Origin of the sequence: Hymenobacter cavernae (genome assembly GCF_014641455.1) — a bacterium.
Taxonomy (GTDB): domain Bacteria; phylum Bacteroidota; class Bacteroidia; order Cytophagales; family Hymenobacteraceae; genus Hymenobacter; species Hymenobacter cavernae.
Genome location: NZ_BMHT01000002.1, coordinates 452276 through 567618, shown reverse-complemented (window position 1 = coordinate 567618; position 115343 = coordinate 452276). Strand labels below are relative to the sequence as shown.

Genomic DNA, 115343 nt, shown 5'->3' with positions numbered 1-115343 from the left:
CACCCTAGGTTTTGGCGGCTGGTAAATCACCCGTTCAGCACAATCCGGAACGTGGTGCCCTTGCCCAATTCCGACCACTTCACGAACAGCTTTCCTTCGTGATAATTCTCGATGATGCGCTTCGCCAGCGCCAAACCTAGGCCCCAGCCGCGCCTCTTGGTGGTGTAGCCGGGCAGGAACACCGATTCTATCTTGCTCTTCGGAATGCCCTTGCCGGTATCAGTTATGTCGATGGCAATCTGCGTTTTATTGCGGGTCGGCCGGCGTAGCTGAATGTGGATGCTGCCTTTGCCATCCATCGCATCAACGGCGTTTTTGCAGATGTTTTCCACCACCCAGTCGAACAGCGGAATATTGACCTTGGCGGGTGTGTCGGTGGGCAGCAGCGTGGTAATGGTGAAGCTCACTTTCTTCGATACCCGACTTTGCAGGTAAGCAATGGCGTTCTGCGTGACTTGCAGGATGTTCTCATCCTTCAGAATCGGGACGGAGCCGATGTTGGAAAAGCGCTCCGTGATAATCTCCAGCCGACGCACGTCCTTACCTAGCTCCTCCACAATCGGCTCGTCCTTAAACCGTTCGGATTCCTTCATGTAGGTCTGCCACGCCATCAGGCTGCTCAGGGGCGTGCCGAGCTGGTGCGCGGTTTCCTTCGCCAAACCTACCCACACGCGGTTCTGCTCGGCGCGGCGCGAGTAGCTGAAGGCGAAATACGCAATGACGGCCAGGCACGCAATAACGGCCAGCTGCACCAGCGGGTAGGTCCGCAATTGCGTCAGCAGCTCCGAGTCTTTGTAATAGATGTAGTTGCGCAGCCCCGCCGCGTACTCCACCACGATGGGCGGGTGCTGCTCCTTCATCTTGTCAATCTGCCCGTGTAAGTAGCGGATAGAAGCCTTTTCCGACAAGCCTTTGGGCACATCCAGGTTCTTGGTTGCCAGGATGTTCCCCTGGTCGTCGGTCAGGATGATCGGGATGGTTTTGTTGGCGTCGATAATCTGTTCCTGCACGAATACCAGGTTGGTTTCCTCTTCCGTGCTGATGATGTAGCGCTGGGCCTTGGCATACAGGTCAATCTGCTGCTGCTCCCGCTCGGAGAGGCGCTGCACCAGGATGTTGGTGTAAATCACCGTGGCCGCCGCAATGAGCAGCGCCCCACCGATAATCAGCAGCTTAATGCGGGATCTTTGGTCGTAAATCGGAATCAAACGCGAAATAAAGAGCTGAGGCTCTTCTGATTAGAAGGTTATAAATCTAGCACGTCATTCCGACCAACGGGAGGAATCTCGCGTGCTTTAGCAGAACGTCATTCCGACCAACGGGAGACATCTCGCGTGCCATGGTAATTCCAATCGTTAGAATTAGCACCACAACATCAGCACGCGAGATTCCTCCCGCTGGTCGGAATGACGTGCTAGTTGCATGGCCTTTGTAGCCAAAAGCTAGCTACCGGACGAAAATACGGCGGAGTTTGTTCTTCCGTCGTAGAAAGAACGTCAGGCGGGCAGGCAACCTTATTTCCATTTTGTTCGAGTTAGTTACGAACCTCTCCTGATTAATATCAGTTTTATTCTAACGAATCCTGCCGTAATTTTACGCCCTAAAGTTTCGCTCGAGCACTACGCTATGCACCCATTTAAGGCTGTCAGCCTGTCCTTCAAAAAAGCTCCCCTAGCTATTCGGGAGCTTATCGCGCTGGACGAGGCCGCCTGCCGACGCTTCCTGTACACCCTCCACCACGACCTAGGTCTCAGTGACTTACTCGTGCTCAGTACCTGCAATCGAACTGAGGTTTACTACAGCGCCGACCGCGACCAGAGTCCTGTTATCATCGAAGCCCTAGGACTTCTTAAAGGTCTCGCCGATCTGAGCGAGCATTACGCTTATTTTGATATTCTCGATAACGAGCAGGGCGCCGTGCAGCACCTCTTCGAGGTGGCCATGGGCCTGGATGCCCAGGTTATCGGCGACTTACAGATCAGCAATCAGGTAAAGAACGCTTATCAGTGGTCGGCGGATGAAGACGCCGCCGGGCCGTTTCTGCACCGCCTGCTGCATACTATCTTCTTCACCAACAAGCGCGTACAGCAGGAAACTTCTTTCCGCGACGGCGCCGCTTCTACCTCCTACGCCGCGCTAGAGCTGGTGGAAGAGCTGACCGCTGACGTAGCTAACCCGCGCGTGCTGGTGGTAGGCCTCGGCGAGATAGGCGCCGATGTGTGCCGCCACCTAGGTGACAGCAAGTTCTTCACCGACGTTACCATCTGCAACCGCACCCGCTCCAAAGCCGAGCTGCTCGCCGCCGAGTGCGGCGTGAAGGTGCTGGATTTTGAAAATCTGGTGCAGGGTCTGAAAGAGGCCGATGTGGTTATTTCTTCCATCGCGCACCACACGCCTTTCTTTACCAAAGAGTTAGTCGAGCACCTCGACGTGCTGAGCTACAAGTTCTTCATCGACTTGTCGGTGCCGCGCAGCATCGAAGCCGATGTGGAGAACGTGCCCGGCATTCTGGTGTACAACATCGACGCCATTCAGAGCAAGGCCAGCGCCGCGTTGCAGCGCCGCCTCGATGCCGTGCCGCACGTCCGCGCCATCATCGCCGAAAGCATTGCCGGCCTCAACGACTGGGCCAAGGAAATGATGGTTTCGCCGACCATCCAGAAGCTAAAGAATGCGCTGGAGCAGATTCGGCAGGAAGAAATGGACCGCTTCCAGAAGAAGCTAAGCCCCGAAGAAGCCAAGCGCGTCGACGAAATCACCAAGTCATTGATGCAGAAGATTCTGAAGCAGCCCGTGCTTCAGCTCAAAGCTGCCTGCAAGCGCGGCGAAGCCGATCAGCTCATCGACACCCTCACCGACCTGTTTGACCTGGAGCGCCAGACGAACGTAGCGTAGGAACGCGCCACGGCGCGTTCTCACCCGCGCCATTGGCAAATCGTGAGCGGATTATTCAACGTCGAACGCGCCGTGGCGCGTTCCTACCAAAACGAAAAAGGACCGTCCGATGGCGGTCCTTTTCTGTTTTCGCGTCGGGAGATAAACGCTAGCTTACTACAGCGTATCGCAGCAATCTTCCAGGGAGTCGATTACATCGAGCAGTTTTGGAATAGAGAGCGAGTAGTAAATCTTGGTACCCACTTTGAACGAGGACAGAATGCCCCGGTCTTTGAGGGTAATTAGGTGCTGCGAGGCAATAGCCTGCGGCAAATCGAGCGAACGATAGATTTCCGTGACGGTCATCTTATCTTCTTTGCCTAGCAAGTCGACGATGGCCAGGCGCTTGGGGTGAGCCAGCACTTTGAGCATCGCGGCAGCTTTGTCTACCTTCTTGGATTCTACGCGCGAAAGCAACGGTTTCATAGGGTCGTGTGACAAGGTTCTTGGTATTTTGCAGAAAGCAGGAATATATCTAGTACGATATTCAAGGGGGTCAAAGTTCCTCGAATTGCGTTTCCAGACGAAAAAATTCCACTTAAGTAAGTAATTATCAGCCCGAAACAAACATGGGAAACTAGCTGTACAATCCAAACTCAGTGCATTAATAAGCAATATTACATTAAAAATTACTTTTATACTATTTAATACCCCCTATAAAAAATTTTGTCATTTTGGTAGAAATCAGTCGTTACCATTCTGTTTCCCCCGCTCATCATTGAATTTCCTCCTTCATGAACGGCAACCATGATGGCCTGGCAATAGGTTCTTCCCTTACATCTCTCCCCATGCACGTACCTAGGTTCTAGTTCTTTACAATTTTACCCTAGCCTAAGGTTCCCGCCTGCTGCAGTTACAAGCCACCTACCATGACGCTTCAACAATTTCTGAATCTACGCTTTCTGGGCAATAACGTGCTGGCTTACCTCACCTGCCTGGGCATCGTGTTGTTTGGCTTTGCTTTCAAGACGCTGCTGTCGCGGCTGTTGTCGCGGCTGGCGTTCCGCTTTCTGCGCAATAGCACCGAGGGCGTCACGGAAGAACAGTTCCAGGCCCTGCTCATCAAGCCCGTGGCCTTGGTCGTGTTTCTGGTCACGCTCTACCTGGCCTTCAACGTGCTCGACTACCCCGTGCGCAGCTCCGAGCTGAGCCGGCACGAGCCCTGGCCCAAGCTCGCGGCGTTCCGGGTGTACCAGATCGTACTGTTTACCTCGGTGGCCTGGATTGCGCTGCGCCTAATCGACTTTGCCGAGCTGGTGTTCAGGCGTCGGGCCGAGCAAACGCCCTCGCGCCTCAACGACCAGCTGGTGCCCTTCGCCAAAGACCTGTTCAAAGTGCTCGTGATGAGCCTGACTTTTCTGGTGATCCTAGGTAAGGTGTTCGGCGTCAACGTCACGGCTCTGATCGGCGGCCTAGGTATTGGCGGACTGGCCGTGGCCTTTGCCGCCAAGGAAAGCCTCGAAAACCTGATTGCCTCCTTCACCATCTTCCTCGACCGCCCTTTTGCCGTCGGCGATTTGGTGGAAGTTGGCAACGTATCGGGCACCATCGAGAAGGTTGGCTTCCGCAGCACGCGCCTGCGCACCGCCGAGAAGAGCTACGTCACGGTACCCAACAAAGCCATGATTGACAAGCCCCTGGACAACCTGTCGCTGCGCACGGCCCGCCGCGTGAGCTTCACCCTGGCCCTGAGCCATACTACCACCAGCGACCAGCTGCGCCACATCATCGCTGATGGGCAGCGCGCCATTCAGGAGCACCCGCTGGTACTGGCTGAGGTTCAGATCAAGTTCGCGGCCCTCACGCCGGCCGCCAAGGAAGTGACCGTGCAGTACTTCGTTGAAACCACCAGCTACGACGAGTACCTGAACGTGAAAGAGGAGCTGAACTACCGCCTCGTGGAAGTGGTGGAGCAGCACGGCGGCACTTTCGCCAGCACCGGCACCACGTTCCTGCGCCTGCCTGATGGCGCGCTCAGCGGCTTGCAGGCCGTGCCAGAGAAGCCGCTGGTGTAATAATGCCTAAAGCTAGCTTTTGCTACCTCCTGGTTTATTAATAATGTATGTTTCTATCGAGAGCTGATTGAAGACATAGTACAACTTGATTTGGCAAGAATGGTACGTCTCTATATTCCAGCAGTATCAATCATATTCTCTTTCGCATACCTAACTTCCAGCCGTAGAACGAGGTTTCTATCACACACCTTCCTCTTCTTATGCGCCCCCTTCTTGCTTGCACCACCCTTCTGCTACTCACCTTATCGGCTTGCTCTTCCGATCAGATTCAGCACCTGCGCGATACGAAGAAGATTGCGGTAGAGGCAGAGAACTGGCAAGTGAAGCGCATTATGCCGGCCGACCTGCTCCGGTCTACACGCTGGGCCGGCGACTCGCTCACGGGCAGCGCCGACCGGGAATTGCGCCGCCAGTTGAAAGCTAGGTTGCAGGAAGGTGGCGTGGCAGCGGCTCTCCCCTACTGCCGCCCCGAGAGCTACGCCTCTACTGATTCGCTGGCGCACGTTCTGCAAGCGAAGGCGCGGCGCGCGAGTAACCGCCCGCGCAACCCGGAGCACCAGGCCAGCCTGCCGGCAGCTCAGCTTCAGCCAGATACGGCGCGGCTTGTCGCCCGCCCGACGGCCGAGCTGTTCACCTATCAGCGGCCCATTGTGCTGAATGATGCGCTGTGCCTGCGCTGCCACGGCGCCGTCGGCACCGATATTACGGCCACCGATTATGCTTTAATCAAGAAAAGCTACCCGCACGACCAGGCCACCGGGTACCGGTTAGGTCAGGCGATGGGCGCTTGGCAGGTCGAGCTGGCCCGCCCCGGCGTAGCGGAGTTTTACACGATGAAAACACGCAAAATAATGAAGCCCAGGCCGAAGCTATTCTAAGTTCCTTTCGAAGCTGGGAACAGGCGCTGTATTGCACTACTCTAAAGCTCCGTGTTATGATTCCAACTAATTATAGACCAACCTTTACCTATGCGCTACCGCCTTGTTCTCCTAGGTTTCATATTGATCAGCTGGGCAACGTCAGGGCAGGCACAACAACGAAAAGCTAGCCCTGCTGCCGCAGTTGCTAACATACGCGACTGCTACCGCATAGCGGGCAAAGACAGCATTGCCTTCTTCTACTCAACCACTTACCTGCTCACGCCGGCTGGTTGCGCGGCCATCCGGCGTCATGTTCGTTTTGATAGCACGCGCGTATTCAAAGGCTTCGTGCGCGACTACTGGATGCACAATAACCTACTGGCGCTCAGCGGTGCTTATCGGGGTGGCAAGAAGGAAGGCGTGTTTGAGCTGTATCACCGGACGGGGGAGCTGGCGGCGCGCGGGCACTACCACGAGGGCCGGCAGGTAGGCGACTGGGCCTACTGGTATCCGTCGGGCAAACCTAGGCAGGTACTTAGCTTTGGGGCGGGCGGCGAACCGATGGTGCAGCAGTTCTGGAACGAAGCCGGCCAGCAGCTCGTGCGCGCCGGCAACGGTACTTGGTACCGCGACGAAGACGAGATGCGCTGGGGCGGGACCGTAGTCAACGGCATTCCGGACGGCCGCTGGCGGCTTCAGCGCCTGACCGGCAAGAAAGATCTGGTAGCAAGTGAGAAATACTCGAAAGGGCATTTTCGCAACGGAATAGATATTGGCACCGGCGAAATCTACCTGGATCAGTCGCGCATCTCGCTGAATGACTGGGAAGACTACAGCACCGCCGAAAGCTTCAAACTTGGCCCACCCTGCCCGCCGGTAGCAGCACCAAAGCAGGAGTAATAGCTCTCGCGCTGCCACTTACCGCCGCTTACTACAGTATAACCTAGCCTACCATTATTCTAAATTCCCCTCATTCTATTTGCTTATGATTTCTTCTGATCCTGTCGTCGTTATCGGGGCTGGCATGGCCGGCCTGACCTGCGCCAATTACCTGCATCGGGCCGGCCGGGCCGTGGTGGTGCTGGAAGCCGCCGATGCTGTTGGGGGCCGCGTGCGCACCGACGTAACGCCCGACGGATTTCGCCTCGACCGGGGCTTCCAGATCTTGCTTACGCGCTACCCTGAGGTGCAGCGCCTGCTCGACTACGGCGCTCTGAACCTGAAAACTTTCCGCTCCGGCGCCGTCACACGCTTGCCTGATGGCACCCAAACCACCCTGCAAAACCCACTGCGCCAACCAAGTGCCGCGTTTTCGGCGCTGGCTTCGCCCATCGGCAGCCTCTCCGATAAGTTTCTGATTGCCAAGTTTGCCCAGCACCTAAGCTATCGGACGAGTGAGCAGCTACTGGCGCACCCTAGCACCGATACACTCACCTTCCTGCGCGAGTACGGCTGGAGCGAGCACATCATCGACAACTTCTTCCGACCTTTCTTCGGCGGAATTTACCTGGACCGCAACCTGAGCACGGCCAGCAACTTCTTTGAGTTTGTTTTTCAGCAGTTTGTAATCGGCGAAGCGGCTGTGCCAGCGCTCGGTATGCAACAGATTCCGGAGCAGCTGGCGGCACGCCTGCCAACCGGCACCGTGCGCCTGAACACGCCCGTAGAGGCACTGAAAGGCTTGCAGGTGCGCCTGCGCGAAGGCGAGATTCTGGCGGCCTCGGCCGTAGTTGTGGCAACCGATGGCGACTCGGCCCGGACGTTTCTGCCGCAGCTGGCCCACGCGCCGGCTACGACCTGGCGGCGCACGACCTGCACCTATTTTGCCGCCGACCACTCACCCGGTCGCGGCGACCAGCTCCTGCGTCTCAACGCGGCATCTGAGGCAATGGCGCATAATGTGGCTTTCCTCAGCGACGTAGCGCCGGATTACGCCCCCGCCGACCGGACGCTAATTTCCGTGAATACCCACGGCCCGCACGGCCTCAGTGAAGCGGAGCTGCTGGCCCGTTTGCAGCCGGAATTGGTTTCCTGGTTTGGCCCGGAAGCCACCCAATGGCAGCACCTGCGCACCTACCAAATAGACCATGCCCTGCCTGTGTACACAGCCGGCCAGCCTGTGCAACAGTCCCTTAAGCTGGATGAAGACCTTTACCGCTGCGGCGACTCGGCCTCCTACCCTTCGCTGAACGCCGCTATAGCCACCGGACGTCAGGTGGCCGAGATGCTGCTGGCAAGCTAGGTTGTGCCGGGTTTTCTCAGTTAGAAAGCATTCAATAAACACTCCATTTATACCACGTGGTAGCTCATTTGGGTGCGAGCCGTATTCCGGTTACTTTGGCAGTCTGTCGTCGTTTTACACTTTCTATCCTGCCCTCGCGCATGCACATTCCTTCTTCTCGTTTGCTGGCCTCTGCGCTGGCGCTGGGGCTGCTGGCCGGTTGCCAGAGCCAGACCAAGCAAACCGCCGCTACTGAAAGCAGCACGGCCGCTACTGCCCCAGCCGACACTACCATTACCTCGCCCAACGATGGCATCACCGGCAACGATATTGGCCAGCATATCAAAGTATTAGCGTCTGATGAGTTCAAGGGGCGCAAACCTTTTACGGTGGGTGAGGAAAAAGCCACGGCTTACCTGGCCGAGCAGTTCCGAAAGCTAGGTCTGAAGCCCGGCCCCGATGGCAGCTACTTCCAGAAGGTGCCGCTGGTGGAAATTACGGGGATACCCGCGCCCACCATGCAGATTACGGGTGGCAAAAGCGGGCCGGTTACCCTGAATCTGAGTACCGATTATGTGGCCTTCACGGAGCAGGAAAAGCCTTCGGTGACCGTCACGAACTCGCCGCTGGTGTTTGCCGGCTACGGTGTGGTGGCGCCCGAGTATAAGTGGGACGACTACGCTGGCCTCGATGTGAAGGGCAAGACCGTGGTAGTACTAGTGAACGACCCCGGCAATGCCGGCACCGATACCACGTTTTTTAAGGGCAACGCCATGACCTACTATGGCCGCTGGACTTACAAATACGAGGAAGCCGCCCGCCACGGCGCCACCGGTCTGCTGATCGTGCACGACACCAAGCCCGCCGCTTACCCGTGGTCGGTAGTGCAGAGCAGCTACTCGGGTGCTAAGCTCCGCCCCCAGACGCCCGACAAAGGCGCCAGCAAGTGCAAGCTGGAAGGCTGGCTGACGCTGGATGCCACCAAGCGTCTCTTCGAGGCCGCCGGCCAGAGCTATGAGGAAGCCTATGCCGCCGCCAACAAGCCCGGCTTCAAGGCGCGCCCGCTGGGCCTGAGCCTGAGTACCAGCCTGAGAAACAAGCTGAAGCGCACCGCCTCCAAGAACGTGGTGGCCGTAGTGCCCGGCGCCAGCCGGCCCAACGAGTACGTTATCTACTCGGCGCACTGGGACCACCTAGGTGTGGGCAAGCCCGTGGAGGGCGACTCTATCTATAATGGTGCGCTTGATAACGCCAGCGGCTGCGCGGCTCTGCTCAGCATTGCCAAAGCCTATACGCAGCTGGAAAAGGCTCCGGCGCGCAGCATCGTGTTTCTGGCCGTGACGGGTGAGGAGCAGGGTTTGCTGGGCTCGGCTTACTACGCCGCGCATCCGCTGTTTCCCCTCAACAAAACGGTGGCTGACCTGAACATGGACGACCTGCCCGCCAGCGGCCCCATGCGCGACCTGACCGTGATTGGCTACGGCCAATCGGAGCTGGATGACTACGCACGCGCGGCGGCCAAAGAGCAGGACCGCTACATCCTGCCCGACCAGAACGCCGAGAAAGGCTACTACTACCGCTCCGACCACTTCAACTTTGCCAAGGTAGGCGTGCCGGCCCTCTACGCTAGCGGCGGCGCCGATAGCCGCAGCAAGGGCAAAGAGTTCATGGAGAAGCAGCACCAGGAGTACGAAGCCAAGCACTACCACCAGCCCTCCGACGAGTACAACCCCAAGTGGGATCTGCGCGGCATGGAGCAGGATGCGCGTCTACTGTTCCAGGTGGGGCTACGCCTGGCTAATGAATCCACCTTTCCGCAGTGGAAACCTGGCTCCGAGTTCAAGGCCATCCGCGAAAAGAGCCTAGCCAGCAAGTAGTAGCCGCCAAGGAAACCCTTTGCCGTAGCTATTATTAAAAAGCCCTGACCAAGCTGGTCAGGGCTTTTTTGCGTTGATGAGCAACTAACCCAACCAGAAGACACGTAGGGCTGTTAGAAGCAAACTCAGCCGTGTAATGGTTACGCATCCTGCTCCAATACCTCGGTGCCTACCTAGGTTGCTCTCCACCAGTGCCATGCAAACGCTTGACCTTGATTATATCCGCCTGACTTACCGCGCCGACCTGCACGTACTGTTCCTGCGTTGGACGCGCACCGTCTCATCGGAGGAGCATCGTGAAGGCTATCGGGCGGCTTTGGAGCTGGCGCGCACGGTGCAGACAGGGCATTGGCTGATCGATCTACGCACCCGCGGACTAGCCTCAGAGGAAGATTTTCGGTGGGTTCTGATCGACTTTCGGACGGAGCTGGCACTGGCCTTGCCGGACCAGGCTAGACGCCTGGCTTACTTCGTAACGCCTTACCACGCGGCCATCATCGAAGGGCGGTTGCAGATCGTGGAAGCTAGCCTTCGCACGCCGGTGCGCGAACAAACCTCGATTCAGACGTTTACGGAAGAACAGTTTGCCCAGCAGTGGCTTGCCAAACACTAGCCACGCTAGGTAGCGAGCTTTTTTACCCAGGCTATTTCGTGTCCTGTGGCGGCTGCCTGGGTGCTTTGTATGAAAGCCGCATACCCAGATAAGTACAACAAACTCTAGCCTGCAACCAACTTACCCAGAATAGCATTTTAGTGCTTTCAGGCTGGATAATATACTTATTACTCAATATAAGCAATGCAACCTAGGTTTGATATCAGCAGCATTATACACAGCTGCACATTAGAATTATTCAATTATCCCAACTTTAATGTTTAACCACGAAAACGGTGTCTTTCCTAGCTATGATAAATAAATCCAAATACATTATGATATTATGATATATAAATATAATTTTGCTACTGTTAAATGAGGATGTAATCGCTATCAGGCTAATTCCTTCTTGCTAAAATTCAAAGTTCTGCCCTCTGGTGCCGCTTGCTATAGTAGCACGATTGCTTACGCCTCCGACCTGCTGTTGCCGCTCCCTTTTCTATTCCTGTTTGCACACCTCCTAGTATCGTTTGTATGAAGCCCTTTTTACGATTACTGGCATTTCTGATTGTATCGCTTCCTTTTGTAGCCCACGGCCAAGGCGCGGCATTTAGCTGCGACGGCACCTTCTACCAGATGCGTCAGGTGGGTACCAAATCTGAGCTATTCCGGGTTAACCGCAACAGCACTCCTTACACCACCACGTCTATCCTGCAGCCAGGTGTTCTGCTTAACTGCCTGGCCTACAACGCCCAAGATGGCTATTTGTACGGCGTCGAATACGTACCGGACGGCACTACTTCGCCAGGTTCGCTTACGCTGTATAAGATCGGGCAGAGTGGCGCGGTGGCCATCGGCGAAACCGACCTGCCGCGTATCCAGTTCGCCGGCGGTGCCATTGATAAGCAAGGCCGGTATTACTTGTCGCCTCAGGGCACCAACAGCGGCGTACCCAATAACACCTCCAGGAGCAACTATTTATACTACCTCGACCTGGCGAAAACCGGTACTGCCCAGCTCGTTTCGAACCAGCTAACGCTGCAAGGTCGCCGGACCGACAGTGGCCTAGGTTCGTTTTTTGACCTAGCTTTCAACCCCGCCGACCAGCAGCTTTACGGCGTGCAGGTGCTTGGGGTGGTGTATAAGCTAACGCCTGATTTCGCGGCGGGTACCGCCAGCGTCACAACAATCATCAACAATACGGTAGATGCCGATGAATTGCTGGGTACGGCCTTCTTCGACCCGGCCGGCAACTTGTTTGTGTACTCCAACGGTGACACGGATGTGGCTAACTCCGGCGGCTTTTACCAAGTCGATGTAAAAACAGGCAAATACCTGAAGCTCAATTCGATTAATCCTGCCGCGATCAGCGACGGCGCTAACTGCATCTACCCCGATCAGCGCGTCGACGTGCTCATGACGGCCGGCGCCGTCACGGCCGTGTCGGCTACTACTTTCGATGTGCCTTACACGATTCAGGTGAAGAACACGGGCAACATCAAGGACCCCATGGTGCAGGTGAGCGAGTTTCTGACGGGCACGGGCAGCAATGCCACCGGCACCGCTTTCCCCGGCGCTGCCAGCGTGCAGATTATCGGTGAGGTAAACGTAAAGAACAGTGGTGGAGCCACTTTGGCCAAGAACCCAGGTTTTACGGGCATCAATACCGGCAGCGGTACCGCCACGAACCTGCTCGATGGAAAAGCGACCTTAGACCTAGGTCAGAGCGTAACCATCACCTTCACCGCCCGCGTACGCTACGCCTCGCCGGCTGCCGTACCGACGGCCGTGCAGAACAACTCGGTATACGCTACCACCATTTCGCTGGCTCCGAGCAACACGAGCAGCACCAACCTAGGGTACACGCTGCGCAATGGCACCTTGGTTCCCCCAAGCGACCTGCTCGACGCCGACCCATCGACTAACGGAGCACTCTTCCCGCTTGTGGGCAAGAGCGACGAGCCTTCGCCCACCCCCATCACGTTTTCGCCCACCATCTGGGGAACCGTGTTTGAGGACGTGAACTATGGTGGTGGCAACGGCCGCGACCTAGCTACCAGCAACGGCGTTGGTCGGCCCAACCTGATTGTGGAGCTTTATAACAGCAGCGGAGTGCTCGTTGACACGGCCAAAACCAACAGCAAAGGCTTCTACAGCTTCATCAACGAAGCGCTGGGCAGCTACACCGTGCGGGTACCCAACACCCAGGTGAGCAGCAGCCGACCCGGCACGGCGGGCGCGCTACTACCGGTCCAAACCTACGTGAAGGGCAACGCAAACCAGGTAGGCGGCGCTGACCCGACTAAGCAAGACGCTGGTCCGAACTCGTACGGCGGTAAAAACTTCGCCAGTGCTTCCACGCTGAGCCAGCTCCAAACCAAAACGGCCGGCTACACTCCCCAGTCGATGGTCGGCATTACGCTGAGCACGGCCACGCCCGCCACCAACGTGGACTTCGGCTTCAACTTCGACGTGATTGTGAACACCAACGACTCGGGCCAGGGCTCACTGCGTCAGTTTGTTATCAACGCTGCTGCGCTGGGTGGAGAAGCCGCGCTGGGGCAAGCCGGCCGTACTCAATCGCCGCTCAATACCACGGCTACGGCTCTGCCCTCGGGCGTTGAAACGTCCATCTTCATGATTCCGGCCAGCAAGCTCATCACGCAGAACGGGCAAAAGGTGGCGGTCATCAATCTGGCTACTACGCTGGAGCTGCAAGGCGCCAACGCCGCCCTAACCGTGGTGGATGGCGGCACGCAAACCGCGAACATCGGCAACACCAACACCACAACCCTAGGTGCCGGCACGATAGTAGGCACCATCAACAGCCAGCTGAATCAGCTCAACGGTCCGGAAGTACAGCTGCAAGGCAACCGCGGCCAGAATGGCATTACCATCGGCGCCAGCAACCTGACCATTCGCGGCCTGAGCCTGACGGGCTTCCAGACGAACATCTACGCCCTGCTGCCGACCTCGGGCAGCTACACGAATCTGCTGGTGGAGCGCAACGTGCTGGGCACCTCGGCTACCAGCTTCTCCGACCCCGGCACGACCCGCACCCGCAACGAGGGCATCAACCTTAATGGATTGGATAACAGCACCGTGCAGGACAACCTCATCGGCTTCAATGGCGGCATGGGCGTGTGGGTGTACGGCGGCAACGCCACCAACGGCGGCGGCCTGAACGGCGCCAACAACAACTTCATCGCCAACAACGAAATCCGGGGCAACGGGCGCGAAACCGTGGTAACTGGCCAAGGGCTCGTGTACAATGGCGTGGCGCTGCAAGGCAGCAGCACTGGTAACACCATCACCGAAAACCTCATCACGCTGAACTACGGCCACGGCTTGGACGCTAACGGCAACCTAGGTGGCAACACTATCAGCTACAACACCCTCAGCAGCAACGGCGTGAGCGTGACGACGACGGGCAACGTGAATCCGGCGGGCTCGGGCATCCGGGCAGGCGGCACCAACCAGACGATCAGCGGCAACGTGCTGACAGCTAACAACGGCTCGGGTGTGCTGGTGATGGCTACCGCTACGAAGGTGATGATTTCGCAGAATTCGACCTACAGCAACACCCGCTTGGGGATTGACCTGCTCAGCAGCACCGACTCGCCCTACAACGGCAACACCGGAAACGCGGCCAACGTGACGCTCAACACCAGCAACAAGACAGCCAGCAGTGGCGGCAACAGCCTGCTGAACTTCCCGGTATTCACCCAGGCCACGCTCGACAATGGCAGCTTGCTGGTGACCGGCTACGCAACAGCAGGTGCTCATATTGAGCTGTTTATCGCTGAGAAAGATGCCTCGGGCTTCGGGGAAGGCCAGACCTACTTCGCCAGCCGCGCCGAAGGCACCGCCGATGACACCGACAAAACCGTAGGCAGCTACGCCGAGCGCGTAAGCAGCGTGTACCCCGGCGCCGAGACCAACCAGAACCGCTTCCTGTTCCGCATTCCGCTGACCGGCCTCGCTCCGGCTACCCGCGCCCTGTTTGTGACAGGCGCCCGCATCACGGCCACGGCGACCCTAGGTAGCGTGGGCACCTCGGAGTTCTCGGGCCAGATTTCCTTGTCTACGGGCCCGCTGCCGGTTGAGCTAACGGCTTTCACCGTCAGCACCAAGGCCACGGATGCGGTGCTGAGCTGGGCCACGGCTTCGGAGAAAAACAACGACCACTTCGTTATCGAGCGCTCGGTGAACGGACAGGAGTTCGTAGCTATCGGCACCGTAGCTGGCCACGGCTCTACTACTACTGCTCACACCTACGGCTTCGCAGATGCTGGCGCGGCCCGCTTCGCCCAGACCCTCTACTACCGTCTGCGCCAGATAGATATGGATGGCACTGAAAGCTTCTCGCCGGTGCGCACCGTCACCTTCGCGCAGCCTGTCGCAGCAGAAGCCAGCCTCTACCCGAACCCGGCCGCTGCCAGCACCACCCTCGATCTGCGCACGCTGCCCGCTGGCAGCTACTCCGTAAAGCTGCTCGACCTGACCGGCCGCGTCCTGACCGCGCAGCACCTAGGTGGCGGCCAGCTCCACACCCTCGCCCTGAACACGCTGCCCAGCGGCGCCTACGTGGTGCTGGTACAAGGTGCCGGCACGAACCTAACAAAGCGCTTGATAAAAGAATAAGAAAAGCCGACCTTCCTCCTACAACTCTCTCCTATTGAAGCTTCAGCTAGTTAGCTGGGGCTTCTTTTTTGTGGGATGGTTTCAGTAGGCAATGTACTCGATCCAGATGCGTGAGACTTCACCTCCGCCTGGTGAAAAAGGCCGACCTTTGCCCTTTGCAAATCGGCGCACTTGCGCCAACTGTCTTTAGTTACTCCCGCATGAAAGCTTTTATTTTTGACCTGAACGGCACCATGATCCACGATATGGAATACCATACCCGGGCCTGGCATTCGCTGTTCAACGAGGACCTAGGTGGCAATTTCACCTGGGAGGAAGTGAAGCCGCAGATGTACGGCAAGAACAGCGAGGTACTGGTGCGCATGTTCGGCCCCGATCGGTTTACCGAGGCTGAAATGGACCGCTTGTCCTTCGAAAAAGAACGACGCTACCAGGAAGAGTTTCGCCCCCATTTGCAGCTTCTGCCCGGGCTGACTGATTTCCTGAAACAAGCACACGACCTAGGCATTCCGATGGCCATTGGCTCGGCGGCCATTCCGTTCAACATTGATTTTGTGCTGGATAACCTCAACATCCGGCACTACTTCAAGGCCATTGTCAGCGCCGACGATGTGGTGCTGAGCAAGCCGCACCCCGAAACGTTTCTGAAAGCCGCGACGAACCTAGGTGTTCCCCCGGCCGACTGCATCGTGTTTGAAGACGTGCCCAAAGGCGCCGAGGCCGCGCAGAACGCCGGCATGAAAGCCGTGGTACTCACCACAACGCACGAAGCCTTCGAGTTTGCGACCTTCCCCAACGTGCTGCACTTCGCCGCCGATTTCACCGATTCGTTTATGCAAACGCTGCTGTAGGCTGTGTCATTCCGAGCCACGCGAGGAATCTGGGTTAGCAACCTAGGTTCATTCCCCAGATTCCTCGCGTGGCTCGGAATGACACAACGACCTAGCCTTCAGCCCAACGGTAGCGGCGCTCCTTCCACTGAATGCTGACCGGCATAAGCGTGTAGCCAATCACGACGATTGACATAACAGCCAGGTAGAACTCATACAACAGCAACACCTTCAGCGACTCGCGGCGGTTGACCTGGCGTAGGGTTATCAGCAGGAACAGCGTCTGCATGAGTATTTTGGCGCCGTACAGCGTCGCTACCATGAGCGGCGACAACAGAGCGGGCCAGAATACGACCATGTAAAATAAACCGTAGAACCCAAACAGACCCGACAGTTGCCAAGGCAGCCGCCCGGTGCCCTTCATCCAACGCTTGCGCTGGTGCAAAAGGCACTGCACCGTGGGCTGAGGCACCGATACGCCGAGCACCCGCCCATCTACCAAGTTGCGAAAGCCCCAGCCTTGCCGCACAATGTAGTCGAAAAGCTGTAGGTCTTCGGTGATGCTAAACGCCAGGGCTTCGTAGCCGCCGATGGATTCGTAAGCGGCGCGGGTCACGAGCATGTTGTTGCCCACGGCCGTAATGGGCCAACCTAGGTCGGTAAGCAACCGGATGATACTCAGTCCGAAAAGCCAATCGAGGCCTTGCATGCGCCCAAACAGGTTGCCGCCGGCCGTCGTGACACCGGTAACGACGCCCACGCCTTCCGGAGCGGCGGCCAGCATGGTTTGCACCCAATCGGGCGGCAGGGCCATGTCGGCGTCGGTGATGAGGAAATAGTCGGCGGTGGCGGCGCGGCTCAGGTGGGCCAGCACGTTGCTTTTGCCGCGGGCCGTACCGAGACGGTGGCGGATGAGCAGTAACTGAAACTGCGGCTTGTCGGCAATGAAACGAGCTACGACGGCGGCGGTATCGTCGGTGGAAGCGTCGTCGCCGATCAGGATTTCGAGCTGCTCAGCCGGGTAGTTGAGCTGCATGAGCGAAGTAAGGCACCGCTCGATGTTCGCTTCTTCGTTGCGGGCGGCAATCAGGATGCTGACCCGCGGGCGGGCTGTGCCAGACCTAGGTGCCGGCCGGCCGCGCACTAAAAGCAATAAGACAACGAGGAACAAGCCAAAGAAGACACCGAAGAAGATACCAGCAAACACCATAGACAGCCACAAACGTTGGGCCGCTTCTTCTGAGTCGTCAGAGCCGCAAGCCAGTTAGAATTAACTGCATACGGTTAGCAGGCGGCTCGTTGTTGCCGGGGCAAGTGCTGATTTTAGGGCAAAGTCTATCCGTATAAATGCGGAATAATCTGAATAAAAAGATTTTACAACCTAGCTCCAACCAAAAGAGCCTCACTGCTTGGTCAACAGTGAGGCTTTTGCGAGCTATTTATAACCAAACAAATGTGTTACAGGCGTGGGTCCGTTTCGATGGGTGCTTCGTAGGCTGGAGAGGCCAGCACGGTGGGCTCCACGGTGGCGGGCACGTCGTCGGCGTCATGCACGCGCAATGTAAGCAGGCCTGCAAAAATCATTGAGCAACCCCCAAGCACGAGTGTCAGGGCAGAGTTACCATCAAATACGTGCTTGGTGAAGAAGCCTAGCGTGATACTAGCCACCATTTGGGGAAGTACAATGAAGAAATTAAACACACCCATATAATAACCCATCTTGTTAGTGGGTAGTGCGCCAGCGAGCATAGCATAGGGTATTGACAGAATGCTGGCCCAGGCAAAGCCAACTCCAATCATGGGCAGTAGCAATAGGCCTTCCACCGTGCGCAGGTGCATGTCGAACCCGAAGAACTGCATAGCTGGCAGATAGTTGTTGATAGGGTAATTACCGATGAAATAAATCGAAATTAGACCTAGTCCGCCAGCGGCTAGGCAGATGAGGTGCGTAATGCGCCGGCTGGTAGCACGTGCAATAAAAGGTAGCGCGAGAGCTGCTAACGCCGAAACGCCGTTGTAGACTGATTGGCAGACATTCCACCAGTCGGCACCTTCATTAAATAGTTTGGAGGTAGGGTCAGTAGTGTGGTAAACGTAGTGTGTGATGGCTGAAGTAGCATAGATCCACATTGAGAAAAGAGCTAGCCAACTAAAAAATTGCACTATAGCTAACTGACGCATGGCACGCGGCATGTCGGCCACACCCACAAACGAGGCCTTGATGCCATTCCAAAAGCCGCTAGAGCTACGTTTTTCAGCCTCGAATTCAGCTAAGTCTACTGGGGGATACTCGCGAGTGGTGAGTACCGTGTATAGCACTGCCGCGAAAAATACGACGCCTCCGGTGTAGAAGGCATACATGAGCGAGGGCGAGATATGACCGGCCGGGGCCGTGTTGGAGAAGCCAACCAACTTTGTATATATAACTGGCAGCAACGAACCTATCACTGCACCAATACCAATAAAGAACGTTTGAAATCCAAAGCCGGTCGTGCGCTGTGTATCTGGCAGCAGGTCACCCACTAATGCCCGAAATGGCTCCATTGAAATATTGATGCTAGCATCCATAATCCAGAGCATGCCAGCGGCCATCCACAGTGCTGTTACATGAGGTACCACCAACAGCGACAGCGATGCCAGAACAGCGCCCACTAAGAAGTACGGCCGCCGCCGCCCCCAGCGTGAGCTCCAGGTACGGTCAGAGAAGTAGCCTACGATAGGTTGAACTAACAGACCTGTAGCGGGCGCCGCCAGCCACAGAAAGGCCAACTCATCTTCTTTAGCACCCATGGTCTCGAAGATGCGACTCATGTTGCCGTTTTGCAGGGCGAAGCCGAACTGAATGCCCAGGAAGCCGAAGCTCATGTTCCAGATCTGCCAGAAACTCAGGCGGGGTTTGTCGCGGGTGCCGGTGGGAGCCGCTACGCTGGTGGCCATGTTAGGAGGAATTTGGGTGGGAGGTGTGGTTGGGGGTGGTAACTAAAAGATAGGCATAAAAACTCATCTGTCATCCTGAACGCAGCAGAGCGGAGTGAAGGACCTCCCTCTGAGAAGCGAAAAGCCCTTAAGACGCCCAAATCTCTCTTTACCAAGTATTGGATGCCAGATAGGTTTGGGAGCTTAGTAGAGTTTTTCGCGTAAAAGAGGAAGGTCCTTCGCTCCGCTACGCTGCACTCAGGATGACAGACGATTTTGGGCAGCTACTTCTTACTCTTTTGCCTTAATCTCAAACACATAGGCGCTGAGCGGAGCTAGGTTCAACGTCAGGCTTTCGGTAGTGGGGGCGTTGTTGAGCAGGTCGGTGTAGGTGAGGCGACCTAGGTTTAGGCCGGCGGCTTGCCTGGCGGCGGCCGGAATCTGGATGGTGGGCTTCAGGGTTTTGTCGCGGCTGAAGTTGACGACGATAAGCAGCTTCTGCTGATCAGTGTAGCGCAGGTAGCTATACACGGCGTGACGGTCGTAGCCTTCTGCCTGGCTATTGGCCTCTTGCAGTTCATAGAAATGGCCACGCCGGATAGCGTCGCTGCCTAACGTGAGGCGCAGCAAGCGGCCGTAGAAGTCGCGCAGGTGCTTCTGCTCCGTTGAGAGCCGGCCGCCGTCAAACTTGCCGCCGTTCATCCATTTTTGGTGTTCTGGCACACCCCAATAATCGAAGATGGTGGTGCGGCCGTCGCGGGTGCTGAAGCCCTCGGCATCGGCGGCGGGCTCGGCCACTTCCTGCCCAAAATACACCATCACAGGGCCAGAAGCTAGGGTCGCCGTGACGGTCATGGCCGGGATGGCCGTGCGCGGGTCGGTGGCGAAATCAGGCGAAGCAATGCGCTGCTCATCATGATTTTCCAGGAAGCGTAGCATGTGCGAGCCGAAGCCGCGGCTTTCTTCGCGCCATACGTGCGTGATGTCCTCGGTGGTCCCTTCGCCCCGCATCAGGCGGCGCAGGCCGTCGTAGAGCCCGACTTTATCATACAGAAAATCGAACTTGCCTTGCTCCAAATACTGCCGATACACCTGCGGATTGTAGGCTTCGCCAATGAACACCAAGCTAGGATTGATCTTCTTCAGCTCCGGAATGACATAGCCCCAGAACTCGATGGGCACCATTTCGGCCATGTCGCAGCGAAAACCATCGACGCCTTTCCGCGTCCAGAATACGAGAATGTCGCGCATCTTTCTCCAGGTATCCGGCACCGGCTCGAAGTGCTGCTGGCGGTTGTTCAGGTAATCGACGCCGTAGTTGAGCTTAACCGTTTCGTACCAGTCGTTGATAGATGGCTGCTCCGAAAACACGTCGTTGCCGGTAGCTTTGGCAGGCATTTCGAAGTACTTATGGTCTTCCTTCGGCCCGACAGCCGCCCCAAGCGGATTGGCCCCGGCTGGCACCACGAAGGATTTGCCGGGGATGTAGTAGAAGTTGTTTTGGGGCGCAAACGCTTTGTTTTTGTCGTCGTGCTCACCTAGGTCTACCACGCCGGCCGGCTTCGCATCCGACTTATACGAGCGCGCTACGTGGTTGGGGATGAAGTCGATAAGTACTTTCAAGCCGTTGGCGTGGGTGCGCTTTACCAGGGCCTCAAACTCCGTCATGCGGCCTTTCACGCTCACGGCTAAGTCGGGGGCTACATCGTAGTAGTCCTTCACGGCGTAGGGCGAGCCGGCGCGGCCTTTCACCACATCGGCGTCGTCCAGGGTAATACCGTGGGCGGTGTAGTCGGTCATGGTGGCGTGTTCCAGCACACCCGTGTACCATACATGGCTGACACCTAGCTTTTTAATTTCCTGCAGCGCCGTGTCGGTGATGTCGTTGAACTTGCCGACGCCGTTCTCGGTGATGGTGCCGTAGGGTTTGTTCGTCGTGACTTTATTGCCAAACAGGCGGGTCATCACCTGATAAATGACCATTTTATGGTCCTGCGGTACTTCGTTGGTGGTGTTCGGGTCAGCAAGAGCGAAAGAATCTGTCACGGGAGCGATGGTCGGGTTCGGCCTAAATGGAAGCTTAAACGAAACCAACGTAAGGGTAATCGCGGCAACCGGCAATAAAAATTTCTTCATAAAGCGAATGACTATAGGAGCACGCCACGGCGCGTTCGTCGCCTGCGCTGTCGGAGCGATTGGCAGTTCCGAACCTAGGATTGTTCAACGGCAGAACGCGCCGTGGCGCGTTCCTACATTACCACTCCTGCGTAATCGGGTGAATCATTAGCTCGTCGACAACGACGTGGGCGGGAGCCTCGAGCACGTAGCGCACGGCCTGGGCAATGTCGGAGGGCTTGAGGTGCGTTTTCTCCAATTCGGGGTTACCGGGCTGCCTGTCATTGAAATAGGTATCGACCAAGCCCGGATAAATGGTGCTGACTTTAATGCCAAACGGGCGCACTTCCTTGCGCAGGCTACCTAGCATGGCATCCTGGGCGGACTTGCTGGCACCGTAGACGGTGCCGTTGGGGAAGGTCCTTTTCGCAACGTCGGAGGCAATGGCAACGATGTGGCCGCGGCGCTGCTCCTTAAACAGCGGCACGATGGCTTTGCACATCAGGAAAGTGCCTTTCACGTTCACATCGAAGATTCGGTCCCACTCGGCTGATTCGAATTCTTCAAGCGGGCTGAAGCTGCCCACGCCGGCATTGCAGACCAAGATATCCAGGCGGCCGTAGTGGCGCAGGGTTTCCGCTACCACGTTCTGCACGTCGATTTCATCGCATACGTCGGCGGTAATGGCTAGGCCGCGGGTCTTGTGGGCTAGCTCCTCTAGCTCGTCGGTGGAGCGGGAGACGGCTACTACGCTGGCGCCTTGCATGGCCAGGAGCAATGCGGTTGCTTTCCCGATGCCGCGGCTGGCGCCCGTGACGATGGCAACTTGGTTGGTGAGGTCGTTCATGGTTAATAGCACGGGTTTTGTCGTTCTCGAGTTTTTAGCTGCTTCGTTCTGGGGTATTTAGCCCGCAGAGGGCGCAGTGTTTTCGCAGAGGACGCAGAGATGCACGAGAACGATATTTCCTATTTGATTCGGAAGGCGGCTTTTACGATTCATACTGCTTTGGGGCCAGGGCTGCTGGAATCGGTATATGAGACGCTGATGAGCCATGAGTTGCGCAAGGCCGGCTTAACGGTAAAAACGCAAGTGGCCTTACCTGTTCTATATGATGGCATACGGCTGGAAAACGGATTCCGTATGGACCTGATAGTGGAAGATAAAGTAGTGGTAGAGTTAAAATCTGTGGAGGTACTTCTCGAAGTACACCACATGCAACTACTCACCTATCTAAAGCTTTCCGGACACAAGCTAGGTCTACTCATCAACTTCAACGTACCCACTATCAAAGCCGGTATCTTCCGGAAAGTAAACGACCTGTAAGAACACTGCGCCCTCTGCGAAAACACTGCGTCCTCTGCGGGCTAAATACCCCAGAACAAAACTAAAGGACGTTACTTCCGCAGCTCCACCACCCAAGCCGTCCGCCCCGGAATGGTAAAGGAACCTAGGTCCGCCACCGCAGCCCCGGAAGTAATTTCCACGCCAGAAGTGAATCCCTTCGTCCGCTCGGCAAAGCGTGTTCCGTCCACTTTCTGCGCCTCCTTATTCCCGTTCATCAGCACCATCACCGTGTTGCCCTGCTCGTCGTAGCGGAAGTAGGTGTACACGTTATCCTGCGGGATGAACTGCATGAGCTTACCGGTTTGCAGGACCGGGTGCGCCTTGCGGTACAAACCTAGCTTGCTCATGTAGTTGAACGCCTCACCGGCCTGCCCCGTGCGGCCCGCCGCTGTGAAGTAGTTCTTCTTATCACCCGCCCAGCCACCGGGGAAGTCCTCGCGCACCAGCCCGTCCGGGGCGGAAAAGTTCTTCATCAGCACCTCCGTGCCGTAGTAGATATTCGGCACGCCCCGGGTCGTCATCATCCAGGCCAGACCCATCTTCAATTTATTAAAGTCCTCACCGACAACTGAGTAGAAGCGACTCTGGTCGTGGTTGTCGAGGAAGACGACGTTGCGGGTCGGGTCCTGGTACATCCAGTCGGCTTGCAGCGTGTTGTACAAGCGACCTAGGTCTACCTGATCTTTGTCTTTGTTCAAGGCGTCGCTGATGGCCGAGTTCATCGGGAAATCCAAGAGGCTAGGTAGGTTGGCCTTGAAGCCATCGACCGGCTGGAAAATGTTGCGCGCAAAGAAAGCCTCCTGCGCCACCGTGCCTACCGTTGCCTCGCCGAACATGGCAAGCTGCGGGTACTCATCCTGCAACGCTTTGCCCCACTGAAGCAGGAACTTTGCATCCGAATACGGGTAGGTATCGATGCGGTAGCCATCCAGCCCCGTGTACTCCACCCACCAGATAAAATTCTGAATCAGATAGTTAGCCACCATCGGGTTCGACTGATTCAGGTCGGGCATGGTGGTGTCGAACCAGCCGTCGGCGTAGAGCTTGGTGTCGTACTGCGAGGCGTACGGGTCGTTCAGGGGCGAGTTGTTGTAGTTGCTGCGCGTGAAGGTAGGCCACTGGTGCACCCATTCTTTCGTGGGTGGGTCGAGCTGCAAGTAGTTGTAGCTGCCCATGTGGTTGAGCACCACGTCGTGAATCACCTTCAGTCCTTGCTGGTGCGCTTTCTGCACAAACTGCACATACCCTTCGTTGCTGCCAAACCTAGGGTCGACGTTGTAATAGTCCGTCACGGCATAGCCGTGGTAGCTGGCTTTCGGCATGTCATTTTCCACAACCGGCGTCGGCCATATCGCCGTGACACCCAGCGACTTCAGGTAGTCGAAGTGGTTCTCGATGCCTTTCAGGTCGCCGCCGTGGCGGGCATACATCGAGTCGCGGGCAATGTGGTTCACGCGCGTGCCTTTCACCACGTCGTTCTTCGGGTCGCCGTTGGCGAAGCGGTCCGGCATCAGCATGTAGATGAAGTCGGCCGGCGTGATGCCTTGCACTCGGCTTTTATCCTGCGTGTTGCGGGCACGTAGCTCGTATTGGTACGTAACTTTCTTCTGCCCGCTGAAAGCCAAAGCTAGCTTGCCCGGCTTCGCCGCCGGACTAACCGTCAGATTAACAACCAAGTAGTTCGGACTTTCCAGCTTCTGGGTGCCGTCAAGCGTCACGCCGGCATAATTCAGACTCACCTGGCTGCTCCCGATTCCCGGCCCGTACACCAGCAGTTGCAGCTTCGGGTTTTTCATACCCGTCCACCAAAAGGTCGGGTCGATGCGGGTGATGGCCGCGTCTTTGGCGCTGGCCGCCAGGCGGGCGGCATTGTTGGCTAAGCCTGCAACCTGACTTACCTGAGCGGCAGCGGGTTGGGTTGCCAGCAGCGAGGCCAAACCTAGCAAGGAGAGTAGATGGGTGGGTTTCATGCGGAGGAAGACGGAAGGTTAAAACTCGGGACTGTATTACCATAGTCGTTCAACCGGGCTGTAGCCCTAGCCTGGGTGCTGCCACCGCGTTGAATCCGGCGCGAAACCCAACAAAAAAGCCCGGCTCTGGAGCAGAACCGGGCTTTGAATACACGAAATAAGCGAGCGGCACTACAACCTAGGTTTGCCTATAACTTATTGGTTTCTACCGCTACTGTGCCGCGCAGATGCGGGTCGTATTCTACCTTCCACACTCTGTCGTTCATGGAATTGGCATCGAGCCGGGTTACTTCGCCGACCCGGCCATCGGTAATGATTTCTAAGCGCAGGTGCGCATTTGCTGGGGGTCGGTTGTCGAAAAGAACATTTTTGAAGGAAACCGAAGCTTCCACATAATCCATGCGCCCAAAGGTGCCGATGGTGTACGTTTCGTTTATCTTATTTCCGAACGCTTTGTAGAGCGTGGGGCCCGGATTGTGGCCCCGGTCCCAATCCAGTACCGAGCGCACCGACAGCTCAGCGCCTAGCCCGCTCATATTCTGACCGATAACCCGCACTTGTACTACGTGACTACCGGCGGGCGGGGCGACGGTCTTGGTGGCGTTGTTGTCGTAGGTTAGCCAGGAGAGTTGCGGAACTAATAGCAGATAAGCGAAAGTAGATACTGTTTTCATACTACGAATATACAATAAATTCACAAATGCTTCATAGTCGAGCAGATACGTGATTTTCCGGGCCCGCAGGCCCGCGCCGCGGGGCATTCAGCTGCGTCCATTCAGCAAGCAGAACCGTAGTCTCTACGGATTCGGGCACTCACCCCAACCCTTTCTTGCCGCCTTCGTTTCTGAAAGCGAGCCGTCAGCTACCTAGCCCAGGGCAGCGGTTCTTTCACTTTTATCTCTACTGCTATGTCCACAAACTCCAACGTTGCCGATACGCTCAACGAGCTAACCCTGTTCATCAACGACCGCATCGAAGGCTACCGGCACGCGGCCGAAGACAGCAAAGATCCCGAGCACAAAGCCTATTACCAGCAGCTGGTCAGCCAGAGCCAACAGTTTGCCAATGAGTTGAATGGCTTCGCCAGCAGCGCCGGCGGCAAAGCCGAAACCGGCACCACCACCAAAGGCAAATTCTTTCGCGGCTGGATGGACGCCAAGGCCCTCGTGACCGGCAAAGACGAAAAGGCCATCCTCGACTCCAACGTGTACGGCGAAGAGTGGGCCCTGAAAGCCTACCAGGATGCGCTGGAAACGCACGACCTGCCCGCGCCCGTGCGCCAGGCCGTGGAGCGCCAGTACCAGGTTTCGCAGCAGACCTATCAGAAGCTTAAAAGCCTCGGTGGCGTGAGTCACCCCTAAATTTTGCTTTCTTGCACCGGAAGGCGGAAGCTGAACCCTAGGTTCGACTTCCGCTTTTTTCGGGCCTGTGCCCGAACTTAGGTTTCACTTTTATTTCGTCCCACTTTCCTTCATGGCTTTCGAATTCAAACCTTACACACCCGCGCCCGAGTTCAAAACCCAGGCTGCTTACTTTTCGATGGAATTTGCGCTCGATCAGGCGCTGAAAACGTACTCCGGCGGCCTGGGCTTCCTGGCTGGCTCGCACATGCGCTCGGTGTATGAGCTGAAGCAGAACCTTATCGGTATCAGCATCTTGTGGAGCTTCGGCTACTACGACCAAGGCCGTAACGAAGACCAGACGATGCGCGCTGACTTCCGCCAGAAATCGTACTCATTCCTGGAAGACACCGGCCTGGTTTTCCCCATCACCATCCACGATACAGAGGTGATGGTGAAAGCCTTGTACCTAGCCCCCGACACGTTCGGCACGGCCCCGATGTTCTTCCTGACCACCGATATTCCCGAGAACGACTTCATCTCGCGTACCATTTCCCACCACCTCTACGACGCCGACACGGCGGCCCGCATTGCGCAGTCGATTCTGCTGGGCGTGGGCGGTGGCAAGCTGCTTGATCTGCTGGGCGTGAACGTGGATGTGTACCACCTCAACGAAGGACACGGCCTGCCCCTGGCGTTCTACCTCTACGAGAAGCACGGCCGTCAATTGGCCGAGGTACAGAAGCGCCTCGTGTTCACGACGCACACGCCGGAGCTGGCTGGTAATGAGGAGCATCCGATGAGCTTGCTGGAGAAAATGTCTTTCTTCGGTCCTGTTCCCGCTGACGAGGTGCGTAAGGTAGCACGCGTCGAAAATGATGCGCTGAACTACACGCTCACGGCGCTGCGCTTCTCGCACATTGCCAACGGCGTATCGAAAGTGCACGGCGACGTAGCCAACGAAATGTGGGGCCACTACGAAGGCATCTGCCCGATCATCCCCATCACCAACGCCCAGAACGGCACCTACTGGCGCGACAAAACCCTGCACGAAGCTCTCGAAGCCAACGACGACGCGGCGCTGAAAGCCCGCAAGCGCGAGCTGAAGCAGGAGTTTTTCAAGATTGTAGCCGACCAGACGGGCACCCTGCTCGACCCCGACAAGCTGACGGTGGTGTGGGCCCGCCGCTTCGCCGGCTATAAGCGCGCCGACCTGATTCTGCACCACTTCGAGCGGTTCCTGAAGATCATCAACGACGCCGACCGGCCGGTGCAGGTGATTTGGGCAGGCAAGCCGTACCCCAAGGATTACGGCGCTATCAACCTGTTTAACAGCATTATCCGTCGCGTGAAAGGGCAGAAAAACTGCGCCGTGCTGACGGGCTACGAGCTAGCTTTGTCGGCCTACATGAAGAAGGGTTCGGATATCTGGCTGAACACGCCCCGCTTCCCCCGCGAAGCGTCGGGCACCAGCGGCATGACCGCTGCCATGAACGCCAGCCTGAGCCTGAGCATCGCCGACGGCTGGATTCCGGAGTTTGTGCGCCACGGCGAAAATGGCTTCCTCATCGGGCACACCGACATCAACCAGCCCGACAACGTAAAGGACGACATCGAGGCCACGAACCTGCTTGATGTGCTGGAAAACGAAATCGTGCCGCTCTACTACGGCCAGCCCGATCAGTTTCTGAACATCGCCAAAACCGCCATGCGCGAAATCGAGCCCGAGTTCGGCTCCAACCGTATGGCCACAGAGTACTACCAGAAAATGTATAACGTGAAGTAGAACCGTAGCGCGAAGCTCCCGCTTCGCGTATCGTTGAACGATATTCGTTGGTGCAGCACCTAGGTTTAGTCGTTCAACGATGCGCGAAGCGGGAGCTTCGCGCTACATCCTACTGCTCGTCAGAACCGTTTGCAGTACGGCCCACACGTTATCGGCTAATATCTTCTGCCCCTGCGCGTTGGGGTGTACGCCATCGGGTAGGTTCAACTCCCGGATACCGAGGACGCCTTGCAGCAAAAACGGCACAAAAGCGACGTTGTTCTTCTCCGCCAGGGTGCGAAACAGGGCTTTAAACTCGGCTGCGTACCGACCGTATTGGTGTCCGCCTAGCATGCTCAAATCGAAGGGAAACTCCAGGCCGACGAGCACGATGCGCGCCTGCGGATATTTCAGCCGCACCTGATCGATAATGTGTTGCAGGTTCTGCGTGGTTTCGCGCACCGGAATGCCGCGCAGGCCGTCATTGGCACCTAGCTCCAGCACAAATACATCGACCGGCTGGCGGGCCAGCACGCCGGCAAGGCGCTGCCGACCGCCGGCAGTCGTCTCGCCGCTTACGCCGTAGTTGAAAGCTTTGTACGGAAGCTGAAGTGAATCAAGGCGTTGTTGAATGAGCGACGGAAACGCTTCGCTGGCGCGGAGCTGGTAGCCAGCCGTCAGGCTGTTGCCGAAGAAGATGATGTTTTGCATACGAAGAGGCTGAGCTGCGAAAACCTGACGCACCGCACCAGCGGCGCCCGACGGCTGGCGAGCGGTGCCGAAAGCCAGCAGCAGCAGGAGCAGCAGAAAGCGTACGGTGAGAAAGGATAAAAGGCAGCGGAGACTCCAAGATTGAAGCCTACGCTGCCTTTTCGTTATACCGCAAGAAGATGCCCTAGGTTGGCCTACCCGCCAATCATCCCGAGCCCGAAGAAGAACAGCAGCTGCAACAGGTACACGAACGGCACCAGCGGGTTGCGCTTCACGAAGTAGGTGCGGTTGAAGTACACCTGAAGGATGAGCGCCAGCGCAAACCAGGCTTTGAAGTTCTGCATCGGGATAATGTCGTAGCGCCATGTCCAGAAGCCGTAGCGCACGGCCACCGGCTCGATGCACACATCCATGCCCACCACCAAAATGGCAGCAATGATAGCCCGCACGAAGCTAGGTACCCGCACGTATTCGGCCAGAATGCCGGCCATATAGGTCAGCATGAGCCAGTTGAGGCCGATGAGCAGCGGTACGCCCATCCATTTCCAGCCCAGTACCGCACCGTAGTCGTACTGCCCAAACAGCCGGCCGGTCTGCACGCCAGCCACTTCCACGAAGAAGCTCACCGCCGCCACCGTGATGCAGAAAACCACAAACGCCGCACTCCGGTCGGGCTGGAAGGCGAGCAGCAGCAGCATGGTAAGCAGCAGGTTCAGGGGCACAAACTGCAAATAAAAGCTAGGGTCCTGGGAAAAAGCCAGCCCCAAAAAGCCCGTGACGTGAAAAAGCAACAGCACACCCTGCGCCACGCGCAGCCGCCGATTGTAGGCGCTGGACGCGGTTAGCTGCGGCGTAGGAGCCTGTTGAGTTGATTCGGAAAAAGACATGCAGGAAATGTTGAATGCTTAATGTTGAGTGCTGAATTAACCTTACGGGATCAGGCGAATTTGTTCTGTGCCGTTATGAATCGACTGTCATTCCGAGCAGGGCGAGGAATCTGGGTAACGAACCTAGGTTGCTAAGCCCAGATTCCTCGCCCTGCTCGGAATGATAGGTTTAGCCCATTGTTTAAACCCCGACAAAATAGCGTCATTCAAAATTCAACACTTAAAGCTCAAAACTACTAAACCAGGTCGGCCACAATCTTGGCCGAGAGCAGGCACAGCGGAATCCCGCCGCCGGGGTGCACGCTGCCACCGCAAAAGTAGAGCCCATCGAGCTTCCGCGAAAAGTTGGGGTGGCGCAGAAATGCGGCCAGCGCGTTGTTGGAGCTGCTGCCATACAAAGCGCCGCCAAACGACGACGTGCGCTGCTCAATACCGCGCGGGTCCCACACCTGCTCCGCCCGAATCAGCGGCTCCACGGCGACACCTAGGTTCCGGCTCACTTTGTCGAGCACGGCCTGGCGGGTTTGCTGGATGAGGGCGTCCCAATCCTGGCCCTGGTGGTGGGGCACGTTCACCATCACAAACCAGTTTTCGTGGCCAGCGGGCGCATCCGTGAGCGTCTTTTTGGAGGTGATGTTCACGTACACCGTCGGGTCGGTGCTGACGGTTTTTTGCTGGAATATGGCGTCAAACTCCTGCTTGTAGTCTTTAGAAAAGAAGATGTTGTGCAAACCTAGCTCGTCGAACGCGTGGGCAATTCCCCAGTAATAAATCAGGGCCGAAGAAGAACGCGGCTGACCTAGGGTGCGCTCCGGCGCGGGCTGGTGGGGCAAGAGCTTTCGGTAGGTCGGCACCACGTCCATGTTGCTGACTACCACGCCCATATCGTACACATCCAAGGACGTGCGCACGCCCGTCACGCGTCCCCCGGCCGTCAGGATTTCCTCCACGGGTTCGTTGTAGTGGAAGCTCACGCCTAACTCCTCGGCCAGTTCCACCAGGCTGCGCGCAATGCTGTAGATGCCGCCTTCCGGGTAGAAAGCGCCAATGCCGTGCTCCAGGTGCGGAATCAGGCTGAGCGTGGCCGGCGCCTGGTACGGGTCGGAGCCGTTGTAGGTGGCAAATCGGTCGAAAAGCTGCACGAGGCGCGGGTCCTGGAAAGCCTTGGCGTGGCGCTGGTGCATGGTGCCCGTCAGACCTAGGCCCGGCAGCGCGGCCAGGGCTTTCAGCACGTCGGCGTTAAAATATGTGCCCGCCTTATGCAGCGACTTGTGCAGAAACGTCTTCTCGGTGGCGTGGTAAGCGTGGGCACTCCGGCTCAGAAAGCTCACCACGTCGCGGGCTGGCACACCTAGCTTGGCTTCGATTTCGGCGGCAAATTTCTCCGTATCGGCCCAGGCATTAAGGCGGGTGCCGTCGGCGAAGAAGTAGTGCGTGATGGGGTCGAGCCGCTCGTAGCGAAAGTGCTCTTTCGGGTCGCGCCCCGCCAGCCGGAATATATCGTCAACCAGTTGAGGCAGTGTAAATAACGAGGGTCCCGCATCGAAGCGGTAGCCGCCGGGCAGCTCAAACTGGTGCATCTTGCCCCCAAACGTATCGGCGGCCTCAAACACCGTCACAGCGTGGCCCTTCAAAGCTAGCCGCACGGCCGTGGCAATGCCCGCAATGCCGGCGCCAACAACGGCAGCGGGTTGTTTGAGAGAGGAAGCGAGTTTCGGTCGGGTCACAGCGTTTACTTAAGATGCACTTAGTATGCTTATAACCCGCAAAGCTCGCTTTATTCTTCGCGCAAGTGCATCAAATTGTAGTAAGCGGCTCTTTAGAACCTAGCTCGTTACTCCAGCCGGGCAATACGCTGGTAGCGCATTTGCGTGGGCTGCGCCGTATCGGCATAGAACACATACTTTGCCATCAGGGCTTCTACCTGAAAGCGCATCTCCGAGGGTCGTTGAGGCCCCTGAAAGTGTTTCATCTGCGAGAATGGTACTTCAGTAACGCTCGAGGGGTTATGCTTATCTATTAAGTACACCCCGCGTTCTGCATCCAGCAAGCAGTAGGTATGAGTTTGCCTTATGTAGTGTCGCGGCACGTCGTAACCAATAGTGCCCTCTGGGCCGTTGTAGCGAAATGCTTTCAGCACGCGACCTTTCAGGCTGCTTATAAACGCATTCGGCATGTTGCGGCGTGCTTTGTCCTCCACCCATTCCGGAGCGTAGAAGCCAGCCGTTTCCGTAGCATCCATCTGCGTGCCAAGTGCTTCGCCGGGTCGGTCATGGTACTCACCGTACTGATAGATGGTGCACAGCGTCGTGTCGCTCAAGGGGAAAGCCGCCAGCAGCTGCGCTTTCGGCTTCAACAGATTCACTGGGCGTTCGTTCAGGCGCAGCAGTTCCTGGCAGGTCAGCACGGTGCCGTCAGGCAGCAGGCGCGGCTCGCAGTCGGGACTCTCGTAGTTAGAAGTGTAGCTGGCAGCTAAGCGCCGCACCCTACCATCGAGCCCCAGCACGATGACGCACTCCTGCCACACGTCGCTGTAGGGAATACCGACATCGAGCAGGAAAGCCAGGGTTTGGCTCGGGGCGTGGTAGCCGATGAACCTAGGTCGCTCCGGGTTGCTGACCATCACCACGTCGCGGCTGAGCACGTTGTAAAAATCAGCCTTGCGCAACCGTCGACGAAACACTTGCCGTCCTGCTGGGTCGAGTAGCGTGATAAGCTGGCTGCCTTCGTAGCCCTGCACGCTGCCGTCTTGAGCAAAGGCGCTCGTATCGGCGGCAAAGGTGGGCCCTACCACGCCTTCCGACGTTGTTACCAGCGGCTTGGTCGAATCCGTTTCGGCGCGCAACAGCAATCGGTAGCGCTGCTGCCCGATGTAAAAAGTAGTATCATGGCCTTCATGGTAACCTAGGTGCGTCCGGCTGGCATCTACCGTGTCGGGCGCAGCTGGCTGAGCTGGCGCAGGCTTTAAAGCAGGATTCGTAACGGTAGTTTCAGCAGCTGCCTGCGAGGCAGATTCCGTGGTTTGTCGTTGCCCGCACGCTGTTATTGTTAAGAGTAGCAGTAGCGAAGGATACAGTAAATAGTGTAGCATAAAACAGTTAAGATAATTTTTCGGCGCAGAAAGCATAGCCTGGCCGAACCGAGTAGCAGTTAGCTAATCAATGTAGTTTTTCACCTTACGAAAGGAAAAACCTATAAAGCAAGGAGCTTGCCTGCTCCAGATAAAAATATAAATTTCAACCTATATTAACTGAGATAGGGAATGATTCGCTGGTCCAGAATATGGCTGATTGGCTGGCTGGTGTTTTACGCGGGCGTGCTGCCGAAGGCCGTGCCCATCTGCCTCGATTGGATGAGTCGTTCTTCCACCTGGCGCTTTAGCTGCGGCATCCTAGGTATGACGGTCTTAGCAGTGGGTGTGGCCTTTTCTTTGTACCAAGCCGGACGGGCGCTTACCCGCCATTTTTTCAACTAGCCTTCCACTCCTTTTCCTACGCTCTATGGCAGAATTTCAACTCAATCCAGGCCGCAGCTGGCTCCGACCGATTATCTACCTAGGTCTCCTGTTTGTGGCACTTATCGCCGGGTGCAGCCTGATCAAGGTTGAGCGCATCGACGCCGGCAACGTGGGTATCAAGGTAAACCTGGCCGGCTCTTCCCGCGGTGTCGACGACATCACCTACACCACGGGTTGGGTGTTTTATAGCCCTTTGAGCACGGCCGTGTACGAGTTTCCGATCTACACCCAACACAAAGAGTACGAGGAGTTTGAAGTGCAGAGCAAGGATGGTTCAGGGTTCGGCGTAGCACCTAGCCTCAACTACTTTGTGCAATCGGATAAGGTAGACGACATCTTTCGCCAGTACCGCCGACCGCTGCCGGCCATTGAGGAAGGCTTCCTGAAAACCGCCGTGTACGAGGCGTATCGCGTGGCCACCAACCGCTACACCGCCGACAGCCTCATCAGCAACCGCGGCAGCTACGAAGCGCAGGTGAAAGCCAACCTCGTGAGCCAGCTGCAAGCCATGGGCTTCACCGTTCAGCAAATCACCACGAAGCTGGAGCCGCCCGCGAGCCTGAAAGCCGCCATCGATGCCAAGAACACGGCCGTGCAAACCGGCTTACAAACCGAAAACCGCATCCGGCAGGCCGAAGCCCAAGCCCGCATCAACATCGCCGAAGCCGAAGGCCGGGCCAAAGCCATCCGCATTGCTGCCGATGCGCAAGCCTACGCCAACGAAAAGCAGCAACAGTCGCTCACACCGCTGCTGGTGCAAATGCGCTGGATTGAAGCCTGGGAAAAAGGCGGCAGCAACGTGCCGACGTATACTTCGGGTGGCGGTGGCGGCCAATTCTTGTTGCAGCTTCCGCCTGTTGGCAGTACGCCGAAGCAGTAGCTTATTGCTGCTACATAAAAGAGAGGCGTCACACCTAGGTAGGTGTGACGCCTCTCTTTTATGTAGTTCGAGTCTGATTATCCGACCGCCAGCACCAGCCCTTTCAAATACTCGCCTTCCGGGTGAAACAAGCTCACGGGGTGGTCGGCGGGCTGGGTGAGGCGGTGCAGGATGCGCGCGGGCCTGCCGGCTTCGATGGCCGCAGCCAGCACCGCACCCTCAAACAGCTCAGCCGAAACCACTTGCGAGCAGCTGAACGTGAACAGCAGCCCGCCCGGCGCAATGCGCTTCAGGCCTTCGATGTTCAGACGCTTATAACCCATCAGGGCATTGTGGCGGGCGGAGAGGTGCTTGGCAAACGCCGGCGGGTCGAGCACGATGAGGTCGTACTGCTCCTGGCTGGCTTTCATGAAGCTGAACACATCTTGGGCATACGCTTCGTGCTTGCTGGCCAGGCCGGTTAGCTCGGCGTTGCGGTCGGTGAGTTCGATGGCGCGCTTGGAGCTATCCACGGAGTGCACCAGCTCGGCGCCGGCTTGCAGCGCATAAGAACTAAAGCCACCGGTGTAGCAGAACGTATTGAGCACGCGGCGGCCGGGCGCGTAGCGGGCCAGCAATTGGCGGTTGTCGCGCTGGTCGATGAAGAAGCCAGTCTTCTGCCCCGTTTCCCAATCGACAGCGAACGGGTGGCCGTTTTCGTGCACGATGTGCTCAGCGCCGCTCGACTGGCCGAAGAGGTAACCGTTCTTCGCGTCGGGGGCAGCTTTGGCGGGTACCGTTTCAGCGCTTTTATCGTAGATGGCGCGCAGGTTTCCGCCGAGCACTTGCTGCAAGGCGACGGCTATTTGGGGGCGGGCGTGGTACATGCCGGCGCTGTGTGCTTGCAGCACAGCTACATTGTCGTACACGTCTACAATCAGGCCGGGCAGACCGTCGCCCTCGGCGTGCACGAGGCGGTACACGTTGGTTTGCGGGTCACTGCCGGTCAGACCTAGGTTTTGGCGCAGCTGGTAAGCATTGCGCAGCCGCTCTTCCCAAAACCCGGCGCCGGGCTCAGCGGCATCTGCACCGAAGCGCAGCATGCGCACGGCAATGGAGCCAGGCGCATAGTGGCCTACGCCGAGCGGCTCGCCATTGGCGGCCTGCACTGCTACCACTTCTCCTTCCTGGGGCTGCCCTTGCATGCGGGCAATAGCGCCCGAAAACACCCACGGGTGCAAGCGGCGGAGAGATTGGTCTTTACCAGGTTTGAGGGTGATGGTGGCGGGCATGAGCAACTGATTCGGAAATGAAAGCGACAAAGGTACATCCGCCGAAGCAGTTGCCGCCGCGCAAAGTTCCGCGGGCGCTGTAGTTGCACGATGTAGCGCGAAGCTCCCGCTTCGCGCTACATCGTGCAACTACAGCCTAATCCTAATCAGTTAAACGTACGCCGGTAGATCGGCTTGCGGTAGGCAAACTGCGCCCACATGGCCGGGTACAACAAGGCATCGAGCCAGCGAAAAGCGGTGCGGTATTCCAGGGCATCGACAATCACGCTGCCCTTTCCATCGGGTGCGGGCTCAATGAGGTGGCGGTGGCGCCAGAAACGCAGCGGCTTCGGCAACGTTTGGCCTTCGTCGATGAAGTAGTGGGTGCCGTCGGGTTGCACGCCGTCGTCGGTGATGAGGCTGGTCCAGCGCTGACGCAGGGGGCCGGTTTGCAGCTCGATTTCTACCACGTCGCCGCGGCGGCAACCGTCGAAGCGCAGCAGCTTCAGCTTGGGGAAAGGCGGCGCCAGGCTCACAAACAAAGCCTGATTGAAACCAGCCATAACCTGAGCAGGCGATTGACGAACGTGGGTGCGCAGAGTGACGTGCATAGCTAGGCAACGCAAGGTCAACCGTTTTGTTCGGCTTGAGCGAGACGAATGCAACGCCTCTCATTGCACGGTGTAGCGCGAAGCTCCCGCTTCGCGCCTCGTTGAACGACTTACACCTAGGATGCGGCAACGATAATCTTTCAACGACACGCGAAGCGGGAGCTTCGCGCTACATCGTACAACGAGACGCGCTACCTGCTATCTTACTCAGCTCCTAACCTAGCTCCACTGTGCCAATCCTCGACCACTTACCCGGCCGCACGCTCACGGCGCATGGCCGCGACTACTTGTTTTGCAGCGGCACCAGCTACCTAGGTATGGCCCGCAATGTAGCCTTTGCCGAGCTGGTGCAGGAGGGCATGCGCCACTACGGCACCAACTACAGCAGCTCGCGCCACTCCAACTTGCAGCTGGCCGTGTTCGAGGAAGCAGAGCAGCTGCTTCGCGCCCAGACCGGCGCGGAGGCGGCTCTTACCGTATCATCGGGTTACTTGGCGGGGCAGATGGCCGTGCGAGCCTTGGCTAACCACGGCCGTTTTGAGTACGCGCCCGGCACACATCCGGCCGCCTGGCTGGCCGAGCATCCAGCCGCTACCACCAACCCACCTTCCTACGACGCCTGGAGCCGGCAACTACTTGACAACCTAGCTTCCACGCCCCCGGAGCCCGTGGTTATCGTCAGCAACTCACTGGACCCGTTGCGGGTGAAGCGCTACGACTTCCGCTGGACCGCCGAGTTGCCCACCGACCGGCCCATCACCTTGCTCCTCGACGATTCGCATGGCTTCGGCGTTATTGGGCAGGATGGCGCCGGCATTATTTCCGAAATCCAAGTACCTGCGTCGGTGCGGCTGGTGGTAGTCAGCTCCTTGGGAAAAGCGTGTGGCGTGCCGGGCGGGGTGGTGCTATCCGACGAAACGTTTGTGGCGCAACTGCGGCGTAGCGGCTTCTTCGGGGCCAGCTCGCCGGTGGTGCCCGCCTACCTATATGCGTTTGTGCGGGCTACTGCGCTGTACCGGCAGGCGCGGGCGCAGCTACAAGCTAACCTAGCTCAATTTGCCGAGGGAGTTGAAGCCTTGAGCTTGTTCGATTTCGCCCAGGACTTTCCGGTTTTCTACACGCCGCTGAATGCGCTAGCGGCTTATCTGGAGCAGCACAACGTACTGATTTCCAGCTTTGTGTATCCCACCCCGGCCGATCCGTGCATCACCCGCGTGGTGCTCAGCAGCCTGCACATCCCCGACGATATTGCGCTGGTGGCGGAGCTGGTGCGCAGCTTCGCCGAGCATCTTCAGCAAGGCTAGGTATTGGTTTTCAAGCGCCTGCACGGGCAGCAAAGTAGCGCAGACTTTGTAGTCCGCACTACGACTGACCTAGGTGCGGACCACAAAGCTCGCACTACGTCAAGACTCGCCGGCAGGTGAAAGCACAACTTCATGTGTTAAACACTCGTCTTCTGTCTTATTGAACCCACTTCCTTCCAGCTCTAAAACCGTACATACCAGCCATGGCTCTTTCACCTAAACAACGATTAGTCAATCAAATAGCCCTGGTAACGGGGGCTAGCTCCGGTATCGGGGCTGGCGTGGCCAAAGCGCTGGCCGCCGACGGCGCTACCGTGGTCGTGAACTATCACCACGATGAGGAAGGCGCCAATAAAACCAAGCAGGAGATTGAAGACCTAGGTGGCAAGGCCATCACCATCCATGCCGATGTAAGCAAGGAAGAGGACGTGCAAAGCATGTTTAAGCAGGTTATCGATCAGCTTGGCACGGTGCACATTCTCATCAACAACTCTGGCCTTCAGGAAGATGCGAAGTTCCTGGACATGACCCTGGACCAGTGGAACAAGGTAATCAGCGTGAACCTGACCGGTCAGTTTCTGTGCGCCCGTGAGGCCGCCCGTGAGTTTGTGCGCCGCGGTCCGCAGCCCGAGATTTCCAAGGCCACTGGCAAAATCATCTGCATGAGTTCGGTGCACGAAGTTATTCCGTGGGCCGGCCACGTCAATTATGCCTCTTCTAAAGGTGGCATTATGCTGTTGATGAAAAGCATGGCCCAGGAGCTAGCCCCGCACAAGATCCGGGTGAACAGCATCGGGCCGGGCGCCATCAAAACGCCCATCAACAACGAAGCTTGGGAAACGCCCGAAGCCGCCGCTAAACTCCTAAAGCTCATCCCGTACAACCGCATTGGCGAGGTGTCCGACATCGGCGACGTAGCCGCTTGGTTGGCTTCCGACGAGGCCGATTACGTGACCGGCACCACCATCTTCGCCGACGGCGGCATGACTCTGTATCCGGGCTTTGCGGATAATGGGTGATTGTTGGCTGGTAGCTGCTAGCTATTCAAAACGATTAGCTGTCGGGAAGTCCTGAAAATGGCCTGTCATGCTGAGCCTGTCGAAGCATCTCTACCGCAATGGTAACTCCAATGCTTGTGCAACGAAGCAGTAGAGATGCTTCGGCAGGCTCAGCATGACTCAAAACGACTTTCTACCTAGCTTCACTAGCAGCTAACAGCCCTCAGCCAATAGCTAACAGCCGAATCATGACTCCAGAACACCAACGCTTGGCTGACGCCAAGGACAAGAAAGCTCCTTGGCGGCGCTTCGGCCCTTATTTATCGGAGCGGCAATGGGGCACGGTGCGCGAAGACTACAGTGCCAGCGGCGACGCCTGGAACTACGTGACTCACGACATGGCCCGGAGCTACGCCTACCGCTGGGGCGAAGAGGGCCTAGGTGGCATCAGCGACGATGAGCAGCTGCTGTGCCTGGCGTTGGGGCTATGGAACGGACACGACCCCATTCTAAAAGAACGCCTGTTTGGGCTGAGTGGGGCCGAGGGCAACCACGGCGAAGACGTGAAAGAGGTGTATTACTACCTCGACAGTACGCCCACGCACTCCTACATGCAGATGCTGTATAAGTACCCGCACCACGCGTTTCCGTACGCGTGGCTGGTGCAGGAAAACGCCCGTCGGGGTCGCGGCAAAACGGAATTTGAGCTGCTGGATACGGCCGCCTTCCACGAAGACCGCTACTTCGACGTGTTTATGGAGTACGCCAAAGCTAGCCCCGAAGACCTGCTGCTTCAGTACACGGTCGTGAATCGGGGGCCGGAGACGGCTACCGTGCATGTGCTGCCGCAGCTCTGGTTTCGCAACACCTGGGCCTGGGGCAAAGACGACTACCGGCCACAGCTCAGCGTAGCTGCGCCGGGTACCATCGCCGTGGAGCACCGCGAACTGCCCGACTTACGCCTCTACTGCGACCAGCAGCCAGAGTTGTTGTTTTGCGATAATGTCACTAATGCCCCGCGCCTGTACCATGCTGGGTCGTACGAGCGGTTTTTCAAAGACGGCGTCAACGAATACCTGCTCCACGGCAATCAGGCGGCCATCAACCCCGAGCAGCAAGGCACCAAGGCAGCTGTGCACTACACCCTAACGCTGGCCCCCGGCCAAAGCCAGACGGTACGGCTACGGCTGGGCAGCCCCGACCTAGCTTCGCCCTTCGCTGATTTCGACAGACTGCTCAAGCAGCGCCGCAGCGAAACAGACTCATTTTACCAGGAAGTTCAAAAGGACATCCAGAGCGCAGATGCGCGTAACGTGCAGCGGCAGGCGTTTGCGGGCATGCTGTGGAGCAAGCAGTTCTACTACTACGACGTGACCGAGTGGCTCGACGGCGACCCCGCCATGCCGCCCCCACCTAAGCAGCGGCGTGAAGGCCGCAATAGCGGTTGGCGCCACCTCAACAACGCCGACATCATCTCGATGCCTGACAAGTGGGAGTACCCGTGGTACGCGGCTTGGGACCTAGCTTTTCACTGCCTGCCGCTGGCCCAACTCGACCCGGATTTTGCCAAAAGCCAACTGCGCCTGCTGCTGCGCGATTGGTATATGCACCCCAACGGCCAACTGCCGGCCTACGAGTGGGCGCTCGGCGACGTGAACCCACCGGTGCACGCCTGGGCCACCTGGCGCGTGTACAAGATGGAGCAAAAACAAAGCGGCGGCCAAGGCGACACGGCCTTTTTGGAATCGGTATTTCACCGGCTGCTGCTCAACTTCACGTGGTGGGTGAACCGCAAAGACAATCACAACAAGAACATTTTTCAGGGCGGCTTCTTGGGGTTGGACAACATTGGGGTGTTCGACCGCAATGCGACGTTGCCCGCGGGCTTCTACATCGAGCAGGCCGACGGCACTTCCTGGATGGCCATGTACACGCTGAATATGATGCGTATGGCGCTGGAGCTGACCAAAACCAACCCCGTGTACCAGGACTTGGCTAGCAAGTTCTTCGAGCACTTCCTCTACATTGCCGGGGCCATGACTGACGCCGATAATGCCGGCCTAGACCTCTGGGATGACGAAGATGAGTTTTACTACGATGTGCTGAACACCCCTGATAAAGGCCGACACGCTCTGAAAGTGCGCTCCATTGTGGGGCTGATTCCGCTGTTTGCAGTAGAGGTGCTCGACGAGGATCTGCTCAAGGAGGCACCTAGGTTTGTGAAGCGCATGAACTGGTTTTTGGATAACCGGCCCCAGCTGGCCAGCCTTGTGTCGCGGTGGCAGGAGCCGGGCAAGGGCGACCGGCACCTGCTCTCGCTGCTGCGCGGCCACCGGGTGAAACGCCTGCTGAAGCGGATGCTCGACGAAGCCGAGTTCCTCTCCGAATACGGCGTCCGGGCCTTGTCGCGCTACCACGCCGAGCACCCTTACGTGTATCATACGCCCAAGCAGGACTTTACCATCAACTACGAGCCGGGCGAATCGGCTACCGACCTGTTTGGCGGCAACTCCAACTGGCGCGGGCCGATCTGGTTTCCGATCAACTTCCTGCTGATTGAATCGTTGCAACGCTTTTACCACTACTACGGCGACGACTTCAAGGTGGAGTATCCAACTGGCTCGGGCCAGTATTCGACACTACTGGAAATTGCCGATGCCTTGACGGAACGGCTTACCAAGCTCTTTTTGCGTAATGGTCAGGGCCAGCGCCCTGCTTTCGGCGGCGATAAGCGCTTGCAGACGGACCCTAATTTTCGCGACTACCTCTTATTTCACGAGTATTTCCACGGCGACAACGGCCGCGGCCTGGGCGCCAGTCACCAAACCGGCTGGACGGGGCTGATTGCCAAGGTGTTGCAACCTCGCATCATGCCGTAGGAACGCGCCACGGCGCGTTCTCGTCCGCGCCCGCATGCCCAATTTTGCATTGATCTGTCCAAAGAATTATCTAACCTGAGCTAACGGAGGGTCGTTCAACGCCGAACGCGCCGTGGTGCGTTCCTACATGCCTGTTATTAAATGACGTTTGACGCTACCATCACCCAGGATTTCAACCAAGCCGTAAGCCGTGAGTGGCTGGAAACCAATAACCTAGGTGGCTGGGCCAGCTCCACCATCAGCGGCGCACACAGTCGGCGCTACCACGGCTTGCTGGTGGCCGCCACTCGCCCGCCCGTCGATCGGCAGGTGTTGTTATCGAAGCTAGACGAAACGCTGATTATCGGCGGGCAGCGTCATGACCTAGGTTGTAATCAGTACCCCGGCGCGGTGCAGCCGCAAGGCTACCAATACCTTACGCAATTCCGGCGCGACCTTTTCCCGGAGTTTACCTACGAAGCTGGGGGCGTGACGCTACGCAAAACTATCGTAGCACTGGCTGGCGAAAACACTACGCTTATTCAGTACGAAGTGCTGGCGGCCGAGGCGTCTTTCACGCTAGAGCTGCTACCCTTCCTGGCAGGCCGCAACTGCCATGATTTCCGTCACGCCGATGACTCTTCGCAGCCCGATTTTACTCGCACCGATGACGTGTTTCAGATCAGGCCGCAGCCCAGCTCGCCGGATCTGTTTATCTCCGTGCCCGGCGCCACGTACGAACCTAGGTCACTGTGGTTCTATCAGTTAGAATATGCCGTGGAGCAGGAACGCGGTGAGTCCACCCACGAAGATTTATTCAGTCCCGGCTCGTTTTCTCTGCCTCTAGACCTAGGTGCTACGGTTCAGATTCTGGTTTCTACCAGTTCGCCGGCCGGGCGTGATGCAGCCGCGTTGCTGGCCCAGGAGCAGCAACGGCGCACGGCCTTGCTCCCTCCCAATGCCGCACCCGACAGCCTTCAGCGCATCTTAACTCTCGCCGCCGACCAGTTTATCGTACGACGCGGCGCTGATCTAAAAACCGTAGTAGCTGGTTATCATTGGTTTACTGATTGGGGCCGCGACACCATGATTGCATTGCCGGGCCTGTGCCTCACCACCGGCCGCCTCGCTGATGCCCGTCTCATCCTGCAAGCCTTTGCCGAATCGGTGAGCGAGGGGATGCTGCCCAACCGCTTTCCCGATTCGGGCGAAGCGCCCGAGTATAACACCGTCGACGCGACGCTATGGTTTTTCGTGGCCATTTACCACTACCGCCAAGCAAGCGGCGACGATGAATTTGTGCGCGAAACCTTGCTGCCGGTACTCCTCGACATTCTGGCCTGGCACCAGCGTGGCACCCGTTTCGGCATTCACGTCGCGGAAGATGGCCTGCTCTCGGCGGGCGAAGAAGGCCAGCAGCTTACCTGGATGGATGCCAAAGTTGAAGGCTGGGTCGTGACGCCGCGCCAAGGCAAAGCTGTAGAAATAAACGCTTTGTGGTACAACGCTTTGCGCATAGCTTCGGCCTTGGCCTACGATTTCAGTTCACCTGAAAAGGGGCAAGAGATGGAAGCGCAAGCCAGCCAAGTCTTCGCTGCCTTTCAACCTAGCTTCTGGAATGCCGACCTGGGTTGCCTCTACGACTGCCTCCCTCCAGATGGCTTACCTGACGCGAGCATTCGGCCTAACCAGCTCTTTGCGCTCAGCCTGCCCTTCCCGCTGCTCACCGGCGAACGAGCAGCGCAGGTGCTCGCCGTCGTCGAGAAGCACCTATACACGCCCGTCGGCTTGCGCAGCCTTTCACCCGAAGATCCTAGGTATCAACCCATTTACGAAGGGTCATTGCGGCAGCGCGACGGTGCTTACCACCAGGGTACCGTTTGGAGCTGGCTGCTCGGGCCGTATGTAGATGCGCTGTTGCACGTATACGGCCCAGACCTAGGTCGGCAGAAGGCCCGCCAGGTTTTGGATGCGCTGACCTATCATCTGCGCGAAGCCGGTGTAGGCACCATCTCCGAAATATTTGATGGGCAAGCGCCGCACCGGCCCCGCGGCTGCATAGCGCAGGCCTGGAGCGTGGCCGAAGTGCTGCGCGTGGCAGTTGAACTACAAACAGAATAGAAGCGCCTCACCCCCTAGCTCCCTCTCCTTTTCGGAGAGGGAGCTAGGGGGTGAGGCGCCTTGTAAGCATTAACTTAACCGATAACTTTCTCTTTATGCCTGCCCCCGCCACCTGGATTGACGTGACCACCACCATCGAAGATGGCATGGTACACTGGCCCGACAACGCGCCCGTTCACATCACCCACACTTCCAGCATTGCCAACGGCGATGCTGCTAACGTAACCAAGCTCTCGATGAGCGCCCACACGGCCACGCACGTCGATGCGCCGCTGCACTTCATTGCCAATGGCGACGATGTGACCACACTCGACCTGGCTACCCTGATGGGCCCCGTGCGGCTGGTGCAAATACAAGATCCAGAGGCTATTAAGCTCAGCGAAATCCAGGATCTGCCGCTGGCGCCCAGCGAGCGGGTGTTGTTCAAAACCCGCAACTCGGCCGCGGAGTGGGCTACAGCTCCTTTCAAAAAAGACTTTGTGGCGTTGGCAGCAGATGCCGCCAAGTTTCTTCAGGAGAAAGGTGTCATTTGCGTGGGCGTTGATTATCTGTCAGTTGGAGGACCAGAAGCCCACCACGCGCTGCTCGATAACGGCATTACGGTGATAGAAGGCCTGGCCTTGCAGCACGTCGAGCCAGGTGCCTACGAGATGATCTGTTTGCCGCTGAAGATCAAAGGCTCGGACGGCGCTCCGGCGCGGGTGCTGCTCAGGCAGTTGTAGCGCGAAGCTCCCGCTTCGCGTATCGTTGAACGATTACGTTAGCAAGACCTAGGTGCCAGTCGTTCAACGATACGCGAAGCGGGAGCTTCGCGCTACATCGTTCTACAGCAGCTTATCGGGCGTGATGGGCAGGTTGCGGATGCGCTTGCCGGTGGCGTGATACACGGCATTGGCAATGGCAGCCGCAGCACCGGTGACAGCGATTTCGCCGGCGCCGTGCGCGCCTAACGGGGTGTGTGGGTCGGGAATACTGAGTGCGTGCACCTCAATGCGCGGCAAGCCGACGGCAACAGGCACATGGTATTCGCTGAGGCTGGAATTCGGAATGCGGCCGTCGCGCAAGTCCCACTTGGTTTCTTCCCACAGCGCCATCCCGATGCCCATGGTCACAGAACCCAGGAATTGCGAGCGGGCGGTTTTCTCGTTCAGGATGGTGCCGCAATCGTACACACCCACCCAGCGCGACACCAGCACCTCGCCCGTATCCTCGTGCACGCGCACCTCGCAAAACTGCGCCCCAAACGAATGGAAAGAGTAGGCCATTTCTTCCAGCTTTTCCTTCAGAAAAGCTGGAAAGCTAGCCTGCGCTTCGAGGCTGTCTTTCCCTTCGCGAGCCAGGATAGCCGCGTAGGTTTCGCCCTGCGTTGGGTGATCTTTGTAGAACAGTCCATTGTCGCGGGCTTCGAGGTCATCGTAGCTAGCTTCGTGCAAAGGCGAGCTGGGGTGTTTCACAGCCAGGCGCAGCAACTGGCGCTTGAGGTCTTCGCAGGCTAGCTCCACGGCTCCGCCCACCGTGATGGTGGTAGTGGATCCGAAGCTGCCGTTCGCCTTGGGCAACAAGGAATCGCCATACTCAAAGCGCACTTTTCCGACGGGCAAACCTAGCTGATCGGCAGCATTTTGGGCTTGCACGGTAGCCGTGCCAGTCCCCATTTCGTGGGTGGCGCTCTGCAACACCACCGTGTCATCAATAGAAATATGGACCTTGACTTCGGCGCTACGCTTGTTGGCGGGGTAAAAAGCACTGGCCACGCCCTGCCCGATCAGCCACGGCCCTTCCCGCTGGCTGCGCGGCTCGGGGTTGCGCTGGTTCCAGCCAAACTTTTCGGCTCCTTGTGCGAAGCATTCTTTCAGGTGTCGACTCGAAAACGGAACGTGCATGGTCGGGTCCTTCCCGGGTTCGTTGCGTAGGCGCAGCTCGATGGGGTCGAGGCGCAGCGCGTAGGCCAGCTCATCCATCGCCGACTCCAGCGCAAACGTGCCAATGCCTTCACCTGGCGCCCGCATGAAGGTATTAGGCACCATATCGAGCCGCACCAACTTCTGCTGAATCAGGATGTTAGCGCTGGCATAGAGGTGGCGCGTGACAAAGGAAAAATGCTCGGCGAAGGTGTTGCTGGTGGAGCTGGCCGTGGTGCCGGTGTGAATCACGGCTTGCAGTCGGCCTTCCGCGTCGGCACCTAGGGCCACGCGCTGCTCGCTGGGTGTGCGCGGCCCGACCATGTAGAACATGTCTTTGCGCGGTAGGTCCACTTTCACCGGTCGGCCTACTACTTTGGCCGCCATGGCCGTCAGCCCGACGTGCGGCCACGCGCGGCCTTTGCTGCCAAAAGCCCCGCCCACGAAGGCCGAAACAACCCGCACGTTTTCTTCCGATAGCGCGAACATTTCCGAGAGCATTTTGCGCACCCCGAAGATGTACTGCGTTGAATCGTAAACGATTAACTGATCTTCGCCTTCCCAATAAGCCAGGGTGTTGTGCGCCTCAATGGCGTTGTGGCTATAGGGTGGCGTGGTGTAGGTATAGTCAATCTTGAACGGCGCGGCGGCCAGGGCTTCTTCGGCGTTGCCCTGCTTTACTTCGGGCTTCTCGTTCAGCACCTTTTCAGGCACGAAAGCCCGCGGCTTTTCGGCCACCAATGATAGCCGCGCTGGCTCAGCTTCTGCGTAGCTGACGCGCACCAGCGCCGCGGCGTGCTCGGCCTGGTCGAGGGTTTCGGCCACTACTACGGCCACGGGCTGCCCATGCCAGCTTACCTCATCTGTGTTGAGCACCAGTAGGGTAGTGGGTGAGGCGCTGGGCTCTTTGTCGCTGGGGTCAAACTCCTTGGTGGGGTGCCGCTTAGGCGCATTTTCGTGGGTTATCACGGCCAGCACGCCGGGCGCCTGCTCAGCGGCTTTGGTATCGTAGGCTACGATGCGGCCTTTGGCAATGGTGCTGCGCACGAGCACGCCATACGCCACCTGCCCAACTGGTATTTCGGCCGTGTAGCGCGCTTGGCCGGTTACTTTCAAGCAGCCGTCAACCCGGTCGAGCGGTCGACCTACTTCTTTGGTTTTCATCAGCTTACAACCTAGGCTAGGTGACGTTCGGTAAGGGTAGTTAAAGCCCGCACGATGGTGCGCTTGGCTAACTCAATTTTGAAGGCATTATGCTCGTAGCCAATGGCAGCTTGCAGCTCCGCTTCCGCAGCACGGCGGAAGATTTCCGCAGTAGGTTGAGCGCCCGTTAGTATTTCCTCTGCCGCGTGCGCCCGCCACGGCTTGTGCGCCACGCCACCTAGGGCTAGGCGCACATTTTTTATCTGACTATCCGCTACTTTCAACACCGCCGCCACCGACACCAGCGCGAAAGCAAAGCTAGGTCGGTCGCGCACTTTCAGGTAGAGCGAGCTGGTGGCAAACGGCGTAGCCGGCAGGTCAATAGCCGTAATCAGCTCGTCGTGACCTAGGTTCGTGTCTTGCTCGGGCGTGTCGCCAGGCAGGCGGTGAAACGCTTCAATAGGAATACTGTGCTGTCCATTAGCACTTTGCACTTGCACCGTCGCATCGAGGGCTGCCAGCGCCACCGCCATATCCGAGGGGTGCGTGGCAATGCACTGCTCGCTGGTGCCCAGAATGGCATGGATGCGGTTGAAACCCCCAATAGCCGCGCAGCCCGAGCCGGGTTGGCGCTTGTTGCAGGGCGCTGTGATGTCGTAGAAGTAGTAGCAGCGGGTGCGCTGCAAGAGGTTGCCAGCGTTGGTAGCCAGGTTGCGCAGCTGCGGTGAGGCCGCACTCAGAATGGCCTGCGTGAGCACCGGATAGCGCTGGCGTACAAGCAGATGGTTGGCCGTGTGGCTGTTGCGCGCCAGGGCGCCGAGGCGCAGGCCGCCGTCGGGCAATTCTTCAATCTGGCTGAGGGGCAAACGGTTGATGTCAATAACCTCATTCGGCCGCTCGACTTCTTCGCGCATCAAGTCTACGAGGTTGGTGCCACCGCCGATGAACTTGGCTTCCGGGTTTTGAATAGCGGCACCAAGCGCGGCGCTAGTATCAGCAGCGCGGGTGTAGGTAAAAGCTCTCATGCTTACTGGCCCTTTTGCTGCTCGTACACGTCGCGGATAGAATCCACGATACCTAGGTAAGCGCCGCAGCGACAGATGTTTCCGCTCATCCGTTCCCGTATTTCTTCATCCGTCAGGTCCACTTCCGCTTTCGTCAGATCGGAGGTCGCGAGGCTGGCGTCGCCTTGCGCCACTTCCTTCAGCATGGCCAAGGCCGAGCAGATCTGGCCCGGCGTGCAGTAGCCGCACTGAAAGCCGTCGTGCTCGATGAAAGCGGCTTGCAGCGGGTGCAGGTTGTCGGGCTGACCCAGGCCTTCGATGGTGGTAATTTCCTGGCCCTCGTGCATCACAGCGAACGTTAGGCAGGAGTTAACCCGCTCGCCATCAACCAGTACCGTACAAGCACCGCAGGCGCCCTGGTTGCAGCCTTTCTTGGTGCCGGTCAGCCCAATGAACTCGCGTAGAGCGTCGAGTAGGCTCACACGCGACTCCAGCTGCAAGTGGTAGTCGTGCCCGTTGATGCGCAGGCTGACCGGAAGAAGGCCAGGGTCCGCAGCGGCAGGCGGCGACTGCCCGCCGCGGGGAAGATCCCCGCGCAGGATTTGCTCGATGGAGAAGCTCATAAGAGGGGCTGAATAGTAGTTGACCAGAACGAAAGCGCGTGGCAATAAAGAGCTTACCTGTGCTCCGTGCATCTACTTCCCGGTAAGTCATAAGGTTGCTACGAGTGAGTTTACACACGTCTTTATGTGAGGCGCCGCCTACCTCTCCGACCAGCAGTGCGTTTTTTAAGGCCGCAGCAAGTAGCTACCGGTAGTACCTAGCTTTTACCTGGCTAGGTATTTTTCAATTTCTACTTTGCATTGTCTCACTATTAACGTAAACTACTCACTCTTAACCACCTACACCATACCAAACCTCCAGAAAACTATGCTCCGTAACCGTACTCCCTTTCGCTGGCTCCTGCTTTTGTGGCTGGCCGTGCTGGCCAGCTGCGACATTTTTCAGAACGATCCGCCTACTCCGCTGCCTACCCCGCAGCCGGATGGGCAGGAGCTGTTCGTGTCGGCCGACCTGATTGCGACGGTGCCCAAAGTGACGCTGCAAGGCCTGGCCGTATTGTCGGGGCTTGGCAACTTTGCGCCTTTCGCCAAGTACGACGTGACGTTCTACCGTTTCGTGTATAAAGTCAAGTACCAGGGCCAGGACATTCAGGCGTCCGGATTGCTCGGCATTCCGCAGGGCACGCCCACAGCGCCGGCTCTGCTCAGCGCCCAGCACGGCACTATGTTCAAGCAGTCGGATGCGCCCTCCAACTTCCCAAATACCTTCAGCGGCTTCGAGCTGTTTGCCTCCACCGGCTTCGTCACGGTCATCCCCGATTTTATCGGCTATGGCATCTCCAAGAACATCTTTCACCCATATTACGACAAGCCAGCCAGCGCCTTGGCGGTGGTGAACATGGTGAAGGCAGCGCAGTATTTTCTGGCAACCAAGAGCGTGGCCATCAACGACAACCTGTTTCTGGTGGGCTATTCGGAAGGCGGCTACGTGACGATGGCTGCGCAGCAGGAAATCGAGACGCACGCCGGGCATAACCTGGCCGTGACGGCCGCCGCGGAGGGCGCCGGCGGCTACGACCTCACCGGTTTTATGAACCTAATCGCCACCGTGCCTACCTATGCCAGCCCTTCCTTTTTGGCGTTTATCATTCAGGCGTACAACACGACTTATACCTGGAACCGGCCGCTGACTGAGTTTTTCCAGGAACCGTACGCCGGCAAGATTCCGGGCCTGCTGAATGGCACCAAAACCACCGATGAAATCAATGCGGAGCTGACCACCAGCCCGGCGGCGCTGTTCACCCCCACGTTTTACGCCAACCTGAAAAACCCGAACGGCGAGCTGGTTCTGAAACAAAAGCTAGCTGACAATGGCTTCGGCGACTGGGTGCCAGAGAGTCCCACGCGCCTCTACCACGGCACCAATGACGAATCGGTGTTCTACCAAACCTCCGAAACGACCTTCAACCGCTTCAAAGCCGCCGGCGCCACCAACGTCGAGTTCTTCCCCATCCCGGGCGGCATGCACCGCACCAGCATCGAGCCGATGATGGTGAACGCCCTACCGTGGCTACAGTCGCTGGATAAGTAGAGGTTGAGGAGCTAGGAGCTGGAAGCTAGAAGTGAGGAGAGAACGTCATTCCGACGGCAGGAGGAATCTCGCGTGCAATGGTAATCCAATCGTTAGGGTTTACTACTACAACCTCAGCACGCGAGATGTCTCCCGTTGGTCGACATGACGTTCTCTCCTCACTTCTAGCTTCCAGCTCCTTCCTTTTTTACAGCTTAAACTGAAAGCTCACTTTCACCCCAAAATCCTTGGCACCAGGCGAGTTGCGGTAGGTGAGGCGGTGCAGGAAATCTACGCGGGCTATCTTGAAGATGTTTTCCACGCCGTAGCCGACTTCGGCATAAGGCAAGTGGCCCAGTGACTGAAAGGTAGGCAGCGGCTCGCCCCCCAGGCTGACGGGCGGCGTGATGGTGCGATTCGCTTGACTTACGCCACCGTAGAGAATATTGCCGGTTGCTACCAGACGCCAGTTCAGCTGCTTAAGTGCTGGAATGCTGTTCACCAGGAAGCCTTCGAAGTGGTTTTCGAACTGAAAAGACACGTACCGGTCGCTCACAAACTCGAAGTAGCGCATCAGGTTGAAGGCACCCACGTTGTAGAACGGCGACTGGTTGCCGAGGTGGGATTTCAGGATGGGATACGGCACGGTGCTCGGGATGTAGCCCGCGTCGAGGATGTAGTCGGTGCGGCCAAGCTGGCCCAGGCGCACGCTTTGGCTAACCTGAAAGGTGAGCTTGTGGTACTTGAAGTCGCTGCTCAGGAAGTTATCCAGACCTAGGGTGTAGCGCAGCGTAAACACGGGCCACTTCATCAGGCCCATTGCGTAGCGGCGGTTCTGGCTCTGCACCAGCACTTCGTCGCGGGCGTAGCGCGATTCCAGGACAAGCTCCGACAGGGAAAACTGATCGGCAACGGGCGCGCCAGGCGTCCGGTCGTCAGTGTAGTAGGCAAAAGGATACAGCGGATCGAAGTTCTGCTGCCGCAAAGTCACTTTCTGCGTGAAGCCCCGAAACAAGTCGCTTTGCAGACTGACTGTGTTCAGATTACGCATCAATGGGCGACTGCTGCTGATGTTGCCCAGGCGAGCGGCGGCTTCAAATAACGGGTTTTCCAGTCCGTAGTCGTTGTCGAGCAGCGCCACTTGGTCGAGGTCGTGGCGGCGCTCGGCCGTCATCACCGTCCAGTTGTCGCGGTTCAGGATGCGGCTGACCCGGACGCCGTACTTGAAGCGCTGGTCGCGGGTGCCGTAGGCACCGTAGGCGCGCACGAGCCAGTTGCGGCTTAGCTCAGGGGTGGTGCGAAAGCCAAAGCGGAAGCGGCTTCCCTCGATATTGTTGAAGCCGTACGTGCTCAGCACCGGACCTAGGTCGAACAAGCCCACGCGCTTGTAGCCGTTCACAAACACATCGGCCAACTCCATCACCGAGTGCACGGCCGGCAGCTTCTGCACCGAATCGAGCACGGCCAGCGTGCGCGCATCCTCCACCGACAACGAGTCGGGCCGGTTGTTTTCCCAGAAGCTTTTCGGCGCGTCATACGCGTCGGGTGCCGTCTCCACCGGCCGGTCGTAGAACGCCAGCGGCTGCGGATGGTTTACCTCGAAGTTCTGGTTTACCGTCGTGAACTTGGCCGTGATGCCGGCCAGCTGCTTGCCGCCGGGCTTCAGCCCAATGAACACGCGCGTGCGAGTCGGCAGCCACGGACCCGCCACCGTGGGCGCCAGATCCTGATACACCTGTATCTGGCTCACAAAGTTAAGGTTAGCCTCGGGGCTCACCGTCAGATCAACACGGCGCAAGGCGTAAGTTTCGGCCGTAATCCAGATGGTGCCCGTGAAAGCTAGGTCATGTGGCCGGCGCGGCGTTACGCCCAGCTTGTAGCACCAGTCTTTGCCCAGATAGACGGAATCCTGTAGCTCGTATTCGTAGGTAAACTTCCAACCGTCGGCAATGGGCGAGATAAAATCTTTGCCTAGCAACTGCTGCCAGTTCGGGTAAAAGTCCCAGTCCTGAAACGACGAACCTAGGATCTGCGACAGCACCGAGCCGTCGCGTGGTGCCATGCCCCGCAGCTGGGTGTGTCGGATTTCCTCGCGCTTGCGCCTGGGCTCGCGCCGCACGTAGTAGCGAGAAAGCACCTCAGAGGCAAAAATCGGCATGATGGGTTTGCCGTTCGCGTCGCGGGGCTGACCTAGGCTATCGGCCACGGCTGTCATCTGGCGCAGCAGGCGACGCTGGGTTACGCGCTCGGGCAGGTTGTTCACTGCTACTTCCACGCGGTTGTAGCTGTCGAAGGCAAACGCCTCCAGGTAGCGCTTATCGTTTTGGGGCCGGTGCGACTGCACCCGGCGCAGAATCTCGTAGGCTGGGTTTTCGGTGGGCCGCACCGTCACTTCCCCCAGGGTCACGCCGCTATTGGGCAGGGCGAAGTTGATGGTTTGCTGAAAATCAGTGGTAATGCGCTTCTTCTGCACCTTGAAGCCCATGGCCGAAGCCGCCAGCGAATCGGCGCGCTCGGTGGTGGCCAATTCGTAGCGGCCTTCCGCGTCGGCCGTCACGCCCGCCGAGGTGCCGGGCAGAAACAGCGACGCAAATGGCACCGGCTGTCCGGTCGTAGCTTCCGTTACCTGCCCGCTCAGCACGATGCGCTGAGCCCAGGCCGGCGAGATGCCGGCCACGAGCAGCAACAGTAAAAGCAGGAAGGAAACACTTCTCATAAGTCAAGCAGACAAGCCCACGCGCAACGAGCATAGTTCCCAGCTTTGAAAGATACGCATTCGACCGCCGGAAAAACTAGCTATTAGACGAATAGCCGCCCGCAGAGTTTTCGCTAATCAACTGATAGTCTTCTTATCATTCGTTGCGAAGCTGCTGCCTGAACCTAGGTCAGACAGTAGCTGCTGAGGGTCAGAAAGCAAAAAGAAGCCCAAGTGGGCTTCTTTCCTACTGTCCTTACTACCAGAACGTCATTCCGACCAGGAACGTCATTCCGACGATAGGAGGAATCTCGCGTGCAATGCTAATTCAACCGTCAAGGTTTACCACCACAACGACGCCACGCGAGATTCCTCGCAAAGCTCGGAATGACGTTCTGTTAATGACGTTCTGGTGGCGAACGCCAGATTTCTCCCGCTGACCGGCTTAGAAGCACTCTTCTTTGGTCAGGCGCTCATTCAGGAAGATACCGGCCTGGGCTCCTTCGGCGGCGGCAATCACGGCTTGTTGCGAACCGGGCGTCATGTCGCCGGCTGCGTACACGCCGCGCACGGAGGTTTGCACGTATTTATCCACCCAGATAGCGCCCTTGCTGGTCATGCGGCAACCTAGCTGCTCGGCGAGCGTGCCGCGCTGGTGCTGATTTGGGTGCACGAATATGGCTTGTCGCTCCAGCTCTTCCCCATTTGCAAAGACGATGCACTTCAGGTCGCCCCGCTTATTGCCTTGCAAGCGCGCAATGGGCTCTTCCCGAATCCCGATATTCTGAGCACGCAGCCGCTGGCGGGCATTTTCGGAAAGACCGCCGGGGCCATCGGTGCACACCACCACATCGCGCGACCACCGGCTTACCAGCAACGCCAAACCGGCCACGGTTTTGCCGCGGCCATATACAGCTAAGGCCTGATCCTGCACTTCCCAGCCGTGGCAATACGGGCAGTGCAGCACGCCCCGGCCCCACAGCTCGCGCATCCCGTCAATGGGCGGCAGTTCGTCGTCGACGCCCGTGGCTAGCAGCACCTTACGCGTGGTGATGGTAGCCGGTCGGCCCGATTCGCTATCGGCAGTAAGGGTAAAATGGTGGTCTTCGGCCGCTATCGTCAGCACGCGCCCCGGCCGGATCACGACGGCCGGATACGGCTCCAGCTGTTTGCGCCCGATGCGCAGCAGTTCCTGCGGCAGAATCCCGTCCCGGCTCAGAAAGGCATGTACGCCTGGCGAGGGCGCATTGCGCGGAGGACCGCCGTCGCAGACGAGCACGCGCCGACGGCACCGGCCCAGCACCAAAGCCGCGCTCAGCCCCGCGCAGCCGCCCCCCACAATCACGACATCGTAGTCGGTGGTGGGCATTGAAGAAGGTTTTTTCCGGCGAACGGGAGCAGAAGAAGTAGCCATAACGCAAATAGATTCGGCCATCTACAACGACAAATCAGGCTGCGGGTTCGGAAGGAGGAGCTAGCTGCGGGCCACATACCTAGGTTTGCAACTCGTTCCAAACAAAAAAGTCCCGCCATCGGGCGGGACTTTTAAGATAGTTGCGCGAAATGTGGTGCTTAATTCTGCTTCAGCAGGCGCTGAGTTAGCAGGGTGTTCTCACCCCGAATGACGAGCAGGTAGGCACCGGCCGAAACACCCCGCAGGTCGAGGAGGTGACTCTGACCACCTATTAGCTGCTGCACCGAATACGAGCGGCCGGTCAGGTCCGTCACGCTCACCGAGTACGTACCGGCAGGCAGCATTGTCAGGTCCAGGGTTGTTTCCGTCGTAGCGGGGTTCGGGTACACTCCTACTTCCGTTGCGGCAGCTGCCGCCGCGAAGCTCACGGTGCTCACCGGCGAGAAGCTTTCGGCCCCATCAGCATCTACCTGACGCAGACGGTAGTAGAGGAGCTGACCGTGGCGGGCAGCGCTAGCCTCTACGAAGCGGTAGCTGTGGACGGCCGTGCTCGTGCCATGGCCCTGCACCTTGCCTACCTGCACGAAGTTTTTACCATCTGCGGAGCGCTCCACGGCGAAGTGGTCGTTGTTTTTCTCCGAAGCGGTCGTCCAGCTTAGCACGGCATCGTTGACTTTAGCCTGCACGAGGAAGCTAGTTAGCTCCACGGGCAGCGGCGTTGTCACGAGGAAGGCGTTGGCCGAGAATTCCGACGTATTGCCTACAGCCACTCCATTCACGAGTGTGGTACTCAGGGCAGTAGCAGTAGCCGTAATCTGCGCGCCACCCGTTTGCAGGAGCGACAGCTGATCGGACGTGAGCGGCAGGCTGAACATGAAGCGGCTGGCATTCGTCTCCGAGCCCGAGCTGACGGCCGAGGCGGCAATGCCGTTGGCCGACATGTTGCCCGAATAAGGTCCCCATTTCGAATCTAGGTCAGCCGACGAACCTTCCGTTGCGCTGGTCAGGTACGTTCTGCCTTCCCCGAACTTAGTAGGGTCATTATCGGCCAGGAAAATCTCGATCAGAGCGCCGGGCGGCGAGTAGCCGGTTACGCGCAGCACGCCGCCGTTGATGGTGGCCTGGGTGAACACCGGGAAGTTGAGGCGGCCGTTCGGACCAGTGGCCGTGCCACTATCCACGTTTGTCGTAACACCGTCAGGAGCAACCGCTACCGTTGTATTAGTCAAGTTGATACCTAGCTTACCGTTGCTGGTCGTCTGGTTTTGCGTGAAGCGGTTGCCGGAAGTGCTCGTAGCAGTACTCTGGAAGGCCACAATCGCATCTCCAGTACTTCCCGATATAATGTTCTTGCTGATCAGGTTGTTCGTACCAAAGGCAATGGCAATACCTGCGTCATCGGTGCTGCTACCAGAGCCGTTGCCGCGGATGATGTTGTTCGAGATGTTGTTATTCGTGTTGGCAGTAGTTGCTAGGTAAATTCCGAAACCTTTGTTGTTGTTGATAACATTACCAGTAATGGTATTGCCAGATACGCCAACCAGGTTGATACCATCTCCATCGCGCACACTGCCACTTACAGTGTAAGCAGTGCCATTATTGAACACGTTATTCGTGATAGTGATATTCGTTGCGACGGTAGCACTTCCAGCTGCTGTAGTAGTGCTGCCTTGTATCCGCACTCCGGCGCTGGCACTGTTCAGCGCCGTTACATCCGTGAGTACGGAGCCGGCTGTGGTAGCACTGCTAAAGGTCACAGCAGCGCCATCCGAGAAGATAGCACCAGTAGCAGCAGTAGCAACTGTGCCAGCAGCATTATTTAGCCCAATAGAAGCAATACGCGTGTTAGCACCCGTCACAAACAAGCCCTTCAAGCTGTTAAAGTCAACTACAACCTCCGGGTCAGTTGAGGAATCGCTGCTCGACGTGGGCGTGCTACCCGTTAAGGCAGTTTGGCGGGAGCCATCTAGGTTTGTCCTTGCGTCTACGATGTTTGGCAGGGCCGTCGTCAGCTTAATTGTTGCGATACCCGTGTTTGGATCGACGCCGCCACTTATGCCACTCCGCAAGCCAGGAGGAGGCGTGCTGGTGCTCTTACCATCGCCAATCATGAAGATAGACGTCTCGACGCCAGGGGTAGCCAGGCCTGTCTGATTCAGGTTTGTGTTCGACAAAGCGTTCGAGTTTGTAATGAATTGCGCCAGCGAGCCTTGCCCCGAAGAGTTGGTACTGCTAATAACGTCGAAGTTAAAGCCGAAGTCAACCCCGGTTACCGTAGCTGTTGTCGTAGAAGTAGAAGGGATTGTAATGCCTGTGATGGACTGGGCAGTCGTGGTGGTACCGTTGATGATATCCGCTAGCGTTTGGGTACCCGTGTTGGCCGGCGCATCTGTCTTGCTAGGCACCTCGCCGCCCACTTTATTAATGGCTCCGTTCGCATAGGTCTGCACAGGCAGCAAAACTGACGTGGTGGTTCCTGTGATACCAGTAGCAGTTCGTGCACTGGTCACGGATCTATTCACAACGCGTACTGTATAGCTGCCAGCGGGTTGGTTAGCCAGGTTGAAAGTGTATACGCCTCCTGCCGGGGTAATGGTAGTAGCGACAAACGCGCCATTGGCATCGTACAGCTCTACTACCGCATTAGCACGCCCCAACGTAAAGCTGCTCGCCGCCGTCGCTGCTGCTGTGTAGTTACGCCCTGCACCACCGCCGTAGTTTACGTCATCGAAAACGCGGCCGCTGATCGTGATAGTAGCAACGCTGGCGGGCGTAAAGGTTTCGCGCCAGTCGCGTTCAGTTGTGCCAGGAGTACCTAGGTTTGGAAACGACGTTGGCGTCTGCCCGTTCGTAGGGTTAGTAAGCGTGGTGTTGTTATCGAAAGCATCATCCAGACCGTCGCCATCAGCATCGACGCCGTTTGCTACGGTGCTGGCTACACCATCGTTGGTTGTGTCCCAGCCTTCTACTGCATCAGTGCGCGAGTCATTATCCGAGTTCAGGTCACGATAGTCGGGTAGGTCAGCGCCATCCGTATTGGTGATAAGTACGGCCGTACCCGCTGCTACGGTGCCGCCAGGCGTCGGGTCATAGGTGTTATCCATGCCGTCGTAGTCGGTATCGATGCCCGATGGTGCCTGGTATTCCGCACTAGCCTGCGCTTCGATGTTATCCACGATGCCATCGTCATCGGAATCGATATCCAAAAAGTCAGGACGACCAACGTTGTCAGTATTCGTGAGCGGCAGCTTCGTAACACCGCTCTCAGCCGCAGTTTCGGCTGCATCAGGCATACCATTGGCGCCTATAGTGCCGCCGATCCGGTTAGTAGTAGCTACGTAGCCCGTAGGGGCTGTGCCGCCGTTAGCCTCAATGGCATCCGGAATGCCATCTCCATCAGCGTCAACATCCAGGAAGTTTGGACGTCCGTCCAGATCCAAGTCGTACACATCGTTCACCCCGTCGCCGTTGATGTCCACGAAGTTGGCTTCGTAAGGATCCAGGTAGCGAGGCACGCCGGTGACCGTAATAGTAGTCGGATCGATACCGCCGCTTTCCGCTGTGTTCGTGATGCCGTCGTTGTCCTGGTCGATGTCCAGGTTATCGTTTATGCCGTCGCCATCCGGGTCACACACGTACGTGAACGTGAAGTCGCGGGTCTGCTGCTCCGTGTTGCCGTAGGTGTAGGTATTTACCAGATAGTTGTCACCAGCGTTAGTAGTACCAGTGGCTCCCCCCCAAGAGTGAACACCATTGATAGAAGACACACCCGCAGCCTGAACCCGTGGAGTAGCAGCAGCGTCAGGAAACAATGTAGTACTCAGGTTAGAATCATCCCAGTACAACACGTCGAAGCCTTGCCGGCCTGGTCGCACGTTCTGAATCCGGAAACCCCCTACGTTGTTCTCGGCATCGTAGAGTGGAAAGTTTACGGGTGCAATTGGAGAGATACTGTTTTTGAAGGTAAGCGTAACCTTCGTACCCGAGCTGACAACGGCGTTCAGACCATCAAGACCATTCCACTGAATACGGGAATTTCCCACAGGAATTGTCTGAGAGATGAGCACATCGCGAGTGCCAGCCTGGTAACCGACTGTGCCGTTCAGGTCAATAACAATGTTGATGTTACCGCCAAGCGCTGAGCTAACAAAAAAATCCATCACGCCACCGGTGCCTTTGCAGTACGACGCGGTAGAGACCACCTTCAGGTCAGGATCATCAGCACTCGGCCAGACTGTTGGATCGGGGTCATTTACGAAGTTGAAGTACTCTGGGTAGTCAAGCTCCGTCGTCTGGCTCTTGCGCGACATGGTAAAGTCGGTGGCACTAGCCGTAGAACCCTTGCTGTTCGACACGAAACGGAAAAGGTTTTGAGGGGCAAGGCCCGCCAACTCAAACTTCTTTACAAAGTACCGACCTACATTGAGAGGGCTCGGAATAAGCGGGTACATGTTGAAAGCAGCAGAGAAAACGTTCGATCCGCCACCGGATGAAAAAGCCCACTGCTTGCTGAACAGGCGGCCGGGCTTTTCCACGCCCGCATTATCCTTGACCGTGAAATCCCAGAAGTCGTACGTGGAGAAGCGCTGCGATTCAGTAAAGGCAGTATTATAGGTGCCTGTTGCTGTAAACTCCCCCTCCTGCACAAATTCAAACCATACATACTGTGTGGCACCTGTGCTGTTAGTATACGCAAGCGGCGTGTAACCGTTAGCTGGTAGTCCGCCTACTTTGGGACCTACGCGGTTCTGGACAGTATCGGCAATTACGCCGGCTTGCGGGGTTAGAAAGGCCGATCCGCGCAGGGCAGCAGTCGTATTGGCTGTAGATGAGTCGCGGTAGATTTTTGACACGCGGCCAACAGTACCTATTCCTTTACCATCGGCACTCCAGCGCGCGCTGATAATCAGGTTATGCTGGTTTACTGCTCCATTAGTTACGTTGTTGAGAGCATGCGGAATACGATGCACTCCGTAGTATACCGTCTCGCCGGGCTTGAGCAACACGTACATGCGTTGATCATCGGAATAGGTAAACTTGCCGTTGTTGGTATAGCCAGAGGGCTTCAAAAAGCCCTTTGAAACGTTCCCATAAGCCGCACCTACCAGGTTAGCGTCATGCTCTAAGTAGCCGGCACGTGTGTTAGCCGGGTCAGTCAAAGCCGCGCCTGGGTTGCGGTTTGGTGTGAGCTGCTTAGAGCCTTCTGCCCAAACACTCACTGGTATCAGTATCAACAAGAAACTGAGCAGCCGTAAAAATTTAATCATCGCTAAGTGCAAAAATAAATCAATAAGCATCTTCCAAAATCAAGAAACCAATTCCTGATTCTGGAAATGCTTATCAAATTTGATGCACTATTAAGCCAATTGGATGATTTTTTCGATCAAACAATAGTTAAACCCTACGAAAATCAACTATTATACGAATAATCAAAAATAACGGCAAAATCATACTAGTTGCTTATATAGAACGTCGGCCCAACTAGGGCTTGCCAGCACTACTTCTGCTAGCAAGCCCTAGTTGGGCCGACGTTATATATAATTAACCGACGTGCTATATAATTAACCTTAGCGTAAGCTACGCTTCGCCACGGCTGCTTTCCTGCATCAACTGGCGTAAGTCAGTACGTAATTGCTGCTGTATTAATAACTCTTCCAGAGGCAAGTGCAAACGGTACTTCCAAAAGTGCTGCGGATTAGCGGGCACGTTGATCTGTTCTTCCTGCGGATTAGCGCGGCGCACCTGCGCATCTAGCGCCAGCAGATCCTGCAATGGGAAGATGGCCCACATGGCCGGCGAAGCTAGGTGTTGCGCCAAGATTTCGCGGATAATCCACGGCTCGCACTCGTAAGGTGCTTGCTTGCCAAGGTGCCCGAGTTGGTGCTCGAAGAAGCGCTGCGTCAGGGTGCGGTCTTCTTCCCACCAACCGCGCAACGTGCTCATATCGTGGCTACCTGGGCTGACGACGGACAAGTAAGGCGCAGTGGCCGGGTTGCCGAACTCGACGCTGGGGTCAGAAGACATCCGCTGAATGTTCAGGCCCAGCATACCTAGCTCCCGCATCACGCCCGGCACCGAGGCGGGCACCATACCTAGGTCCTCGCCGCAGATGAGCATGTTGGTGGCATAGCGCACGGGCGGCAGCTTCACGAGACCCTGCTGCCGCCAGAACTCCTCGTGGCGACGGTAGAAAAAGTCGTCGTAGAGGTCTTTGAGGCGGTGGCGCGTGTGCTCATCCAGCTCGCGGAACGACACGCTTAGGTGCAGCGTAATGCGCGGATGGTAAAAGTCCGGCTCCTCGGCGGGCACGAACAGCACTTCGTTCGGGAGCTTATAGAGGTTGGTGCGCAGCCAGCGGTAATGCTCGGCGTTGCTAGGGTCGTCCTTGATCTTCTGCTCAAATACTTCCTCGATCTGCCGCTGGGTGCGTACATGCTCCTTTAGGCGGAAAATACCGTGGTCGACAGCATCCAGAAACTCTTCATACACAGCCTGCGTCTGCTCCCGGAAGATATCGGTGAGCATGTGCCAACGGATGTAAGGCTCGCACAAGCGGCCGTAATCGAACCAGCCGATGCGCTGCTCTATCTCGTGGCGGTGCAAGGGCAGAGCCGGCGCAAAATGACCTAACAGTCCCTCTACAGAGTGCCCCAGAATTTCCCAAATCCGGAAGAAACCTAGGATGTGGTCGATGCGCAGCGCATCGAAGTAGCGCGACAGGTGCCCCATGCGCTGCTTCCACCACGCGTAGCAATCTTCGGCCATTTGCTCCCAATTGTAGGTTGGGAAACGCCAGTTTTGACCCGTGAGTGAGAAGTCGTCGGGTGGGGCGCCGGCTTGGCGGTCCATGTGGTACAGCTCGGGTTGGGTCCAGGCATCCACAGAGTGGCGATAGATACCGATGGGCAGGTCGCCTTTCACCACCACGCCCTTGCTGCGAGCATATTCGACGGCATCGCGCAGCTGCTTATCGAGGTGAAACTGCGTGAAGAAGTGCAGGCCAAATTCGTCGAAGTCCGGCTGGTCTTCGCCCGTAAGCTCGGCGGCTATGTTTGGCGTGCGGTACTCCTCGGGCCACTTGTGGAAGTCGGCCGTGCCAAACCGGTCGCGCAACGCGGAGAAGGCGGCATACGGAACCAGCCAGGATTTCTGCTCTTCGCGAAACGCATGAAACGCCGGATCAGCCAGAAACCTAGCTTTTTCCTGTTGGTATAACAGCTTGATGAACTTCCACTTGGCGTTCATCACCGGCTCGTAGTCCACGAAGTCGCGGCCGTTTAGCTCGGTGCGCAGCTGGGCTAGCTCCTGCTGGTGGGCGGAGTTGGCCAGCTCGGCTACTGCCTCCAGATTCAGGTATTGCGGGTGCAGGGCAAACACCGAAATAGCCGCGTACGGATACGAATCGACCCAGGTGTGGGTAGCGGTGGTGTCGTTGATGGGCAGCACCTGCACCATCTTTAAGCCGGTGCTCACGGCCCAATCGACGAGCAGCTTCAGGTCGGGGAACTCGCCTACCCCTAGTCCCCGCTGGCTCCGCAACGAAAACACTGGCATTGCCACGCCCGCTCCGCGCCAGTTGCCGGTGGTATAGCGGAAACGCTCATCGGCCAGCACCCGCAAGGTTTTTTCATCATTCAGCGGCGTGATAAGGCGGTCGTCGCCACCCTCCAGCTCCACGATCTGGCGCGTTTCGGGGTTCCAGATGCCGTACTTGTAGCGGGTAGTTTGGTCGGGTTGAGCTAGGTTTACTTCGGCCGTCCAGGTCGGGTAGTGTGCATCGCTGAGCACCAGCGCCTGGCTGGCATCCCAGGCACCCAGGGCCGAGTCGGAGCCGAGCACGCACACTTGGTAGTTGGTGTCGACACGTGGCGCCAACAGTTGAAAGCGCACTGTTGGGCCGCTGCCTACAGCCTCGCTGCCAGATCTAGCCCTACCAGCACGGCGCATCAGCGCCTGGGTGAAAGCGGCGGTAGTCACCTCATTTTCAGGCTGAGCGGGCGGACGCCAGTAGTCTTCCAGCTCAATAGTTTCGTATTGCTGGCCATCGTAGTCGATGGTGCGGTTTGGTCCCCATTCCCACTGCGGCGTATCGTGCTCCATCAGGATGTACTTGTAGGTGACCGTGCCGGCAGCCGCATCCGGCAGCGTGATTTCGTGGTGCCAGCGGCCATTTGCCTCGTCGTATTGAAGCGCCAAGGCCTGGTCGAGTTGCCACTGACCTAGGGTTGGTTCGGAGCCGCATACCAGCAGGCGCTGGCCCCAGGCGGTGCGGTAAGGAAGAGAAAAGCGTAGAATCATGGACAAACAAATCGGAACGAGCGGAAAGATAGCAGACGCTGGTTGCGGTACGTGAAAACCGGCGAAAAGGCGTAGTTGAAGTCTGTTTTTGGCTAGCACAGCTTTGCTGGCATTGGGCTACGGATAGCGCGGACGTTGTAGTCTGCGCTACAGGTACGGCTCCAAAACCACCTTATCTCGAAGAAATCAAGTCGATGCAATGGTACAATAACAGCTTGTTGGCATTACTCCCGACTCAACAATAAGCTGAAGCATAAGTATCTAGCTCAGAAGCATAACTTCTGATGCCCGTTTTTCGTTGGCTCCACTGAACCTTAGCCTATCTGCGCCATTAGTACTGCATCTACATACGTTCGTCGCGGCCTTTACATCGTGTTGGGGCTGGTTGCTTTTGTGCTCCTACTCATCGTGGGTGTAGTAGTGGCACTACAGTTTCCGGCCACCCAGGATTTTGCCGCTCGCCAAGCCGAGAATTACCTGCACAAGAAGCTCGGCACGGAGGTTCGCATCGGTAAATTCCGGACGGATTTCCGCCATGCCATTTCCCTAGACAACGTCTATCTGGAAGACCAGCAGCAGGATACGCTCCTGGCGGTCGGTCACCTAGGTGTTGATATTGACCTGTGGGCCTTGACCAAGTCGCAGATCAACGTTAGCTCCGTGGAGCTGAACGACGGCACCGTGCACATCAAGCGCACCGAGCCCGACAGCATCTCCAACTACGACTTCATTGTCAACGCCTTCTCCACCGGCGACACCACCACGACCACGCCCGCCGACACCACCAGCAGCGGCTTCAAGTACAACATCGGCGATGCGCGCCTGACCAACATCTTCCTGACTTACGACGACCAGGTGGAAGGCATGAATGTGCGCGGCCGCGTGGGCGAGCTAGCCGTGAACATGGACGAGGTAGATGTGGATAAGTCTATCTATAAGATAGATAACGCCAAGCTGAGCCGCACGGGCATCAATATCACACAGAGCAAAACCGCCCCGCCCGACACGGCTGCCAGCGAGCCGCTCACGCTCACCTTTGGCCTGAATAAAGCCAACCTCGACACGGTGAGTCTGACATATCGCAACAGCCCGTCGGCGCAATACATTAATACCCAGATCGGGGCGGCGGAAATCACAGCGGATAATATCGACCTGATTAATTCGCGGGTTGACCTGAACACGCTAACGCTGCGCAACAGCAGCTTTGCCTACGCCCAGAATGAAAACGTACCGACTGAAAAGCGCCTGGTAAACCCTGCCCAAGCGGTGCGCGACCTAGATGAGTCGGTGGAAAAAGCGACGGGCCAGGAAGCTAGCTGGGTCGTGACGCTGAAGAAGTCGGACGTGAGCAGCCTAGCTGTGGCTTTCGATAACTTCGACGAGCCGAAGCAGCGCACCCGCGTACCGGCTATGGACTACAATCACCTGAAGTTCACCGATCTTAAGCTCAACACCGATAATCTATTCTACTCCGAAAACCGCACTACTGGCCGCGTAAACGAGTTGGCTGGTAAAGAGCAAAGCGGCTTCGAGATTGAGCACACTGAAGCCGACGTAGTATTCGACTCGGTGGAAACCCGCTTGGATAACCTAGATCTTATCACGCCGCACACGCGCATTCGCCGCACGTTGGCCATGCGCTATAAGTCGCTGAGCGGCATTGCTGATGACATTCCGAACCTAGGTTTGGAAGGTGACTTGCGCGAGACGCGCCTCGGCTTTCGCGACATTCTGTACTTGGCACCCGACCTAGCCAGCACGCCGCCGTTCACCACCGGCCCCGACCAATCCATTCTGGTGAGCGGCCTGATCAACGGACGCGTGGGCGACTTCCGGGTGCGTAACCTCGATTTCGTGGGCTTCCGCAACACCACGCTCAAAGCCAGCGGCCGGATTCAGGGTTTGCCGGAAGTTGACCGCCGCCTGTACACCGACCTCAGCATCCGGCAGTTCACCACTTCCGACGCTGATATTCGCAGTCTGGTACCGAAAGGCACAATTCCGACCGGCTACTCGCTGCCGCCGCGCATTGCCGCTTCGGGCACGTTTAAAGGTCGGCCCACGGCCATGGTGTTTGATACCGATCTGAAAGTAAACACTACGTACGGCAACGCCACGGCCTTCGTGAACATGGGCTCGGGCCCGCAGGGTCAGGAGCCGATTACGGCCCGTTTCAACGTGCAAGGGTTTGACGTAGGCAAGGTGCTGCGCGACCCGACCATTGGCAAAGTAACGACCAGTGGCACCTTCAATGGCCGCGGCCTCGACCCGGCAACGATGCGCGGCAAGCTGGTAGCAACTGTTCAAAGCGCACGCTACCAGAACTATACTTACCGCGGCATTGCCGCTACGGTGAATATCGACCGCAACCGCTACGTGATAGCCGCCAAGAGCCGGCGCGACCCGAACCTAGCTTTTGACCTGAACGGCACCGTGAACCTGCGAAACGCCAACGTACCGGCGTACGCCTTCAACGTGAACCTGCAAGGCGCTAACCTAACAAAGCTAGGTTTCTATACCGGCGGCGACCTGCGCGTTCAAGGCAACCTCACGGCCGATTTAAGTGGCGCTAGCGCCAACACCATCAACGGCACGTTCTCGGGCCGCAACGTGGTAGTAGTGCGTGATAATGTGCCGATTGCCTTGGATTCATTGGGCGGCAGCCTGGTGCAACGGCCGGGGCGCACAGAGTTGGTTTTCAACTCAAATCTGCTGAAGGCCAACCTAGCTGGTAACACGGCGCTCGGCGACGTAGCTACAGCTTTGCAGGAGCATATTGATCGTTACTTCGATCTGCCCGGCGTGCGGTTCCGGCCTGGTGGCCCGGCGCGTAATTTTGACTTCAGCGTTGCCCTGCTGGATTCGCAGCTCGTATCGCGCTTGGTGCCGGGGCTCAAGCAGATTTCGCCCTTTAGCTTGGATGGCAGCTTCGACAGCCGCGCCGCTAACCTGACGGTGAACTCGCGCATTCCGGTCATCATCTATACCGGCTACCGCTTGGATTCGACGCGGCTCAACATTAAGTCCGATGCGCAGAAGCTGGATTACTCCCTGCGGCTGCGGCAAGCTTCGCAGGATACCAGCTTACGCTTACCCAATCCTAGCCTCACGGGCAGCATTGCCGACAACAAAGTAGGCACGCACCTGCGCATCGCGGAAGCCGATAGCGCTACCATGCTCGACGTAGCGGGCGTGTTGCAAGTACTGAACAATGCCAACACGTACGCCTTTAGCTTCGACCCCAAGCTGGTGCTGAACAACCAAGCTTGGACGGTTGGGCCTGATAATCAGATTGCGTACACGTTATCGAGTGGTGCTATTCGGGCCAACAATGTGCGCCTGAGCCAAGGTAACCAGTTCATTGAGCTGCAAACGCTCCCCGGCGCGGAGTATCCGTTACAGGCTCGCCTCGGCAACCTCGATCTGAACATGCTGGCTACGGCCGCGGGTCAGCAAGATTCGCTGTATGGCGGTATTCTGAACGGGCAAGCGGTGGTACGCGCCATTGGGCAGCCGCGCATGGCCTTCACCGCCGACCTAGCTTTGAAAGGTTTTGCTTACAACAAAACGCCCATCGGCGATTTGACCCTGAACGCCACCAACCCGAGCGCCGACCGCTACCTCGTGGATGCCCGTCTGACCGGCGGCCCCGGTAACAGCGACGTGCGCGCCACCGGCTCTTACCTGGCCAACGGCAACCTGGATATGAACGTGAACCTGGCTCGCTTCAACGTGAACATTATCGAGCCGTTCTCCGCGGGCCAGCTGACGCAGATGAGCGGTTACCTGAGCGGGCAGCTTGCCGTGACGGGTACGGCTAGTGCTCCTATCATCCGTGGTCAGGTGAACACCAACGACGCGGGCTTTACGCTTACGCAGCTTGGCTCGCCGTTCACGTTGCCTAATGAAAGCATCACGCTGGATGATCGGGGCATTGCGTTCAACGACTTTACCATCCTAGATTCGCTGCGCAACAAGGCCGTGATTGACGGCTACATTCTCACCAAAAACTACGTCGACATCGACAACTACCGCTTCCAGCTGCGTGCCGTCACTAACGACTTCATTGCGGTGCAAAGCTCAGCCCGCGAGAATCCGCTGTACTACGGCAAGCTGGTGGTCGACTCGGATACGCGTATCACGGGCACGCTCAACCTGCCGGTGGTGCGCACCACGGCCACGATAGTAGAGCCCTCGAACCTGACGGTAGTGGTGCCCAACGACGAAGCGGGCCGGGTGGAAAGTGATGGTATTGTGGAGTTTGTGGATATGAGCGCGCCGCTCGATACCATGCTGGCCCGCAAAACAAACCTAGCTACCGCACAAACGGCTAGTGGCTACAACGTCTCGGCCACCATCACCGTCACGGATGCCACGCCGTTTACTATTCTCGTAGACCCCGTTTCGGGCGACAACCTGAAGGTGCAGGCGAACGGCACCCTGAATACGACCATCGACCAGACCGGCGCCATCACGCTCAGCGGCCGCCTGACCGTCGATCAGGGTCACTACCACATGTCGCTTTACAACCTGACCGAGCGCGACTTCGACATTGCCAAGGGCAGCACCATTACGTGGTCGGGCGACCCCTACAACGGCCAGGCCAACGTGTCGGCTATCTACAACGTGCGCACGTCGCCGGCCGAACTGATTGCCAGCCAGGGCCAGACGCTGGACGACCCGACGGTGCGCAACACGCTGCCTTTCCAGGTGTATCTGAACGTGCAGGGCGAGCTGCTGAAACCGGCTATCAGCTTCGATATCAAGCTGCCGGAAGAAGCCCGCTCCAACGCCCGCGACCAGATCGAAGCTAGGTTGGCGCAGCTCCGCGAACCTAGCCAGGCCGATGCCCTGAACAAGCAGGTATTCTCGCTGCTGGTGCTGAACCGCTTCCTGGCCGATAACCCCTTCCAGTCGAGCAGCGGCAGCCTCGTGAACGAGCAGCTGCGCGGTAGCGCCAGCCAGGTGCTCACGCAGCAGCTGAACAACCTGACGGGCAGCTACCTCTCCAACCTAGGGGTAGAGCTAGGGGTCAACTCGCAGGCTGATTTCTCGTCCGGCGCCGAGAAGACGCGCACCGACCTGAACGTGGCCGTGCGCCGGCAGCTGTTCAACGACCGGGTTTCCGTACGCCTAGGCACCGATGTACCGCTGGCGGGCGGCGGCAACCAAACCTCGCAGGGCCAGCAGAGCATCAGCAGCTTCGCCGGCGACGTGAGCGTGGAATACGACATTCTGGCCAATGGCCGCCTGCGCCTGCGCGCCTACCGCAACAACGCCTACGGCGACATCGATGGCCAGTACGTGCGCAACGGCGCTTCCCTCATCTTCCAGCGCGATTACCAGAACCTGGCTGACCTCTTCAAGGGCGTCGACAAGAACCTGAAAAACGAGCGCAAGGAAGGCCGCCAGCGCGAGAAGCAGGAGAAGAAAGCCACCCAGGATTCCGTCAAGAACGTAGCTACTCCGACTCGCCGCGACTCCATGCGCACGGCAAGCCATGCTACTACTTCAGGCCGCTAAGCGAGAGCTAGGTTGGCCGTAATTTCTTTAACAAATGATTGACAAGCATACCTTTATGCACATGCTTCGCTTGCGGAGCGTAGCGGCCGGCGCTGGCTCTCCCCTGGCGCGGCCTGGCCGTTGGGCGGCCTTGCTGCTCACTGGCTTTCTGGCCGGCTGCTCGGGCTTGAAGTACATTCCCGAAGGTGCCAAGCTCTACACCGGCAGCACCGTAAAGGTGAAATCCGAAAGCCCGATCAAGGACGAATCGGCCATCGTCAGCGACCTGGAAGGTGTGCTCACGCCCAAGCCCAACACCTCGTTTTTCGGCATTCGGCCCAAGATCTATTTCTGGCACCTAGGTCAGGGCAAGACCAAAGGCCTGGGCCACTGGCTGGCCGACAAGTACGGCGAAGAGCCCGTGCTCCTGAGCAAGGTCGACACCAACAAGGTGAAAGGTCTGATGGTCAACCGCCTGAATAACCGCGGCTACTTCAAGCCCACCGTCAGCAGCAAAGTGCAGATCGATGGGCAGGCGGCTTCCGTGGATTACACGGCTACCGTGCACAAGCCTTACGTTATCAAGGAGCTGCACTTTCCAGAGCCGACTACATTGCTCAACCGCGCCATTGTGGCCACGCAGCCGAACTCGCTGCTGAAAGTAGGCAACTCTTATAACCTGCAAACCTTCATCGACGAGCGGGTACGCATCGACGCGGCGCTCAAAAACCAGGGCTTCTATTTCTTCTCCGCCGATTACATTCTATTCAAGGTTGACAGCACGCTGGACAACCAGGCCAACGTGTACCTGACGGTAAAAGAGACCATCACGCCGCGCGCCGCCAAGCCGTACATCCTGAACCAGGTGACGCTGAACACGCGCTACTCGCTCCAGGATACGGCCACCAATGCCCGGCCCATCATGTACCGCGGCTTCCGCTACGTGCCCGACGAGTCGGTTTTCCGGGCCAAGGCCATTACCAACGCCGTGTTCATCTACCCCGATAGCGTCTACCGGCGGCGGCGCTCCGACCAGACGCTGAGCCGCCTGATGAGCCTAGGTACGTTTAAGTTCGTGGACATCCGCTACCGGCCGGCACGGGGCGGCGCAGCCAACGACTCGGCTGGCTACGGGCGCCTGAACGCGACGGTGCGCATGACGCAGGTGCCGAAAAAGTCGTTGCGGGCGGAATTGCAGATGAACACGTCCAGCATTCTGGCCGGACCTAGCTTTGTGTTGCAGTACCGTAACCGCTCGGCACTGCGCGGGGCGGAGCAGCTGCTGATTAATGCCAATGCAGCTTTGGAAACGGGTCGAGGAACGTTGAAAGGCGTCACTTCGACGCAGTACGGGATTGATGCGCAGCTGCTGGTGCCGCGCCTGATTACGCCACCCTTCGACATTCGCCTGATCAACTCCGACTTCCAGCCCCGCACCTTTTTCAATGCCGGGTTCAAGTACGTGCTGCGCACCGACTACTTTCAGCAGACCGTTTACAACCTAGGGTACGGCTACAGTTGGAAAACCAAAATTACGAACGAGCAGCAGTTTCAACCCATTGACTTACAATATGCTCGCGTAGCGACGGAAGATACCTTCGCACGACTCCTGGAAGAGCGTCCTTTCCTGGCCAATAGCTTCCGCCAGCAGTTCATCCTGGGCACCAGCTACCGCTACACCTACAACCAGCAGGTGCTGGAGCAGCGCCGCAACCAGATTTACTTCAGCGGCGGCCTGGAAGTATCCGGCAACCTAGCTTATCTGCTGCAAAGCCTGGCTGGCGCGCCTAAAGTAGAAAACCCCGACGGCAGAAGTGCTTATGCGTTATTTGGGCAGCAATATTCGCAGTACACCAAAGTCGACCTGGAGTTCCGTAACTACTACCGCGTCTCTTCCGACCCTACCAGCGGCAATAAGATTGCCACGCGCCTGCTCATCGGAGCCGGCCTTCCTTATCAGAACTCCAACGTGATGCCTTATCTGCGGCAGTACGGCGTTGGCGGCCCTAATAGCGTGCGCGCCTTCGATGCTCGCGGTGTCGGTCCTGGCACCTACCGCGCCCGTGACAGTGACAGAAACAACAACAACAGCTACTACGACCAGGTAGGCGACATCCGCATTGAAGGTAACGTGGAATACCGCCAGGATCTGTTTCCCTACGTGAAAGGCGCGCTGTTCGTGGATGCCGGCAACGTGTGGCTGCGCAACCCCGACCCCAGCCGTGTAACTTACACTGCTGGCGAAAATAATCAGGGCGTGCCAGATGGTAAGAATGGTCAATTTCAGTTTAATAGCTTCCTCAAGGAGCTAGCTGTGGGCGCCGGTGCGGGTATCCGCATCGACGTGCAGTTCTTCGTTATTCGCCTGGATGCGGCGTACCCGCTGCGCTACCCGTACCAGAACGTGGACTTTACTGTGCCGAACCCTAATAATCCCCTTCAGAATTACGAATACACAAAGAATAAGTCGGGTTGGGAAGCCACCAAGCTGAACATTGCCATTGGTTATCCTTTCTAATATGTGGGTTGTTCTTATGCTCAAAAAGCAAAAAGCCGGGTCACGCATGTGACCCGGCTTTTTGCTTTTTATTAGACCTAGCTTTTAGGTACTTCTGCTGCACATTCTGCAAAAGCCAACAGCTAGCAGCCAATAGCTAACAGCTAACCAAACCCTACTGCTGCGCCACTGCTTTCTGCTTGGCTATCACGTTGAAGCTCATCGTAAAGTCGTTGTCAATAACCTTGTCACCTAGGTTCTCGAAGAAAGACTGCGAGCGAAACTTGATATCGTACTTGGTGCGGTCGATGGTGGCGGTGCCGCTGGCGGCGGCCAGGCCGTTTTTCACGCCCACTTTCGCCGGGAAGCTGATGCTGTTGGTGATGCCCTTGATGGTCAGGTCGCCCGTCACGGTCATGTTGTTGTCACCGGCGTCGGCTTCCTTGAGCGGCGTCAGGCTCGTGATTTTGAACGTAGCCGTCGGGTTTTTCTGCACGCTGAAAAAGTCGTCGGACTTGAGGTGGCCGACCAGCTTGGCGTTGCCGCCCGCGTCGGCAATGTCCTCGTCCTTAATCGTGGTCATGTCGACGACGAAGGTGCCGCCGGCTACCTGGTTGCCTTTCACCAGCATCTCCCCTTCCTTGAACTGCACCGTGCCGTTGTGCTGGCCGGTTACTTTTTTCCCCACCCAACCTAGGGTGCTGAGCTGCGGATCGAGCTTGTAGACGGCATTAGCAGCTGTGGTCGAAGCAGCCGCCGTTTTCTTGGCAGCCATACGTTGAGCGGAAGCTGGTGCGGCGAACATTGCTCCGGCCAGCAACAAGGGCAGCAGGATTTTCATAAGTCAAATAGGAAAATTGGGTGAACAGATGGGAAGTATTGATTATCAACTGCTTCAAGGTACAGTTATTTTCGAAACAATGTACAAACAAATAATTATATGTTACTATTTAACACAAAGATTTTTGAACGCCCGTGCGACACGCGCATAAAGAACCACAAGCTATTATAACCTAGGTATTTGCACCAACAAAGGCACAACAAAGCCCTTCCGCCATCAAGCAGAAGGGCTTTGTTGTCAATGCTTCGTTAGGAAACCTAGGCCGGCACCGCGATGCGCTCGGCCTTGGTAGCGCCTTCCGGCAGAATCTCAGCCACCGGCTCCACCGTGACTACCACCCACTTAGAAGTCGGTTGGTTGCTGACGTCGGCCACGCTGGCGACGGGCACCAGCACGTTCATCTCCGGGTAGTAGGCGCCGCAGTTGCCTTTCGGCGTGTCGTACGGAATAGCCACGAAGCGCTCGGCCATCCGCTTCTGACCTTCGAAGTGGCTGGTGATGTTCACCAGCTGCCGCTCCTTGATGCCGCGCTCCTTCATGTCGCGCGGATTCATGAAGATGACGCGCCGCTCGCCGTACACGCCGCGGTAACGGTCGTTGTAGTCGTACACGGTGGTGTTGAACTGGTCGTGGCTGCGCAGGCTGAACAGCACCAGCTGGCCGGGTTCCAGCGTGTGCTTCTTCATCTCCGTCACGGTGAAGTTCGCTTTGCCGTTGTCGGTCGTGAACTTCCGTTCGCGGGGGCCGTTGGGCAGGTAGAAGCCGCCGGGGTGCCGCACCTTCTCGTTGAACTTCTCGAAGCCGGGAATCGTCCGCTCGATATGGTCGCGAATGACGTCGTAGTTCTCCGTCATGGCTACCCAGTTAGTTTTGGTCCGCTCACCTAGGGTGGTCAGGGCAATGCCGCACACAATGGCCACTTCGCTCAGCATGTCGCCTTCCAAGGGCTTCAGAATGCCTTTCGACATGCTCACCACGCCCATCGAGTTTTCGCAAGTCATAAACTGCTGGCCCGTGCGTTGGATATCCACTTCGGAGCGCACCAGGCATGGCAGCAGCAAAGACGTTTCGCCGGTCACGAGGTGGCCGCGGTTGAGTTTCGGGGCCACAAACACCGTCAGGCGCTGCTTGCGCATGGCTTCGGCAATGAACTCCGTATCGGGCATCGCCGACAGGAAGTTGCCGCCCATGCTCATAAACACCTTGATGCGCCCGTCGTGCATAGCCTTGGCCGATTCTACAGAATCCAGGCCGTGCTCGCGCGGGGGTGAGAAGTCGAACTCGTTTTCCAGCGCATCCAGGAACTCGGGGCTAGGTCTTTCCCAAATGCCCATCGTCCGGTCGCCCTGCACGTTGGAGTGGCCGCGTACCGGGCACAGGCCGCCGCCGGGAATACCGACTGCGCCCTTGATCAGGTGCAGGTTCACGATTTCGCCGATGCTGTACACGGCGTTTTTCTGCTGCGTGAGGCCCATGGCCCAGCAGGTGATGATCTTCTTTTTTGGGGCAATGATGTTGGCGGCTTCCAGTAGCTGCTGGCGCGGCACGCCACTCATTTCCTCGATATCTTCCCAGCTGGTATTCTGAATTTCAGCCAGAAACTCATCGTAGTGCGCCGTGTACTGCTTGATGAAGTCATAGTCGATAACCTGACCAGGGTTAAGGGCTTCCGCTTCCAGCAGATACTTCGTGATGCCGCGCAGCACGGCCATGTCGCCGTTCACCCGCACCTGTATCCACAGGTCCGTAATCTGGGTGCCGTCGCCCACGAGCGTGCCAATGGCGCGCAGCGGGTTCATGAAGTCCTGCGGGTTCTTGAAGTGATTCAGGCCGGCTTCCATTAGCGGGTTCACGGCAATAATCTTGGCCCCGTTGCGCTTGGCTTTCTGCAAGGCCGTGAGCATGCGCGGGTGGTTGGTGCCGGGGTTCTGCCCCATGATGATAATGACCTCGGCCTCGTAGAAGTCGTTGAGCGTCACCGAACCCTTACCTAGGCCGGTAGTATTCGTCAAGGCCGCGCCACTCGATTCGTGGCACATATTGGAGCAGTCGGGCAGGTTGTTGGTGCCAAATTCCCGCACGAAAAGCTGATAGGCGTAGGCCGGCTCGTTAGGCACTTTCCCCGACGTATAGAACGCCGCCTCGTCCGGCGATTTCAGCGCGTTCAGCTCATCCGCCACGATCTGGAACGCTTCGGGCCAGGAAATGGGCGTGTAGTTCGTGGTGCCGGGGCGCAGCACCATCGGGTGCGTGATGCGGCCGGCGTTGTTCAGGTCGCGGTCGGTGAAGCGCGACAAATCGGCTACGCTGTGCTGGGCAAAGAAGTCGGGGCCGATGGTGCGGTGGTCGGTGTCGGAAGCGGTAGCTTTCGCGCCGTTTTCGCAGAACTCCGCTACCGAGCGGTGGTCGTCGGGGTCGGGCCAGGCGCAGGAGCTACAGTCGAAACCGTCTTTCTGGTTGAGCTTGGTAAGCGCGTGCGTGCCACGCACCAAACCCGCTTCGCCCCATGAAAACTGCATGGATTTCAGCACGGCTTCTACCCCAGCCGCCGTCTTGAAGGGCTTACCTAGCTTCAGGCCGGTAAAATCTTCCGGCGGCTGGGCCAGTACCGGAAATTTGTGCTTGGCACCTAGGGTATCAGGAGCTTCCATAATGCGTTTGTCGGCATCGGCTTTGCCACCGTTGTCATAATGGTCGTTGGTGGGCGCCGCACCTTGATCAGGTCGCTGCCCGCTCACGGGCACGTTGTTGGTGACGGTCTGCTCATTGGTTTTGCCACTTTTATCGGGCTCTTGAGCGGGAGACTTTTCCATTTTTAGGAGCTGGGGTGAGGTGAGGAGCTAGGAGGGTGGTGAGGAGTGAGAAGCTGGGAGGGAGAAGTAGAAGATAGATCGTTCTCCTAGCTTCTCACTGCTGGCTCCTTCAATTAATGTTTACAGTCAAGATCTTTTTCGACCAGCACCCGCAGCTGTTGATCGGGAGTTACGGCAATAGAATCGGAGAAGCCGAGCCGGTCAGTACTGACCCATTCGGCGGCTAGGTTGCGCGGCACCTGCACATCGAGCGCCCCTACGGCGTACACCACTTTCAGCGTTGTTGCTTCGGGGTTGGGCGAATGTTCCAGGGAGTATACTAGCTGGTCGCTGGGCTTCGGGCCTAGCTTAACGGTGACGGAAACCCGGCCCTTCTGGCCGAATTCCTGTACTTCTTCCTCAGAAAGACGCAGGCGCAGGGTATTGTCTTCAATGCGGAGCTTCATGTTGGCAATGAACAATTATCAATGAGCAATGAACAATCAGTAATGAACAATGCACAAATGTGAGGTACGCAAGGCAGGCGCAAAGGATATCAACGCGGCGTGAGATAATTGCTCATCGTTCGGCAGTATGTCGAAGCGCAGTAGGAACGCGCCACGGCGCGTTCGTCGTTGAACGATGCCGCTAGCACCTCCTATGGGCACATCTCCCGGACCAGAACGCGCCGTGGCGCGTTCCTACTGCACCTGCGCTCATTGCTCATTGTACTTAATCCGCCACGAACCGGAGTAGATATTGTAGCGCTGCTGCCGCACAAAGCCCAGCAGCGTCATGCCGAAGCCGGCGGCGGCCTGCACGGCCAGGCTGCTGGGGGCGCCCACGGCGGCCAGCACCGGAATGCCGGCCACGGCGGCTTTCTGCACCAGCTCGAAGCTAGCCCGGCCGCTCACCAGCAAAATGCAGTTGTGCAGCGGCAGCCATTCCTGGAGCAGCGCCGCCCCGATTACCTTATCCAGGGCATTGTGCCGACCCACATCTTCGCGCAGCAGCAGCAGCTCGCCGTTGGGTGAAAACAGCGCGGCGGCGTGCAAGCCGCCCGTTTGCTCAAACAGCTCCTGGGCCGCCCGTTGCCGGGCCGGCAGCTCATGAATTAGCTCGGCGGCCACAAACGGGCCATCGGTGGGCAGCACCGGGCACGAAGCCGCCTGCACCGCGTCGATGCTGGTTTTGCCGCATACGCCGCAGCTGGACGAGGTATAGAAATGGCGCTCCAACCTAGGCATAGAAACTTCCACAGACGACGCCAGCTCGGCACGCACCACGTTTTCGCGCTCTTCCGGCTTTTCCACGTCGGGGCAGTAGATGATGCCCGTCAGGTCCTGGCGGCTTTGAATAATGCCTTCGGTGAGCAGAAAGCCCGCGGCCAGCTCAAAGTCGTGGCCGGGCGTCCGCATGGTGACGGAAAGCGTGCGGTGCTCGCGCTGCCCCATCGGTCCGAAACCTAGCCTGATTTCCAGCGGCTCCTCGGCCGCCACCAGATCCGATTCAGTCACGACCTGCTCACCCTTTACGCGCTGCACGGTGGCGTAGTCGTAGCTGGCTGCTGGCAAAAAAACGGGGGAAGCCATTTTTGGAATGTTGAGTTTTGAATGTTGAGTGTTGAATTGACAGCACGATGTAGCGCGAAGCTCCCGCTTCGCGTATCGTTGAACGACTGGCACCTAGGTCTTGCTAACGTAATCGTTCAACGATACGCGAAGCGGGAGCTTCGCGCTACATCTTTCTGCTATCCGCGCTGCTATAACCTAACCTTATAACCAGAAGTAAGTTTAGAGAGCAGCCGTACCGATTGCCACGGCGCAAGAACCGCCAATTCAACACTCAACTCCTCAGAAATTGCTTTCCACTACCGACCGCCAGCGTTACCGCCGCCATTTGCAGCTGCCCGAAATCGGGGAAGTTGGTCAGGAGAAACTGCTCGCCGCCCGCGTGCTGGTCGTGGGTGCTGGCGGCCTGGGCTGCCCAATTCTACAATACCTGGCAGCGGCCGGCGTGGGCACGCTCGGCATCGCCGACCCCGATCAGGTGGACATCAGCAACCTTCAGCGCCAGGTGCTCTTCGGTGATGCCGACCTAGGTCAGCCCAAAGCCGAAGCCGCGGCCCGCGCCGTGCAGCGCATCAACCCCGCCGTGCGCTGCGAAGTGTATCCGCAGCGCGTCGACTTGGCCGCCGTGCGCGACTTGGTAGCCCAATACGACGTAGTGGTCGATGGCTCCGACAACTTCCCCACGCGCTACCTGCTGAATGATGCCTGCGTCAGCCTGGGTAAGCCCCTGATTTCTGGGGCTATCTACAAGTTTGAAGGGCAGGTTTCGGTGTTCAACTACCAGGGCGGCCCTACCTACCGCTGCCTGTTTCCGCAGCCGCCTTCGGCTAATGAAGCGCCCAACTGCGACGCTACCGGCGTGCTCGGCGTGCTGCCCGGCCTGATCGGCTGCGCCCAGGCCACCGAGACGCTGAAGGTAATCCTAGGTCTGGGCGAAGTGCTGCGCGGCCGCCTGTGGCTGTTCGATGCCCTGAGCTTTCAGACGCGCATCCTGCGCTTTCCGCACAACCCCGAGCGGGCAATAATCAACCTCGACACTGCCAACGCTGCTGATTATGCCGAGCTGTGCCACCCGCCGTTGCGCGAAATCACGGCTACGGAGCTACAGGCGCAGCTTGCGTCGGATACGCCGCCGTTCCTGCTCGATGTGCGCGAACCAGCTGAGTACGAGCTAGGTCATCTGCCCGGCGCTACGCTCATCCCCTTGGCTTACCTTTCTGAACGGGTCGAGGAGCTGCCGCGCCATCATCCGGTAGTCGTGTACTGCCGCAGCGGGCGGCGGAGCGCGGCTGCCCTGGAGCAATTGCAGGAAAAGTTTGGCTTTGATAACTTGATAAACTTAACGGGGGGCTTGCGGGCCTGGGCAACGGAAGTAGATCCGGCTATGGAAACCGCCGTAGCATAAAAGCTAGCTTTCCTTTCGGCCAATTCCCTCATTTCCATAAGCCATCTACTTGTTAGGCAGAGACAAGCCCACGATTACAACACCACCTACAATGCCGCTTACCGCTCCTGCCCCACCCGCCCGTCGCATCCGCTTCGACCGCAACGAGCTGGCCGGCGCTTTCGGCGACCTAGGCACGGATCTGCCGCTGATCATCGGCGTCATTGCGGCTTCGGGTCTGGATAGTGCCGGCGTGCTCATCATGTTCGGTTTGATGCAGGTGTTTTCGGGGTGCTGGTACGGGTTGCCCATGCCTGTGCAGCCGCTCAAAGCCTTTGCGGCCCTGGTTATTGCGAACAAAATACCCGGCCGCGTTATCCTGGGTGGCGGGCTGGCTATTGGCGTCAGCATGTTTGTGCTGGCCACCACCGGCCTGATTGACGCACTGGCGCGCTTCGTGCCGAAGCCCGTTATTCGGGGCATTCAGCTAGGTTTGGCGCTCCAGCTAGCTACGCTAGCTCTAAAACAATACGTGCCCGCCGATGGCCTGGGTGGCTACGTGCTGGCCGCGGTGGCGTTTGTCATCACAGTCGTTTTACTCGGAAATCGGCGCTGGCCGGCCGCTTTGCTGGTCATTGCCCTAGGTATCGGCTATGGCTTGCTCTTCAAGCTCGACCTGGCCACGGCCCAAAAAGCAGCGGCGTTTCACCTACCCGGCTGGCACCTGCCTGCCCGCGCCGACATCATCACGGGGGCCGTGCTGCTGGCGCTGCCGCAGATTCCGTTGTCGCTCGGCAACTCCATTCTGGCCACCAGGCAGGTTCTCCACGACCACTTTCCCGAGCGCAGCATCACCATCCGCCAGATCAGCTTCACCTACGCGCTGATGAATCTGGTGAATCCGTTTCTCGGTGGTTTTCCCGTGTGCCACGGCTCCGGCGGCTTGGTCGGGCACTACACGTTTGGGGCGCGTTCGGGCGGCTCCGTTATCCTGTACGGCTGCCTGTTTCTGATCCTAGGTCTATTTTTCAGCCAAGGGTTCAGCGAAGTCGTCCAGATTTTTCCGCTGCCGATTCTCGGTACGCTGCTGCTGTTTGAAGCGCTTACCCTGGCTGCCCTGCTCCGCGACATTGCCGGCTCCCGCCCTGATTTGGTAGTAGCGCTGCTCGTTGGCTTACTGTGCAGCGGCTTGCCGTATGGCTATCTGGTAGGGCTAATTATTGGCTGCCTCGTGTATTATGCCATGCAGCGCGGTTGGGTCGGCCTAGGTAGATAACGTTGACCTAGTGCGGAGTAGAGCGAAGTATTTTGCGAACAGTCGCCTTCGTTGACATTGTCATGCTGCTTACCCTAGTAGCTCCTCAATATCCTCTTTGGTCAAGCTCTTAATAATAGCTTCGTCGGTCGTTATCAGATCGGTAACAAGCTGAATCTTCTTGTTCTGAAGAGCCAAGATCTTCTCCTCTACCGTGTTCTTGCTGATGAACTTGTAGGTGAACACCGTGCGCTGCTGTCCGATGCGGTGGGCGCGGTCGACGGCCTGCGCTTCTACGGCGGGGTTCCACCACGGGTCGAGGATGAACACGTAATCAGCGGCGGTGAGGTTGAGGCCCACGCCGCCGGCTTTCAGCGAAATCAGGAATACGCGCAGGTCGTCTGTTTCCTGGAAGCGCTGCACTTCGCGGTGCCGCTCGCGGGTGTTGCCATCCAGGTAAGCGTACGCAATCTGCCGCTCATCCAGCGAATCGCGCACGATGTCCAGGTGCTTCACAAACTGACTGAACACCAAAACCTTGTGTTTCTCCGACACCACACCTTTAATCATGCGAATCACTTCGCGCAGCTTGCCCGATTCGGCTTCGTAACCTTCATCGGCCATGCGCGGGTGGTTGGCAATCTGTCGAAGCTTGGTCAGGCCTTGCAGCAGCATAAACTGGGTGCCCGCGGTGCCGTGCTCCTCGATATTTTTGAGGATTTTGTTGCGGTAGTAGCTCTTGGTTTCTTCGTAGCACTGCGCCTGCTCGTCCGTCATGGAGCAGTAGCTCATGTTCTCAATTTTAGACGGCAACTCAGTGGCAACCTGCGCCTTATGACGCCGCAGGATGAAAGGCTTAATCAGCGCGTGCAGCTTGCGGGTGCGCGCTTCATCCTTGCTTTTCTCAATCGGCTTCAGAAACTCCTTGCGGAAAAACGCCTGCGACCCGAGCAGCCCCGGATTGATAAACGACATCTGCGACCACAGATCCATCGTGCTGTTTTCCACCGGCGTACCCGTCAGAATCAGGCGGTGGCGCGACTTCAACCCGCGTACCGCCTGTGACGTCGTAGAGCTAGGATTCTTGATGGCCTGCGACTCATCCAGAATCACGTAGTCGAAGTGGTAGCTGCGCAGCAGCTCGGCATCCAGCCGCACGATGCCGTAGCTGGTCAGCACCACGTCGTAGCCCGCGAACTGCTCCACGTTCTTGTCGCGGTAAGTGCCGGTGTAAATCAGCAGACGCAAGCTAGGAGCAAACTTAAACGCCTCACTCATCCAGTTGAATACCAACGAGGTAGGCATTGCCAGCAACGAAGCCGCGCCGCCCGCTTCGCCGCTTTCCTTGCGGTGCAGCAGCAGCGCCAGCGTTTGCACGGTCTTGCCAAGCCCCATATCGTCGGCCAGACAGCCGCCAAAATGGTAGTCTTTCACGAAGTGCAGCCAGTTGTAGCCTGCCTTTTGGTACGGCCGCAGCTCCCCGCGGAAGCTAGCCGGCAGCGGCTTATCCTCTACCGCCTCAAAGCCCCGGAGCTTTTCCAGCTTCCGCGAAATCGTGACGGTAGCCAGGTTGCCGTTCTGCAAGTCCGACACCAGCGCCAGGTGGTGCTTGCGCAGCGTTAACGTTTGCTGCTGCTCTTCCGCAAAAGCAAACAGCTCCAGGTACTGCGTAAACCACTCCTCCGGAATAATCGCAATCTGACCATTGGGCAGCCGAAACTCGTGGCGTTTATTCAGAATATACGGCCGGAGCTTGATAAAAGGAACTTCAAACTCGCCGAAGTAAACGGTGCCGTGCACGTCAAACCAGTCGTTGGTTTCCGTGATGCCGACCTGTACTGTGACGGCCCCGATAAAGTAATCCTTTCCCGAAGTGGTGCCTTGCTTCACCGTAAAACCTAGGCGAGCTAGGTCCTCGGCATGGCTGTGTAGCCAGCGAAAAGCGGTGGCTTTTTCCATCACGGCCCGGCCGTTCCGCACTTCCAGGGCGCGATCAGCCAACTCACGGATGCTCTCCTGCTCCTGGTCGAAGTTGCGGATAAGTCGGTGAAAGACATAGGATTCTGGCGTCTTTTCCAGCTTCACACTCACACGCTTATCGTAGTTATTGGGCACGGTATGGTCGCCGTAGCGAAACGACAGATCGAAGTGGATGTGGTCGGAAACGGCGGGTGCTACGGCTTCGGTGGTGCGCGGCCGGCCGGCCGTAGGCCGGCGCTCCTCCTCCGCCACAATTACGGCATGCGGCGCGTCGGAGAAGGTAAGCTGGGGCCGGGCAATGTAGCGCTCCGAGCGAATATCGAAGCCGCGCGCATGCACATCAAACGATTCCACCAGCGGCGCCACAAAGCGCTGAAAGTAGCTGTCCTCTACCTGCCGCGGAATCACGATAAATTTCTTGTTCAAAAATGGCTGAAGCTTTTTGCCATCCACATCTTTATTGAAGTTGTAGAGCAGATTGTCCAGCAGCAGCCAAGCCGGATGTACGCACACCAGCACGGCGTTTTTAAACTGAAAATCAAGCTTTTGGCCTTGGTATTGAATCGTAGGAAAGTAGTGCGTGCTGTCTTCGTTGCGCCGAAAATGGAAGAGCACCGATGCCGGTTCGGCAGCCAGCCCGATTTCACGCCAGGTCGGCTCGCCGTCCTTACCCATGATGAACACGTACTTACCCGTCAGCCGCTCCAGAATCTGGCTCATGCGCTCCTGCACGTAGCGGCAGATGGCATCCTGCAGCCCTTTATCGCCCTTATCGGCGTCGTATATCTTCAGAAAGAAGTCGGCTGGGGTTGTCTTTTTGGGCCAGAACTCTTTAATAACGGCGTCCTGCTGAATCTGGTCGGTAAGGGCAACTAGCTCAAAATCTACTTCATCAAGGCCATTCGCAAACTCAGGTGCGTTCTTCGCCGATACCGTTTGGTGCTGTAATGTGAGCTGTCCGCGCGAGTTGCGCTGCACTACATACGACTCAAAAAGGTAGCCCAGATATTCATGCTCCAGGAGCGAATAAACGATCTGAAATGGCTGAGAAGTAGAGACCTTCATAAATAGCGTATATAATCCGAAGCTGAAAGTAAGGACAAATACTAAATACTATATTATTTATCATAAAGTAAAAGTAAATCTACAAATAGTAACATGCTACGGCCGTAAACAGGGCTATTGTCTACCAAATTGATAATCAAAGGCCATTTACGGAGCTATTTACTTCTGTTGTCTACAGATTTTCGCGCAGGTCCTGCTGCGCCGCCGCCAGCGCCGGGCGGATTGATACTGTAATGGTAATCACGATGATAGCAACGGCAGTCAGGACGATGTCCAGGAACTGCATCTTCACCGGATACGAGTCAACCACGCTCGTTGCCATACCCATCGATACGAGGCCAAACGTTTGTTGGAGCCAGCAAATGGCGACGCCTAGCACCAGCCCCGTCAAGGCACCAACCAGCGCGACAATGGCACCCTCAAATAAGAATATGTTGCGGATGGTTCGCCGGGTGCAACCCATTGCCATCAGCACGGCTACGTCCTTGCGCTTGTCAATCACCAGCATCGATAGCGAGAAAAAGATGTTGAGCGAAGCAATCAGCAGAATGAAGGCGAACGTGATGAACACGAACATCTTCTCTACCTTAATTGCCTTCAGCAGGCTTACGTGCTGCTCATCCGAATCGAGCACCCGGAAGCCAGAACCTAGCTCGGAGCGCAACACTTCCTTCACATCCGAAATGCTGTTATCGTTGCTAATTCGCACCTCCAGCGACGTACGCTTGTTGCCGTAGCGCAACAGGCTTTCGGCAAATTCTATCGGTACAAAAATGTAGCTATCGTCGATGTGCTGCTCAATAAGAAAAACGCCGCCAGCTAGGATACTTTGCTCATTAAAAGCATTTTCCGGGTTAAGCGAAAGCGCTTTTTTACCGGTGTTACGTGGGTACAGCAGGCGCAACGGCGCAAAGCGGTTGTTCAGTGCAATGCTCAGCTCGTGCTGCACGCCGGCGCCCAGTAAAGCATATGCCTCGCCATTACGTATCAGTTGGTGGCTGCCCTCTACCAGCGCCGAATCGATGTTGCTCTGCTCGTAGAAATTCTCGCTTACACCCTTCATCTTCACCACCATCTGCCGGTCGTGGTATTGTAACAGGGCGTTGTCTTCAATCACCTCCGTTACCAGAGCTACGCCCGCCGTTTTGCGCAGCTTAGCCAGGAATGGCGCCGAAACCTCGAATGCTTTGCCTTGGGTGGCGGAGATAACCAGATCGGGGTCCGACTTACCGTAGAGCGTGCGCACCAGATCCTCCAGCCCGTTGAACACGGATAGCACGATGATAAGCGCCATCGTTCCCACCGCCACGCCGATCATGGAGATGTTGGAGATGATGCTGATAATATTGCGCTTCTTCTTGGAGGAGAAATAACGCCGGGCAATGAGCAGCGGAACGTTCATGCGGCGCGCGGACGCGTAAAAAGGAATAGGTTATTAACTACTTAAACTAAAATTGTACCGCTAGCTGCCTCGGCGTATAAATTCTTCTAACCGGCGCAGGCGTGCTTCGTGATCTGGGCAAGCGCAGGAGCAAGATACGCCACGGCGGGCAAAACGTCTACTTCCACGCCTTCACAATCAGGCCGGTGCCGGAATCATGTTTCATGCGCGCATCAATCGTGTTCAGGATCAGGCAGAAGGGAAACGTGATGAGGTAATAGAACGGCAGCAGCACGAAGAACCACTTCGACGCACCTAGCATCAGGATGGGGTACTTCATGCTCAGGCGCCACGAAACCTGGCCCGGCTCGCCGTAGCTGTAGCGGGCCTCAATGCGCTCGAAGCCGGCGGTGCGCAGCTTCTGCTGAATCTCGTGGATGTTGTAGCCGTCGCGTACGTGCTCTTCGATGAAGCTGGTTTCGCCGTCGGCGTGCACATCGGAGCCGCCCTGGTCGGAGGGCGTGGAAATCAGGAGCATACCCCCGTCTTTAAGCGAAGCGTGCACGTTTCGAAACACTTCCACATCTTCCAGGATGTGCTCCATCACATCCACCGACAAAGCTAGGTCGAAGCTGTTGGGCTCCTGATATAGCACCAGATCCTGCACGGCGAACTGCACGTTGACGCGCCCAAGTTGGCGGAAAAAGCGGTTTGAGTCGGCAATCTGCTCGTCCTTCACGTCCACGGCCAGGATATGCCATTTTTTGCTCATGCCCGATAGCCAATAGGTATACTGACCGTAGCCGGAGCCCGCATCGAGAATGTTCAACGCTTCATCCTGGCGGCCCTGGGCCCACGCGCGCAGTTCCCGGTGTACGTGCCAAGTGCGAAGCAGCAGTAAATCAAGCAGATGGTAGAAGATGCGTCGCAGCCACGGTGTGCGGTTGAACACCTCTCCCAGCGACTTCTTAATCGGATCGTAATACAAGTGGTGAAATAGTGAAATGGTGAAATAGCGAGTTTGAGGTTCTGACGGCGAAATAGTCAGTGTACAAAACTCACTATTTCACCATTTCACCACCTCACTGTTCGTCTTCATCGGCGAAGAGCTTGGGGCGCTTCGGCTCGTCTTTGGGGCTTTGCTCGTCTTCATCCTTCGGCGCAGGCGGAATGTGTAAGCCACTCAGCACCTGATCCATATGCGCCGCATAAGTAGCGCTATCGTCAAGGAAGAAGGTCAGCTCAGGCACTACCCGGACTTGCTGGCGAATGCGCTTGGCTAACGCCAGCCTGATTTCCTTGGTGTTATCCCGGATTTCGCGCAGCATCGCGTCGCTGTCAGTAGCCAAAAGCAGGCTCAGGTAGATGCGGGCTACCCCTAGGTCGGGAGCTACGCGCACGGTGCTGATGCCTGGCGGCATACCCGGAAACAAGTGCGGTAGGTCGCGTTGAAAAACAGTGGCCAACTCCTGCTGCAGAAGACTGGCGAATTTTTGCTGGCGTTTACTTTCCATAATGAGCGGACAAAGATAGCGGATTAAGCCCTTAGAGAATTAGGAAGTTAGTGGCTGCCGTAAGCCGACCTTCTTTATACGCAGGATGCGCAAAGGAAAGCAGAATCATGCTACTAGTGAGGAACAAGCGCCTCGTCTGCTACTTTTGTGCGAGCAGAACTAATCAGCAGGTTTGTGTCGGCAGCAGCGCCTTCTTCCACTTTCCCGTTGGTCTACGTTCTCCGGACCTTAAGCTTCCACGTATTTGCTTCGTTTCTTTAAAAGTCCGCTGCCTACCCGCTTGGTTATGCTGCTGGTTCTGGTGCTGGCCGTGCGCCTGCCGTTGCTGTGGCTAGGGGTGCCGCTCACCACGGCCGAGCTGCGGGCGATGCTGGTTGGTGAGCGGCTGCACGAGGGGTCTCTGCTCTACCGTAGCCTTTACGATAGCACCGCCCCGCTGGCCGCAGCGTTTTTCGGAGCCCTCGATTTTGTGGCGAACCGTCCGCTGTGGCTGTATCGGGCGCTGGCGCTGGTGCTGTTGCTCCTACAGGCGCTGCGCCTGAACGCCGTGCTCAACCGCGCCGATGTGCACCCCGAACGGGGCTTTGTGGCGGCGCTTACCTACCTGCTGCTTGCCAGCCTCACCTCCGACCTAGATACTCTCTCTCCCCTGTTGCTGGGGCACACCTTTATCATTCTGTCGCTGAGCGCTTTGCTGCCTACTTCGCGCGAAGGATACGACAACCGGCGCTTGTTCCGGGCGGGTTTCTTGGTGGGCGTGGCAGCACTATGCTACCTACCCTTAGCATTATTTCTACTCGTTGGATTATTTGCAGTTATCATTTTTGCCGCTAATTCTTTTCGCAGCTTTCTGCTGCTACTTTGCGGCTTCTTCTTTCCGTACGCGGTGGCCGCTACGTTCTTCCTTTACTCCGAGTCGCTGCCCGACTTTGTGCGTTTTCACTTGCAGCCTTCCTTGCGCGGAATGGTCGCGGGTGCCGACGGGCTGCCGCTGCTGCTACAGCTGCGCCTGTTGATTCTGCCCGGCGTGGTGCTGCTCTTAGCTTTTGCCCGCACCTTCACGACTTCCTTAGGATTAGTCTTCCAGATTAAGTTTCAGCAGCTTATGCTGGTTTGGCTGCTGGTGGCCGTGCTCATGGTAGCCGCCGGGCGGGGCATAACGCCGGGCACGCTTGTGCTGGTACTGCCGCCTGTTACGTACTTCAGCTTATTTCTGTGGCAAAAAGCCCGGCGCGCCTGGCTCCCGGAAGTTTTCCTCCTGGTCATCATGGGCGCCATCGTCACGGTTCGCTACCGGACGATGCTAGGTCTGGAGCAAACCCTTCAACTGCCGGCCGAAAGCCACTACGCCGTCCAGCCGAACCCAGCCTATGCCGCAGTGCACGGGCGGCGCTTGCTCGTGCTAGGCAACGATCAGCGGGCCTACTTATACAACCGCCTGACCACGCCTTACTTAGATTGGGCACTGGCTCAAACTGACTTCGGGCATCTCGATGAATACGGCGCTGTAAACAGAATCGCGCATAACTTCTCCCCCACGCCACCCGACTACATTATCGACGAAGCGGGCCTGCTACCTAGGTTGCGCTACAAAATCCCCGCTGTATTCGACCAGTACAAACCCACGGCTACACCTAGGGTCTATAAAAGAGTGACGGAGTAGTGAAATGACTGAGAGGCTGTTCTGTTACCTAGGTCTGAACAATCACTCAGTCATTTCGCTACTCCGTTACTCGACGAAGGCGCTTTTTTTTAGCTGACTCCGTTATTAGCGGCTAACTCGGCGTTGAGGCGTTGCGTGGCGTTGCGGCGCACCACGCGGGCAATGTTGATACTCAGCTCATAAAGCAATAGAATCGGGATGGTGACGATGAGCTGCGAGGAAATATCGGGCGGCGTGATGATGGCCGCGATGATCAGAATGACTACAATAGCATGCTTGCGGTACATGCGCATGATTTCGGCCGACACAATCCCGGCTTTAGCCAGGAAAAACACAATCATAGGCAGCTCAAACACGAAGGCGCACGAAATCGACATGGTGGTGAGTGTGCTCAGGTAGCTCTGCAAGTCGATCTGGTTTTCGATGGTCGGATCGACCGTATACGAAGCCAGGAAGTTGATACTCAGCGGCGCGGCGATGTAGTAGCCAAACAGCAAACCCAGGATAAACAGCACCGACACGAAGAACACGGCGCCGCGCGAGTTGGCGCGCTCGTGCGGGTAAAGCCCTGGCTTGATGAAGCGCCACAGCTCCCAGAACGTGTAGGGAAAGGCCAGCACAATGCCCACCATAAACGACGTGCTGATGTGCATGGTGAGCTGCCCGCTCATTTCGCGGTTCTGAATCACGAACCCAACCTTATCCATGCACAACTCCGCGTTGCCGACCCATTGGCCAAATCTGCAAAACATGCGATACGTCCAAAAATCAGGTCGCGAAGGACCTAGGATCAAGTCGTGAAACAGGAAGTCTTTGGCAAAGAAAGCAGCCGTGGCAAAGGCAATAATGGAAATAGCCGAGCGGATGATATGCCACCGCAATGCCTCCAAATGATCAATGAAGGACATCTCGTGGGACTCACCTAGGGTTTGTCCGGCTTCTAAGCGGGTTTGATCCACAGAAAAAGAGTGATTGAGTGACTGAGTGACTGAGTGGCGGGGAAAGCACTAAGAACAAACGTAAATGAAAGACGGCAGGATTTCGCCCCTCGAATTTACACGCACTCAGTCACTCAGCCACTCAGCCACTCAGTCACTTCTTTAGGCGAAGAGCGGGAATTGCTGCATCCACTCGTTTATCTGCTTGCGCACCTGGGCTAGGTGTGCCTCGTCGGCGTGGTGCATGAGCACGTCGTCGATGAACTCCACAATACGTGTCATATCGGCTTCGACCAAGCCGCGAGTCGTTATGGCGGCCGAACCGATACGCATACCGGAGGTCACGAACGGCGACTTATCGTCGAAGGGCACCATGTTCTTGTTGATGGTGATGTCGGCCTTGATGAGTGTGTTCTCGGCTAGCTTGCCCGTGAGACCTTTGCTACGCAAATCAATTAGCATCAAGTGGTTGTCGGTACCGCCGGAGATAATCTGGTAGCCGCGCTCTACGAAGCCTTTGGCCAAAGCCTGGGCATTTCGGATTACCTGCTGGGTGTAGTCGGCGTACGCATCGCTCAGCGCTTCGCCGAAGGCTACGGCTTTGGCACCAATTACGTGCTCTAGCGGGCCACCCTGCGTGCCGGGGAAAACCGCACCATCCAGCACCGCCGACATCATCCGGATTTCGCCTTTGGGCGTCTTCAGGCCAAAGGGATTCTCGAAGTCCTTACCGAGCATGATGAGGCCGCCCCGCGGACCACGTAACGTTTTGTGCGTCGTAGTCGTCACGATGTGGCAGTGCTCAAATGGCGAGTTCAGCAGGCCCTTGGCAATGAGACCAGAAGGATGCGAAATATCGGCGAGCAGCAGCGCGCCCACTTCGTCGGCAGCTTCGCGCAGCACCTTATAATTCCAGTCGCGGGAATAGGCCGAGGCGCCGCAGATAATGAGCTTAGGCTGCTCACGACGAGCGGTTTCCCTTACTTTTTCCCAATCGATCAGGCCGGTTTCGGGCTCTACGCCATAAAAGCTAGGTTTGTAGAACTTACCCGAAAAGTTGACTGGCGAGCCGTGGGTCAGGTGACCACCATGCGAGAGGTCGAAACCCAGGATTTTGTCACCGGGGTTGAGCACGGCCAGCATCACGGCGGCGTTGGCCTGAGCGCCGGAGTGCGGCTGCACGTTCACCCACTCCACTCCAAACAGCTCCTTGGCGCGGTCAATGGCGAGCTGCTCAACTTGGTCCACAATTTCGCAGCCGCCGTAGTAGCGCTTGCCGGGCAAGCCTTCGGCGTACTTGTTGGTCAGGATGGAGCCCTGCGCCCGCATCACCTGCTCCGAAACGTAATTCTCGGAGGCAATGAGTTCAATACCATGAGTCTGACGCTCTTTTTCCTGACGGATGAGGTCGAATAGGACGGTGTCCTGCGTGAGAGGTGCGATGCGGGTTTCCATAAGCTCAAAGGTACGGGCAAGTCCTTTATCATCTATCAATTAACATTTACCATTTAACAATGCTGAATAGCGCTTATCTAGATTTAACTTGCATCGGAGTTGCGAGCTGTGGCGATGCGCCTCAAGTGCTGGTAAATGGCAAATGTTAATTGATAATTGTAAATGGCGCAGCCTCTTGCCGAAGTTTTAACTAGATTACGCGTTGGTAATCAGACGTTTATTATCAATTTTTATCAACAGCAGCGCGAGCATTTTACGCACTGGGCCGGGCTGAACCACCAGGTGGAGCCGGCTCAGGCTCACGAGCTGCTTCGGGCCGTGCTGCTGGAATTCTACGATCAGGTAGCCGATGGCCGCCTCACCAAGCTCCCCGACGATTTGCGCGCTCATCTTTACAGCATGGCGTATGAGCGGATTGCCGCCGAGAAAAATACGGCCGGGCTGCCGGTGGTGGAAGCCAGCCGCCGCCAACGGCTGCTCGAATTATTTGGGCACCTAGGTTCCGATTGCCAGAAGATCCTGATGTATTTTTATTTCCGCGGCTACAACTTCGAGAAAGTAGCGGGCAAGATGGGCTTCGCGAATGCCACCGTTGCGCGGCTGCAAAAATCCGGGTGCGTGCGCACGCTTTACGAACTGGTCAGCCGTGGACCTGGCCTGACGGCGCCCGACGAAGAAGCCATTGATTTATAAACCTGTATTACCGCACCCAGTTGGCGCTTCTTGCTTGTATGATTGAAACCTCTACTCCATTCGTGCGCTTATCTTCCGCTTTACTGCCCTCCCACGCATGAGTTCGCCCGTTGACCTTCGCCCTTACCTAGAAGTGCTGGAGCGCTTTGCCGATGGCCAGATGGCGCCGGATGAGCAGGAGCAGTTTGAGGAGCGCTTGCTGGAAGACGATGCCCTTCGCCATGCCCACGCTGCCTACGAGCAGCTCACGGCCGACCTGCGGTGGGTGGCTGGCCACGAAACATTGCGCCTGCGCCTGATTTCGCTCGACCGCCGGCTCAACCAGCGCCAGGATGCCATTGTTCGGATGCAGCACCAGCAGCGCCACACCCAGAACCGGTGGGTGGCTATTGTGGTGGGCGTGCTGGTGCTGGCTATGGCTCTTTGGATCTTCACGCGGCGACCCTCGCCAATTTCGGCTACCACCTGGGAGCAGTACTACCAGCCCGACCCCGGCCTCTCGCCCACCGAAACCCGCGCCGACCGGCGGCCCCTGCTCACCGAGTCGATGAATCAGTACCGGGAAGGGCACTACGCGGCGGCGCTGCGCTCTTTGCGGCGCATTCCGTCCAACAACCTAGGTCAGGATACGCTGCTGTACTACACGGGCATCTTCCTGCTGCGTGACGGCGACGCGGCCGGTGCCCGTACGTTCTTGCGGCGCGTCAGTCAGCAACCCGATGTGCCGCTGGCCCGCAAAGCACTCTACCACCTAGGTATGGCGCACTGGCAGGCCAATCAGCTTTCCGAAGCGGGTACGGTGATGGCGCAAGTAGCCGCCGATGCCGACAATCCATACCAGCAGGCCGCACGGCGAGTGTTGCAGGCGGGTATTCTGCAAAATAAGTAAGCTAGATTTTTCTGCTTTTTTAACGCCTTGCAATAGCGTAAGGCGCCTCTATGTTCGGCTGCAGAGTCAGGTCGAAGGAATCCAGCTCCAGCGCGGCGAGGTGACTCAGCTCCGGGTTGTGGCGATACACGCAGCCGGTATCAAGGCTAATGGAGCCGGCTTCCATCCGCACCAGGCGCTGCACTTCGGCCGTGGGCGTCGGGACGTGGCCGTGGAGCAGGCGCCGGCCTTGCAAGCGCGAAGCATCAAACGTGAATTCCTTGATGTTGAGCATGGTATGCAGATCGATGCGCATCCGCTCGGGCGGCAGCCGAAAGTTGAAGCCCGCATGAACCAGTACAAAATCGGGCAGATCGAGCTGGTATGGCAGCGCATCGAGCCACGCCAGATACGGCGCCGGAATCTCGGCTGGCGAACTCACACCAAAGCTCTCCAACGTCAGCTGCTGATCGGCCGGCGACGCCCAGGTGAGGTGCTTGCGGCCTTGGGCCGCGTCGAGCAGCTCCTGGTCGTGGTTGCCGCGCAGGCACTGCACCTTATAGCCACGCTCGGGCAGCTGCATCAGGTAGTCGAGCAGACCGCGGCTATCGGGGCCTTTGTTCACATAATCACCTAATACATAGAGCTCATCCTCGGGGCGCAACTCCAGCACATTTTCGATTAAATGGCGGAACGTGAGCAAGCAGCCGTGTGGATCAGTCGTGACGTAGCGCGCCATCGGGCAAAGGGTTGAGGGTGGTGTGATTTATACTGCATGCATCCTATTCGGTTGCGCTGTACCTAGGTTAGTTTCAACAAAAAAGCACCGACTGACAGCCGGTGCTTTTTTGTTGAAATTCAGGACCATGGATCAACCGTATGAGGGCTTACCCAGGTCAGGCTTGTCGAGGTTGCGGTTAGGATGACGCAACAGATCCGAAGGAATAGCATCTAAGCCATCCTCGGTGTACTCGTTGGTCAGGCGTTCCTCTTCTTCTCCGGTTTGGCCCAGTGGCTTATCGCCACCTGCTTTAGATTGCTCTGAACGCGTCGGCGAGCCGTGATTTTCTTTGGACTGGTGGTTGGTGTTATTACTCTTGTAAGGCATGGCTTCAACTGATAAAAGGGTGAAACAACTGCATTCAACTAGTACTAACCTGAAAGCCGATAACTATGCTGACTAGCTCATCATGAGCTTGCTAGCTTCTACGGCTTCCACTTTTGGGTGGGTTCTGAATTTAGTGCGGAATGTTGCCGAAGCAACTTATCGTTCGCCGATATCTAGACCAGATTCCTGAGCATTCGGGTCAAGCAACTCAGCATTGGTTGCGGTAGTGGCGCCCACTTTGGAAGGGTCAGGCTGGGGCTGTTCCATCTGGCCCATGCCAACCCGCGAGTTGGGGTTATACATTTCGTCTTTATCCTCGTCGGGGTCATTCTCGATTTCGTCGGGGGCGCGGGCTACACGCCGGTCGTCCATATCTTCAGGGGCTGGTAGGTCTTGGTTGGCCCGGTCGGAGCGGCCTTCCTCGCTGGCGCGCATGTTATCAGCTGGGTGGCCCATCTTATCGGCTTCCTCGTTGACGGTAGTAGCCGTGTTACCATCATTGCTGTCGGAGCCGTAGCCTTCCTTGCCATCGCGGTTGCCGAAACCACCGCGGGCTGCTTCGTTTTTGGGTGGGTCGCCGCCCGAGATGATGTGGCCAGCTTTAAATTCTTCGTCAGTAGTATCGTCGTTGATGACGCGAACAGGGCGGTTGTGCGGATCGATAGCCATAGCTGTAGGGTTTGGCGGGTTGGTACCTAGGTGTACTGTGGTTTGCGGGTTTGGGTTTAGCTAGGTCCGTTTTCTGTTCCTTAAAAAATTACTGCCGTTGGTCACTTCCTATGCCCTTCCCACCCTAACTGCGCAGGCAGCCTAGGTACGTCAGCATTTATAAATGCTTCTCTTTATCGAAGGGGCTAGGCACCACCGTCTGCTTAGCAGCCAGCACCGATTTATCCGCCGCGTATTTCTCGTAAATCCGCTGGTCGATCTTTTTCCGATTAATAAAAAACAGACCAGCGTTGAAGCCTCGCCGGCGCACCCACTCATTCTCGACGAAGGCAACAAGCCGCTCCGCGAAATAAGAGTCCTGAATCGACGCTCCGTATGATTGCGTGAAGTACTCATCGGCGTTTACGGGGGCCTTGAGGAAGTTTTGGCTGCCTTTTCGCAGCGTGTCCACGTCACGTACCCAGCTGCCGTTGATGATGTTCATGGCCGGATAAGGCGCCGGGTTGCCCCACATCACCTTCTTGCCGGGTCCGTTCACGTTGGCAAACCAGGGAAAGTTGGCCATGATAAACCCCGAAAAGTAGGCGTACTCCACGGGGTCATATTTCCGCTCTCGAAAAACGAGCGTGACTTCCCGCTTCTCGCGCCGGACTAAGCGCTTAAATTCCTTGCGAAATCGAACGTCGGAGAAGTACTGCTTGGCTTCCTCAAAATGATTGAATATCAACCACATGCCATTATAGTGCACCGAGCCGTGCAAGTAATTGACGACGTGTGGCATCCGTCGTTCCGGACCGTGCGGAATCTCCGGCAATTGTGCCGACTTCTTCACCATGTCCGTCAGGAAGTTGCCCACCTTTTGCAAGATAATTTCGTCCGTTTCATACTGCCGGTCGGGTAAAGCCGGCGTACGGAACACCACATTCTGAAACCAGACCGGCTCCTGGGTTCCGGGGTTGATGCCCGTCGCCCACGGATGCTCTTTGGTAAAGAGTCCGGCTTTGATCTTCTGCACATGCCAGAGCCGCAGCACGTGGAAAGCTCCGATGGTATTATGAATAACATCGCCGCGGATGATGCTGATTAGTCCTTTGACGTTATAAAACAGCTTCGCTAACGGCTTAGGTGGCGGAGCAACAGCAGGACCTTGGAAATCAGGCGCGGAAGAGTAGGCTTTCATTAGGCACTGACTATTAAACTAGTGAAGAGCAGAACCCTGCTTTCACAACGACGAAAGCGCGGCGTTCTTATGTAGAATCTAGGTCGTGGCGCAGCTAGCTTGTCTACCTGTTCAGCTATCGGCCCGCTTTTTGTACTATTTTTTCTTATTCCTATCATAATTTGTGCCGGAGTTTGACTAGTGCTAGTCGGCTGCGGCTTACTTCCGCTTGCATGGCTACCAAACTGAATAATGCTCGTTACTACCTTCTCTCCTTCATCTATGATTTCGCCTTGCAGTGGTTTTATCGGCCGCTGGTGCGTCAGCTGGTAGATGTTATCAACCAACAGCCAGGGGAGAACGTGCTGGAAATTGGTGTTGGCACGGGTATCACGATTCCGTATTACACTCATTATAAGCAAGTAACGGGCATCGACTGCTCCTGGTCGATGCTGCAAGTAGCGCGCAAGCGGGCACAGGATTATCCCAACACGCGCATTGCCTTGAAGCATGCCGCCGCGGAGGAATACAACCTAGGTCCGGCTGCTTTCGAGCAGATTGTATTCTGCAACTCGCTGTCAGTCATCGAGAACCCTAAGTTGGTGCTGAGTGCTTACTACAATCAGCTTCAGGCTGGTGGCAGCCTCTACATTCTGAATCATTTTACCGCCGAAAGTGGCCTGCTTCGGTGGGTAGACAAACTGCTCACGCCCGTGGGCAAAGTACTCGGCTTCAAAAGCTTCTTTCCGCTGCAAACCCTTCTCGACCCCGAAACCATGTCCGATGTGACCACGCTGGTAAACGGCTACTGGCGCATCGTGCAGATCAAGAAACCCCTGTATGCCCATGAAACAAACTAAACACATCCTCCTCAACTGTCTGTTGCCTTTGCTGGTAAGCCTAGGTATCTACGTCTTGTTTCGGCCGCGAAACACGATTGTTAACAAAGTACTGTTCCAGTTTATGGCCGCCAAGCCGCCTGTTTTGCGGCTCAACTACTGCCGCTGGATCGTATATAACCTGCCGGGCGCGCTTTGGCTGTACTCTTTCCTGAGCTTCAGCTTCATTCCGGCCCGGCGCCGACTCACGCTGCTGCCGTTGGTTATGGCGCTGGGCATTGAGGTGCTGCAGCTGCTACACATCACCGACGGCACCTTCGACCCACTGGATGTCTTCTTTTATGTGCTGGCGTGGCTACTGTTTGTAGGTCTGGGTGGGGCTTTCCAAAACTCTATTCTGGTACCGGTTGCTCCCCGGCCGCGTGTGTCTTTGCGCTACAAATTCACCTTTGTATTCTTCGTAGCCATCGTATTGCTCTCCGATGTCTGGGTCAAATAGCATGCGCACACCTAGATTATCCATCATCGTACCCACGCTGAACGAAGCCAGCGTGCTGGCCAAAACCCTAGCTCATATTGAAGCGCATAGCAGCGGCAAAATTGCCTACGAGGTACTAATCTGCGATGGCGGCAGCGAGGACGCTACCACCGCCGTTGCCCTGGCGCAACAAGTGCAACTACTCCAAGCCAGCAAGCGTGGGCGGGCGGCGCAACTCAACCTAGGCGCCGCCCACGCCACTGGCGAGCTGCTGTACTTCCTGCATGCCGACACGCTCCCACCACCTGCCTTCGATCAGCTTATCTGCGCCCAATATGAGCGCGGTTATCTGAGCGGCTGTTTCCGCCTGAAGTTCGACGTCAACCACTGGATTTTGCAGCTTAGCGGTTGGACATCGCGCTTTAATGCCCGTGATTTTCAGTTTGGTGATCAAAGTTTGTACGTCCAAAAAGCGCTGTTCCACCAGCTCGGTGGCTTCAATGAATCGTTGCTGCTGATGGAAGACGTGGAGATGGTGACGCGCATCAAGCAGTCGAAAGCCGCTTTTGTTGTGATGCCGCAACGCGTGCTTACTTCCGCCCGCAAGTACTTGGCGCACGGCGTGGTGAAGACGGAGCTAACGCACCTGATTGTCTTTGGTTTATACGTGATGAAAGTCCGGCAAACCACCGTGGCTAGGGTGTACAAAAAGCTGTTGTCGCGTTAGCCTAGGTTCGAGAAAAGCAGATATTGCGTTGAACCCTAAAGTTCTCCATTGTAACCTTCCCGTATACTTGACTGCTTATGTGGCTCGAACAAGATAATGCCCTCACGCGCACCTTCCATTTCCCGGACTTCAAAACGGCCTTTGCCTTCCTGACCGATGTGGCCGCCGTAGCCGAGCGCCTCGATCATCACCCGTGGATGGCCAGTGAATACCGCACCGTGGAGTTCCGCCTGCGCACCCACGACGCCGGCAACACCGTAACAAAACGCGACCATCGCCTCGCCGCCGAGATAGACAAGCTAGCGGAGCAGTACGTCGTTGGTTGACGTCCACCGGTCCGACGCCCAAAGCGTCGGACCGGTGGACGTCATTCACCAGCACCTCAAATCATCCTACCTTTGCCCTTATGTCTGAAACGCCTGCGCCTACTGTTCTGTACCTCGTGCCCACGCCCATTGGCAACCTGGAGGACATCACGCTCCGGGCCATCCGCATTCTGGGTGAGGTCGACACAGTGCTGGCCGAAGACACCCGCACCAGCGGCCGCCTGATGCAGCACCTAGGTTTGAAGAAGCCGATGCTCAGCTATCATTTGCACAATGAGCACCAAACCGTAGCACGTCTGCTCGATCGCCTTGCCGCCGGCGAACGGATGGCGCTGGTATCGGATGCCGGCACGCCGGGTATTTCTGATCCTGGCTTTCTGCTGGTGCGCGAGTGTCTGGCTAAAGGCCTGAAGGTGGAGTGTTTGCCCGGCGCAACGGCTTTCGTGCCGGCACTGCTGAAGTCAGGTTTCGGGGCAGAACGGTTTGTATTCGAGGGGTTTCTGCCGGTGAAGAAAGGCCGCCAGACGCGTCTGCGGGAACTAGCCACGGAAACCCGCACGTTGATTTTTTATGAGTCGCCGCACCGGCTGGTAAAAACGCTGGAGCAGCTTGCCGAAGCCCTAGGCCCGGAGCGGCTAGGTTCGGTGAGTCGGGAGCTAACCAAATTGTTCGAGGAAACCGTGAACGGCACGCTGGCGGAGCTAGCGGCGCAGTTCGCGGCACGCCCCACTATTAAAGGAGAAATCGTTGTCGTCGTTCAAGGAAATCGGGAATAGCAACTGGGGAGCCGCTTTGCTGGCCTTTCTCAGCGCAGGATTACTATGGGCTGGCTGGCCGGTGCATCCGGCCGGGCTAGCCTTGTTGCTGCTGGTCGCCTTCGTGCCGTATCTGCGTATGGAGCAACTGCTCGTCAGGCGCGGGGCCAGCGGCTGGAAGGTGTTTCGCTACACCTACCTCATGCTGGTGTTGTGGAACGCCTTCACGACATGGTGGGTGAGCTACAGCACGTTAGGCGGCGGCATTGCGGCTGTGGTGCTCAATGCCCTGCTGATGTGCCTGCCGACGATGGCTTTTTATCACACCAAAAAGAGGCTAGGTACACTGGTGGGCTACGTGTCATTGCCTATTTACTGGGTGGCGTTTGAGCAGCTTCATTTGCACTGGGATTTAACCTGGCCCTGGCTAACGCTAGGCAATGGCTTCGCCGAAGCCAACAGCTTGGTGCAATGGTATGAGTACACCGGCTTTCTGGGCGGCTCCGTCTGGATATGGCTGACGAATATTCTGGTATTCAGAGCGTTATTTGGCTTAGCTATGCGACCTGCGGCTAGTTCTGGTAGCGCTACTCGGGCAGGTGAGTTACTCCCTCGCCGTCAGCCGCTCACGCGCTGGCTGGCTCCTGCGCTGGCGATTGGCCTACCTATGCTGCTATCGTACGTCATTGGCTCTCGCTACCAGGAGAAAGGCGCCAAAGCGGAAGTACTGGTCATTCAGCCGAACGTAGATCCGTATCAGGAGAAGTTTCAGGGAACCAGCAACTTCGTGCCCTATGATGAGCAGCTTTCCCGCCTCATTCACCTCACCGAGCAGCAGCTGACGCCGCAAACCAAGCTCGTGCTGTGGCCCGAAACGGCGCTGGAAGAATCTTACTGGGAACACCTCCTGGACGGCAACCTTAAAGTGCAGCGCGTACGGTCCTTCCTGGCGCAGCACCCAGGCTTGTCGCTGGTCACCGGCATGACCACGCTGACCACGTACCCCAACAAAGAAGCCGCCAGCGTAACAGCACGTTACCGCGACGATGCCGGCTACTACGACGTGTTCAACACGGCCGCATTCTTCCCCACTCCGACCGGAAAAGTCTCTTTCTATCACAAGTCGCGCCTCGTGCCGGGGGTCGAGAAAATTCCGCCGCTGCTCACCAGGTTCATTGCCAGCATCGACCTAGGTGGCACTGTCGGCAGCTACGGCAGCCAAGAAGAGCGCACCGTTTTTCACCTTCCTGGCAACAATCCACGCCTGAACCTAGGTCCGCTCATCTGCTACGAATCGGTGTACGGCGACTTTGTGGCCAAATACGTGCAGAACGGCGCTACCCTGTTGGGTATCATCACCAACGACGGCTGGTGGAGCGATTCGCCCGGCCACTTGCAGCACCTGCAATACGCCACCTTGCGCGCCATCGAAACGCGCCGCGACATTGCCCGCTCGGCTAACACCGGCATATCGGCCTTCATCAACCAGAAAGGCGAAATTCTGACGCAAACCGCCTGGTGGCTGCAAACTGGCCGCCGCTACCCCGTGCAACTCAATACCGATCTGACGTTTTACGTGCGGCACGGTGAGCTGATTGGCCCCACAACGCAGGTGCTGGCGGTATTGCTGCTGGTGCTGGTGATTGTGCGCCGGTTTACTTCTAAAAACCCTCAAACCCGCCTGTCATCCTGACGAAGGCAGAACTTTTTACCAAGGAAAATTCAATGGATTTCAATCAACTCAGCTTTCAGGTTGCCGAGGTTGCCCGCCGGGCCGGCCAGTTTATTCGTCAGGAAGCCGCCAGCTTCGACCTAGGTAGCGTAGAAAGCAAAGGCTTTCATGACCTCGTCTCGTACGTGGATAAACAGAGCGAGAAGCAATTAGTAGACGAGCTGCGCCAGCTCCTGCCCGAAGCCGGCTTTATCACGGAGGAAGGAACCGAAGGCGCCGAGCGCGCCGAGAACCTCAACTGGATTATCGACCCACTGGATGGCACCACGAACTTCATTCACGGGCTGCCGGCTTACTGCGTGAGCATTGCCCTGATTCAGGGTGCGGAGCTGGTGATTGGGGTCGTGTATGAGATTACTCGGGATGAGTGCTTCCGTGCAGCGCTTGGTGCGGGTGCTTTCTGCAACGAAAAGCCCATCCACGTTTCCGCTGCCAACGACCTACACAACACCCTCATTGCCACGGGCTTCCCTTATTACAAATTCGACAAACTCGATGGCTACCTTCAGATTCTCAGTCAGTTCATGCAGAACACGCAGGGTATTCGCCGGGTAGGTTCTGCCGCAATGGACCTAGCTTACGTAGCCGCTGGCCGCTTCGATTGCTACTTCGAGTTCAACATCAACTCCTACGACGTGGCGGCTGGCATTCTGCTGGTGCGCGAGGCAGGGGGCCGTGTTACGCAGTTCACGATAGATGGCGACCCAGTTTTCAGCCGCGAAGTAGTAGCCACCAACGGCCACATTCACGAGGCCACGCAAGATATCATCCGTAAGTATTGGTCGTAACCATTCTTTTTGATCCTGAGCTTGCGAAGAACCTAGGGCCAGTTGGAAAAGGAATGACAGCTGTTGCGGTAAACTTTTTCTTGCTCTCCGTGGTTCTGCATCCGTTATGATCTTGCAATATCTCATCATCGCGCTTCTCTTCGCGGCGGCCACGTTCTACGTTGGGCGGCGCTTCTGGCAATCCTTCTTTGCGAAGGGAGAAGGCGGCTGCGCCAAAGGCTGCGGCGGCGCGTGCGGCACCATTGATGTGGATCGGCTTCAGCGTACGATTGAAAAGGCCACCCAACCGGCTAACGTGAGCTAGCTTTTCGGCTCTTAAAATAAGGACAACCTGCCCCCGTACCTGCTCCGTATAGCAGGCACGGGGGCTTGCTTTTGTGGCCCCTACAGTGCAGCTAGCTCTCCCAACCGAAATCCCCTTGATCATGCAAGACAAAGAAGAAGAACGCTCCTTGGTAAACGTCGAAAACAAGTTGAGCAGCGACGGCTTTACCGCAAACTTCACCGTTACGGACGGCCGGTTGCACACCTTCGACAACCCAAATAAAACCTACGGCCCTGAAGAAGTTACCATCGTGGATTTCTACCGCTTCGAGGGCGAAAGCAACCCCGATGACATGTCTATCCTGTATGCCCTAACGTGCAACGATGGCGTAAAAGGCACCATCTCATCAGCATACGGTACCTATGGCGAATCTGACTCCATTGAGTTTCTCACCAAGGTAGAAGACCTAGGTAAGAACCTGGACAAGAGCCACAAATAGACTCCTAACACACGATTACGAAATTAAAAAGCGCGCTTTGGCTTCGGCCAGAGCGTGCTTTCTTGTTTTCATACCTTTCAAACAGAACTGTGAAAGCGCAACTTCCCACCCACCCGCTACGTGCCGCTGCCGACTTAGATCCATTATTGAATACTATTGGTGATGCCAGGATCGTGTTGCTGGGCGAAGCTTCCCACGGCACCTCCGAGTACTATCGTTGGCGTACGGCTCTATCAAAGCGCCTGATTCAGGAGAAAGGCTTTCAGTTTATTGCGGTGGAAGGTGACTGGCCCGACTGCTTCGAGGTGAACCAGGCTATCAAGCAGGATGAAATGTCTGCCGGCTCAGCGGCACGTCTGCTTCAGACCTTCGACCGCTGGCCTACCTGGATGTGGGGCAACTGGGAGATTGCTGCTTTGGTCGAGTGGCTGCACCAGCACAACCGCAACCTAGCTTCCGGCCAGAAGGTTGGCTTCTATGGTCTGGATGTGTATAGCCTGTGGGAGTCGTTGCAGGAGATTCTACACTATGTCGAAAAACAAGGAGATGGTGCCGTAAAAGCTGCTCACAAGGCCTTTAGCTGCTTCGAGCCGTACAGCAACGACCCGCAGGAGTATGCCCAGGCCGTGGCCTTCGTCTCGGAGGATTGTCAGGATGAGGTGAGCGAGATGTTACGGGCCTTGCGCCGGCAGCCGCCTACTACCACGGGCGTAGATGGCCTAGGTCGGGAGTTGGACTTCGCCGCCGAGCAGAATGCCTTGGTAGCCGTGAATGCCGAGCGTTACTACCGCGCCATGCTCCAGGGCGGCTCCAGCTCCTGGAACGTGCGCGACCGGCACATGATGGAAACCCTCACTCGCCTGCTCGACCTCCATGGACCTGACAGCAAAGCTATTATCTGGGAACACAACACGCATATCGGCGACGCTCGCGCTACCGATATGGCAGACGACGGTATGGTGAACGTGGGGCAGCTAGCCCGCGAAGCCTACGGTCGCGAGCAGGTATTCGCCGTTGGGTTTGGCTCGTATGAAGGCTCCGTTATTGCCGGCAAAAAATGGGGGGCTCCTTTCGAGGTAATGTCGGTGCCGCAAGCCACGCGAGGCTCGTGGGAGAATTACCTGCATGAGCAGTTGCAAGGCGATAATGCCTTGCTGCTCAGCACAGAGTTGCGCAGTGAAACTGCCCTGCTCAACAGGTCTTTAGGCCATCGGGCCATTGGGGTAGTCTACCGACCGGAGTTTGAGCGCTACGGCAACTACGTACCGTCCATCATTCCGGAGCGGTACGACGCCTTCCTCTTCATTGACAAGACGCAGGCGCTACACCCTTTGCCTACTCAAGCCGACGAACACACCCCGCCTGACATGTACCCGTGGACAGAGTAAAATATCTTACCACCAGCGCGTTATAAGGGTTTGTTCTTCCGTAATCTTAGTGTGGCACTAGCCCGAAGCGCCCGGCCTGCACATCCAGGATAATGGTATGGTGACGAAATGGTTCGTTGCCGAGCATACCATTCATTCCAGAGAAGCGCATTAAGGCTTGCTGTAGAAGGCTAGTGCCTTCCATATACGTTACGGTGCGTAGCGGAACGGACGAGCCTGCAAACTGTAACGTAGCGTCGGAAGGTAGCGTATGCGCTACCAGAGTTTTACCCCAGGAGTTGACCCCGTTAATTTGCGGTATAGCTGCCTGCCGACCTAGGTCCTGCCAAGTACTCTGGCTGGTAAGCAGGGAAAAGGCACTGGAGCCTGAGTCGAACAAAAACTGATGAGCCTGCCCTTGTAGTGCAGCACGCAGGATCACCCGCCGATTGGCAAAATCTAAGGGCACAAATGCTGCCTGGCGCGCCAAGCTATCCGGTACGCGAGGCAGCAGGGTGAAGCGGCGCCGCGGGTAGTCAAGAACGAGAACCTGGTTAGCTAGTACGTCGGCTCCCAGCGTACCAATGATGAATGGGCTATTATCAGCCGGCAACTGGCTAGCGCCATAGCGAAGCACCGGGAGGCGGCCAGCCTGCACGCGTCCGCTACCTAGGTTGAATGAGAAATTCTGAATAGTGTCGTGCTGGGGAAGCAGCGTACGTTGCATAGCCGGGTAGGCGACGCGCAGTGCGGCAAGGGGCTTAGCGTACAACAGGGAGTAAGGCGCTCCGGTATCAAACTGTAGGTAGCAGGTCCGGGCACAACCAGCTAACCTGACAGGTACCAGCAGCGCCGCGTGAGCCACGGCAGGATGAGCCATCGTATCGGCCTTCCAGGTGAAGGAGCACGCGGCCGGAAGGCTCGTCACGACAAGTTGATTGGCCGGCGGCTGGAACTTATAACGAACGTAGAAGTAGCCCCCGATGCTACTTATTCCGAGTAGCGCCAGTACGATAAGGAGGATTTTGAAGAGCGGTTTCATGAAACCTAGGCTTGTTGGTTGATGAACCAAAAGTGCCTACTTCATTGCCCTAGGTCGTGCGTCATTTAGCCGCCATTTAGCCGCCACATTATACAAGATGTTAGTAACCAGATTAATAAGGTTTATTGAATTTAGAAGCGAAACCGGTAAATATCCAGACGCCCTTGGCGCAACTGCCATGCTGCATAACCGACTGCGGCTACATTTAGCGCATAAGTCAACACCAATACACCTAGGTATAAGCCGGGCAGTAGTGCGCGGTGTGGGCGCCCTACCAGCATCTGTATCACCACGACCAGCAAGAAGGCAAAGAAGCACCCGACCTGCCATAAGATCTGGAAGCCGAGCACCCGGCGGCCGACCTCTGCTGCATGTTCTGTGTCGTGGCGCCTGGTTCGCCAGAGCCACCACGGCACCACAATATTGAGCAGGGGCAGGAACAGAAAGCTCAGCGCACTCAGGTTGAGTAGCTGCAGAAAGTTGGAGTCAGAGCGTAGTGCCGGCGCCGGGTCTGACACTGCCTCAGGTGGTGCGGGCTCAGCCCGAAAGTCATCGAGGGATACTTCTAGTGCCGTAGCCAGCGCCTGTAGCGTATAGCCACGCGGCACGGTGTCGCCCTGCTCTACCCGCTGAATGGTGCGCAAGCTCACACCAGACTGTTCCGCCAATAATTCCTGAGAAAAGCCTTTACTTTTTCGGATAGCGGCAATACGTTCGGCAGAAAACATAAACCAGGTTCGGCTTCAGTATGAGTTAAGTGGTAAATACCGAACCGTAAGCTAGAACATCTATGTGACAACGATCTTACTCAGTCACTTAGCTATTCAGCCACTCTTTAACCCCACACCTTTGTGCCTTCTGTGCAGTTGCGGCACATTTCAATCTGGTCGCGGCCTTTTAGCAAGGATTCGCGAAAACGCTGATACTTAGGCGCCTGCCACAACGCTCGGAAGCTTTGCTTTTGCAAATCGCCTAGGCGATACTCCGCGTCTTTGTCGAAGCAGCAGGGCACTACCAGGCCATCCCAGGTGATAACGCAGCTGTGCCACATTTTCCAGCAATGGTTCAGCAGCCGGTTCTTGATGCGCCAGCTACCGTTGTTGTTCTCGTAGCGCGAGTAGTAATCGATAGTAGGGATGAGTGGTGACCCGTTCTGGTAGTCGTAGATCTGCGCCGTTTTGAACCACACGTCATCGACACCTAGGTCTTTGGCCATGCGTTTGGCGTCTTCAATCTGGTGCTCGTTGGGCCGCACGACCAAAAACTGAAACACTACCCGTGGTGTGCTCGATTTCAGCTCTTTGCGCCACCGGATAACGTTGCGCGTACCTTCCAGCACCTTATCGAGCTTGCCGCCCACGCGGTACTGCTGGTATACTTCCTGGGTCGTACCGTCGAGGGAAATAATCAGCCGGTCCAAGCCGCTTTCTACGGTACGGCGAGCATTTTTATCGTTGAGGTAGTGCGCGTTCGTACTCGTAGCAGTGTAAATACCTTTGTCGGCGGCGTACTTCACCAAGTCCAGAAAGCTAGGATGCAGATACGGCTCGCCCTGGAAGTAGAAGATCAGGTACCACAGTTGCCGGTGCAACTCGTCGATTGTGCGCTTGAACAAATCATCGGGCAGCATTCCGGTAGGCCGCGTGAAAGAACGCAAGCCGCTTGGGCACTCCGGGCAGCGCAGATTGCAGCTGGTGGTCGGCTCGAAGGACAACGCCAGTGGCAACCCACGATGCCGCGCTTTGCCCGTCAGCTTGCTCAGCGCATAGCTGCCCACTACCTGCCCCGCGTTCAGTAGGCGCCTGGGGGTAGCTTTCGAGAGGAAGTTCAGACCGTCGGACAGAAGAGAAGCCATGTAGCAGTAAAGGTCGGCATTGCTTGGCAAGAAAGCCGGCAACTACCAACTGTCATGTCACAAAAAAGCCTGTTACCCTAGCTTTTGCTTCAGGATAACAGGCTTGGAGCAAGCAATTGCCAGGGCAAATTGTTTATCTACCCGACGACATGGGCAATAGGCTGGTGTAAGTAGCCGCTTTGCCGAACGCTTCTTTTATCTCATCGACGGCGGCGCGGCTGCTCAGGCGCTTGGGCTTTACGTTGAGGAACGTACCGTCTTCGGCCAGAAGCAAGTATGTAGGAACGTCCTGCACTGCATAGGCTTTGGCAATGACGGAGCGGTAGCCACCGGCGGCCCGCACGTGTACGCCGGGCAGCTTCTTGCTGATAACCAACTGCTTCCAGGCACCTTCGTTCTCATCAAGCGCGATGTTCAGGAACACGATGTTTTTGCCTTCGAACTTCTTAGCTAGGTCTTGGGCATATGGCAGGTCGCGGAGGCTAAGGCCACTGGTAGTGCGCCAGAAATTCACGTAAACAAGCTTACCGGCAAAGCTTTGCAGCGACACCGAGTCGCCAGTGGCCGACATTAGGTGAAAATTCGGAGCGGGCGCACCGATGGCAAAGGCTTTGTGCGTTTCGAAATCGTGCTGCAATACCGAATAGTATTGGTTTTTGGCATCAAGGGTGTGAAAATCAGCGAGCATGGCCGCCGACTGCTTCACGTGCCCGAAGCGGAAGGATTCCTGCATCACGCGCCCTAGGCACAGCAGCCGTGCCGCGCCGGTTAGCTGCGTTTTAGCCATGTCGTAGCACACCTGGTAGAAATCCGGATCGCTGCGCTGGTGGTTGCTTGCAGTAGCTTGATAATGAATATAGTTCAATAAGAATTCCTGGTACATCCCGCTTTGCAACGCACCAGCATCGGGGCTGTTGATCAGGCTTTTTTCGTTTAGGAAATCGTAGTACGTCGGCGACATTTTCAGGCGGGCGTCGGTGGCTACTACCTGCTCGCGCAAATCCTGAAAAGTCAGGCGGTCGTTGGCGTAGCTGTAGTCAATTTCCGCTTTGGCGTAGACCTTAAAAGCGGCAGAAAGCTGGTTGTCCTGCGCGTAATCATCGAAAAACTTACGCTCCTCTTTGCGGCGGTACTCCAGAAACGACAGGAAAGGCACTTCGTAAAGCATGATGTTGTCGGGCAACACCTGAAAGCCATCATTCTCGACAAACTTCTCGTCTACTTCGGTCAGGTAAGAGTTGGCGGCGGCGCCGTTGCCCTTGAACTTCACCGTGGTAGCCATGTCGCTGCCCTTAAAGCGCACGTCCATGTTGTTGCCAGGCTCCAGAAAGAGGTCGGTCACATCATCGCCATACACGAGGTCGGCGCGGGTGGGGCCAGCCACAGTAAGCGCCAGCCGAAACTCGCCTTTATCGTCGAGTCGGGCGTACGTGATTTTCTCTTTCGGATCCAGCGCATTTTCACGCACAGATACGGCCACCGTATCGACGGTGCGGCTGCTAACCTTGCCGGTCAGCACTACCGTACCCTGGGCTCGACCCAGGTGCGGTAACATGAACAAAGCCGCTACAGTCAGGCTAGCAGCAAAGCGAGAAAAGTAAGTCATTGTAAAAAGGATAATCTAATTTATATACATGCTGAGCCGACATTCCCTTCTTTAATCCGATTTTTTATAAGCAGGAGTCTATTTCCTAGGTAAAAGACAATTCAGCACGGCAAGATAATTCTTCTAAATTAATATAATCCAATCTAGAAGATTTCTTTTTCTGTATGCTGCTGCCACTTAACCGAAGATTCCGCTTAAAACTTCGTCTAATCGGCCCAGTGGATGCACCCGGATTCCGTAGCGACCTAGGTCGAGGCCGCGGGCGTTAAACTGCGAAATGTACATTTCCTGAAAACCTAGCTTTTCAGCCTCTGACAAACGTTGGTCCAAACGGCTCACGGCCCGAATCTCACCACTCAATCCAACTTCCGCCGCCAAGCAAACATCCGTCGGCAGGGGCAGATCGTTGAGGGAAGACACCACCGCCGCGCACACGGCCAGGTCCAGGGCCGGATCTTCCAAACGCAGACCACCGGCAATGTTCAGGAACACGTCGTGCTGCCCCAGGCGCAGGCCACTACGCTTCTCCAGCACAGCCAGCAGCATATTCAGACGCTTCGAATCGAAGCCGGTGCTGCTGCGCTGGGGCGTGCCGTAGGTGGCGGGCGTCACGAGGGCCTGCACTTCCACCAGCAGCGGCCGGTTGCCTTCCAACGTCGCGCCGATAGCCATACCGCTCAGCGTTTCAGTACGTTGTGAAAGCAGAATTTCCGACGGGTTCGATACCTGCCGCAGCCCCGAGCCCTGCATCTCGTAGATACCTAGCTCGGAGGTGGAGCCGAAGCGGTTCTTGATGGTACGCAGAATGCGGTAGCTCAGGTGCCGGTCGCCCTCAAATTGCAGCACGGTATCTACCATGTGCTCCAGGATTTTGGGGCCGGCAATGGAGCCGTCTTTGGTGATGTGGCCGATGATGAGTACCGGCACACTAGTTTCCTTGGCATACTTGAGTAGCTCGGCGGTGCACTCGCGCACCTGCGACACCGAGCCGGCTCCCGACTCCACCAGCCCCGACTGCAAGGTCTGAATGGAATCGACAATAACCACGTTGGGCTGAAGCTGGTCGATCTGCTTGAAGATATTCTGGGTGTTGGTTTCGGTAAGAATATAGCAGCCAGGATGTTGCTCGCCCAGGCGTTCCGCCCGCATCTTGATCTGCTGCTCGCTTTCTTCGCCCGAAATGTAAAGTACTTTGAGCTGCTGCAAGCTCATGGCAATCTGCAACATCAGCGTGCTCTTGCCAATGCCGGGTTCGCCGCCGATGAGCACCAGAGAACCCGGCACGAGGCCGCCACCCAGCACCCGGTTCAGCTCGCCGTCGTTGGTGTTAAACCGAGCTTCCTCTTCGTAGTGAATATCGGTGATGATGCGCGGCTTGGCAACGGTGCTGGTGCCGGGCGCGGAAGTGGGCGTCTTCCAGGAGCCTGCCACCTTGGTGTCTTCCTTCTGCACCACTTCTTCCACGTAGGTGTTCCACTCGCCGCAGCTGGGGCAGCGACCAATCCACTTGGCAGACTGAGCGCCGCAATTCTGACAGAAATAAAGGGTTTTAAGCTTGGCCATGTACTCGATATAGGGAAACTAAATAAGGTTATACAGGGCTAAAAAGTTTGGCAGGAACTGATTATTTGCCTTTGCTTTTCAGTCAACAACTCGCCTCGTTTGCCTCCTGTACCAACCTAGGTTTGGCCACCAAAGCGGTGCGGCGCACAGCTTGCTGCCTGTACTTTTCCCTGATCTAATTTTCATGGAAACGCCGCGAAAAATATAGGCAACTAGCCGGCAGCTAGAGCTGTGCTAGCCAGACAGAAAGCTTCTCCTGAATGGAAACGCGAGCATGTGGAGCAGATCAACCAGACCTATCTAGCTAGCTTCTAGAAGCTTGTATTTAAAACAAGTGGCGAGCAGAACGGTATGTACTACAACATTGATCCTGTGGAAGCAATGCTTTTCAGCCTTTCTCATGCTACTTCCGTTCCGTTCTTACCTGCGCCTTGGGCTAACCCTAGCCTCGGCCGCACTGCTGATTAGCAGCTGCGAACTACTAGAATTCAGCCCAAATGACGTGCGGGCGCCCGACGCCCAGCGCGACCTGACCCGCCAGAACCTAGAGCGCCTAGCTCAGCAGCCGAACCCCACGGGTGGCGATACGCTCCGCTTCGCTTTTACGGCCGACTCGCAGCGCTACTATGATGAGCTAGACCCGTTGGTGAGCAGCCTCAACCAGCAGCGAAACCTAGCTTTGGTTATCGTCGGGGGCGATATTTCTGATTTCGGGCTCGGGCGCGAAATGCGATGGGTGAACGGCAAGCTGAAGCAGCTGCGCGTGCCGTACTTCACCGTCATTGGCAACCACGACCACGTCGGAAATGGGCGGGCGGCTTACCAGGAAATCTTTGGGCCCTTGAACTATAGCTTCACGTACGCAGGCACCCGTTTCATTCTGACGGATACCAACGGCCGCGAGTACGGCTTCAACGGCCAGGTACCGAATGTACCGTGGCTGCAACAGCAGCTAGCTGATACAGTAGGCGTGCGGCGGCAAGTCGCCATTTGCCACGTCCCTCCTTTCGACGGCGATTTTGACCCTAGCTTGACAACTAGCTACGCGCGGGCCCTAGCCGCCGCCCCACGGCTGGTATTCAACCTCAGCGGCCACATTGACAAGTTCGGCGTGAGTCAGCCCTACAACGACAACGTGACGTACATCAGTGGTTACAGTGTGGAACAGCGCCAATACTTGCTCCTCACGCTCTGGGGCGATAAAGAATACAAGCTCGAAAGCATAGCTTATTAACAATGAAGCACTTACTACTCTTCGTGGGGCTACTAGTTACTTGGATAAGCAGTAGCGCCCAGGCGCAATCTGACACGCCGACGCCTCGCCGCTGGTACGTGCCGCAGCACGCCGTATTGCAAACGGCCGGAGGCATTGGGCTGGTAGCAGGCGGAGCCGGCTATACTCTTGGCTCTAAGCGCAGATGGGATGTAGACGCACTAGTCGGCTATGTTCCAGGCAAGTACACCGGCGGCCGGGCATTCAGCATCTTCACTCTGAAAGGCACGTATGCGCCTTTCTGCTTGCCCGTACAAACGCGCTGGCAGGTGCAGCCACTGACGCTGGGGCTACTGACCAACTACACGCCCTCGGCTATGCTGAACCGCTCCCGCGACGACAAGTATCCGTACAAGAACTACTACTGGTGGTCTTCCACGGTGCGGCTGGGTGTCTTCCTGGGTGGCCGCGTGGGGCGCGAGTTGCCCGTAAGCCAAGATGGCCGGGCTCGGATGGTTTCTGCTTACTACGAATTAGGTACCAATGACTTATACGCCGTGAGCTTGCTACCCAACACCAAAGGGCTGTCGCTCGGCCAAATCCTGACCCTAGGTCTGGGGGTAAAAGTAGATTTCTAGCAAGCAGAACCAGCTAACCTGATGCGCCAAATCCCACCCTGGCCTACACTTCGCTTGTCGCCTTCAAATATGCCGTACGCGCCTCATTAAGCAGCTGCAAAATTGTAGCTCGCTGACGCAGCAGATGCTCGAATACCACTCGCTGCTGCCGAAACAAACGCCAAGCGCGCAGGCGTCGTATTCTGGCTTCCAGGCTGTTCCAGTAGCTGAGCGCGTAAAATCCGGCGAACGGCAGGCTCACGGCGTAGAGCGTGGTCCAGCGCCAATCCTGGGTGAAGTGGTGCACCAGCAGGATTTGCGCGGCGTAGCACAAGGGAAAGGTCAGCATCCCCACCACCAGCATTATCGGCGCAACAAACTCCACATCTTTGGTTGCCCGCCGGGCCACCATCGAAGGCAGAATGTAGGGTATGTAGTTGTTGATCAAGCCATAAAGCCACACCGGACCACCTAAGGTCAGCTTCAGGGTGGTGCGAATGCCGCGGGCCAAGCGTCCTTCTTTACTGCCCGGCTCCAAGGCCGCGTCGGTGAGGCGGAGCCGGTCTAGGTCGAGCAGATACGTGGTGAGTTGGTCGCGCACTTGCTGAAGGCGAGCGGGGTCGTGCTTTTCGAAAAATGCCACCCCTTCCAGCAGCGTGCGGCTAAGCTGAAAGTTGTCGTAGAGCGTTTCTTGGTCGTCAGCGATGAGGTGATTGGTAAAGGTATCTTCCACTTGCTGCACCAATTCATCCTCGGCCGCGTCGCGCGTGATGATGAGGCGCCACTCCAGCCGCTCCCGAATTTCTTCGGTCAGCGCGTCGGCGGCGGCTTCCGGGTCCTGATGATAGGCGGCGGCGTAGTCGGCCACTACAATGGGCGGCGCGACATTTACGAGCACATCGGAGCGGAAACGGGCCGGATCGAAGTAGTTGATACCCACCGGCAAAATGCGCAAACCTAGGCTGAAATCGTGGCGGGCTTCGGCGCCGAGCGCAATGCGGGCCGCCCCGGTTTTGAGCGGCCGCAACCGGCGCTCCGAAACGCTCGTACCCTCGGGAAAAATCATGACGGTGCCGCCCTGGTCGAGATAGTCGTAGCTGCGGCTGAAAGCAGCTTCATTGCGGCGCGCCAGCTCGGCGGGCGCTACCGGGCTGTTCTTATCCACATCCTGGCGGCGGTAAATCGGAATGGAATTGCCGGAGGTCATAATCCGGCGCAGAATAGGATTCTGGAAGAAGGTGCTTTTGGCCAGAAACGCAACCGGGTCGCGCCGGTTGATAGCAACAACCAGCGGGTCCATAAGCGTATTCGGGTGATTAGCAGTTAGTAATAATGGTCCTGGTAATTGCAGTCGTTCGCGGTGGCGCACTTCCAGGCGGTGAAAGAAAATGCGTAGCGCCAGCTGCGCCACGGGTTTCATCAGGGTATAAAAGAGCATAAGCAGGGGCCCTGGAAAAGCAGGCTAGGTTTAGATCTTGCGTAGGCCAGGCTGCGTACATGATACAAAATCCATAGTATTTTTCGGAGCCATTCCGTTTTATAAGCAAGCATCGTACGCACTTCAACGTTTGTTAGGTGTTTGCTGGCCGGGGCCGCACGATGCGGCTGGCTGGCTTCCTCAAAAGCAAAGACACTTTTCAGACCTAGCTTTGCACGTTACAACTACTTAGATCCTCTCTCACGCTTTCGTCTCTCATGCGCTTTCTTCTACGTATTCTCACTGCCTGTCTGCTACTGACGAGCGCCGCTCACGCCCAGACCAACATGGCCGTGCTCCGCAAAGCCGACGACCTCGTGGCGCAGAAAAAGTATGACGCGGCCTTTCGGATGCTGCAGGAGTATGATCCGCACAATAGCAAGCTGGCCGTCGTCCTGAAAAAAGAGGAATATGCCCTCAACTACAGCATCGGCACCCATCAGTATCACACCTTCACCTTCAAGGACTTGCCGATTTTGGAAACCTTGGACGATAACCGCTACAAGGAAGGCGTCGGGGGTACCACGTATCGATTTCGGGTGGGCCGCGCCCTCGATTCGCTCAAGCGCCGCTACCCCAATAACTACAAGCTCGACCGCGGCCTGGGCGACTACTATTTCAGCCTGCAACAGTGCGACTGCGCCGAAAAGAGGATTCTGGAAGACGATCTTTTCCCATTGATTATCAAGCACTACGCTGTAGCACACGACAATGGCTACGGCGATTATTACTCTTACTTCGCCGTGGGCTACGCCTACCAGCGCCTGGGCCAGTTCAGGCAAAGCGTCGCGCCGTTTCTGCACTCCATCGAGTTGCGCAAAGACTATCCGCCCACGCACCTCAACCTAGCTTTTGTGTACCTGGAGCTGAAGCAGTACGACAAGGCGCGCGAAGAAGCCATCCTGGCCCGCGACCAGTTTCAGGACGACCAGCCCAAGTCGGATGCGGCCTTTTTGCTCAGCGAAATCGAAGACCGGATTAAGGGTATCGGGGTAAAAACGGCCAACCGCCCCAACGCACGCAGCACCAAGATCGGCTCACACCCCAAGTCGCCCACCACGCACAAGGCGGGAGCCAAGGCAGCTAGCCCGAAAGCAGCCGCAGCGAAAGACTCGACAGCGACCAAGTCGGCGGCGCCGGAGCCGGCACCTAGCCCGGTACCTGCCCAGGATGCACCAAAGCCTACGCCGGAAGCCTCTAAGTCAGAGGACAAGCCCAAGGAATCTGCCTCGCAATAGTCTTCTTCCTCAGTCTTCTACCTAGCTTTTCTCATGCCTAGCCCGCGCGTCGAAATAACGTATTGCACGCAGTGTCGGTGGCTTTTGCGCGCCGCCTGGATGGCGCAGGAGCTGCTCACTACCTTCGACACCGAGCTAGGGGAAGTAGCGCTGGTGCCGGGCACGGGCGGCATTTTTGAAGTGCGACTGAATGACGAGTTGATCTTTTCGCGCAAAGAAGCCAGCCGCTTTCCGGAGTCGAAAGAGCTGAAGCAGCTCATCCGCGACCGGATTGCGCCGGACCGGAACCTAGGTCACAGCGACCGGCCGGTGGCAAACAACTGATTTAAAGTCAGTGTAAACCAGCTTATAAAAAGAACGTCATTTCGACCAACGGGAGAAATCTCGCGTGCAGACGCCAGGCGGTAATTGCAACGACAGCACGCGAGATTTCTCCCGTTGGTCGAAATGACGACCGAATACGATAGAGGCTAAAGAGCAGGTCTACCCGTTCATCACGCGGTTCTGGCGGTTGATCGACTCCAGGTGAATAGCATCCAGGTACTTATGGATGAAGTCTTCGGTCAGACCTAACTTGGCGCCTTTCTGCACGCCACGCTCCAGGATTTCGCTCCAACGGCTAGGTTGCAGGATGGTGATGTTGTTCTCCTTCTTGTAGGTACCGATTTTCTCGGCCACGGCCATGCGGTTGCCGATCAGTTGCAGAATCTCGTCATCGAGGTGATTGATTTGCTGGCGCAGCTTTTCCAGGGCGGTCAGAAACTCCTGTTTATCAGTCGTTTCCTGGCGCCATACCAAGCTATCGAGTAGCTCGGCGAGGCGCTCGGGCGTTACTTGCTGCTTGGCGTCGCTCCAGGCGTTATCGGGGTCAATATGCGACTCAATCATCAGCCCGTCGAAGTCAAGGTCGATGGATTTTTGGGCGAGGCTTTGCAACACGTCGCGGCGGCCGCCGATATGGCTTGGGTCGCAGATGAGCGGCATGTCGGGCAGGCGGCGCTTCATCTCGATGGGCAGGTGCCACATCGGAGCGTTGCGGTATTCGGTGTTGCCGTAGTTCGAGAAACCTCTGTGAATCAGACCGATATTCTTAATACCGGCTTTCGCGATGCGCTCCACGCCGCCCATCCATAGCTCCAGGTCGGGGTTGATGGGGTTCTTGATGAGCACCGGAATATCCACGCCACGCAGCGCGTCGGCCACTTCCTGCACCGAGAAGGGGTTTACCGTCGTGCGGGCCCCGATCCAGAGCACGTCCACATCGAACGCCAGACAGTCCTCAACGTGTTTAGCAGTAGCCACTTCCACCGTGATGGGCAAGCCCGTCAGGTCTTTCGCTTTCTTCAGCCAGGGCAAACCTTTCGTGCCAATGCCCTCGAACAAGCCGGGCTTGGTGCGCGGCTTCCAGATGCCGGCGCGCAGCATATCTACCTTGCCGGTAGCCGCTAGGCGCGTGCAGGTTTCGATGGTTTGCTGCTCGGTTTCGGCGCTGCACGGACCCGAGATGATAAGTGGCTTTTTGCGGATGAGGGGCTGCTCGGCAGCGGCCACGGGTGCGGTTTGTTCCATTATATGAATGTGCTGGTTTTTGATTTGCTAGGGTGTTGATGTGTTGAGTTTTAATGTGCCAGTGGGCTGAATTTACAATGAGCAGGAAAATGAATCGCTGGAAACACCACCTATCCACATTACTAACCAGCCCACCAGCACATCAAAAAATCAACACATCATTTCAAGATTTTACGGATGAGGTTGGCTTGGTGAATCAGGTCGGTCACGGCCGGATAGTTTTCCTGCGCAATCAGGTCACGCATGTGTTGGAGCTGGCGCAAATGCTCGTCGAGTACGTCGAGCACGTTCGTGCGATTCTGGCGGAAGATGGGCACCCACATGGCAGCAGAGCTTTTGGCCAGACGCACCGTCGATTCAAAGCCGCCGCTGGCCAACTCAAAGATACGCTGCTCCTCCTTTTCTTTCTCCAACACGGTGAGGGCCAACGCGAAAGAAGTGATATGCGAGATATGCGAGATGTAGGCCGTGTGCACATCGTGGTCGGCAGCACCTAGGTACACGAGCCGCATGGGCAACTGCTGAAACACCTTTTCCACCAGCGTCACGGCATCTGGGTCGCTGCTTTCAGCATCGCAGATCACGAGCGTCTTGTTCTCGAACAGGTGCGGAATGGCTGCTTCCGGCCCCGAATACTCAGTACCGGCCATCGGGTGAACGGCCACAAAACGGCCGCGGTTCGGGCTGTCCTTGATGGCTTCCAGGAGCTGTTGCTTGGTAGAACCCACGTCGATAACTACCTGCTTATCAACCAGCGCCAATACTTGCGGCAACACCGTGAGCATGGCATCCATGGGCACGGCCACTACCACTAAGTCGGAGCGGTGCACGGCGGAAGCCAGGTCGGCGGTGACTTCATCGACCAGACCTAGGTCCAGGGCTTTCTGCTGGTTTTCGGGGTTGCGGTCCAAGCCAATGACGCGGGAAGCAATGCCCGTTTGCCGCAGGCTCAGCGCCAACGAACCACCAATCAAGCCAATACCTATAATCGTGACTACCATTTACTTAGTACTTATGCCTAGTGCTTGGTGCTTAGGGTTGAGGAGGTTAGTAGAGCGGTGTAGCGCGGGCTCTGTAGTCCACACCTGCCGTATATCCGTGCTTACCCACTTCATGCGCGGACTACAAAGTCTGCGCTACACGGAGCTAGGTTGCAAGGCTTTCACAATGCGCTCCAGAGAGGCGCGGAATACTTTTTCCGGCTGGCAGAGGCTGACCCGCACGAAGGCGTTGCCGTTGCTGCCGAAGATGCCGCCGGGCGTAATGAACACGCGGGCGTCATGCAAAAACTTGTCGCTCACCGCGTAGCCGTCAGCGTAACTCTCTGGAATAGAAGCCCACACGAACATACCCGTTTGCTGGCGGTCGAAGGTGCAGCCGATGGTGGTGAGCAGCTCAAACACTAATTCACGACGGGCACGGTAGTGCTGGTTGAGTTCCTCGTACCACTCATCACCTAGCTGAAGGGCAGCCACAGCGGCGCGCTGCACCGGCAGGAACATGCCCGAATCCATGTTGCTCTTGAAGCGGAGCACGTCTTGCAGCAGATCGGCGCGACCGACCAGCATGCCCACGCGCCAACCCGCCATATTGTGCGACTTGCTCAAGGAGTTCAGCTCCAACACCACGTCTTTAGCGCCGGGCGTAGCGAGCAGGCTAGTGGGTTTGTCGTTCAGGATGAAGCTGTACGGGTTGTCGTGCACCAGCAGGATGTTCTGCGCCTTTGCAAAGGCTACCAGCTCCGCGAAGAACTCGGGTGTGGCCTGTGCGCCGGTGGGCATGTGCGGGTAGTTCACCAGCATCAGCTTCACGCGGCTTAGGTCGCGCTGAGCTAGGTCTTGCAGGTCGGGGAGCCAGCCGCGCTCGGCCGTCAGGTCGTAGTCAACGATGGTAGCGCCACTTAGCTGAGCAGCAGCGCGATACGTTGGATAACCAGGATTCGGAATCAGCACCTTGTCGCCTTCTTGCAGGAACGTCATGCAGATGTGCATGATGCCTTCCTTCGAGCCCAGCAGCGGCAGCACTTCCGTGTCGGGATTCAGCGTTACGCCGTAGCTGCGCTCATACCAGCTGGCCATAGCTTCGCGTAGGGCGGGCACGCCTTTGTAGCCCTGGTAGGCGTGCGTGTTCGGCAGCTCTGCGCTGTCCGTCAGCGCCTTGATGACGCTGGGGTGCGGCGGCATGTCGGGGCTACCAATACCTAGGTTGATGATATCGGCGCCGGCTTTGTTCAGCCCTTCGATTTCGCGGAGCTTCTGGGAGAAGTAGTATTCGCCGGTTTGGGCCAGTCGCTGGGCGGTGCTGATCTGCATGGTCATTGTTCTTGCCCCAGGGTTAAAACCCTGGGCTGTTTAGGGTTGTAATTAGCATAGCGAAACATCTTTTCCGCTGCGTAGCCCAGGGTTTCAACCCTGGGGTCGAGAGGTTTTAGTAAGTTTCTCCTTTGCGGTACACGCCTAGCACCCGCACGCTGTCAGTCACGGGGGCAATGTCTTCGAGTACTTTTTCGAGCTGCCGGGCGTCGTCAAACTCCAGGTCGGCGTGGAAGTAATACTGCCAGGTGTAGCCCGGCCGTGGGTACGACTGAAGCTTAGAGAGATTGATGCCGCGGTCGGCGATGCGCACGAGCACCCGGGCGAGGCTGCCCTGCTGGTGGTCGGTGTGGAAGTACAGAGAAGCTTTGTTGGCGTTAGCCACCGGCTTGGCCTTTTCAGCTCGCTCCACCACCAGGAAGCGCGTGTAGTTCTGGTCGTCGGAGTGAATGTCTTCCGCTACGATGTCCATGTTAAAAAGCTCGGCGGCCAGACTGCCGGCTACGGCGGCGGTACCAGCCAAGTGCCGCTCACGGATGTTTTTGGCGCTCAGCGCTGTGTCTTCCGTTTCTACCAAGCGCCAGTCAAGATGCTTGCGCAAGAAAGCCCGGCATTGCAGCAAGGCCATCGGGTGCGAGTGCACTTCGCGGATATCTTCCAATGACTGGCCCGGCAGCATCAGCAGGTGCTGGCGAATGCGCAGATACACCTCGCCGGTCACGCGCAGGTTGGCCTGTTGCAGCAGGTTGTAGTTGGGTAAAATGCTGCCGGCTATGGAGTTCTCAATTGCCATCAGGCCGCAGTCCACTTCCTCGCTGGTCACCTGCCGCACCACTTCCGAAAACGTGGCGCACGTCGCGAACGTGATATCGGTGCCGAAATAGTGGCGGGCGGCTATTTGGTGGAAGCTTCCTTCGAACCCTTGGATGGCAATTTTGGGAATCATGACTATTGAGAATAATGAGCAATAAAAAAGGGCTTCCGCGGTGCGGGGCCCTTTTCGTTTGTGTTCCTGGTTCAGGAGTTACAAAGGAGGGCCCGCTTCTTCCGGTAAAAGAAGAAGTAAAACCCGTAGTAAAAAGAAGCCAGGAATTTCATTCTGCGTACTGTTTTCTGATAACAAAAAAGCGCTTCCTGGGAGCAGGAGGCGCTTTTCGTGTTCTGTATGACTATGCTACAAAAAGGCCTCGCTGCTATGCTTTCGCGTAGTAGAAAAAGTAGCTAAAAAAGAAGCGGGCCGATTGGGTAGGCATGGAATTGCAATGCTTGGTGCGCTAAAAGTGAGAAAAGCTTTTTGGAAAAGCAAAAAATAAATGTGCTCCCTAACGCTTAAAACCCATCAAGAAGTAATCTTCAACGCTAGTACCTCATTCATCTTCGCTACTTCACCTGTTCAATAATTATACCTGATGAGGGGGGACTATAGTAGGAAGCTGGAGGATTTATAGAGCTTACACACAGAAAACCACCATTAGTATCCTTAAACAACTTGAAGGGGTACGCTTTTGTAGCAATTGAGCGCATGTAATTGTAGCTAGCTATTGTGTACACCTCTAGGCTTTTTGTTCTGGTTCCCGCGTAGATTAACTGC

At 57.0% G+C, this 115343-nt stretch carries 89 protein-coding genes (2 of these 89 running past the window's edge); 43 read left to right on the top strand and 46 right to left on the bottom strand.

Annotated elements, in window-relative coordinates; translation table 11 throughout:
* Positions 1-8, top strand: the 3' end of a protein-coding gene (locus IEX74_RS06800) for an NADP-dependent oxidoreductase (protein ID WP_188812401.1). 1030 nt of this gene lie to the left of the window's left edge; 8 of the gene's 1038 nt are visible here — the last part of the coding sequence; the start codon falls outside the window, past its left edge; it ends in the stop codon at positions 6-8.
* 18 nt (positions 9-26) lie between these two features.
* On the opposite strand, the gene IEX74_RS06795 is transcribed toward IEX74_RS06800, so the two are convergent.
* Positions 27-1208: a sensor histidine kinase gene (locus tag IEX74_RS06795; RefSeq protein WP_188812399.1), complete on the bottom strand. Its 1182-nt coding sequence runs from the start codon at positions 1206-1208 to the stop codon at positions 27-29.
* A gap of 418 nt (positions 1209-1626) precedes the next feature.
* Here IEX74_RS06795 and hemA point away from each other — a divergent pair, with 418 nt between their 5' ends.
* On the top strand, positions 1627-2895 hold the full coding sequence (gene hemA / locus IEX74_RS06790; protein ID WP_188812397.1) for a glutamyl-tRNA reductase: 1269 nt from the start codon (positions 1627-1629) through the stop codon (positions 2893-2895).
* Between the two features lie 156 nt (positions 2896-3051).
* Here the strand turns inward: hemA and IEX74_RS06785 are convergent, their stop codons facing one another.
* Positions 3052-3360, bottom strand: coding sequence for an ArsR/SmtB family transcription factor (locus tag IEX74_RS06785; RefSeq protein ID WP_086594744.1), 309 nt, complete (start codon positions 3358-3360; stop codon positions 3052-3054).
* Positions 3361-3803: 443 nt separating this feature from the next.
* Between IEX74_RS06785 and IEX74_RS06780 the strand changes: the two genes are divergently transcribed.
* From IEX74_RS06780 to IEX74_RS06745, 8 genes are all read left to right on the top strand, one after another.
* Positions 3804-4949 (top strand): mechanosensitive ion channel family protein, encoded by a 1146-nt coding sequence (locus tag IEX74_RS06780; RefSeq protein ID WP_188812395.1) that lies wholly within the window; start codon positions 3804-3806, stop codon positions 4947-4949.
* A gap of 200 nt (positions 4950-5149) precedes the next feature.
* Positions 5150-5827: a c-type heme family protein gene (locus tag IEX74_RS06775; RefSeq protein WP_188812393.1), complete on the top strand. Its 678-nt coding sequence runs from the start codon at positions 5150-5152 to the stop codon at positions 5825-5827.
* A 90-nt stretch (positions 5828-5917) separates the two neighbouring features.
* Positions 5918-6709 carry a toxin-antitoxin system YwqK family antitoxin gene (locus IEX74_RS06770; RefSeq protein WP_188812391.1) on the top strand — a complete coding sequence of 264 codons (792 nt, stop codon included), beginning with the start codon at positions 5918-5920 and terminating at the stop codon, positions 6707-6709.
* Positions 6710-6794: 85 nt separating this feature from the next.
* A complete protein-coding gene (locus IEX74_RS06765) occupies positions 6795-8051 on the top strand; it encodes a protoporphyrinogen/coproporphyrinogen oxidase (protein ID WP_188812389.1) in 1257 nt (418 codons plus the stop codon).
* 140 nt (positions 8052-8191) lie between these two features.
* Positions 8192-9907 (top strand): M28 family metallopeptidase, encoded by a 1716-nt coding sequence (locus IEX74_RS06760; RefSeq protein WP_188812387.1) that lies wholly within the window; start codon positions 8192-8194, stop codon positions 9905-9907.
* A gap of 196 nt (positions 9908-10103) precedes the next feature.
* Positions 10104-10520 carry a hypothetical protein gene (locus IEX74_RS06755; RefSeq protein WP_188812385.1) on the top strand — a complete coding sequence of 139 codons (417 nt, stop codon included), beginning with the start codon at positions 10104-10106 and terminating at the stop codon, positions 10518-10520.
* 513 nt (positions 10521-11033) lie between these two features.
* Positions 11034-15143 (top strand): T9SS type A sorting domain-containing protein, encoded by a 4110-nt coding sequence (locus IEX74_RS06750; RefSeq protein WP_188812383.1) that lies wholly within the window; start codon positions 11034-11036, stop codon positions 15141-15143.
* 200 nt (positions 15144-15343) lie between these two features.
* Positions 15344-15994 (top strand): HAD family hydrolase, encoded by a 651-nt coding sequence (locus IEX74_RS06745; protein ID WP_188812381.1) that lies wholly within the window; start codon positions 15344-15346, stop codon positions 15992-15994.
* Positions 15995-16085: 91 nt separating this feature from the next.
* Here IEX74_RS06745 and IEX74_RS06740 read toward each other — a convergent pair whose 3' ends face one another.
* From IEX74_RS06740 to IEX74_RS06725, 4 genes are all read right to left on the bottom strand, one after another.
* Positions 16086-17183 carry a glycosyltransferase gene (locus IEX74_RS06740; protein ID WP_188812378.1) on the bottom strand — a complete coding sequence of 366 codons (1098 nt, stop codon included), beginning with the start codon at positions 17181-17183 and terminating at the stop codon, positions 16086-16088.
* 248 nt (positions 17184-17431) lie between these two features.
* Positions 17432-18910 carry an MFS transporter gene (locus IEX74_RS06735; RefSeq protein WP_229755141.1) on the bottom strand — a complete coding sequence of 493 codons (1479 nt, stop codon included), beginning with the start codon at positions 18908-18910 and terminating at the stop codon, positions 17432-17434.
* A gap of 270 nt (positions 18911-19180) precedes the next feature.
* Complete coding sequence (locus IEX74_RS06730; RefSeq protein WP_373285536.1) at positions 19181-20935, bottom strand: alpha-amylase family glycosyl hydrolase; 1755 nt, start codon at positions 20933-20935, stop codon at positions 19181-19183.
* Between the two features lie 208 nt (positions 20936-21143).
* Positions 21144-21851: an SDR family oxidoreductase gene (locus tag IEX74_RS06725; protein ID WP_188812374.1), complete on the bottom strand. Its 708-nt coding sequence runs from the start codon at positions 21849-21851 to the stop codon at positions 21144-21146.
* A 99-nt stretch (positions 21852-21950) separates the two neighbouring features.
* On the opposite strand from IEX74_RS06725, the gene IEX74_RS06720 reads away from it, so the two are divergent.
* A complete protein-coding gene (locus IEX74_RS06720; RefSeq protein WP_188812372.1) occupies positions 21951-22328 on the top strand; it encodes a GxxExxY protein in 378 nt (125 codons plus the stop codon).
* Positions 22329-22399: 71 nt separating this feature from the next.
* Here the strand turns inward: IEX74_RS06720 and IEX74_RS06715 are convergent, their stop codons facing one another.
* Positions 22400-24319, bottom strand: a complete 1920-nt coding sequence (locus IEX74_RS06715; RefSeq protein ID WP_188812370.1) for a glycoside hydrolase family 13 protein — start codon at positions 24317-24319, stop codon at positions 22400-22402.
* Positions 24320-24507: 188 nt separating this feature from the next.
* Positions 24508-24993 (bottom strand): hypothetical protein, encoded by a 486-nt coding sequence (locus IEX74_RS06710; RefSeq protein ID WP_188812368.1) that lies wholly within the window; start codon positions 24991-24993, stop codon positions 24508-24510.
* Positions 24994-25227: 234 nt separating this feature from the next.
* Here IEX74_RS06710 and IEX74_RS06705 point away from each other — a divergent pair, with 234 nt between their 5' ends.
* Entirely contained in the window at positions 25228-25680 is a 453-nt protein-coding gene (locus IEX74_RS06705) for a ferritin-like domain-containing protein (RefSeq protein WP_188812366.1), read from the top strand.
* 112 nt (positions 25681-25792) lie between these two features.
* Positions 25793-27445 (top strand): alpha-glucan family phosphorylase, encoded by a 1653-nt coding sequence (gene glgP, locus IEX74_RS06700; RefSeq protein WP_188812364.1) that lies wholly within the window; start codon positions 25793-25795, stop codon positions 27443-27445.
* Between the two features lie 102 nt (positions 27446-27547).
* Here glgP and IEX74_RS06695 read toward each other — a convergent pair whose 3' ends face one another.
* Positions 27548-28135 (bottom strand): arylesterase, encoded by a 588-nt coding sequence (locus IEX74_RS06695; RefSeq protein ID WP_188812362.1) that lies wholly within the window; start codon positions 28133-28135, stop codon positions 27548-27550.
* Between IEX74_RS06695 and IEX74_RS23340 the strand changes: the two genes are divergently transcribed.
* Complete coding sequence (locus IEX74_RS23340) at positions 28130-28255, top strand: hypothetical protein (protein ID WP_262892025.1); 126 nt, start codon at positions 28130-28132, stop codon at positions 28253-28255. The two genes, IEX74_RS06695 and IEX74_RS23340, sit on opposite strands and share 6 nt — an antisense overlap.
* Before the next feature lie 74 nt (positions 28256-28329).
* Here the strand turns inward: IEX74_RS23340 and IEX74_RS06690 are convergent, their stop codons facing one another.
* The 3 genes from IEX74_RS06690 to IEX74_RS06680 all read right to left on the bottom strand — a co-directional run bounded on the left by IEX74_RS06690 (position 28330) and on the right by IEX74_RS06680 (position 32113).
* Positions 28330-29022, bottom strand: a complete 693-nt coding sequence (locus IEX74_RS06690) for a carotenoid biosynthesis protein (RefSeq protein ID WP_188812360.1) — start codon at positions 29020-29022, stop codon at positions 28330-28332.
* Between the two features lie 236 nt (positions 29023-29258).
* Complete coding sequence (crtD, locus tag IEX74_RS06685) at positions 29259-30749, bottom strand: 1-hydroxycarotenoid 3,4-desaturase CrtD (RefSeq protein ID WP_188812358.1); 1491 nt, start codon at positions 30747-30749, stop codon at positions 29259-29261.
* 107 nt (positions 30750-30856) lie between these two features.
* Positions 30857-32113 carry a hypothetical protein gene (locus IEX74_RS06680; protein WP_188812356.1) on the bottom strand — a complete coding sequence of 419 codons (1257 nt, stop codon included), beginning with the start codon at positions 32111-32113 and terminating at the stop codon, positions 30857-30859.
* A gap of 171 nt (positions 32114-32284) precedes the next feature.
* Between IEX74_RS06680 and IEX74_RS06675 the strand changes: the two genes are divergently transcribed.
* Together IEX74_RS06675 and IEX74_RS06670 are read left to right on the top strand one after the other, a co-directional pair.
* Positions 32285-32497 (top strand): hypothetical protein, encoded by a 213-nt coding sequence (locus IEX74_RS06675; protein ID WP_188812354.1) that lies wholly within the window; start codon positions 32285-32287, stop codon positions 32495-32497.
* Positions 32498-32522: 25 nt separating this feature from the next.
* Positions 32523-33419 (top strand): prohibitin family protein, encoded by an 897-nt coding sequence (locus tag IEX74_RS06670; protein WP_188812352.1) that lies wholly within the window; start codon positions 32523-32525, stop codon positions 33417-33419.
* Positions 33420-33496: 77 nt separating this feature from the next.
* Here the strand turns inward: IEX74_RS06670 and IEX74_RS06665 are convergent, their stop codons facing one another.
* Both IEX74_RS06665 and IEX74_RS06660 read right to left on the bottom strand, forming a co-directional pair.
* Positions 33497-34690 (bottom strand): class I SAM-dependent rRNA methyltransferase, encoded by a 1194-nt coding sequence (locus IEX74_RS06665; RefSeq protein ID WP_188812350.1) that lies wholly within the window; start codon positions 34688-34690, stop codon positions 33497-33499.
* A gap of 146 nt (positions 34691-34836) precedes the next feature.
* Positions 34837-35280 carry an SRPBCC family protein gene (locus IEX74_RS06660; protein WP_188812348.1) on the bottom strand — a complete coding sequence of 148 codons (444 nt, stop codon included), beginning with the start codon at positions 35278-35280 and terminating at the stop codon, positions 34837-34839.
* 230 nt (positions 35281-35510) lie between these two features.
* On the opposite strand from IEX74_RS06660, the gene IEX74_RS06655 reads away from it, so the two are divergent.
* From IEX74_RS06655 to IEX74_RS06635, 5 genes are all read left to right on the top strand, one after another.
* Complete coding sequence (locus IEX74_RS06655) at positions 35511-36584, top strand: aminotransferase class I/II-fold pyridoxal phosphate-dependent enzyme (RefSeq protein WP_229755140.1); 1074 nt, start codon at positions 35511-35513, stop codon at positions 36582-36584.
* A 203-nt stretch (positions 36585-36787) separates the two neighbouring features.
* Positions 36788-37603 (top strand): SDR family oxidoreductase, encoded by an 816-nt coding sequence (locus IEX74_RS06650; protein WP_188812346.1) that lies wholly within the window; start codon positions 36788-36790, stop codon positions 37601-37603.
* 227 nt (positions 37604-37830) lie between these two features.
* Positions 37831-40461 (top strand): MGH1-like glycoside hydrolase domain-containing protein, encoded by a 2631-nt coding sequence (locus IEX74_RS06645; protein WP_188812344.1) that lies wholly within the window; start codon positions 37831-37833, stop codon positions 40459-40461.
* A 141-nt stretch (positions 40462-40602) separates the two neighbouring features.
* Positions 40603-42561 carry an amylo-alpha-1,6-glucosidase gene (locus tag IEX74_RS06640; protein ID WP_188812342.1) on the top strand — a complete coding sequence of 653 codons (1959 nt, stop codon included), beginning with the start codon at positions 40603-40605 and terminating at the stop codon, positions 42559-42561.
* A gap of 95 nt (positions 42562-42656) precedes the next feature.
* On the top strand, positions 42657-43283 hold the full coding sequence (locus tag IEX74_RS06635) for a cyclase family protein (RefSeq protein WP_188812340.1): 627 nt from the start codon (positions 42657-42659) through the stop codon (positions 43281-43283).
* A gap of 102 nt (positions 43284-43385) precedes the next feature.
* Here IEX74_RS06635 and IEX74_RS06630 read toward each other — a convergent pair whose 3' ends face one another.
* The 3 genes from IEX74_RS06630 to IEX74_RS06620 are packed head-to-tail and all read right to left on the bottom strand — an operon-like array spanning position 43386 to position 47232.
* Complete coding sequence (locus tag IEX74_RS06630) at positions 43386-45626, bottom strand: xanthine dehydrogenase family protein molybdopterin-binding subunit (protein ID WP_188812338.1); 2241 nt, start codon at positions 45624-45626, stop codon at positions 43386-43388.
* 11 nt (positions 45627-45637) lie between these two features.
* Entirely contained in the window at positions 45638-46630 is a 993-nt protein-coding gene (locus IEX74_RS06625; protein WP_188812337.1) for an FAD binding domain-containing protein, read from the bottom strand.
* A 2-nt stretch (positions 46631-46632) separates the two neighbouring features.
* Entirely contained in the window at positions 46633-47232 is a 600-nt protein-coding gene (locus IEX74_RS06620) for a 2Fe-2S iron-sulfur cluster-binding protein (protein ID WP_188812335.1), read from the bottom strand.
* A gap of 307 nt (positions 47233-47539) precedes the next feature.
* Between IEX74_RS06620 and IEX74_RS06615 the strand changes: the two genes are divergently transcribed.
* Positions 47540-48763 carry an alpha/beta hydrolase family protein gene (locus tag IEX74_RS06615; protein ID WP_188812333.1) on the top strand — a complete coding sequence of 408 codons (1224 nt, stop codon included), beginning with the start codon at positions 47540-47542 and terminating at the stop codon, positions 48761-48763.
* Positions 48764-48950: 187 nt separating this feature from the next.
* On the opposite strand, the gene IEX74_RS06610 is transcribed toward IEX74_RS06615, so the two are convergent.
* From IEX74_RS06610 to IEX74_RS06595, 4 genes are all read right to left on the bottom strand, one after another.
* The gene (locus tag IEX74_RS06610) at positions 48951-51458 is read right to left on the bottom strand and encodes a DUF5686 and carboxypeptidase-like regulatory domain-containing protein (RefSeq protein ID WP_188812331.1); all 2508 of its coding nucleotides are present in this window, start codon (positions 51456-51458) and stop codon (positions 48951-48953) included.
* 424 nt (positions 51459-51882) lie between these two features.
* Positions 51883-52806 carry an NAD(P)/FAD-dependent oxidoreductase gene (locus IEX74_RS06605; RefSeq protein ID WP_188812329.1) on the bottom strand — a complete coding sequence of 308 codons (924 nt, stop codon included), beginning with the start codon at positions 52804-52806 and terminating at the stop codon, positions 51883-51885.
* Positions 52807-53009: 203 nt separating this feature from the next.
* Positions 53010-57920 (bottom strand): T9SS type A sorting domain-containing protein, encoded by a 4911-nt coding sequence (locus IEX74_RS06600; RefSeq protein WP_188812327.1) that lies wholly within the window; start codon positions 57918-57920, stop codon positions 53010-53012.
* A 508-nt stretch (positions 57921-58428) separates the two neighbouring features.
* Positions 58429-61149, bottom strand: coding sequence for a 4-alpha-glucanotransferase (locus tag IEX74_RS06595; protein WP_188812325.1), 2721 nt, complete (start codon positions 61147-61149; stop codon positions 58429-58431).
* A gap of 393 nt (positions 61150-61542) precedes the next feature.
* Between IEX74_RS06595 and IEX74_RS06590 the strand changes: the two genes are divergently transcribed.
* Both IEX74_RS06590 and tamL read left to right on the top strand, forming a co-directional pair.
* Complete coding sequence (locus tag IEX74_RS06590; RefSeq protein WP_188812322.1) at positions 61543-66672, top strand: translocation/assembly module TamB domain-containing protein; 5130 nt, start codon at positions 61543-61545, stop codon at positions 66670-66672.
* Positions 66673-66706: 34 nt separating this feature from the next.
* Positions 66707-69169 (top strand): translocation and assembly module lipoprotein TamL, encoded by a 2463-nt coding sequence (gene tamL, locus IEX74_RS06585; RefSeq protein WP_188812313.1) that lies wholly within the window; start codon positions 66707-66709, stop codon positions 69167-69169.
* A gap of 154 nt (positions 69170-69323) precedes the next feature.
* On the opposite strand, the gene IEX74_RS06580 is transcribed toward tamL, so the two are convergent.
* From IEX74_RS06580 to fdhD, 4 genes are all read right to left on the bottom strand, one after another.
* Positions 69324-69989, bottom strand: coding sequence for a YceI family protein (locus IEX74_RS06580; RefSeq protein ID WP_188812311.1), 666 nt, complete (start codon positions 69987-69989; stop codon positions 69324-69326).
* Between the two features lie 257 nt (positions 69990-70246).
* Positions 70247-72802, bottom strand: a complete 2556-nt coding sequence (locus IEX74_RS06575) for an FdhF/YdeP family oxidoreductase (protein WP_188812309.1) — start codon at positions 72800-72802, stop codon at positions 70247-70249.
* A 113-nt stretch (positions 72803-72915) separates the two neighbouring features.
* Entirely contained in the window at positions 72916-73248 is a 333-nt protein-coding gene (locus IEX74_RS06570; RefSeq protein WP_188812301.1) for a DUF7009 family protein, read from the bottom strand.
* Between the two features lie 249 nt (positions 73249-73497).
* Entirely contained in the window at positions 73498-74373 is an 876-nt protein-coding gene (gene fdhD / locus IEX74_RS06565) for a formate dehydrogenase accessory sulfurtransferase FdhD (protein WP_188812298.1), read from the bottom strand.
* A 268-nt stretch (positions 74374-74641) separates the two neighbouring features.
* On the opposite strand from fdhD, the gene moeB reads away from it, so the two are divergent.
* Positions 74642-75757 carry a molybdopterin-synthase adenylyltransferase MoeB gene (moeB, locus tag IEX74_RS06560; RefSeq protein ID WP_188812296.1) on the top strand — a complete coding sequence of 372 codons (1116 nt, stop codon included), beginning with the start codon at positions 74642-74644 and terminating at the stop codon, positions 75755-75757.
* Between the two features lie 91 nt (positions 75758-75848).
* On the top strand, positions 75849-77012 hold the full coding sequence (locus IEX74_RS06555; RefSeq protein WP_188812294.1) for a putative sulfate/molybdate transporter: 1164 nt from the start codon (positions 75849-75851) through the stop codon (positions 77010-77012).
* A 69-nt stretch (positions 77013-77081) separates the two neighbouring features.
* Here the strand turns inward: IEX74_RS06555 and IEX74_RS06550 are convergent, their stop codons facing one another.
* The 4 genes from IEX74_RS06550 to IEX74_RS06535 all read right to left on the bottom strand — a co-directional run bounded on the left by IEX74_RS06550 (position 77082) and on the right by IEX74_RS06535 (position 82931).
* A complete protein-coding gene (locus tag IEX74_RS06550) occupies positions 77082-80036 on the bottom strand; it encodes a DEAD/DEAH box helicase (RefSeq protein WP_188812292.1) in 2955 nt (984 codons plus the stop codon).
* A 172-nt stretch (positions 80037-80208) separates the two neighbouring features.
* Positions 80209-81438 (bottom strand): FtsX-like permease family protein, encoded by a 1230-nt coding sequence (locus tag IEX74_RS06545; RefSeq protein WP_188812290.1) that lies wholly within the window; start codon positions 81436-81438, stop codon positions 80209-80211.
* Between the two features lie 157 nt (positions 81439-81595).
* A complete protein-coding gene (locus IEX74_RS06540; RefSeq protein WP_188812287.1) occupies positions 81596-82405 on the bottom strand; it encodes a class I SAM-dependent methyltransferase in 810 nt (269 codons plus the stop codon).
* 94 nt (positions 82406-82499) lie between these two features.
* The gene (locus tag IEX74_RS06535) at positions 82500-82931 is read right to left on the bottom strand and encodes a ribosome-binding factor A (protein WP_188812285.1); all 432 of its coding nucleotides are present in this window, start codon (positions 82929-82931) and stop codon (positions 82500-82502) included.
* A 244-nt stretch (positions 82932-83175) separates the two neighbouring features.
* On the opposite strand from IEX74_RS06535, the gene IEX74_RS06530 reads away from it, so the two are divergent.
* A complete protein-coding gene (locus IEX74_RS06530) occupies positions 83176-84594 on the top strand; it encodes a hypothetical protein (protein ID WP_188812283.1) in 1419 nt (472 codons plus the stop codon).
* Between the two features lie 89 nt (positions 84595-84683).
* Here the strand turns inward: IEX74_RS06530 and tatC are convergent, their stop codons facing one another.
* Positions 84684-85553, bottom strand: a complete 870-nt coding sequence (gene tatC / locus IEX74_RS06525; protein ID WP_229755139.1) for a twin-arginine translocase subunit TatC — start codon at positions 85551-85553, stop codon at positions 84684-84686.
* 141 nt (positions 85554-85694) lie between these two features.
* Positions 85695-86987: a serine hydroxymethyltransferase gene (gene glyA, locus IEX74_RS06520; protein ID WP_188812281.1), complete on the bottom strand. Its 1293-nt coding sequence runs from the start codon at positions 86985-86987 to the stop codon at positions 85695-85697.
* Between the two features lie 162 nt (positions 86988-87149).
* Between glyA and IEX74_RS06515 the strand changes: the two genes are divergently transcribed.
* Positions 87150-87680, top strand: coding sequence for a hypothetical protein (locus IEX74_RS06515; protein ID WP_188812279.1), 531 nt, complete (start codon positions 87150-87152; stop codon positions 87678-87680).
* Positions 87681-87777: 97 nt separating this feature from the next.
* Entirely contained in the window at positions 87778-88569 is a 792-nt protein-coding gene (locus IEX74_RS06510) for a hypothetical protein (protein ID WP_188812277.1), read from the top strand.
* Between the two features lie 19 nt (positions 88570-88588).
* On the opposite strand, the gene IEX74_RS06505 is transcribed toward IEX74_RS06510, so the two are convergent.
* The 4 genes from IEX74_RS06505 to IEX74_RS06490 all read right to left on the bottom strand — a co-directional run bounded on the left by IEX74_RS06505 (position 88589) and on the right by IEX74_RS06490 (position 91505).
* A complete protein-coding gene (locus IEX74_RS06505) occupies positions 88589-89287 on the bottom strand; it encodes a metallophosphoesterase (protein ID WP_188812275.1) in 699 nt (232 codons plus the stop codon).
* Positions 89288-89419: 132 nt separating this feature from the next.
* A complete protein-coding gene (locus IEX74_RS06500) occupies positions 89420-89656 on the bottom strand; it encodes a hypothetical protein (RefSeq protein ID WP_188812273.1) in 237 nt (78 codons plus the stop codon).
* 156 nt (positions 89657-89812) lie between these two features.
* Positions 89813-90325 carry a hypothetical protein gene (locus tag IEX74_RS06495; RefSeq protein WP_188812271.1) on the bottom strand — a complete coding sequence of 171 codons (513 nt, stop codon included), beginning with the start codon at positions 90323-90325 and terminating at the stop codon, positions 89813-89815.
* A gap of 157 nt (positions 90326-90482) precedes the next feature.
* Entirely contained in the window at positions 90483-91505 is a 1023-nt protein-coding gene (locus tag IEX74_RS06490) for a hypothetical protein (RefSeq protein ID WP_188812269.1), read from the bottom strand.
* 212 nt (positions 91506-91717) lie between these two features.
* Here IEX74_RS06490 and IEX74_RS06485 point away from each other — a divergent pair, with 212 nt between their 5' ends.
* The 10 genes from IEX74_RS06485 to IEX74_RS06440 all read left to right on the top strand — a co-directional run bounded on the left by IEX74_RS06485 (position 91718) and on the right by IEX74_RS06440 (position 99281).
* Complete coding sequence (locus IEX74_RS06485; RefSeq protein ID WP_188812267.1) at positions 91718-92344, top strand: class I SAM-dependent methyltransferase; 627 nt, start codon at positions 91718-91720, stop codon at positions 92342-92344.
* Positions 92331-92822, top strand: a complete 492-nt coding sequence (locus IEX74_RS06480) for a hypothetical protein (protein ID WP_188812265.1) — start codon at positions 92331-92333, stop codon at positions 92820-92822. Before IEX74_RS06485 ends, IEX74_RS06480 begins: the two co-directional genes overlap by 14 nt.
* Positions 92806-93528 (top strand): TIGR04283 family arsenosugar biosynthesis glycosyltransferase, encoded by a 723-nt coding sequence (locus IEX74_RS06475; RefSeq protein WP_188812263.1) that lies wholly within the window; start codon positions 92806-92808, stop codon positions 93526-93528. Before IEX74_RS06480 ends, IEX74_RS06475 begins: the two co-directional genes overlap by 17 nt.
* Positions 93529-93605: 77 nt before the next feature.
* On the top strand, positions 93606-93854 hold the full coding sequence (locus IEX74_RS06470) for a 4a-hydroxytetrahydrobiopterin dehydratase (protein WP_188812262.1): 249 nt from the start codon (positions 93606-93608) through the stop codon (positions 93852-93854).
* A gap of 80 nt (positions 93855-93934) precedes the next feature.
* Positions 93935-94630, top strand: a complete 696-nt coding sequence (gene rsmI / locus IEX74_RS06465; RefSeq protein WP_188812260.1) for a 16S rRNA (cytidine(1402)-2'-O)-methyltransferase — start codon at positions 93935-93937, stop codon at positions 94628-94630.
* A complete protein-coding gene (gene lnt, locus IEX74_RS06460; protein WP_229755138.1) occupies positions 94602-96302 on the top strand; it encodes an apolipoprotein N-acyltransferase in 1701 nt (566 codons plus the stop codon). The genes rsmI and lnt overlap by 29 nt, the downstream gene beginning before the upstream one ends.
* A gap of 32 nt (positions 96303-96334) precedes the next feature.
* Positions 96335-97129 (top strand): inositol monophosphatase family protein, encoded by a 795-nt coding sequence (locus IEX74_RS06455; protein WP_188812258.1) that lies wholly within the window; start codon positions 96335-96337, stop codon positions 97127-97129.
* 106 nt (positions 97130-97235) lie between these two features.
* Complete coding sequence (locus tag IEX74_RS06450) at positions 97236-97433, top strand: FeoB-associated Cys-rich membrane protein (protein ID WP_188812256.1); 198 nt, start codon at positions 97236-97238, stop codon at positions 97431-97433.
* Between the two features lie 121 nt (positions 97434-97554).
* Positions 97555-97893, top strand: coding sequence for a hypothetical protein (locus IEX74_RS06445; RefSeq protein ID WP_188812254.1), 339 nt, complete (start codon positions 97555-97557; stop codon positions 97891-97893).
* A gap of 89 nt (positions 97894-97982) precedes the next feature.
* Positions 97983-99281, top strand: a complete 1299-nt coding sequence (locus IEX74_RS06440; protein ID WP_188812252.1) for an erythromycin esterase family protein — start codon at positions 97983-97985, stop codon at positions 99279-99281.
* A 46-nt stretch (positions 99282-99327) separates the two neighbouring features.
* Here IEX74_RS06440 and IEX74_RS06435 read toward each other — a convergent pair whose 3' ends face one another.
* The 5 genes from IEX74_RS06435 to radA form a co-directional block, all read right to left on the bottom strand.
* Positions 99328-100302 carry a hypothetical protein gene (locus IEX74_RS06435; protein ID WP_188812250.1) on the bottom strand — a complete coding sequence of 325 codons (975 nt, stop codon included), beginning with the start codon at positions 100300-100302 and terminating at the stop codon, positions 99328-99330.
* A 131-nt stretch (positions 100303-100433) separates the two neighbouring features.
* A complete protein-coding gene (locus IEX74_RS06430) occupies positions 100434-101030 on the bottom strand; it encodes a helix-turn-helix domain-containing protein (RefSeq protein ID WP_188812248.1) in 597 nt (198 codons plus the stop codon).
* Positions 101031-101137: 107 nt separating this feature from the next.
* Complete coding sequence (locus tag IEX74_RS06425) at positions 101138-102157, bottom strand: SPASM domain-containing protein (RefSeq protein WP_188812246.1); 1020 nt, start codon at positions 102155-102157, stop codon at positions 101138-101140.
* Positions 102158-102290: 133 nt separating this feature from the next.
* Complete coding sequence (locus IEX74_RS06420; protein ID WP_188812244.1) at positions 102291-103763, bottom strand: TlpA family protein disulfide reductase; 1473 nt, start codon at positions 103761-103763, stop codon at positions 102291-102293.
* Between the two features lie 177 nt (positions 103764-103940).
* Positions 103941-105326 (bottom strand): DNA repair protein RadA, encoded by a 1386-nt coding sequence (radA, locus tag IEX74_RS06415; protein WP_188812241.1) that lies wholly within the window; start codon positions 105324-105326, stop codon positions 103941-103943.
* 400 nt (positions 105327-105726) lie between these two features.
* On the opposite strand from radA, the gene IEX74_RS06410 reads away from it, so the two are divergent.
* Positions 105727-106560: a metallophosphoesterase family protein gene (locus IEX74_RS06410; protein ID WP_188812239.1), complete on the top strand. Its 834-nt coding sequence runs from the start codon at positions 105727-105729 to the stop codon at positions 106558-106560.
* Positions 106561-106562: 2 nt separating this feature from the next.
* A complete protein-coding gene (locus IEX74_RS06405) occupies positions 106563-107177 on the top strand; it encodes a hypothetical protein (RefSeq protein ID WP_188812237.1) in 615 nt (204 codons plus the stop codon).
* Positions 107178-107220: 43 nt separating this feature from the next.
* Here IEX74_RS06405 and IEX74_RS06400 read toward each other — a convergent pair whose 3' ends face one another.
* On the bottom strand, positions 107221-108594 hold the full coding sequence (locus IEX74_RS06400) for a lysophospholipid acyltransferase family protein (protein WP_188812235.1): 1374 nt from the start codon (positions 108592-108594) through the stop codon (positions 107221-107223).
* Between the two features lie 257 nt (positions 108595-108851).
* Between IEX74_RS06400 and IEX74_RS06395 the strand changes: the two genes are divergently transcribed.
* Complete coding sequence (locus IEX74_RS06395) at positions 108852-109871, top strand: tetratricopeptide repeat protein (protein ID WP_188812233.1); 1020 nt, start codon at positions 108852-108854, stop codon at positions 109869-109871.
* Between the two features lie 33 nt (positions 109872-109904).
* Positions 109905-110195 carry an Rdx family protein gene (locus tag IEX74_RS06390; RefSeq protein ID WP_188812231.1) on the top strand — a complete coding sequence of 97 codons (291 nt, stop codon included), beginning with the start codon at positions 109905-109907 and terminating at the stop codon, positions 110193-110195.
* A 159-nt stretch (positions 110196-110354) separates the two neighbouring features.
* On the opposite strand, the gene IEX74_RS06385 is transcribed toward IEX74_RS06390, so the two are convergent.
* The 5 genes from IEX74_RS06385 to IEX74_RS06365 all read right to left on the bottom strand — a co-directional run.
* Complete coding sequence (locus tag IEX74_RS06385) at positions 110355-111440, bottom strand: chorismate mutase (RefSeq protein ID WP_188812229.1); 1086 nt, start codon at positions 111438-111440, stop codon at positions 110355-110357.
* A gap of 158 nt (positions 111441-111598) precedes the next feature.
* On the bottom strand, positions 111599-112441 hold the full coding sequence (locus IEX74_RS06380; RefSeq protein WP_188812227.1) for a prephenate dehydrogenase: 843 nt from the start codon (positions 112439-112441) through the stop codon (positions 111599-111601).
* A gap of 135 nt (positions 112442-112576) precedes the next feature.
* Positions 112577-113758, bottom strand: coding sequence for a pyridoxal phosphate-dependent aminotransferase (locus IEX74_RS06375; protein ID WP_229755137.1), 1182 nt, complete (start codon positions 113756-113758; stop codon positions 112577-112579).
* A gap of 109 nt (positions 113759-113867) precedes the next feature.
* Positions 113868-114698, bottom strand: a complete 831-nt coding sequence (locus IEX74_RS06370; RefSeq protein ID WP_188812225.1) for a prephenate dehydratase — start codon at positions 114696-114698, stop codon at positions 113868-113870.
* A gap of 434 nt (positions 114699-115132) precedes the next feature.
* Positions 115133-115343 carry the 3' end of a hypothetical protein gene (locus IEX74_RS06365; protein ID WP_188812223.1) on the bottom strand. Its footprint extends 1088 nt past the window's final position, so only the last 211 of its 1299 coding nucleotides appear in the window; its start codon lies off the right edge, out of view; its stop codon occupies positions 115133-115135.

What these genes read in the sequence shown, in the direction of transcription:
- hemA (WP_188812397.1), top strand. Translation starts at nt 1,627, where the DNA reads ATGCACCCATTTAAGGCTGTCAGCCTGTCCTTCAAAAAAGCTCCCCTA.
- IEX74_RS06785 (WP_086594744.1), bottom strand. Translation starts at nt 3,360, where the DNA reads ATGAAACCGTTGCTTTCGCGCGTAGAATCCAAGAAGGTAGACAAAGCT.
- IEX74_RS06780 (WP_188812395.1), top strand. Translation starts at nt 3,804, where the DNA reads ATGACGCTTCAACAATTTCTGAATCTACGCTTTCTGGGCAATAACGTG.
- IEX74_RS06775 (WP_188812393.1), top strand. Translation starts at nt 5,150, where the DNA reads ATGCGCCCCCTTCTTGCTTGCACCACCCTTCTGCTACTCACCTTATCG.
- IEX74_RS06770 (WP_188812391.1), top strand. Translation starts at nt 5,918, where the DNA reads ATGCGCTACCGCCTTGTTCTCCTAGGTTTCATATTGATCAGCTGGGCA.
- IEX74_RS06765 (WP_188812389.1), top strand. Translation starts at nt 6,795, where the DNA reads ATGATTTCTTCTGATCCTGTCGTCGTTATCGGGGCTGGCATGGCCGGC.
- IEX74_RS06760 (WP_188812387.1), top strand. Translation starts at nt 8,192, where the DNA reads ATGCACATTCCTTCTTCTCGTTTGCTGGCCTCTGCGCTGGCGCTGGGG.
- IEX74_RS06755 (WP_188812385.1), top strand. Translation starts at nt 10,104, where the DNA reads ATGCAAACGCTTGACCTTGATTATATCCGCCTGACTTACCGCGCCGAC.
- IEX74_RS06750 (WP_188812383.1), top strand. Translation starts at nt 11,034, where the DNA reads ATGAAGCCCTTTTTACGATTACTGGCATTTCTGATTGTATCGCTTCCT.
- IEX74_RS06745 (WP_188812381.1), top strand. Translation starts at nt 15,344, where the DNA reads ATGAAAGCTTTTATTTTTGACCTGAACGGCACCATGATCCACGATATG.
- IEX74_RS06740 (WP_188812378.1), bottom strand. Translation starts at nt 17,183, where the DNA reads ATGGTGTTTGCTGGTATCTTCTTCGGTGTCTTCTTTGGCTTGTTCCTC.
- IEX74_RS06735 (WP_229755141.1), bottom strand. Translation starts at nt 18,910, where the DNA reads ATGGCCACCAGCGTAGCGGCTCCCACCGGCACCCGCGACAAACCCCGC.
- IEX74_RS06725 (WP_188812374.1), bottom strand. Translation starts at nt 21,851, where the DNA reads ATGAACGACCTCACCAACCAAGTTGCCATCGTCACGGGCGCCAGCCGC.
- IEX74_RS06720 (WP_188812372.1), top strand. Translation starts at nt 21,951, where the DNA reads ATGCACGAGAACGATATTTCCTATTTGATTCGGAAGGCGGCTTTTACG.
- IEX74_RS06715 (WP_188812370.1), bottom strand. Translation starts at nt 24,319, where the DNA reads ATGAAACCCACCCATCTACTCTCCTTGCTAGGTTTGGCCTCGCTGCTG.
- IEX74_RS06710 (WP_188812368.1), bottom strand. Translation starts at nt 24,993, where the DNA reads ATGAAAACAGTATCTACTTTCGCTTATCTGCTATTAGTTCCGCAACTC.
- IEX74_RS06705 (WP_188812366.1), top strand. Translation starts at nt 25,228, where the DNA reads ATGTCCACAAACTCCAACGTTGCCGATACGCTCAACGAGCTAACCCTG.
- glgP (WP_188812364.1), top strand. Translation starts at nt 25,793, where the DNA reads ATGGCTTTCGAATTCAAACCTTACACACCCGCGCCCGAGTTCAAAACC.
- IEX74_RS06695 (WP_188812362.1), bottom strand. Translation starts at nt 28,135, where the DNA reads ATGCAAAACATCATCTTCTTCGGCAACAGCCTGACGGCTGGCTACCAG.
- IEX74_RS06690 (WP_188812360.1), bottom strand. Translation starts at nt 29,022, where the DNA reads ATGTCTTTTTCCGAATCAACTCAACAGGCTCCTACGCCGCAGCTAACC.
- IEX74_RS06680 (WP_188812356.1), bottom strand. Translation starts at nt 32,113, where the DNA reads ATGCTACACTATTTACTGTATCCTTCGCTACTGCTACTCTTAACAATA.
- IEX74_RS06675 (WP_188812354.1), top strand. Translation starts at nt 32,285, where the DNA reads ATGATTCGCTGGTCCAGAATATGGCTGATTGGCTGGCTGGTGTTTTAC.
- IEX74_RS06670 (WP_188812352.1), top strand. Translation starts at nt 32,523, where the DNA reads ATGGCAGAATTTCAACTCAATCCAGGCCGCAGCTGGCTCCGACCGATT.
- IEX74_RS06665 (WP_188812350.1), bottom strand. Translation starts at nt 34,690, where the DNA reads ATGCCCGCCACCATCACCCTCAAACCTGGTAAAGACCAATCTCTCCGC.
- IEX74_RS06660 (WP_188812348.1), bottom strand. Translation starts at nt 35,280, where the DNA reads ATGCACGTCACTCTGCGCACCCACGTTCGTCAATCGCCTGCTCAGGTT.
- IEX74_RS06650 (WP_188812346.1), top strand. Translation starts at nt 36,788, where the DNA reads ATGGCTCTTTCACCTAAACAACGATTAGTCAATCAAATAGCCCTGGTA.
- IEX74_RS06645 (WP_188812344.1), top strand. Translation starts at nt 37,831, where the DNA reads ATGACTCCAGAACACCAACGCTTGGCTGACGCCAAGGACAAGAAAGCT.
- IEX74_RS06640 (WP_188812342.1), top strand. Translation starts at nt 40,603, where the DNA reads ATGACGTTTGACGCTACCATCACCCAGGATTTCAACCAAGCCGTAAGC.
- IEX74_RS06635 (WP_188812340.1), top strand. Translation starts at nt 42,657, where the DNA reads ATGCCTGCCCCCGCCACCTGGATTGACGTGACCACCACCATCGAAGAT.
- IEX74_RS06630 (WP_188812338.1), bottom strand. Translation starts at nt 45,626, where the DNA reads ATGAAAACCAAAGAAGTAGGTCGACCGCTCGACCGGGTTGACGGCTGC.
- IEX74_RS06625 (WP_188812337.1), bottom strand. Translation starts at nt 46,630, where the DNA reads ATGAGAGCTTTTACCTACACCCGCGCTGCTGATACTAGCGCCGCGCTT.
- IEX74_RS06620 (WP_188812335.1), bottom strand. Translation starts at nt 47,232, where the DNA reads ATGAGCTTCTCCATCGAGCAAATCCTGCGCGGGGATCTTCCCCGCGGC.
- IEX74_RS06615 (WP_188812333.1), top strand. Translation starts at nt 47,540, where the DNA reads ATGCTCCGTAACCGTACTCCCTTTCGCTGGCTCCTGCTTTTGTGGCTG.
- IEX74_RS06610 (WP_188812331.1), bottom strand. Translation starts at nt 51,458, where the DNA reads ATGAGAAGTGTTTCCTTCCTGCTTTTACTGTTGCTGCTCGTGGCCGGC.
- IEX74_RS06605 (WP_188812329.1), bottom strand. Translation starts at nt 52,806, where the DNA reads ATGCCCACCACCGACTACGATGTCGTGATTGTGGGGGGCGGCTGCGCG.
- IEX74_RS06595 (WP_188812325.1), bottom strand. Translation starts at nt 61,149, where the DNA reads ATGATTCTACGCTTTTCTCTTCCTTACCGCACCGCCTGGGGCCAGCGC.
- tamL (WP_188812313.1), top strand. Translation starts at nt 66,707, where the DNA reads ATGATTGACAAGCATACCTTTATGCACATGCTTCGCTTGCGGAGCGTA.
- IEX74_RS06580 (WP_188812311.1), bottom strand. Translation starts at nt 69,989, where the DNA reads ATGAAAATCCTGCTGCCCTTGTTGCTGGCCGGAGCAATGTTCGCCGCA.
- IEX74_RS06575 (WP_188812309.1), bottom strand. Translation starts at nt 72,802, where the DNA reads ATGGAAAAGTCTCCCGCTCAAGAGCCCGATAAAAGTGGCAAAACCAAT.
- IEX74_RS06570 (WP_188812301.1), bottom strand. Translation starts at nt 73,248, where the DNA reads ATGAAGCTCCGCATTGAAGACAATACCCTGCGCCTGCGTCTTTCTGAG.
- fdhD (WP_188812298.1), bottom strand. Translation starts at nt 74,373, where the DNA reads ATGGCTTCCCCCGTTTTTTTGCCAGCAGCCAGCTACGACTACGCCACC.
- IEX74_RS06555 (WP_188812294.1), top strand. Translation starts at nt 75,849, where the DNA reads ATGCCGCTTACCGCTCCTGCCCCACCCGCCCGTCGCATCCGCTTCGAC.
- IEX74_RS06550 (WP_188812292.1), bottom strand. Translation starts at nt 80,036, where the DNA reads ATGAAGGTCTCTACTTCTCAGCCATTTCAGATCGTTTATTCGCTCCTG.
- IEX74_RS06545 (WP_188812290.1), bottom strand. Translation starts at nt 81,438, where the DNA reads ATGAACGTTCCGCTGCTCATTGCCCGGCGTTATTTCTCCTCCAAGAAG.
- IEX74_RS06535 (WP_188812285.1), bottom strand. Translation starts at nt 82,931, where the DNA reads ATGGAAAGTAAACGCCAGCAAAAATTCGCCAGTCTTCTGCAGCAGGAG.
- glyA (WP_188812281.1), bottom strand. Translation starts at nt 86,987, where the DNA reads ATGGAAACCCGCATCGCACCTCTCACGCAGGACACCGTCCTATTCGAC.
- IEX74_RS06515 (WP_188812279.1), top strand. Translation starts at nt 87,150, where the DNA reads ATGGCGCAGCCTCTTGCCGAAGTTTTAACTAGATTACGCGTTGGTAAT.
- IEX74_RS06510 (WP_188812277.1), top strand. Translation starts at nt 87,778, where the DNA reads ATGAGTTCGCCCGTTGACCTTCGCCCTTACCTAGAAGTGCTGGAGCGC.
- IEX74_RS06505 (WP_188812275.1), bottom strand. Translation starts at nt 89,287, where the DNA reads ATGGCGCGCTACGTCACGACTGATCCACACGGCTGCTTGCTCACGTTC.
- IEX74_RS06500 (WP_188812273.1), bottom strand. Translation starts at nt 89,656, where the DNA reads ATGCCTTACAAGAGTAATAACACCAACCACCAGTCCAAAGAAAATCAC.
- IEX74_RS06495 (WP_188812271.1), bottom strand. Translation starts at nt 90,325, where the DNA reads ATGGCTATCGATCCGCACAACCGCCCTGTTCGCGTCATCAACGACGAT.
- IEX74_RS06490 (WP_188812269.1), bottom strand. Translation starts at nt 91,505, where the DNA reads ATGAAAGCCTACTCTTCCGCGCCTGATTTCCAAGGTCCTGCTGTTGCT.
- IEX74_RS06485 (WP_188812267.1), top strand. Translation starts at nt 91,718, where the DNA reads ATGGCTACCAAACTGAATAATGCTCGTTACTACCTTCTCTCCTTCATC.
- IEX74_RS06480 (WP_188812265.1), top strand. Translation starts at nt 92,331, where the DNA reads ATGAAACAAACTAAACACATCCTCCTCAACTGTCTGTTGCCTTTGCTG.
- IEX74_RS06475 (WP_188812263.1), top strand. Translation starts at nt 92,806, where the DNA reads ATGTCTGGGTCAAATAGCATGCGCACACCTAGATTATCCATCATCGTA.
- IEX74_RS06470 (WP_188812262.1), top strand. Translation starts at nt 93,606, where the DNA reads ATGTGGCTCGAACAAGATAATGCCCTCACGCGCACCTTCCATTTCCCG.
- rsmI (WP_188812260.1), top strand. Translation starts at nt 93,935, where the DNA reads ATGTCTGAAACGCCTGCGCCTACTGTTCTGTACCTCGTGCCCACGCCC.
- IEX74_RS06455 (WP_188812258.1), top strand. Translation starts at nt 96,335, where the DNA reads ATGGATTTCAATCAACTCAGCTTTCAGGTTGCCGAGGTTGCCCGCCGG.
- IEX74_RS06450 (WP_188812256.1), top strand. Translation starts at nt 97,236, where the DNA reads ATGATCTTGCAATATCTCATCATCGCGCTTCTCTTCGCGGCGGCCACG.
- IEX74_RS06445 (WP_188812254.1), top strand. Translation starts at nt 97,555, where the DNA reads ATGCAAGACAAAGAAGAAGAACGCTCCTTGGTAAACGTCGAAAACAAG.
- IEX74_RS06435 (WP_188812250.1), bottom strand. Translation starts at nt 100,302, where the DNA reads ATGAAACCGCTCTTCAAAATCCTCCTTATCGTACTGGCGCTACTCGGA.
- IEX74_RS06430 (WP_188812248.1), bottom strand. Translation starts at nt 101,030, where the DNA reads ATGTTTTCTGCCGAACGTATTGCCGCTATCCGAAAAAGTAAAGGCTTT.
- IEX74_RS06425 (WP_188812246.1), bottom strand. Translation starts at nt 102,157, where the DNA reads ATGGCTTCTCTTCTGTCCGACGGTCTGAACTTCCTCTCGAAAGCTACC.
- IEX74_RS06420 (WP_188812244.1), bottom strand. Translation starts at nt 103,763, where the DNA reads ATGACTTACTTTTCTCGCTTTGCTGCTAGCCTGACTGTAGCGGCTTTG.
- radA (WP_188812241.1), bottom strand. Translation starts at nt 105,326, where the DNA reads ATGGCCAAGCTTAAAACCCTTTATTTCTGTCAGAATTGCGGCGCTCAG.
- IEX74_RS06410 (WP_188812239.1), top strand. Translation starts at nt 105,727, where the DNA reads ATGCTACTTCCGTTCCGTTCTTACCTGCGCCTTGGGCTAACCCTAGCC.
- IEX74_RS06405 (WP_188812237.1), top strand. Translation starts at nt 106,563, where the DNA reads ATGAAGCACTTACTACTCTTCGTGGGGCTACTAGTTACTTGGATAAGC.
- IEX74_RS06400 (WP_188812235.1), bottom strand. Translation starts at nt 108,594, where the DNA reads ATGCTCTTTTATACCCTGATGAAACCCGTGGCGCAGCTGGCGCTACGC.
- IEX74_RS06395 (WP_188812233.1), top strand. Translation starts at nt 108,852, where the DNA reads ATGCGCTTTCTTCTACGTATTCTCACTGCCTGTCTGCTACTGACGAGC.
- IEX74_RS06390 (WP_188812231.1), top strand. Translation starts at nt 109,905, where the DNA reads ATGCCTAGCCCGCGCGTCGAAATAACGTATTGCACGCAGTGTCGGTGG.
- IEX74_RS06385 (WP_188812229.1), bottom strand. Translation starts at nt 111,440, where the DNA reads ATGGAACAAACCGCACCCGTGGCCGCTGCCGAGCAGCCCCTCATCCGC.
- IEX74_RS06380 (WP_188812227.1), bottom strand. Translation starts at nt 112,441, where the DNA reads ATGGTAGTCACGATTATAGGTATTGGCTTGATTGGTGGTTCGTTGGCG.
- IEX74_RS06375 (WP_229755137.1), bottom strand. Translation starts at nt 113,758, where the DNA reads ATGACCATGCAGATCAGCACCGCCCAGCGACTGGCCCAAACCGGCGAA.
- IEX74_RS06370 (WP_188812225.1), bottom strand. Translation starts at nt 114,698, where the DNA reads ATGATTCCCAAAATTGCCATCCAAGGGTTCGAAGGAAGCTTCCACCAA.